Annotated in this window: 99 protein-coding genes and 4 pseudogenes (2 of these 103 cut by a window edge); 19 read left to right on the top strand and 84 right to left on the bottom strand. The window is 43.4% G+C overall.

Annotated elements, in window-relative coordinates; all coding sequences use genetic code 11:
* From KAI36_RS18210 to spoVAC, 6 genes are all read right to left on the bottom strand, one after another.
* A protein-coding gene (locus KAI36_RS18210) for a transglutaminase TgpA family protein (RefSeq protein ID WP_220025637.1) crosses the window boundary here: on the bottom strand, positions 1–1,499 show its 5' portion. It extends 748 nt beyond the left edge of the window; 1,499 of the gene's 2,247 nt are visible here — the first part of the coding sequence; it begins with the start codon at positions 1,497–1,499; its stop codon lies beyond the left edge, outside the window.
* Positions 1,496–2,743, bottom strand: coding sequence for a DUF58 domain-containing protein (locus KAI36_RS18215; RefSeq protein WP_220025638.1), 1,248 nt, complete (start codon positions 2,741–2,743; stop codon positions 1,496–1,498). The genes KAI36_RS18210 and KAI36_RS18215 overlap by 4 nt, the downstream gene beginning before the upstream one ends.
* A gap of 3 nt (positions 2,744–2,746) precedes the next feature.
* On the bottom strand, positions 2,747–3,706 hold the full coding sequence (locus KAI36_RS18220) for an AAA family ATPase (RefSeq protein ID WP_028540432.1): 960 nt from the start codon (positions 3,704–3,706) through the stop codon (positions 2,747–2,749).
* Positions 3,707–3,920: 214 nt separating this feature from the next.
* Complete coding sequence (spoVAE, locus tag KAI36_RS18225; protein ID WP_013311204.1) at positions 3,921–4,277, bottom strand: stage V sporulation protein AE; 357 nt, start codon at positions 4,275–4,277, stop codon at positions 3,921–3,923.
* Complete coding sequence (spoVAD, locus tag KAI36_RS18230) at positions 4,274–5,296, bottom strand: stage V sporulation protein AD (protein WP_023989537.1); 1,023 nt, start codon at positions 5,294–5,296, stop codon at positions 4,274–4,276. Before spoVAD ends, spoVAE begins: the two co-directional genes overlap by 4 nt.
* Positions 5,293–5,799 (bottom strand): stage V sporulation protein AC, encoded by a 507-nt coding sequence (gene spoVAC, locus KAI36_RS18235; protein ID WP_023989538.1) that lies wholly within the window; start codon positions 5,797–5,799, stop codon positions 5,293–5,295. Before spoVAC ends, spoVAD begins: the two co-directional genes overlap by 4 nt.
* Before the next feature lie 185 nt (positions 5,800–5,984).
* On the opposite strand from spoVAC, the gene KAI36_RS18240 reads away from it, so the two are divergent.
* Positions 5,985–7,064 (top strand): M42 family metallopeptidase, encoded by a 1,080-nt coding sequence (locus KAI36_RS18240; RefSeq protein WP_029515385.1) that lies wholly within the window; start codon positions 5,985–5,987, stop codon positions 7,062–7,064.
* 99 nt (positions 7,065–7,163) lie between these two features.
* Here the strand turns inward: KAI36_RS18240 and KAI36_RS18245 are convergent, their stop codons facing one another.
* Complete coding sequence (locus KAI36_RS18245) at positions 7,164–7,880, bottom strand: metal-dependent hydrolase (protein ID WP_013311208.1); 717 nt, start codon at positions 7,878–7,880, stop codon at positions 7,164–7,166.
* Positions 7,881–8,231: 351 nt separating this feature from the next.
* Here KAI36_RS18245 and exlX point away from each other — a divergent pair, with 351 nt between their 5' ends.
* Positions 8,232–8,945: an expansin ExlX gene (gene exlX, locus KAI36_RS18250; RefSeq protein ID WP_023989541.1), complete on the top strand. Its 714-nt coding sequence runs from the start codon at positions 8,232–8,234 to the stop codon at positions 8,943–8,945.
* 224 nt (positions 8,946–9,169) lie between these two features.
* A complete protein-coding gene (locus KAI36_RS18255; protein WP_220025639.1) occupies positions 9,170–11,431 on the top strand; it encodes a helix-turn-helix domain-containing protein in 2,262 nt (753 codons plus the stop codon).
* Between the two features lie 126 nt (positions 11,432–11,557).
* On the opposite strand, the gene KAI36_RS18260 is transcribed toward KAI36_RS18255, so the two are convergent.
* The 5 genes from KAI36_RS18260 to KAI36_RS18280 form a co-directional block, all read right to left on the bottom strand.
* Positions 11,558–13,099 carry an extracellular solute-binding protein gene (locus KAI36_RS18260; RefSeq protein WP_220025640.1) on the bottom strand — a complete coding sequence of 514 codons (1,542 nt, stop codon included), beginning with the start codon at positions 13,097–13,099 and terminating at the stop codon, positions 11,558–11,560.
* 111 nt (positions 13,100–13,210) lie between these two features.
* The gene (locus tag KAI36_RS18265) at positions 13,211–14,104 is read right to left on the bottom strand and encodes a carbohydrate ABC transporter permease (RefSeq protein ID WP_013311212.1); all 894 of its coding nucleotides are present in this window, start codon (positions 14,102–14,104) and stop codon (positions 13,211–13,213) included.
* Positions 14,105–14,122: 18 nt separating this feature from the next.
* Positions 14,123–15,118: an ABC transporter permease gene (locus KAI36_RS18270; RefSeq protein ID WP_023989544.1), complete on the bottom strand. Its 996-nt coding sequence runs from the start codon at positions 15,116–15,118 to the stop codon at positions 14,123–14,125.
* A gap of 234 nt (positions 15,119–15,352) precedes the next feature.
* On the bottom strand, positions 15,353–16,129 hold the full coding sequence (locus KAI36_RS18275; protein ID WP_220025641.1) for an NAD-dependent epimerase/dehydratase family protein: 777 nt from the start codon (positions 16,127–16,129) through the stop codon (positions 15,353–15,355).
* Between the two features lie 228 nt (positions 16,130–16,357).
* Positions 16,358–17,245, bottom strand: a complete 888-nt coding sequence (locus KAI36_RS18280; protein WP_220025642.1) for a DMT family transporter — start codon at positions 17,243–17,245, stop codon at positions 16,358–16,360.
* 217 nt (positions 17,246–17,462) lie between these two features.
* Between KAI36_RS18280 and KAI36_RS18285 the strand changes: the two genes are divergently transcribed.
* Positions 17,463–18,212 carry a YdcF family protein gene (locus tag KAI36_RS18285; RefSeq protein WP_220025643.1) on the top strand — a complete coding sequence of 250 codons (750 nt, stop codon included), beginning with the start codon at positions 17,463–17,465 and terminating at the stop codon, positions 18,210–18,212.
* Positions 18,213–18,314: 102 nt separating this feature from the next.
* Here the strand turns inward: KAI36_RS18285 and KAI36_RS18290 are convergent, their stop codons facing one another.
* Positions 18,315–18,776, bottom strand: coding sequence for a 2-thiouracil desulfurase family protein (locus KAI36_RS18290; protein WP_220025644.1), 462 nt, complete (start codon positions 18,774–18,776; stop codon positions 18,315–18,317).
* 318 nt (positions 18,777–19,094) lie between these two features.
* Positions 19,095–19,241: pseudogene (locus KAI36_RS18295) on the bottom strand (sigma factor); the annotation flags it as partial.
* Between the two features lie 203 nt (positions 19,242–19,444).
* Here KAI36_RS18295 and KAI36_RS18300 point away from each other — a divergent pair.
* Both KAI36_RS18300 and KAI36_RS18305 read left to right on the top strand, forming a co-directional pair.
* Positions 19,445–20,074 carry a TetR family transcriptional regulator gene (locus KAI36_RS18300; protein WP_220025645.1) on the top strand — a complete coding sequence of 210 codons (630 nt, stop codon included), beginning with the start codon at positions 19,445–19,447 and terminating at the stop codon, positions 20,072–20,074.
* Entirely contained in the window at positions 20,071–21,045 is a 975-nt protein-coding gene (locus KAI36_RS18305) for an alpha/beta hydrolase (RefSeq protein WP_220025646.1), read from the top strand. The genes KAI36_RS18300 and KAI36_RS18305 overlap by 4 nt, the downstream gene beginning before the upstream one ends.
* 362 nt (positions 21,046–21,407) lie before the next feature.
* On the opposite strand, the gene sigK is transcribed toward KAI36_RS18305, so the two are convergent.
* Entirely contained in the window at positions 21,408–22,109 is a 702-nt protein-coding gene (sigK, locus tag KAI36_RS18310; RefSeq protein WP_013311218.1) for an RNA polymerase sporulation sigma factor SigK, read from the bottom strand.
* Positions 22,110–22,388: 279 nt separating this feature from the next.
* Positions 22,389–22,739, bottom strand: a complete 351-nt coding sequence (locus KAI36_RS18315; RefSeq protein ID WP_258296580.1) for a hypothetical protein — start codon at positions 22,737–22,739, stop codon at positions 22,389–22,391.
* Between the two features lie 238 nt (positions 22,740–22,977).
* Here KAI36_RS18315 and KAI36_RS18320 point away from each other — a divergent pair, with 238 nt between their 5' ends.
* Positions 22,978–23,487 (top strand): discoidin domain-containing protein, encoded by a 510-nt coding sequence (locus tag KAI36_RS18320; protein ID WP_220025648.1) that lies wholly within the window; start codon positions 22,978–22,980, stop codon positions 23,485–23,487.
* A gap of 55 nt (positions 23,488–23,542) precedes the next feature.
* Here KAI36_RS18320 and KAI36_RS18325 read toward each other — a convergent pair whose 3' ends face one another.
* The 4 genes from KAI36_RS18325 to KAI36_RS18340 all read right to left on the bottom strand — a co-directional run bounded on the left by KAI36_RS18325 (position 23,543) and on the right by KAI36_RS18340 (position 32,629).
* Positions 23,543–28,129: a fibronectin type III domain-containing protein gene (locus tag KAI36_RS18325; RefSeq protein ID WP_220025649.1), complete on the bottom strand. Its 4,587-nt coding sequence runs from the start codon at positions 28,127–28,129 to the stop codon at positions 23,543–23,545.
* Between the two features lie 193 nt (positions 28,130–28,322).
* Positions 28,323–29,201: a hypothetical protein gene (locus KAI36_RS18330; protein WP_220025650.1), complete on the bottom strand. Its 879-nt coding sequence runs from the start codon at positions 29,199–29,201 to the stop codon at positions 28,323–28,325.
* Positions 29,202–29,414: 213 nt separating this feature from the next.
* Positions 29,415–30,884, bottom strand: coding sequence for an Ig-like domain-containing protein (locus KAI36_RS18335; protein WP_220025651.1), 1,470 nt, complete (start codon positions 30,882–30,884; stop codon positions 29,415–29,417).
* 272 nt (positions 30,885–31,156) lie between these two features.
* Complete coding sequence (locus KAI36_RS18340) at positions 31,157–32,629, bottom strand: carboxypeptidase-like regulatory domain-containing protein (RefSeq protein ID WP_220025652.1); 1,473 nt, start codon at positions 32,627–32,629, stop codon at positions 31,157–31,159.
* Positions 32,630–32,936: 307 nt separating this feature from the next.
* On the opposite strand from KAI36_RS18340, the gene KAI36_RS18345 reads away from it, so the two are divergent.
* Positions 32,937–33,425 (top strand): hypothetical protein, encoded by a 489-nt coding sequence (locus KAI36_RS18345; RefSeq protein ID WP_025718220.1) that lies wholly within the window; start codon positions 32,937–32,939, stop codon positions 33,423–33,425.
* A 156-nt stretch (positions 33,426–33,581) separates the two neighbouring features.
* Here the strand turns inward: KAI36_RS18345 and KAI36_RS18350 are convergent, their stop codons facing one another.
* The 3 genes from KAI36_RS18350 to KAI36_RS18360 are packed head-to-tail and all read right to left on the bottom strand — an operon-like array spanning position 33,582 to position 35,615.
* Positions 33,582–34,412 carry a siderophore biosynthesis protein gene (locus tag KAI36_RS18350; protein ID WP_220025653.1) on the bottom strand — a complete coding sequence of 277 codons (831 nt, stop codon included), beginning with the start codon at positions 34,410–34,412 and terminating at the stop codon, positions 33,582–33,584.
* A 10-nt stretch (positions 34,413–34,422) separates the two neighbouring features.
* Positions 34,423–34,875, bottom strand: a complete 453-nt coding sequence (locus KAI36_RS18355; protein ID WP_220025654.1) for an ATP-binding protein — start codon at positions 34,873–34,875, stop codon at positions 34,423–34,425.
* 2 nt (positions 34,876–34,877) lie between these two features.
* Positions 34,878–35,615 carry a tRNA(His) guanylyltransferase Thg1 family protein gene (locus KAI36_RS18360; RefSeq protein WP_220025655.1) on the bottom strand — a complete coding sequence of 246 codons (738 nt, stop codon included), beginning with the start codon at positions 35,613–35,615 and terminating at the stop codon, positions 34,878–34,880.
* Positions 35,616–35,863: 248 nt separating this feature from the next.
* On the opposite strand from KAI36_RS18360, the gene KAI36_RS18365 reads away from it, so the two are divergent.
* Positions 35,864–36,292, top strand: a complete 429-nt coding sequence (locus tag KAI36_RS18365; RefSeq protein ID WP_220025656.1) for a DUF4395 domain-containing protein — start codon at positions 35,864–35,866, stop codon at positions 36,290–36,292.
* Positions 36,293–36,402: 110 nt separating this feature from the next.
* Here the strand turns inward: KAI36_RS18365 and KAI36_RS18370 are convergent, their stop codons facing one another.
* On the bottom strand, positions 36,403–36,750 hold the full coding sequence (locus KAI36_RS18370) for a Na-translocating system protein MpsC family protein (RefSeq protein WP_013311231.1): 348 nt from the start codon (positions 36,748–36,750) through the stop codon (positions 36,403–36,405).
* A gap of 119 nt (positions 36,751–36,869) precedes the next feature.
* Entirely contained in the window at positions 36,870–37,298 is a 429-nt protein-coding gene (locus KAI36_RS18375; protein ID WP_220025657.1) for a MarR family winged helix-turn-helix transcriptional regulator, read from the bottom strand.
* 156 nt (positions 37,299–37,454) lie between these two features.
* On the opposite strand from KAI36_RS18375, the gene KAI36_RS18380 reads away from it, so the two are divergent.
* Entirely contained in the window at positions 37,455–38,768 is a 1,314-nt protein-coding gene (locus KAI36_RS18380) for an amidohydrolase family protein (protein WP_220025658.1), read from the top strand.
* A gap of 236 nt (positions 38,769–39,004) precedes the next feature.
* Here the strand turns inward: KAI36_RS18380 and KAI36_RS18385 are convergent, their stop codons facing one another.
* The 8 genes from KAI36_RS18385 to moaA all read right to left on the bottom strand — a co-directional run bounded on the left by KAI36_RS18385 (position 39,005) and on the right by moaA (position 46,558).
* Positions 39,005–40,540: a choice-of-anchor Q domain-containing protein gene (locus KAI36_RS18385; RefSeq protein ID WP_220025659.1), complete on the bottom strand. Its 1,536-nt coding sequence runs from the start codon at positions 40,538–40,540 to the stop codon at positions 39,005–39,007.
* A 222-nt stretch (positions 40,541–40,762) separates the two neighbouring features.
* On the bottom strand, positions 40,763–41,428 hold the full coding sequence (modB, locus tag KAI36_RS18390; protein WP_025720279.1) for a molybdate ABC transporter permease subunit: 666 nt from the start codon (positions 41,426–41,428) through the stop codon (positions 40,763–40,765).
* Between the two features lie 27 nt (positions 41,429–41,455).
* On the bottom strand, positions 41,456–42,277 hold the full coding sequence (modA, locus tag KAI36_RS18395; protein ID WP_013311236.1) for a molybdate ABC transporter substrate-binding protein: 822 nt from the start codon (positions 42,275–42,277) through the stop codon (positions 41,456–41,458).
* 103 nt (positions 42,278–42,380) lie between these two features.
* Positions 42,381–43,460: a thiazole biosynthesis adenylyltransferase ThiF gene (locus KAI36_RS18400; protein ID WP_276572449.1), complete on the bottom strand. Its 1,080-nt coding sequence runs from the start codon at positions 43,458–43,460 to the stop codon at positions 42,381–42,383.
* Between the two features lie 62 nt (positions 43,461–43,522).
* Complete coding sequence (locus KAI36_RS18405) at positions 43,523–44,254, bottom strand: molybdenum cofactor biosynthesis protein MoaE (protein ID WP_276572450.1); 732 nt, start codon at positions 44,252–44,254, stop codon at positions 43,523–43,525.
* A 55-nt stretch (positions 44,255–44,309) separates the two neighbouring features.
* Positions 44,310–44,558, bottom strand: coding sequence for a MoaD/ThiS family protein (locus KAI36_RS18410; RefSeq protein ID WP_013311239.1), 249 nt, complete (start codon positions 44,556–44,558; stop codon positions 44,310–44,312).
* A 133-nt stretch (positions 44,559–44,691) separates the two neighbouring features.
* Positions 44,692–45,504, bottom strand: a complete 813-nt coding sequence (gene fdhD / locus KAI36_RS18415; protein WP_220025660.1) for a formate dehydrogenase accessory sulfurtransferase FdhD — start codon at positions 45,502–45,504, stop codon at positions 44,692–44,694.
* A gap of 40 nt (positions 45,505–45,544) precedes the next feature.
* On the bottom strand, positions 45,545–46,558 hold the full coding sequence (moaA, locus tag KAI36_RS18420) for a GTP 3',8-cyclase MoaA (protein ID WP_220025661.1): 1,014 nt from the start codon (positions 46,556–46,558) through the stop codon (positions 45,545–45,547).
* A gap of 640 nt (positions 46,559–47,198) precedes the next feature.
* Here moaA and fdhF point away from each other — a divergent pair.
* Together fdhF and KAI36_RS18430 are read left to right on the top strand one after the other, a co-directional pair.
* Positions 47,199–50,141, top strand: coding sequence for a formate dehydrogenase subunit alpha (fdhF, locus tag KAI36_RS18425; RefSeq protein ID WP_220025662.1), 2,943 nt, complete (start codon positions 47,199–47,201; stop codon positions 50,139–50,141).
* Positions 50,142–50,153: 12 nt separating this feature from the next.
* The gene (locus KAI36_RS18430; protein WP_220025663.1) at positions 50,154–50,636 is read left to right on the top strand and encodes a helical membrane plugin domain-containing protein; all 483 of its coding nucleotides are present in this window, start codon (positions 50,154–50,156) and stop codon (positions 50,634–50,636) included.
* A gap of 83 nt (positions 50,637–50,719) precedes the next feature.
* Here KAI36_RS18430 and KAI36_RS18435 read toward each other — a convergent pair whose 3' ends face one another.
* The 6 genes from KAI36_RS18435 to KAI36_RS18460 all read right to left on the bottom strand — a co-directional run bounded on the left by KAI36_RS18435 (position 50,720) and on the right by KAI36_RS18460 (position 58,745).
* Entirely contained in the window at positions 50,720–51,073 is a 354-nt protein-coding gene (locus KAI36_RS18435; RefSeq protein ID WP_160790763.1) for a hypothetical protein, read from the bottom strand.
* A gap of 140 nt (positions 51,074–51,213) precedes the next feature.
* A complete protein-coding gene (gene kdgT, locus KAI36_RS18440; protein WP_134904232.1) occupies positions 51,214–52,215 on the bottom strand; it encodes a 2-keto-3-deoxygluconate transporter in 1,002 nt (333 codons plus the stop codon).
* A gap of 48 nt (positions 52,216–52,263) precedes the next feature.
* Positions 52,264–53,271 carry a tripartite tricarboxylate transporter substrate binding protein gene (locus KAI36_RS18445; protein WP_023989574.1) on the bottom strand — a complete coding sequence of 336 codons (1,008 nt, stop codon included), beginning with the start codon at positions 53,269–53,271 and terminating at the stop codon, positions 52,264–52,266.
* A gap of 129 nt (positions 53,272–53,400) precedes the next feature.
* Complete coding sequence (locus tag KAI36_RS18450) at positions 53,401–55,842, bottom strand: AraC family transcriptional regulator (protein ID WP_220025664.1); 2,442 nt, start codon at positions 55,840–55,842, stop codon at positions 53,401–53,403.
* Between the two features lie 206 nt (positions 55,843–56,048).
* Positions 56,049–57,713, bottom strand: a complete 1,665-nt coding sequence (locus tag KAI36_RS18455) for a methyl-accepting chemotaxis protein (protein WP_220025665.1) — start codon at positions 57,711–57,713, stop codon at positions 56,049–56,051.
* Positions 57,714–57,740: 27 nt separating this feature from the next.
* On the bottom strand, positions 57,741–58,745 hold the full coding sequence (locus KAI36_RS18460; RefSeq protein ID WP_220025666.1) for a BMP family lipoprotein: 1,005 nt from the start codon (positions 58,743–58,745) through the stop codon (positions 57,741–57,743).
* 285 nt (positions 58,746–59,030) lie between these two features.
* On the opposite strand from KAI36_RS18460, the pseudogene KAI36_RS18465 reads away from it, so the two are divergent.
* A pseudogene (locus KAI36_RS18465) lies at positions 59,031–62,206 on the top strand (bifunctional cytochrome P450/NADPH--P450 reductase).
* A gap of 95 nt (positions 62,207–62,301) precedes the next feature.
* Here the strand turns inward: KAI36_RS18465 and KAI36_RS18470 are convergent.
* From KAI36_RS18470 to KAI36_RS18490, 5 genes and pseudogenes are all read right to left on the bottom strand, one after another.
* Entirely contained in the window at positions 62,302–62,889 is a 588-nt protein-coding gene (locus tag KAI36_RS18470) for a restriction endonuclease (protein WP_220025667.1), read from the bottom strand.
* Between the two features lie 175 nt (positions 62,890–63,064).
* A complete protein-coding gene (gene aspA, locus KAI36_RS18475; RefSeq protein ID WP_013311251.1) occupies positions 63,065–64,474 on the bottom strand; it encodes an aspartate ammonia-lyase in 1,410 nt (469 codons plus the stop codon).
* A 199-nt stretch (positions 64,475–64,673) separates the two neighbouring features.
* Positions 64,674–65,204, bottom strand: coding sequence for a GNAT family N-acetyltransferase (locus KAI36_RS18480; protein WP_220025668.1), 531 nt, complete (start codon positions 65,202–65,204; stop codon positions 64,674–64,676).
* Between the two features lie 109 nt (positions 65,205–65,313).
* Positions 65,314–65,715 (bottom strand): annotated as a pseudogene (locus KAI36_RS18485) (VOC family protein).
* Between the two features lie 110 nt (positions 65,716–65,825).
* Positions 65,826–69,206, bottom strand: coding sequence for an S-layer homology domain-containing protein (locus KAI36_RS18490; protein ID WP_220025669.1), 3,381 nt, complete (start codon positions 69,204–69,206; stop codon positions 65,826–65,828).
* A 182-nt stretch (positions 69,207–69,388) separates the two neighbouring features.
* On the opposite strand from KAI36_RS18490, the gene KAI36_RS18495 reads away from it, so the two are divergent.
* The gene (locus KAI36_RS18495; protein WP_220025670.1) at positions 69,389–70,543 is read left to right on the top strand and encodes an aminotransferase A; all 1,155 of its coding nucleotides are present in this window, start codon (positions 69,389–69,391) and stop codon (positions 70,541–70,543) included.
* Between the two features lie 21 nt (positions 70,544–70,564).
* Here KAI36_RS18495 and KAI36_RS18500 read toward each other — a convergent pair whose 3' ends face one another.
* From KAI36_RS18500 to KAI36_RS18535, 8 genes are all read right to left on the bottom strand, one after another.
* Entirely contained in the window at positions 70,565–70,738 is a 174-nt protein-coding gene (locus tag KAI36_RS18500; RefSeq protein WP_220025671.1) for a hypothetical protein, read from the bottom strand.
* 376 nt (positions 70,739–71,114) lie between these two features.
* On the bottom strand, positions 71,115–72,188 hold the full coding sequence (locus KAI36_RS18505; protein ID WP_220025672.1) for an ABC transporter substrate-binding protein: 1,074 nt from the start codon (positions 72,186–72,188) through the stop codon (positions 71,115–71,117).
* Positions 72,185–73,006: an ABC transporter permease gene (locus KAI36_RS18510; RefSeq protein WP_220025673.1), complete on the bottom strand. Its 822-nt coding sequence runs from the start codon at positions 73,004–73,006 to the stop codon at positions 72,185–72,187. Before KAI36_RS18510 ends, KAI36_RS18505 begins: the two co-directional genes overlap by 4 nt.
* Positions 72,996–73,808, bottom strand: coding sequence for an ABC transporter permease (locus tag KAI36_RS18515; protein WP_220025674.1), 813 nt, complete (start codon positions 73,806–73,808; stop codon positions 72,996–72,998). Before KAI36_RS18515 ends, KAI36_RS18510 begins: the two co-directional genes overlap by 11 nt.
* On the bottom strand, positions 73,798–74,907 hold the full coding sequence (locus KAI36_RS18520; protein WP_220025675.1) for an ABC transporter ATP-binding protein: 1,110 nt from the start codon (positions 74,905–74,907) through the stop codon (positions 73,798–73,800). The genes KAI36_RS18515 and KAI36_RS18520 overlap by 11 nt, the downstream gene beginning before the upstream one ends.
* A 74-nt stretch (positions 74,908–74,981) precedes the next feature.
* Positions 74,982–76,118: an N-acetyldiaminopimelate deacetylase gene (locus KAI36_RS18525; protein ID WP_220025676.1), complete on the bottom strand. Its 1,137-nt coding sequence runs from the start codon at positions 76,116–76,118 to the stop codon at positions 74,982–74,984.
* 181 nt (positions 76,119–76,299) lie between these two features.
* Positions 76,300–77,013, bottom strand: coding sequence for a 2,3,4,5-tetrahydropyridine-2,6-dicarboxylate N-acetyltransferase (gene dapD, locus KAI36_RS18530; protein WP_013311259.1), 714 nt, complete (start codon positions 77,011–77,013; stop codon positions 76,300–76,302).
* Between the two features lie 212 nt (positions 77,014–77,225).
* The gene (locus KAI36_RS18535) at positions 77,226–78,134 is read right to left on the bottom strand and encodes a hypothetical protein (protein WP_220025677.1); all 909 of its coding nucleotides are present in this window, start codon (positions 78,132–78,134) and stop codon (positions 77,226–77,228) included.
* Positions 78,135–78,367: 233 nt separating this feature from the next.
* On the opposite strand from KAI36_RS18535, the gene KAI36_RS18540 reads away from it, so the two are divergent.
* Together KAI36_RS18540 and KAI36_RS18545 are read left to right on the top strand one after the other, a co-directional pair.
* Positions 78,368–79,312, top strand: coding sequence for a DMT family transporter (locus KAI36_RS18540; RefSeq protein WP_053325833.1), 945 nt, complete (start codon positions 78,368–78,370; stop codon positions 79,310–79,312).
* A 75-nt stretch (positions 79,313–79,387) separates the two neighbouring features.
* Positions 79,388–80,251, top strand: coding sequence for a sulfurtransferase (locus KAI36_RS18545; RefSeq protein ID WP_190297662.1), 864 nt, complete (start codon positions 79,388–79,390; stop codon positions 80,249–80,251).
* A 158-nt stretch (positions 80,252–80,409) separates the two neighbouring features.
* Here KAI36_RS18545 and KAI36_RS18550 read toward each other — a convergent pair whose 3' ends face one another.
* The 15 genes and pseudogenes from KAI36_RS18550 to KAI36_RS18620 all read right to left on the bottom strand — a co-directional run bounded on the left by KAI36_RS18550 (position 80,410) and on the right by KAI36_RS18620 (position 91,220).
* Positions 80,410–81,036 (bottom strand): class I SAM-dependent methyltransferase, encoded by a 627-nt coding sequence (locus KAI36_RS18550; RefSeq protein ID WP_220028167.1) that lies wholly within the window; start codon positions 81,034–81,036, stop codon positions 80,410–80,412.
* Positions 81,037–81,057: 21 nt separating this feature from the next.
* Positions 81,058–81,513, bottom strand: coding sequence for a DinB family protein (locus tag KAI36_RS18555; protein ID WP_220025678.1), 456 nt, complete (start codon positions 81,511–81,513; stop codon positions 81,058–81,060).
* Positions 81,514–81,748: 235 nt separating this feature from the next.
* A complete protein-coding gene (locus tag KAI36_RS18560; protein WP_220025679.1) occupies positions 81,749–82,303 on the bottom strand; it encodes a hypothetical protein in 555 nt (184 codons plus the stop codon).
* A gap of 30 nt (positions 82,304–82,333) precedes the next feature.
* Positions 82,334–83,219 (bottom strand): annotated as a pseudogene (locus tag KAI36_RS18565) (class I SAM-dependent methyltransferase).
* Positions 83,220–83,465: 246 nt separating this feature from the next.
* Positions 83,466–84,032, bottom strand: a complete 567-nt coding sequence (locus tag KAI36_RS18570; protein WP_220025680.1) for a hypothetical protein — start codon at positions 84,030–84,032, stop codon at positions 83,466–83,468.
* A 237-nt stretch (positions 84,033–84,269) separates the two neighbouring features.
* Positions 84,270–84,695, bottom strand: coding sequence for a protein export chaperone secb (locus tag KAI36_RS18575; RefSeq protein ID WP_220025681.1), 426 nt, complete (start codon positions 84,693–84,695; stop codon positions 84,270–84,272).
* A gap of 70 nt (positions 84,696–84,765) precedes the next feature.
* Positions 84,766–85,389: a hypothetical protein gene (locus tag KAI36_RS18580; RefSeq protein ID WP_220025682.1), complete on the bottom strand. Its 624-nt coding sequence runs from the start codon at positions 85,387–85,389 to the stop codon at positions 84,766–84,768.
* A 203-nt stretch (positions 85,390–85,592) separates the two neighbouring features.
* Entirely contained in the window at positions 85,593–86,090 is a 498-nt protein-coding gene (locus KAI36_RS18585; RefSeq protein WP_023989595.1) for a GNAT family N-acetyltransferase, read from the bottom strand.
* Positions 86,091–86,200: 110 nt separating this feature from the next.
* Positions 86,201–86,650, bottom strand: coding sequence for a hypothetical protein (locus tag KAI36_RS18590; RefSeq protein ID WP_220025683.1), 450 nt, complete (start codon positions 86,648–86,650; stop codon positions 86,201–86,203).
* 150 nt (positions 86,651–86,800) lie between these two features.
* The gene (locus KAI36_RS18595; protein ID WP_220025684.1) at positions 86,801–87,430 is read right to left on the bottom strand and encodes a hypothetical protein; all 630 of its coding nucleotides are present in this window, start codon (positions 87,428–87,430) and stop codon (positions 86,801–86,803) included.
* 180 nt (positions 87,431–87,610) lie between these two features.
* Entirely contained in the window at positions 87,611–87,892 is a 282-nt protein-coding gene (locus KAI36_RS18600) for a hypothetical protein (RefSeq protein WP_061829680.1), read from the bottom strand.
* 173 nt (positions 87,893–88,065) lie between these two features.
* Positions 88,066–88,590 (bottom strand): hypothetical protein, encoded by a 525-nt coding sequence (locus tag KAI36_RS18605; protein WP_220025685.1) that lies wholly within the window; start codon positions 88,588–88,590, stop codon positions 88,066–88,068.
* A 771-nt stretch (positions 88,591–89,361) separates the two neighbouring features.
* The gene (locus KAI36_RS18610; protein WP_220025686.1) at positions 89,362–89,775 is read right to left on the bottom strand and encodes a GNAT family N-acetyltransferase; all 414 of its coding nucleotides are present in this window, start codon (positions 89,773–89,775) and stop codon (positions 89,362–89,364) included.
* Positions 89,776–89,864: 89 nt separating this feature from the next.
* Positions 89,865–90,314 (bottom strand): GNAT family N-acetyltransferase, encoded by a 450-nt coding sequence (locus KAI36_RS18615; protein WP_220025687.1) that lies wholly within the window; start codon positions 90,312–90,314, stop codon positions 89,865–89,867.
* A gap of 336 nt (positions 90,315–90,650) precedes the next feature.
* Positions 90,651–91,220 carry a TetR/AcrR family transcriptional regulator gene (locus KAI36_RS18620; protein ID WP_220025688.1) on the bottom strand — a complete coding sequence of 190 codons (570 nt, stop codon included), beginning with the start codon at positions 91,218–91,220 and terminating at the stop codon, positions 90,651–90,653.
* Positions 91,221–91,459: 239 nt separating this feature from the next.
* Between KAI36_RS18620 and KAI36_RS18625 the strand changes: the two genes are divergently transcribed.
* A complete protein-coding gene (locus tag KAI36_RS18625; RefSeq protein ID WP_220025689.1) occupies positions 91,460–92,209 on the top strand; it encodes an SDR family oxidoreductase in 750 nt (249 codons plus the stop codon).
* Positions 92,210–92,574: 365 nt separating this feature from the next.
* On the opposite strand, the gene KAI36_RS18630 is transcribed toward KAI36_RS18625, so the two are convergent.
* From KAI36_RS18630 to KAI36_RS18665, 7 genes are all read right to left on the bottom strand, one after another.
* Entirely contained in the window at positions 92,575–92,964 is a 390-nt protein-coding gene (locus KAI36_RS18630; protein ID WP_220025690.1) for a hypothetical protein, read from the bottom strand.
* A 161-nt stretch (positions 92,965–93,125) separates the two neighbouring features.
* Positions 93,126–93,476, bottom strand: a complete 351-nt coding sequence (locus KAI36_RS18635) for a hypothetical protein (RefSeq protein WP_220025691.1) — start codon at positions 93,474–93,476, stop codon at positions 93,126–93,128.
* 777 nt (positions 93,477–94,253) lie between these two features.
* Complete coding sequence (locus KAI36_RS18645; RefSeq protein ID WP_220025693.1) at positions 94,254–95,975, bottom strand: helix-turn-helix domain-containing protein; 1,722 nt, start codon at positions 95,973–95,975, stop codon at positions 94,254–94,256.
* A gap of 108 nt (positions 95,976–96,083) precedes the next feature.
* Positions 96,084–96,860: a (2Fe-2S)-binding protein gene (locus tag KAI36_RS18650; RefSeq protein WP_028542561.1), complete on the bottom strand. Its 777-nt coding sequence runs from the start codon at positions 96,858–96,860 to the stop codon at positions 96,084–96,086.
* Position 96,861: 1 nt separating this feature from the next.
* Entirely contained in the window at positions 96,862–97,902 is a 1,041-nt protein-coding gene (locus KAI36_RS18655) for an ABC transporter substrate-binding protein (RefSeq protein ID WP_069080334.1), read from the bottom strand.
* Between the two features lie 279 nt (positions 97,903–98,181).
* Positions 98,182–98,373: a hypothetical protein gene (locus KAI36_RS18660; protein WP_258382196.1), complete on the bottom strand. Its 192-nt coding sequence runs from the start codon at positions 98,371–98,373 to the stop codon at positions 98,182–98,184.
* Positions 98,374–98,612: 239 nt separating this feature from the next.
* Positions 98,613–98,984, bottom strand: a complete 372-nt coding sequence (locus tag KAI36_RS18665; RefSeq protein WP_023989607.1) for a hypothetical protein — start codon at positions 98,982–98,984, stop codon at positions 98,613–98,615.
* 549 nt (positions 98,985–99,533) lie between these two features.
* Here KAI36_RS18665 and KAI36_RS18670 point away from each other — a divergent pair.
* Complete coding sequence (locus KAI36_RS18670; RefSeq protein ID WP_069081124.1) at positions 99,534–100,574, top strand: DNA cytosine methyltransferase; 1,041 nt, start codon at positions 99,534–99,536, stop codon at positions 100,572–100,574.
* Complete coding sequence (locus KAI36_RS18675) at positions 100,546–102,354, top strand: ATP-dependent nuclease (RefSeq protein WP_069081125.1); 1,809 nt, start codon at positions 100,546–100,548, stop codon at positions 102,352–102,354. Before KAI36_RS18670 ends, KAI36_RS18675 begins: the two co-directional genes overlap by 29 nt.
* 618 nt (positions 102,355–102,972) lie before the next feature.
* Here the strand turns inward: KAI36_RS18675 and KAI36_RS18680 are convergent.
* The 10 genes from KAI36_RS18680 to KAI36_RS18725 form a co-directional block, all read right to left on the bottom strand.
* Positions 102,973–103,785, bottom strand: coding sequence for a class I SAM-dependent methyltransferase (locus KAI36_RS18680; RefSeq protein ID WP_069081126.1), 813 nt, complete (start codon positions 103,783–103,785; stop codon positions 102,973–102,975).
* Between the two features lie 223 nt (positions 103,786–104,008).
* Complete coding sequence (locus tag KAI36_RS18685; RefSeq protein ID WP_069081127.1) at positions 104,009–104,596, bottom strand: hypothetical protein; 588 nt, start codon at positions 104,594–104,596, stop codon at positions 104,009–104,011.
* A 194-nt stretch (positions 104,597–104,790) separates the two neighbouring features.
* Positions 104,791–105,351 (bottom strand): DEAD/DEAH box helicase family protein, encoded by a 561-nt coding sequence (locus tag KAI36_RS18690; protein WP_220025694.1) that lies wholly within the window; start codon positions 105,349–105,351, stop codon positions 104,791–104,793.
* Between the two features lie 220 nt (positions 105,352–105,571).
* Positions 105,572–106,186 (bottom strand): hypothetical protein, encoded by a 615-nt coding sequence (locus tag KAI36_RS18695; RefSeq protein WP_220025695.1) that lies wholly within the window; start codon positions 106,184–106,186, stop codon positions 105,572–105,574.
* 218 nt (positions 106,187–106,404) lie between these two features.
* Positions 106,405–107,544 (bottom strand): tyrosine-type recombinase/integrase, encoded by a 1,140-nt coding sequence (locus KAI36_RS18700; RefSeq protein ID WP_220025696.1) that lies wholly within the window; start codon positions 107,542–107,544, stop codon positions 106,405–106,407.
* 218 nt (positions 107,545–107,762) lie between these two features.
* The gene (locus KAI36_RS18705; RefSeq protein ID WP_220025697.1) at positions 107,763–109,826 is read right to left on the bottom strand and encodes a methyl-accepting chemotaxis protein; all 2,064 of its coding nucleotides are present in this window, start codon (positions 109,824–109,826) and stop codon (positions 107,763–107,765) included.
* A 284-nt stretch (positions 109,827–110,110) separates the two neighbouring features.
* A complete protein-coding gene (locus KAI36_RS18710) occupies positions 110,111–110,650 on the bottom strand; it encodes a CueP family metal-binding protein (RefSeq protein WP_220025698.1) in 540 nt (179 codons plus the stop codon).
* Positions 110,651–110,878: 228 nt separating this feature from the next.
* The gene (locus tag KAI36_RS18715; RefSeq protein WP_220025699.1) at positions 110,879–113,266 is read right to left on the bottom strand and encodes a polyprenyl synthetase family protein; all 2,388 of its coding nucleotides are present in this window, start codon (positions 113,264–113,266) and stop codon (positions 110,879–110,881) included.
* Positions 113,267–113,486: 220 nt separating this feature from the next.
* Positions 113,487–114,407: a hypothetical protein gene (locus KAI36_RS18720; RefSeq protein WP_220025700.1), complete on the bottom strand. Its 921-nt coding sequence runs from the start codon at positions 114,405–114,407 to the stop codon at positions 113,487–113,489.
* A 161-nt stretch (positions 114,408–114,568) separates the two neighbouring features.
* Positions 114,569–115,343, bottom strand: the 3' portion of a protein-coding gene (locus tag KAI36_RS18725; protein ID WP_220028168.1) for an ADP-ribosylglycohydrolase family protein. The gene runs 179 nt beyond the window's last position; the window shows 775 of its 954 coding nt (coding positions 180–954); its start codon lies off the right edge, out of view — the gene reads right to left on this strand; it ends in the stop codon at positions 114,569–114,571.

Consider the following 115,343-nt stretch of genomic DNA (forward strand, 5'->3'; position numbering starts at 1 on the left):
CGAGCCATCATGACTAATGAGGTGGAATAATAATCGCAATAGCCCTCCCGAATCTCAAACAGAAAGGCATCCACAAAATCTCTGCTTCTTTTCCGTGAGAGGTCCGGGTTGTTCGTATATGCATAATTTTGCTGCAAATACTGCTGTAGTAATCCGACTTTTTCATACGGCGTTTTCGCCGTTGACGTTACGTTCTGAGCCAAATCACGAACCCGCTGTGGCAACTCATCTGGAATTTGTAGATAGGCATCCTGTTTGTTTTTTCCGTACAACTCATTAAAAGTTTTTGTGCGTAGCTCTTTCTCAGGGATCACAGGGACATGTGATACCAGAGTATACGTTTTAGGATAAGCAGTTCTTCGGGAGGATGGATTCCAAAGCAGTTCCGCCTGTTCCGGGTTCCAACGTAACCCATCTGCCCGTGAATCTCTGTCCACCGATTGAACACGCTGCACCGAATAGGCGCCAAACAGAACAGGATAGCTCTGGTCATTTTGCATCGTAATGGTCTGAACGACCTGCTCAGTCGAATGCCGCGTTTCTTGTGTGTTTTCAAGCTCTGCGGTCATTGGAACATCATTTAGCGTTTGATCATCGTTTCCCCCGTCACTCCAGCCTGTACCGGAATAGGTACGTTTCGTTTCCCCTCGCCAATAGCTTCGTTGAGTGGTCGTGATGGTCATGACAGGAGAATAATCAAAATTAAAACCTCCACCTAACCGATTATCCTGGCGACTATAACCCGATGCGGTGTTCATCCGCTGATTCATTGCCCCAGACCCATTGCTGATCCCGGCGGTGGTTGAGCTATTTCTCTGGGTCCACGCTGTATAGGGATCCGTCAAAGCTGGCTGTACCTCGGGCATATTGACACCAGCCATAATAATGAGCGCAAAAATGACCGCAATATTGGCTGCTATTTTATATGGATAGCGTCGAATATGCTTCCACCCTTGAGGATAATGCTGCCGAAAATACTGCAGATGCTGTGTCACTAGCCAACCCATACCAGCAAAGACGATCCAGGCAACCTCCTCCCACAGCACAGTTGGCGTAAAGGAATCAAGCACTGCCAGCGCGGCGATATTAATACCTACAAAAACAAGAATCCGCTGTTTCGTTGTAACGATGAGCGGCACCATTTCAATAACTAGCCAAGCGATGAGGGAAAACCAAATATAAGGAGACATATTGGATATAAATTGGTCCAGGCGATTGGCTACCCCTCCGAAGGGGATAATGATGGAGTAAGACACCAATGTCCGATACAAAATAAAAAACAGCGCCGCCGCCTTTACAATAAATTCAATCCAAGGACGAAATGGTAGTACAATCTTCACCAGAGCCAGCATTGTAATGGTCATCAGTACAAGTGCTCTTGTCTCTTCCAGCCATAATTCGGAAGCAAAAGAAACCCATTGCATGGCAATAATAATAATCCATAAAAATGTAAAAGCGGGGGCCCAGGAACCCTTTAACGATTGTAACCAGCTCTTCATAGTGACCCTCCCCCCATTACAGCCGGGAGCTCTTCAAGGCTCTCAACATCGTAGCCCTTGATTCCCCTTGCACGAAGCATGCGCATCCATTCTTCAGCTTCTCCCTCAGCAGAACCTTCTCCGATATAGACATGGCACGGAGTCATCCCCCGAGTATCGGCCCAGCGAAGAAGCTCCATCGCCTGATAATCATTCAGCGGACTAATCAGTATAAAATAACAGCCTTGTGGAAACTGACGCACACTGCTTTCTACAGCGGATTTCAAGCTACCTTGTGAAGTTGTGTGTATGTCTACCAAGTGATGCATCATTCGTTGTCGTTCCATTGTCTGCTCACTTGGCTGAAAGACAGTGCCTTTTTCTCCAGCTGTGCACAATCCAACCCCTATTCGCTCCCTTCCACCATATTCCAGCAATGAAGCGGTAGAGGATACAGCTAGCTCAAACTGTTCGGCGTTTACATAATGCTTCATGTGTACGTCCAGCACAAGCATCGTTTTTGGAACGGTCTCATGCTCAAATTCCTTGGATTTCCAGCTACCTGTACGAGCCGTCGCATTCCAATGGATGCGCGAAAACCGATCTCCATATACATAGTCCCGTACACCGTTAATTTGTGTCGTTTCACGCCGCGTTCGAGTTTGAACGGTCTGCGGTCCAGACATCCTTGAGCGACGGTCATTCATCTGCCAATACGGAATGAATACCGTTCGGGGTAGCACCCGAAATTCACCGCGTGCGTTCAAGCTGCCTTTGTGCTCCAACAGACCGAAGATGTCCTCACTCACACATTCAGTTTCCTCAAAGTGGTAGCTTCCTCGCTCTAAAGCGGGAGTCTGAAATGTAAGCTGACCGCCCCCTTTTAGACTGGGAATGACACTGTCCTCAAACGACCAGGATTCACCTGTATGCCGCTTGAGGACCTCACGGACAATGACATAGGGTAACGGAAGAAAACCAGGAATACTGAGGCTCAGCTTTACATGCACCTGATCTCCCGCATGCAGCAGTTCTCCAAACTCCGAGCCTTGAGAAAGCTGCCGGGAGCCTTGCACACGGCGAACTCCGCTCAGACCAACGATCCCTAAATAAACGATTAACAGCGTAACCATAGACAACAGCATGACCGACGTCTTGCCGCCCTGAAACAACAAATATAGCAGGCACACCACCCATATGACCACCAGAAGCCAGATGCGGCCTGACAGCCGGGGAAGCCTGCGCTTCCTTTTGACCATATTCATTCCCTAAGGACGCTCCATTCGTACGGGTACATGAACCTGCCGAAGGACAGCTTGGAGCACGGACTGAGCATTGGAACTGTCCAGACGCGCCTCGGGACGCAGCAACAAACGATGCGTTAGCACATAAGGTGCCAGCGCCTTCACATCATCAGGCAGCACATAGTCACGGTTGTCCAGAAAAGCGTATGCCTTCGCAGCCATTACAAAAGCAAGCGCCGCCCGGGGGCTAGCTCCCAGCAGCACGGATGGATGTTCTCTTGTCGCACGCACGATATCAAGTAAATAGGACGTCACTGCTTCGTCCATATAAATTCCTCTAATTTCCTGCTGGATGTCAGCAACCTGCTCCATATGAGCTACAGCCTCCAGACGGTCTGCTGGCTGGCCTGCCTGATGATGAAGCAGCATGTTTCGCTCCGTCTCCATGTCAGGATAACCCAAGCTAATTTTGAGCATAAAACGATCTAACTGTGCTTCCGGCAGCATATAAGTGCCTTCAAAATCAATCGGATTTTGTGTCGCACACAGCATAAAAGGATGAGGCAACATATGCGTGTCCCCATCCACCGTCACACTGCGTTCCTCCATAACCTCCAGCAGAGCCGACTGGGTTTTCGTCGTCGCTCGGTTAATTTCGTCCGCCAGCAAAATATTAGTCATCACAGGACCCGGACGGAAATAAAAACGCTCGTCCCGTGGATGAAATATGGATACCCCTGTAATATCACTCGGGAGAATATCAGGATTACATTGAACACGGCGGTAATCACCGCGCATGGATTTGGCAAGAGCCTTGATCATTTGCGTTTTCCCCGTACCCGGAACGTCCTCGATCAGAATGTGTCCACCCGCCAGCATAGCCGTAAGCAGTAATTTTATTTCAAAGGATTTACCTAATATACATGATTCCAGATTAGAACGGATTGCAGATACAATCTGCACAGATTCTTGACGTACGGGCATAGCTCTGTAAACCTCCTAGATAGCAACATGTTTCCTATTATTGTACATGAAGGTGGGCACAGAGTACACTTAACCCCTTGCCCGTATTATTCAAACTGCATCCTTCTTTCGATCTTTCATGTGCAGAACAATTAAAAACCCTTCGGTCATTAATCCGAAGGGCACATGTATACAGTTATTTATTTTACTATGTCAAATCTAAAGTACGCTGCTTTTATATGCTTCCTTTTGGACGAACAAACAAGCATGCCAGAAAAGAGAAAATAATCGCAGAGGAAATTCCTGCACTTGTCAGACTAAAGATCCCTGTAATGACACCCAACCACCCGTCCTTCTCCAATTCCGTTAATGCGCCGTGTACAAGTGAGTTACCAAAACTGGTAATTGGAATGGTCGCACCCGCTCCTGCAAATTTAATAAGCGGATCGTATATCCCAACAGCATCAGCAATGGCACCTGCAACTACCAACGTACTCATCGTATGTGCCGGCGTCATTTTGAACACATCCATCATCAACTGGCCCACGACACAAATGGCACCACCCACTAAAAAAGCCCATAGAAATATCATACCGTTCCTCCCGCTTCAAAAGCTACAGCATGTGCAACACAAGGAATGCTTTCACCCTGCTGTGTAGTCAAAGGAGATAATAACGCTCCGGTCGCCACGACCAGTACCTTTTGCAGCTCTCCTTTTTCGATCCGCTTCAACAAATGCCCGTAGGTTACAACAGCCGAGCAGCCACAACCACTGCCTCCAGCAATGACTTTCTTTTGCTTATTGATATCGTAAATCAGTAAACCGCAATCATTAAATTCCGTCTGATTCATATCGAACCCATCTTTTTTGAGCAGTTCCTTGGCAATCGGTAGCCCCACTGAGGCTAAATCGCCCGTTACAATGAGATCATAGTAACCAGGGTCACGGCCAGTATCTCGAAAATGAGACAACAGCGTATCCGCAGCCGCGGGAGCCATGGCTCCCCCCATATTAAAGGGGTCTTTAATGCCCATGTCCATTACACGTCCAATGGTAGCACAATCCACCACCGTCCCTGACTTGGCATGTCCTACAATTGCGGCGCCGGAACCGGTAACAGTATACTGAGCCGTAGGGGGCTTCTGTGATCCGTATTCATTAGGATAGCGGAATTGTTTTTCTACAGTACAGTTATGGCTGGTCGTACCCGCCATAACGTAGTCACCGGCCTCTGAGTCCACAATAAGTGCGGCTAAGGCTAAGCTTTCCATTGATGTTGAGCAGGCTCCAAAAACACCCAAATAGGGAATGGCCAGCTTGCTAGCCGAGAAGGAGCTACTGATAATCTGATTCATCAGATCACCACTAATAAAAAACTGCACTTCTTCTTTGTTCAAATTGGCATTAATTAGCGCCAGCTCTGTAGAATGCTCAATCAATCTACGTTCCGCTTTTTCCCACGTTTTCTCGTTGATTTCTATATTGTCATAAATATAATCAAAATCTGTGGATAACGGTCCCTCTCCTTCATCCGGGCCCACAACAGTGGCACTTCCAATGATGCGCGGTCTTGATTCAAACTTCCAGGTTTGTCCTCCCTGTCTTCTCATAAGTGATTGCCTCCCACACCAAGGATGGCATATATAACGCCTACGATAAACGCGGCCACCACCCCGAATACGATAACTGAGCCTGCCAGCTTGAACATATTCGCGCCCACTCCGAGCACCAGTCCCTCAGAACGATATTCCAATGCAGCCGAACACATGGAGTTAGCAAAGCCTGTAATCGGCACAGCGGTTCCCGCGCCCGCCCATTGGGCAACCTTATCGTAAACCCCGATACAGGTTAATATGACCGCCAGCAAGATCATCATGGATGAGGTTGGCGGGGCGGCCTCCTTGGCTGATATGTGCATTCCTGCCATAAAAGCCTCTTGAATCGCCTGTCCAATCACACAGATCCCGCCTCCAACCAGAAAAGCGCGCACACAATTGGCAAATACTTTTCTCGAGGGCTCATGCTTTTGTGAAATATTCTGATAGTCCTTCTCATTTATGGACAGCGGCGACGTATTGGTACGAAAACCGCGCTGCCCTGATTTAGCTGGCATCATTCACCACCCCTTGTCTGTAAGTTTTCGCGCTTGGCGGTTCGAATTGCTTGGGTCTTTTTCATTATGAGCTTTTTGGAGAAATGTTATGTCAGGAAAATGATATCGTGGACATTCGATACAAATCCATTCATACTGAATACATGACGACCACTGGTTAATTAATAAGGAGTGAGGTATGCATCATGGAATCAAAAACATTGGAATTGTTTAAAACCTTAACGGAGTTTCCTTCCATTCCTGGACATGAACGTGAGTTGCGGGCATGGGTTAAGGAACGGATATCCGGTTATACCGATGAAATCGTGCAAGATCGATTGGGGAGTCTTTTTGGGGTGCTACGCGGTCAAGAGAGTGGACCACGAGTAATGGTGGCAGGCCATCTGGATGAAGTCGGTTTTATCGTGAATGGTATTACGGAAAATGGAATGATTCGTTTTCAGCCGGTTGGAGGCTGGTGGAGCCAAGCCATTATGTCACAACGTCTTCAAGTATTAACTCCAAAAGGCCCAGTTATCGGTGTAGTTGGCTCTGTCTCGCCTCATTTGCTGGATGAATCGCAACGCAGCAAACCTATGGACATCAAGCATATGTATTTGGATATCGGCGTAGACAGCAGACAAGAAGCGCAAGATCTGGGGATCGTACCAGGAACAGCCATTGCGCCGATCTGTGATTTCACTCCACTTGCAAATCCTAAAAAAATCATGGCTAAAGCGTGGGATAACCGCTACGGTGTAGGCTTGGCTATTGAACTGCTTGAAGCGTTACATAAAGAAAAAGACAAGCTTCCCAATACATTGTATGCGGGGGCCACTGTTCAAGAGGAAGTGGGACTGCGTGGTGCACGCACAGCGGCCAATCTGATTCAGCCGGATATATTCTTTGCACTGGATTGCAGTGCGGCCAACGATATGGGCGGCGACCCGAATGCTTACGGGCACCTCGGTAAAGGCGCACTGCTGCGGGTATTTGATCCGGGTATGATTACACATCGCGGGATTGTGGAATACGTGCAAGACATGGCGGAAACTCACAAAATCAAGTATCAATATTTCATCTCCACAGGGGGAACCGATGCAGGTCAAGTGCACTTGAGCGGAATTGGCGTGCCATCCACCGTCATAGGCATCTGTGGACGATACATCCATACTTCCTCGTCCATTATTCACACTGATGATTATGATGCAGCCAAAGAGCTGATCATCAAGCTGGTTCAAAATCTGGATCGTACAACGCTGAATACCATTATTGAACGAGCTTAAGGCGTAACAGAGAATCGCAATCTATAAAAAAACAGTCAAGACACGTACAACGTGCATTGACTGTTTTTTTAATTTAATAGAAACAAAAGATAGAACATATCAAATCAAATGCTTATAACGAAGCAAAGCAATCACTACAAGTACAGTAGTTAAAGCAATGCAGACGTTTTCTACCTTAGCTCCCTTCCGGGTTCCAGTACTCATCAATTTAAATCGCAGCTTCCATTTAAACGGCGGCAAAGGTTTAATTCCATTATTCGTCAAGGAATCTGCCAGTAAATGCAGCAAGTACGCCATACCTCCAGCCAGCCATATGCTGTCACCGTGCAAACGTGTCGTACCATAAAGCAGCGCAGTCCATGCGACGGTTCCGTATACCGTATGTGTCAACCCCCGATGTGGGACTAGCGTACAAATGATCAGCAGACACCCGGCGATATAATTCCAAGGTGCATATGATTCTCCATACCAGGCTAGGCCGATACCAATTAAAAAGATAATAACCTTCCGCATGGATCGTGAAGGCATAAAAGAAGCACTGATCATCAGCAAAGCCAACACAAGATTCCATGGAGGTGGAGCCAAACGGGTAAAAAATACCCAACCAGCAGCCCCAATCATTAAAAGCTGTACGAGCCTAAGCATTTTGGTTGGTAGCGCTCGGCTCACGAGCATGGAGTTAGGCTCGTCAATATCCGGCAACAGTGAACCGACCACAGCAGCTGCCACGGCAGCCGGGGTCACTTCGTATCCACTTAGAGCTAATACCGACAGGGAGACCCCGGTTCCAATAATCAAATGGGCTCTTCCCATCATGGTGCAAAACATCCTTTCATTGCAGCATACAACAGAGTTCAACATCACTCCATTTGAATCAGCATGATTCGATTGTATACGACAAACAAAAGGAGAACAATAGTTCGCTTATTCTATTTAAAAGACTTCATTCAAAAGTCCTAGTTTCGTCCCCATTACTTAATCCTCCCTTATTCTTTATCTGTACAACCATTTCTTAAAAAACACGCCATATGGCCTATGAGTATCTTGACAAACATCTTCAATATTTTCTTTTTGCCTCAAAGTCCTATTGTACAATTTGAAATATTAGGTAATATAGTGTTTATATTTACTATATGAATCTATTAAATGAATAAGGAGGAAATGATTATGCAAAAAAAATCGACGTTTCGAAAGTTCAAAACCATCGGTCTGACATCGTTGCTAAGTCTTGTATTATTCGCCCTTCCCGCTTCAGCTGCTTGGAATGATACATACACGGGGTACGCCACATATACGGGATCAGGTTACTCTGGAGGGGCATTACTGCTTGATCCCATCCCTTCGGATGCCAAAATTACAGCACTTAACCGCACACAACTGAATTATAACGGAATCAAAGCTGCATTAGCTGGAGCCTATTTGGAAGTTCAAGGTCCCAAAGGGAAAACAACCGTATATGTAACTGATCTTTACCCCGAAGGTCCAAGTGGCGCGCTCGATCTGTCCCCAAACGCGTTCAACCTGATTGGAAATCAAATAGACGGAAAAATCAATATTTCATGGAAAGTTGTCAAAGCTCCGGTTAACGGCAATGTCTCCTACCGCATTAAAGAAGGCAGCAGCCAATGGTGGGCAGCCATTCAAGTACGCAATCATAAATATCCGGTCTTGAAGATGGAAGTCCAACAAAACGGACAATGGCTCAATCTCGAAAAACAGGATTACAACCACTTTCTAGGTACTAACCTAGGAAAACAACCTCTGAAAATACGGATTACGGACATTCGTGGTGTCGTGCTGAACGATACAATCCCAGCTCTAGCGGAAAATGGTACAGGTGGAGCCTATATCGTTAAAGGTAACGTTCAATTTCCTGACTAATTGCAGTACCGTCATCTTTCTTCTTTTATTTGAATAGACAAACCCGGCCGGGAACCGACGCAATCCAATGCGTATAAGTGTTCCTGGCCTTTTTACGAAAAAATCATTATTTTTCACAAAGAATCGGTTTATTCACTGTCCTGTTCACAAGATCACACGTATAATGAATACATAAATAGGGTGTACTTTACAGCTACGTGCACACAGACAGGAGGCCTGTTCATATGAGCAATTTCAAAAAGCATCACAAGCTTCACAGCAAATTGCTGGTCAGCATTACGTTATGTATTACGCTAACGTTGCTGGTATCCACCACCGTGTATTATTTTTACTATATTCGCGTGGAAAAGGAGCAGGCATTCGAGGCCAATCACAACAGCTTGACGTTGAGAAGCAGAGAGGTTATTAACATGACATCTATTGCTCAATCGTTGGCATTCCAAATGTATCGCAGCAGTACCCTGTCCAAGTTGTTGTATTATCCAAAACCTAATGTATATGATGTAACCGCTGCCATGACCGAATTGAACAATTATCTTAACTCCATGCCGTATATCGAATCCATCTACGTGTTTAACCCTAAAAGCGGCACCTTCTACATTGCATCCTCACAAGGTCAAAACGGGTTATTCAGCAAACATGAACTGGCTGATACAGATATCATTCGCGTGCTGGATCATTATCAGGACTATAAACCCTTTACGCCTATTCCACGCACGTATCCGCTGCTGTCTGCCTCAGACTCCAGAGCTGAAGTAGAGCAAGCAAGCCCAGATATCGCAGCCTATACGTATTTATGTTATGACGCAATTAACTCGAACGAAGCAATAAATTCGGCTGTGATTGTGAATGTGTCGGCGGCATGGATGAACAAGGAAATGGCGGCGAATCCAATCTCAGGCGGGACCGCTTATATTTTAGACGATCAAGGTAGACTGTTGTCTGGTACAACACTGACAGACGAAACTTTGAACGAAAAAGAACAGCTATGGCTGCACACGAGAGTCAAAAAACAAGAAACAGGCTATTTTGTAGAAGACTTTCATGGTAAAAGATCACTCATTTCCTACACCTCTCCGGATGGACTAGGTTGGCAGTATATTAGTGTCACACCATATGAAAGCGTTATCAAAATGGCGAGTGTTATTCGTAATGCGATGTTACTGATAGCCGCCATCATTGCATTGGCAGGATTCGTGGCTTCGTGGCTGCTGTCCAAAATGCTGTATACGCCTATTGGCCAAATTGTTGTGCATATGAATTCACTGGAATCGGAGAAACGAAACAGTATGTACACGATCCGGCAAAACATTTTAAGAAATGTGATCCGGGGAATCCGAAATCTTCCTGCCGGTGAAGAACCGGAACGATTGCGCGAGCTTGGGATTACGTTCCAGTTTGACAAAGACTACCGCCTTGTGCTGCTGCGCATAGATGAATATACCCGATGGCAAAGCGAACGTGGACCTGATCTGCTACCTTATAAGTTTGCAATCATGAACATTGCTTCTGAAATATGCGGACAGACGTACCAGGTGGAGACCGTTGATATGGATGAGGACAGTGTGCTGCTGATGCTTAACATTCTCGATCCCGCAGAACATACAGACACTGTACTGCTAGAAACCTTATTACGCCAAATACGTGAAGCTTGCTTTGAATATTTGAAGCTGAGCGTTTCACTGACTTACAGTGCCATCACAAGTCAACCAGAACGGCTGCATCTACTGTATCGCCAAGTACAAGACGCATCTATGCACCGATTTTTTCAGGGGCACAGATGCATTATTAATGCGCAAAACACTACAGAGGAGGATATCCAAAATACTTACGTATATCCAGCCGATAAAGAGAAAAAAATGCTAGATATGCTACTGTCTGGTCATACGGAGGATGCACACAGTATGTTCAAAGAATTATTGATGCATATGGAAAAATATCCTTTTTCCTCTGTTCAAGTGGCGATATCCCGGCTCATCATGAGTGTAAATAATGCTGTTCGGCATATCAGTGAGCTCAATGGATTTGCTATAGAATCTAAACCTGAATTACCATCCGCAGATCGGTTAGAGACCGCTGAGAATCTTATTGATCATTATCAATTGGTCTTTGATCATGTTCGCTCCAGTCTATCGGAAAAACGAAACACGAAGCAGGAACGACTGGTACGGCAAATTAATGAACGAATGGAGCAAGCCTATACGGATCCCAATTTTTGTCTCAATCAGATTGCGGAAGAGCTGGATATGTCGCCGATCTATGTCAGCAGGCTATATAAGCAACAGACCATGTCAACTATCGTGGACGTCATCCAACAACTTCGTATTCGCAAGGCCTGTGAGCTGCTGGAACAGACCGACTGGTCCGTAGCTGACGTAGCAGAACAAACCGGATTTGCGAGTAGCTCTTATTTCCATCGTATGTTCAAACGTAGCTTGGGCGTAACACCGACAGATTTTCGCCGTTCTAAAGCAAATGCGCAATAAGTAAACTGCTCTACACGCCTGCTCCGAGAACGGAACATTGCTCTCAAAAAAATAGACTGACATTAAAAAAGCAAGCCTCCAACTTTCTGGAGACTTGCTTTTTTCTTTATCACAATTCTTTATGTTTTATTTAATCCCCTTCTCCTTTACATAGGCTTCCCATTGTTTTGTATATTCGGTTTGAATTTTCTCCAAACCAGCTTGGTTTGCCTTTTGCAAGAAGGTCTGCAAGCCTTGATCTACATTGTCGATCAGTCCAGCTTGGAGCGGATACAGATATTGCTTCTCAACCTGTTCTAGAGCTGCTTTTTCTGCTTGGTAGGTTGTGTAGTCCTCTGCAAAGCCGGTAAACAGGTCAGGCTTCTGGATTTTATCCAGCTCGGCAAAAATTTTCTTCACACGGTCAAAGCCAGAATCAAACAGCATGTATTCCGGATTACGCCAAGCCCAACTGTTCATACCTTCGCGTGAAAATCCATTAGAACTGCCGCTACCTATCATATGATAGTAACCATCTTTGACTTCGTAGTTTTTGCCTTCAATACCATATTGCGTGAGCAAGTTATAGCGTTTGTCCGTCACAAGCTTTTCATAAAAAGCTAATGCGCGCGCCGGATTTGGGCTGCTTTTTGGAATCGCAAAGCCATTATGAATCGGATGCACTGGAGTTGCATAACCTGTTGTCAAAGGGAATGGGTAGTACTCGAGCTTCCAGTCCGGGTGAGACGCTTTGAGCTTAATGACCATATCATTAAACCGGGTTGGATTGTCACCGAAAATACTCGCTGCTTTACCAGAAGTCACTTGATCCTGAAGCGTATCTTTTACGTTTAATACGTTTTTGGGAATGAATCCTTTATCGGCCCAGCGTTTGTAAGTGTTCAGCTCTTCCTTTTGTTCATCCGAGCCCCAAAATTTATATACCTCTGTTGGTTTTTCGTATTTAATACCGATACCGTAAGGCAGTGTGCCCACGCTCTTCGTTACTAATTCGGTATATCGATCATGCAGATTTCCCTTGATATCGCTGTTCAGAGATACGGTTTTCATATTTGGCTCATGCTGACGTATCCCATCCATATAAGCCTCATAACTTTTCATATCTGTCGGTTTAGGCAAATTGTACTTCTCACGTAAATCCTCACGCCATACAAAACCGTTTGTGACATATTCTTTATATGTGCCAGGCACGGTATAAATTTTGCCTCCGATTTTAACCCCGTCCCACATGTCCTGAGGCACAAATTTTTGCAAGGCAGGTGCAGCCTTAGGCAGCAGATCGTCTAGCGGCAGGAATGCGCCCTTCTTGGCATAGGCCTGATACTGCGTCCAATCTGCAGTGAAGATCAGGTCGATAGGCTGACCCGAAGACAATAACAGCTTATATTTTTGATCCCAGTCTGTCCACGTCGTATAGTTAAATTTGACGGTGGCATTCAGATCTTTTTCCGCCAACTTATTGATCTCTGTCTCAATGGTAGACAGATCCTTAGGAGCATCACCCAGCATATAAAATTGTAGCTGCACTTTCTGGGATTTATCATCCTCTCCATTTGCTTTTTGAGCGCTGTTTCCACTACCTCCTCCACATCCGGCTAATAGCGCCGTGATGACCATTACTGCAATCAGGATGGACATGCGTTGTTTTCTTTTCTTTGTGAATGTCATGTGAATCCTCCCTTTGAAATGGTAGTCTGATTAAATAAAACGCTTACAAAGAGTGCTATTTAGATGGCACAACGTCAGCACGTCATGCCATCACAGTCCTTGAGTGCCACTTTAGCCTTTTACCGCACCAATGGTCAATCCCTTAACAAAATAGCGCTGTACGAACGGGTACAGCAGCAAAATAGGTCCGGTAACCACGATTGCCATTGCCATTTTCGTCGATTCTGTCGGCATATCGTTGGAAAGGGTTACGCCAGTACCTGCACCCATTTGAGCGATAAATTGCATGGAGTTAATTACATTATACAGATAATATTGCAACTGGTATTTATGCGGATCGTTAATAAAGAGTGAGGATGAGAACCAGTCATTCCAGTAAGCCAAGGCCAGAAACAGCCCCACAGTGGCAATACCCGGTGTAGATAAAGGCAACACAATTCGATAGTAAATTTTAAAATCACCCGCACCGTCAATTTTAGCGGACTCGAACAGCTCTTCCGGCATGGAGGAACGAATGAAGTTTTTCATTAAAATGATCAGAAACGGAGTCATCAATCCCGGGAAAATAAGCACTGTATACGTATCAAGCAATCCTAAATACTTCGTCAGCATAATGTACCAAGGTACCAAACCGCCTCCGAACAGCGTCGTAAAGTAAATATAGAATGAAAACGCATTACGGTATTTAAAATCTTTGCGTGCCAGCACATATCCTGCCATCGTCATTAGGAACAGGCCCAACGTCGTACCTACAACCGTGGTGAAAATCGTCACCCCGTATGCCCTTAACACTTCTTCAGGAAAGGTGAACACCGTCCGGTAACCTTCCAGTGAGAATTGCTGTGGTATAAAGTGATATCCATCCCTGATAATCGATTCATTACTGGTCAGTGAAGCCGAAATAATAAGTAGGAACGGAAGTAAACAAGCAATGGAAGCAATAATGATAATCACATAAGAGATAATTTTAAAAATTCGAGTGTATACATCCTCTTTGATCGCCATCCGTTTGGGTCCTCCTTTCTAGAATAAGGCATACTCGTCGTTCAACTTGCGGATGATATAGTTCACGGTCATGATCAGTACAAAGCCGAACAATGATTGGTATACGCCTGCCGCCGAAGCCATACCCACATCAAAAGTCACTTTCAGCGAACGGTACACATAAGTGTCCAAAATATCCGTCGTATTGTACAGCACCCCATTGTTGCCGATTAACTGATAGAAAAGATCAAATTGTCCTTTCATAATACTACCAAGCGCAAACAACAGCAGCACAACGAATGTCGATTTAAGCATCGGAACGGTAATGTACCAGATTCGTTGAAAAATGTTGGCCCCATCCATTTTAGCTGCCTCATAATATTCGTCACTGATACCAGTAATCGCTGCTAGATAGATCACCATGCTGTAGCCGAGATTTTTCCATAAATAGAACAGGATAATCAGGAAAATCCATACCCATGGTTTGTTGTATACATCCACGCGTTCACCACCAAATTGCAGCAGCAGCGTATTCAGGAAACCATTATCATAGTTAAATATGTTATACACAATGACACTTAGAATAACGAAAGAAACAAAATAAGGCAGGAACATCACGGATTGAGCGATCTTTTTAAAGTAGCGGCCTCGCAGCTCATTCAGCAAAATAGCGAGAACAATCGCTAGCACGTTACCCAGTAAAATAAACGCTGCGTTGTATCCGACCGTATTCAATGTCAGTTTTGTCAGCGTGCCGGATTGCCATAGAAAGCGAAAATTTTGGAGTCCGACGAACTTGGCATCAAACAGACTGGTATTAAAGTCGAACTGGGTAAATGCATAATAAATACCCACCATAGGAATGTAGGAATTAATGAAGAAAAAAATTAAAGTGGGCAACAACATCAGAAATAATACCCGATTGCGGAACAGTTCATAGAAAAAACCGTGTTTCCTACCCGTTCCCAGCCTCTTACCGTTCAGGCGGGAATCCGTTGTAAGCATTGCAGAATTTTTGGGCATAGGCTGATTCAATGTGAGTCACTCCCCCTCTGTATACGTTACCGACAGCAAGGTTTGTAGCACCGCCGCCGTATAACTATATTTTATGTAAGCGCATTCAAAATGAAAAGTGAAGCCTCTCATGCTTCATGAACAAAGGAGTGTCCTGAGGAGTGAACAATTCGGATATTTGTGAAGTTTTGTGTAATATGAGGCGTCTAATCGACGCCTTAAGCCCATTCACAAAGCATATTTGAACGATCTACTCTACTCCTTTTGCCCACCCTGGAATGTGGTTTCATCCTGTTTTACCCGAAATCCGATTTTCTTTGCCTGTTCCAGCAGCTCGGCGGCGTTATCCTGCGGCTTATATCCGATTTGTTCTTCCAAGTAGCCAATGTCATAATAATTATCCGTATTGGCTGACGTACCGTATAAATTAAGATAACTCATCTCCGGACGAGCTTCGATACAGCAGACGGTCAGACGGATCATATCGCGCTCGGAGATCCAAATATGAGCTGCGCGCTCCGAATGGGGCCGATCATCCCCAGGAAAATTTCCGATACGGATATTAATTGAAGATATTTTGCCCTGATCGGCATACAGTCGTCCCAACAGTTCAATGTAGCACTTACTCAATCCATAAAAACTGTCTGGTCGGTAGGGATCTTCTACATCTATGCTTTCGCCTACTTTATAAAACCCTGTGGCATGATTGGAACTGGCAAAAACAATACGTTTTACCCCATTTTTCACCGCAGCTTCATACAGCTTGTAGGCTCCACTAACATTGCCAGACAGCACTTTGCCGAGGAAATCCCCTTCATCCTTGATCCATGCAAAATGCAGTACCGTATCCACTCCGCGCGTCAGCTCATCCAGTCGTGCAGCATCATGTATATCCATTTCCACAATCCCTGCCTCTTCATCCCTCTTCACATCAGCGGCGGTTATTTCATATTTATTTTCCGCTTGTAGCCCTTCATACAATACTTTCCCAATTGTACCTGCCGCACCTGTAATCAACAATTTTCGTGCCATCGTCCGCATCTCCCTTCTTTGCTTGGTTGTATGCTGTCATCCATATCATAATCTTAACCAACTCCCTAGGGAGGAAACCCATTAAACTCTCCAATTAGGCAGGTCAAAGCCCACCTAGCTGTGTCTCCTGTGGGCATATAAAAAGGGACCCTGCTACTGTGCAAGAGTCCCTTGTTGTTACTATGTTACAAGTTCTATGTTTTAATCTCTTGGTTTCAACTACTACGTTCAAGCTTGTCGTACTACTCTCGCTCTGCGATTAACCAAATAAATGCTAAGCCCGATTAAAATCAACCCGATAAGCAGGAAAGCCGTAATCGCTTCGCCCAGCACCAACGAGCTGACAAACACCGAGATCACAGGCACCAAAAACGTATAAGACGCAACCTTACTCGCATCCCCTGAATTAACAAGTGTGAAATACAGCAACCAGGAAAGTGAAATTCCCAGCACCGTGCCGAATATCAGCCCTGACACATACGGGACATTCCATACGATATCTGACCAGCTTTCCGTCACCGTTCCAGCTCCCGTCAGCACAATGCCTCCCAGTGTACATTGAAATGCAACCAGCCACAACGAATCGACACGCTGGTTTACCTTTTTCACATATACCGTTCCCAATGCCCAGCTCACGGCTGTAATAATGGCGATGATTACACCTGCCACAGCCACATGTCCTGAAAATCCGCCGACACTGACAGCTGCAACGCCCAAAAATCCGATGACCAATCCAATCACTTTGAGTCTGGACATCGCTTCCCCTAGCCACATCCATGCAAAAATGCCGACCAGCACAGGCTGGAGATATACCAGCACAGAAAACAAGCCGGAAGGGACGTACATTAGTCCCACCGTTTGCAGACCATAAAACAGTACCACGTTAAAAATACCTGAAATAGCATACACCCGCCAATTTTCTTTCCAACGAATGCGATTCCATCTCGGTACTAAAATCACTCCCAACAGTAGTCCGCCCAGCAGTGTACGTAGTCCCGCAAACAACAGTGGAGGTGTGAATTCCAATGCGACTTTATAAATGGGCCAAGAAATGCCCCATAATACAACCAGCAGCGCGATCATCATTATCCGCTTGGCTGTCGTTAACTCTCCCATGACGCTCTCGCTCCTCTATGAAAAAAATCACTAGACTTTATATACTACGCCTACAGAACAACTTTATCAAACAAAAAATATGTATTGGAAAGCTCCACCTTTCATGCCCGCTTGTTCATCAGGGTATGTCTTCGGACGGAGGAATCCAGTCATTTTCCTATGTTACAATATACCAAAAAGATAGATAAAGCTTATAAGGATAGGAGGTTGTCTGCACTTGATTTATATCATCAAATTTTTGTACAGCTTTGTGCTCCCTCCCGGTTTGTTCATCCTGGTGATGGCAGGGCTCGTGATCTGGCTATGGAAAAGGGCACGTATACCTGCGGTCGTACTGCTTCTTGTCACATTGCTGCTGTATGTTTCCTCGACCAATTTGGCTGGAGATTTGTTAATCAGTAGCCTGGAAAAACAGTACCCACAGCCCCGTACCGTTCAAGGCGATGTCATTGTCGTACTTGGGGGCGGAGCCACAGAAGGAACCCCCGACATCAATGGACAAGGCAATCTGCTAGGATCTGCGGCCAATCGTCTGCTCACTGCGGCCAGATTGCACGAAGCAACAGGCTTACCCATTCTTTTCTCCGGCGGGCAAGTGTTTGGAGACAGTGGTAATGAAGCGAATATTGCGCAAAGGCAGCTACTAGGACTCGGTATTCCGGCAAAGGACATCCTGATCGAAAACCGTTCTTTGAACACACAGCAAAATGCCGTATATACATCGCAAATTTTGGGAAAACATCAACTCACTAGACCGGTTCTGGTGACCTCCGCTTTCCATATGCCACGTGCTGCACTGGAATTTCAGCGTGCAGGCATGCAGGTCATAGCTTATCCTACCGACTATCTGGCAAGTGAAAAGCTGTCACTGTATGCTGGCAAGCTCTCGCCGTCTGCTGGGGCCATGTCTACAACCGGAACAGCCCTCAAGGAATACCTAGGAATTCTTGCATTAAAGCTTAAATAATGTGATGTCTAATTGTATAGCGGCACACAGCACAAACAAGCGTCTTGCGCTCGCAGGTATAAGCCTGTAAGCTAGCAAGGCGCTTGATCTACCATTTCATATTTAATCCAAGAAAATATCCGATATTTGTTCTTCCGATATGACCTTAAAGCCTTCCTTTTTTAACAAAGCCGAGGTTACCCCGTTACCTGCTATTTTACGGTTTTCGAATGACCCATTATATATTGCTGCTGATCCGCAGGACGGGCTGTTTTCTTTTAAAACAACAAATGTTGCGTTAACCTCTCTGGCTATATTCAGGGCTTCGTACGCACCTCTAATGTACATATCGCTGACATTGTTGCCTGAAAACTCGACCACCTTGGCTGTGCCGTTCAGCACATCCTCCCCTGTCCCTCCAACAATCTCAGCAGGCTCTCTCGGAGTCACAAAGCCCCCCAAAAGCTCAGGACAGATTGTCATAGCCTTCTTTTCCTCTACCAACTTCTGAATATGTACATCCAGGCTATCCGTCCCGTTATATCGTACCTTCATGCCCGCCAAACACGAACTTACCAGAATCATTAGTTCCACCTCATATCCATTGCATTCACTATTAAGTAGTTAAAGTATAAACAAATTTTCTCGTAGAGTCATCGTGCGAAAATTTAGGCTCGCCACTACGTCCGCGTTCCGTAAGATATTCGTCCAGCTGATCGCCATAATCATAATCATGATCCTGCACTCTACCCATACCCTTTTGAACTCTGTTTGAAATACAAATAATGAAAAAAGGCCCTGATTAGGGCCTCAAGCGGCTTCATATATCTCCTTATCCATTACCCCTTTTGTTTGTAAAACTCATGGTACAACTTCATCAGCGCGCGCTTTTCAATTCGTGACTTCCTTTTCAGTCCCTATAGGATCGTGGAGAGATACGTCTTTGCGTGTTTTTTTCAGAGATCGCAAATGCATCAGGATTTCATTTTCTATACAACGGGCTGCAAATGTTGCCAGCTTGGTGCCTTTCCCGGTCCGAAAGCTTTCAATGTACTCATCCAAAATAACCTGATAAAAACAAGCCGGAGGCGCATGTTGGGTAGCACTACGGCTTATTTTTATTGTTGAGGTTCACCCTGCTCGTAAGTAAGATAAATTCATTCTTGCTATAAGTCGTAATTTAAGATATATTATTAATTAAATAATCAATCATTTAATTAATGAAAGTTTAGTTTAAAGAGAGGGGAATACATTTGGCAAGACCCATCAATGAAGAAAAAAGACTGGAGCGGCGTAAACGTATCCTAGAAGAAGCTGTTGTCCTGTTCGCAGAAAGTGGATATTCTAATACCACAACGGCAATCATTGCGCAGAGTGTAGGAGTGACTCCTGGAACCATTTTTCAATATTTCCCTAGCAAAGAAGCTTTATACTACGCCGCTGTTCTTGAGCCGCTTGCTGATATTCAGGCGAAATCGCTTGCTTGTCTACAACAAGAGGAGACTCCGGGCGTATTGATTAAGAACATGGTGGCAGAACAATTCAACCATATCTACTTCTATATAAATGAATTGCGGCTTGTTCAATCTGTCTTAGGACAACGAATAAGATTCCCTGAACTTACACAGAAGGTCCTTGAAAGTATAAAGGTAATGACAGATGCGATCGAATGCGTCTATGCCAAGGGACAGTTAATGGGAGAATTCAACAAAAGCTTTTCTCCAGCAATGATCTCTCGTGCCTATATCTCTTTCTTAAATGGAGTGGCCTTAACTCTTGCAGAAAGTATTATTCATCATCCCGAGTGGGAAAATCTGAAGGGGCATGCCTTTTATTTGTTCGCCCCCATACAACCTAAAGAAGAACTGGAGGAGTCTGAATGAGTCAGGCATCATTACAACCCGATCTGACATTTAACGTTCGTGTGAAAAAACGAAAGAAAATTTTATGGAGCCTAGGGATCGTGCTTTTGCTTGTGATGGCTCTTGTATTTTTTATATCTTATAAAGTAGTAGACACCTTGTTGCACCATCCTAGAGACACTAATGTCAGCTACGAATTGAATATGGATAAAACTCCCTACGAAGAGGTCGAGTTCAAGAGTTTGAAAAATGATAATACGATTAGAGGTTCCTTCTTTCCTGCAAGTGGTCTTCCTGGTAAATCAAGTAATAAGACGATTATTGTCGTCCATGGATATACGAGCAATCGTTTAGTCAAAGGGCGGACCCAAAAGTTAGTAGAGCATTTCGTTCCGAAAGGCTACAATGTATTGGCATTTGACCTCAGCTCACAAGGTAAATCCGATGGTGATTTGATTACACTGGGCTTCAATGAAAAATACGATTTGCTAGGAGCTGTAAGCTATTTAAAATCCAGAGACCATACGGGTGATAAGATTGGAGTTATCGGCTTTTCAATGGGTGCTGCTACTACTTTGCTGGCCGCAAGTGAAAATGATGACATCAAAGCCGTAATTGCAGATAGTCCTTTTCGTAATGCTGGTCTATTTCTGAGAGAGGGTTTGCCCTTCTTTTCAGGTTTACCTGCATTTCCATTCAGTTATACATCGACATGGATGGCAAATTGGGCCTTTAAGGTTGATCTTGATTCCATATCTCCTATGGATGCGGTAAAAAAGATGCAAGACAAGCCAGTTATGCTCATTCATGGTACTGGAGATCAGCAAATTAGTTATAAAAATACAGAAATTATTTACGAGTCCTTAAAAGATAACCCAAAAGCAGAAGTATGGTACCCGCAAAATACGGAGCACATCGATGCCATCAACCATTACCCCACTGAGTATTTCAAAAGAGTAGATCGCTTTTTGGATGAGTATGTAGGAAAATAAATTCAATCCAAGAGAGCCAACTAGCGAAGGGGCTTGTCCTGACGAAGTAAAAACACCCAATAATATCAAGCATTTTTAGCCTGTAGTGTAGAAAACCACTACAGGCTTTTATTTGCGTTTTAAATGAAAATACATAGCAAAATAGTTATTATTTAAGCGAAAAAAAACAGTGTACGAGTACTGAGCATGTTGATAAAGACAAAAGACAAGCGTATGCTGTTCACTGATCAGGAGAAGATCCTTTTTAGAGATCATTTGAACAAAGACCCTGAATCGAATTAATCAGCGTTCTCTACAAGAGCAAAAAAGAATAGTTCAGCCCTGTTAAGGGCCTCAAGCGGCTTCATATATCTCCTTATCCATTACCCCTTCTGCTTGTAAAATTCATGGTACAGCTTCATTAATGCACGCTTTTCAATGCGGGACACATACGAACGCGAAATCCCCAGCTCTCTGGCAATTTCCCGCTGTGTTCGTTCCTCTCCTCCGGCTTCCAGGCCGAAACGGCCAATCACCACTTCTTTTTCACGCTCATCTAAAATATCCAGGTTGCGATAGATTTTACTCTTCTCGATTTTGAGCTGTACTTTATCTACAATATCGTCCGCCTCGGTGCCGAGGATATCAATCAAAGTAATCTCGTTGCCTTCCTTATCAGTCCCTATAGGATCGTGGAGAGATACGTCTTTGCGTGTTTTTTTCAGAGATCGCAAATGCATCAGGATCTCATTTTCTATACAACGGGCTGCAAATGTTGCCAGCTTGGTGCCTTTCCCGGTCTGAAAGCTTTCGATGGCCTTGATCAGTCCGATGGTGCCGATGGATATAAGATCCTCCAAATCTTCGCCGGTGTTATCAAATTTTTTCACAATATGGGCCACCAGCCGTAGGTTATGCTCAATGAGTGTGTTACGGGAGTGTGCATTGCCTTCGGCAAACAGCTTTAGGTGTCGAGCTTCCTCTTTCTCAGTCAATGGCTGCGGAAAGGCGTTGTTTTTCACGTAGGAAACGAGTAGCGTCAATTCCTTGATGAACAGAGCGATAGCGCTAAATAGTCCGGGCACGGATGACACCTCCTGAGGTAGTTGCGAACTTACCGGCCTTTGTTACTTACCGGGCTTGCGGTCTGTTTATTGTATGTAGGCAGGTGCCCATCCGTGCCTGTACTCCGAAAACTGCTCCGTAACAATTTGCCGGATATCTTTCTGGAGCAACCTCCAATACTTAATTCGAAGCGTAGAGATCTCTTCGACACAAATCAACGCACTCCATATAGCCAGAGGGAAACCCGGGATAGCTTTACATTATTCATCACTGTCTATCTCCTTTTCTTATGTAGAACACTAACTTCTTTCTAAATATGACAATGGGAGTAGAGAATAGACCATTGTATCTCCATCTTCATCTCGTTTTAAAATAATAGCAAACTCAGCACCATTACTTTCATCGCCTCTTGGCAACGGAAATATCATAGCCGGACAACGCAACTCATAATTATGAGGAAATTCTTTTCGAAAGCTCTCTAAAGCATAATTCAAAATCGCATCTATTTTGTCGGTGAGCACCTTAAATCCACCTATTACAAAATCATTATATTCTTGGGAAGCGGTGTACTTCTCAAATAATTTTCTTTTATATTCCTCAACAGTACTAAAACAAACTTCCCAATCCAAAGGGAATATGCCATCTCCCAAATAATAAGTGTATATTTTCATATTCTATCCATTTCCTTTCTCGCACCTCAACTAGTTATTTATATTCTAAACATGCAACCCCCCGCCCGCAAATGAACTTGCTATTATGATATTGGACCGCTTAAACACTAGTATGCATTCCATCATCAAGGAATATATTCATAGAGAGTTTCATATAAATGATATGAATCAACCTTTTCAACACATTCAAAAATTAAACTTAAGGAGGAATTTCAACATGGCAAAATTCAGTCAAAATCCAGACGATTATACTTTTTCCGTGGATCCTGTTGTTATAGCAGAGGAAAATGTTTCAACGAACGGAGATTCTAAAAATACTTTTCCGAAAAATGTTTTAATCGATAATAATCTCTATTGGGAAAGCAGTTTAAACGGTAAAGGTGGAGAAATCATCTTCAAATTAGATACAGGTAAGACGATCAATGATATTCTTTTAGCTCAGCCAACTTCTCGAGCTTTTATACTTTCATTTTCTTTTTACGGCTCTAATGACGGAGAAAATTGGTTTAGGTTAGGTGAAGTCGAAACTTTGCCAACCACTGCAAAAACAACCTATCAATTTAGTAATGAGATTCCTTTTTCATATTATAAAATAACTGTACTTTCATCTGGGATGAGTAGTACAACCTCCTATTATGGTATACGATATATTCAGCTAAAAACCGCACTCATTAATGGTGTGCCTGCCTACAGAGCATCCAATATAAACCCCGCTATTGCGAAATAAGTTAAGTTAGTACACACAAAAAAAGGGGCTGGTCAACGCCGCCCCTTGATTCGTTCTATTTCATTTGAAGCATGTTATAAATCATCTCAGCCGCTTCCGCACGTGTGACCTCCTGCTTGGCACGGAAGCTACCATCTGGATATCCTTGTACTAAATTTATCTCGGTTAGACCAAGTACATCCTTTCTGGCCCACTCGACAATTTGAGAGGAATCCGAGTATGCACTGCTTTCTTGCTGTGGTGTAGCCTTGATAATGTTATTCACCATTTTAGCCGCCTGCTCACGGTTAATGACCCGATCTGGGCCAAATTCTCTATTACTAAACCCGCGAGCGACCTGATCTTTAATCGCCGTTTTGAGTAGATCAACGTACCACGCCGATGGATTAATATCCTCGAAGCCTAAAGTCACATCCGTTTCGAGCGGTAATTTCAAGGAACGGACCAGCATCGAAGTGAACTCCATACGCGTTACAGGTCTGTTCGGCTCAAATAGCGTGTGGGTTGTTCCCTTTACTATACCCAAATCGGCAAGCACATTTATTTTTTCTTTATTAAATATCCGATCAATGTCGCTAAAATGATTTGGCTTCTTCTCAACGGTTGAATCTTGAATGTGCTCTGTTTCTATCGGTTCCTTTATAACAGGCTGAATCGGTTTTACACTCTCCGCCCCTCCTGCTCCGCCACCTACGTCCACAGTATTAGCCGTTGTTTTTCCATGCGCTTGTTTTGCCTCTGTGCGTTTTCCTTGACTATTTTCTGCCCAAAGTTGAACTGTATACAACTGCTTCTCTTTAAGTTGTCTCCAGATATAGCTTCGATCCTTACCACGATATAGCTCTGTTCCTCCTTCACTGGCGAGGACGAAAATATCATTCTCATGGTCTGACTCCCAATGGATGATAAATTCACTATTCGTTGTTTCTGTCTTTGAAAACGCAAATGCTGGAGACGGCAGCGTCTCGACCTGACCTTCTGTCTGCTTACCTTCACCACTTGTGTTCACTGGCTTGATGGTAATACGATACACTGTAGAACTGTCCAATCCATCTACTTTAAATTCATGGGTGGTCGTATGACCGATAAGCACCTCGTTTTGGTAGACATTGTAAGAATCTGCACCCGGAGCTTCATTCCACTTAACAACCAAATTGGTATCTGTTACGTCTGTCACAATCAATCTATTGTCTGGTATTTGACCTGGCAACGCACGATACGTAAAGGGAGCTATATTACCTACCCCCGTTGTATTCATTGCTTGTATGCCAAACGAGTAAATCATACCAGGCTGGATATCTGAAAGCTTAATATGGGCATCTCTGGTGTTAAAAACTTCCCCCGTATCTTTACGGGTTACAGTATATTGAGAAGAGCTCTTGATTTCATCCCAGCTCAGTGAAATCTGGCCACCCTCAAGTTCTGTAACTTTGACATTTTGTACTTGAGGCGGAAGTGTCAGCAGTTCACCCCACGCTGGCTGGCTGAAGCCACCACTGTTACCGCTGCTCACTTGAAAATCGTAGTTTTCCCCTCCTGCTAAACCGGATACAACTACACGTGGTTCTGTACTGTAATAATCTTGACCATTGATCGTTACCTTATATTGAGTTGCCCCCTCAACCGGGGCCCACATCAATGTGGCATCGTGCTCACGAACATCTACAGCTGCAAGTTGTACAGCTGAAGTAGGTAGTGTTAATACGTTGATAGATGTATCTTTACCCGTACCACTTCGATTGTAGGCTCGTATTTTAATATTTGCAGACCTACCCGCTGGCAAGCCTTCAAAAGTATAAGAATGGATACCACGCGCAACCCGCACCTTCGGTTCATCATTCACATTCAAGATGTATCCGTCAGCCCCCTGCACATCTTGCCACGCAACACCGATAGCATACACATCCTTTGTCACACCCGATAATATAGTTACTCGATCAGGTAAAGTGATGACTCCCAGATGGGCATAGTCTCCGAATCCTGTTGCATTTTCAGCGGAAACGTTATAACCATACTCTGTTCCCGCCTGAAGATCACTATCGGTGAATTCTGTATACACATCGTTATAAACCGATACTTCGTCACGTTCTAGGGCGTAGTAGGTAGCAGTGATTACAGAATTCCACTTCAAGTCGATTCCATCTTCTCTTACAGTTACATTCCGAAATCCGTTCGGGCTGTCTGGTAGACTTAAAAAAGATACATGCTTTGCTGTACCCTCTCCAGTGTCATTAATAGCTGATACAGAAACATCGTAATATTTACCAGGCTTCATTCCCGTAATTGGATTATACACATCCTGTGTAACCGTATCCTTAAATATGATTTCTCCCGTACTTACGTCTGCTGCTGTAATATTATATTTGTTAGCTGATGAGACTGGCGTAAAGTCAGCCATGATTTCTGCAGAATGACGAGAGACAGGTCGTAACTGGATATGCTCAGGGGCATCAGGTAACGTTAATATATGGACTCGATTAGAATACGCATTACCTCCCACATGATTACTAGAACGCACTTCATATTCGTATTGCCGTCCTCCTTGTAGCCCTCTATCTGTAAAAGAATTTGTCGGATGCGTAACATCCCAAACCTCATTAGTTGTTAGATTTCGGACTGTATAAACGTAACCATTATCAAGACCAGACGGGAGAGTCCACTGCAAATCAGCTTCTGTATTTCGTATGGATGTCGCAGAGAGCACAACCGACTGGGGCTGCTTTTGAATGCGAAGTGCACTGCTGACCGTTTCATAAATGTTACCCACCCTGTCTTTGACCTTGGCATGAACATACCATTCACCTTCATCTGAAAGATCCATCTGGATTGTTGTATCGGCTGCAGCATTCCAGTTTTCTGGTGAATCAGGGCTGTTCGTGATTTTATACTGCATTGTGGATGACTCAATCCCCGAATGCTGATCGGCATATCGTATCCTCACATGAATATGGGTATCTTTCCATTCACGCGAATCCGGCGTCAGTTGGATCGTCGGTGGTTCCAAATCAATATAAGACATTGCAGATACCGGATCACTTCGATTCCCAGCTGCATCTACAGCTTGAGCAGTCACTTTTACGATACCCGAACCATTTAATATTCCAGACGAACCAGACACATAGGTGCCAGAACCCAATTGATATTCATAATGTACTGCTGTAGTATCCGTCGCACCCGATAGAGTAAACTGCACTGGCTTATTGGTATATCGGGTAGGTATCGTCACCTCGGAAAACGTAACTTTCGGAGGCGTTGGCTTGGTTCGATCAATCATGACCGATTGAGTCACGATTGGACTAGACACGTCGAGATTATTGATCGTCCGCGCTGATAATTCGTAAATCCCTTCTGCGTTTAATGTAAAAGTGCCATTGTATGTCTGCCATTCCCCTAATGGACCCAAGCGATATTGTGTTATCTTAATTCCATTTGTAGAGTCACTTCCTGAATCAATAGCAATATTCACATCACGGATCGTTGGCCCTGTCTCGCTAGCCCGGATGGCAGGAGCCGTCGGTCCTTTTTTATCAATGGTGACTTCTTTGCTTACTTCTTGGCTCACATTACCGACGCCGTCAATGGAGCGTGCATGTACCGTGCTTTTGCCATCTTTATTCACATGAAACACTCCATCATAGTCCTGCCAATCTTGATTCACAACGCCCGTCAAACGAAATTGAGTATGGGCTATTCCAGAATAATCGTCTGTTCCCGGTTGTAATGAAATGGTATAGTCATTACTGTTTCCCGTTGCGTTTAGGATAGGAGGAGTTGGTGGCATCTTGTCTATTCGGACATTCCCGGAAGAAAGACCACTATACTGGTTATTCACGTCTACTGTCCGGGCATAGATCGTATTTACACCGTGATCATATACAGTAAAGGGACCTGTATATGGCTGGAATGCTCCTCCATTCAGGCTATATTCATAGTATTTTAGTCCTTCAGGAGCCACGTCCCCATTTATCCACACGGTTACAGGTTCTTTGGTCCATCCTGTGATCGCTTGTCCCTCTGTACCTGCATGGATCTGAGGTGGTTTAGGCATGAAATCTGACTTGGGAATAACACGGATTCCAAACTTGGATATTTCATTGCTTGTCTGTTGGTTAGTTCCCATCGCTCTGAAATATCGAACATCCCTTAGTGTAATATAGTCGGTGATATCTACCCATTTTCCCTGGTAAAATTTATCGGCGTAGAATTTCGTTACACTAGTCCATGTATATAAGTTCGTTCCGTTAGGCCTCCAACTGTCGCCTGCTGCGTTATTAGATGTATATATATCAGTATGATAAGACCCTTCAATGTAAACAAAAATTCTATAATCAGAAGTCTTAATAGATCTTCCAATATCAATAAAACGTTCAGTCGGCTGCGTAGTACCATCACATTTATATCTTGCCGAACCCATACCAGTATATACTTCCGTTGCTCCTATCCCACTTCCTGACCAAGAGCCCCAACTGTCGCCTCCACCCGGCAAATTGTTTTGGCAAAAAGGGCCCCCAATGATCTCCTGCGTAGCAGCTGATACCCTTTCCGGAAATATGGGAATCATCGTTAATAGTAGGACTACAGCCAAAAATCCATACACCCACTTCCTATACTTCCTTACCTTTCGCTTATTTTTTCGATACATACACTTCTCCTTACTTTATTTTATTTTCAAAGAGTTTTACAAACTCGCTTCGGGTAAAATAGAAAAAGCACCTCAAACGAAGGCGTTAATGCCTAAGTTTGAGGTGCTTCCTCTATATCACGAGTATGTTTTGAAGCTATTATACTTCGTTCCAAGCAGGTTGTAAACAGAACTGACAAATTATTTGAAGGAGTTAATGAACCTGAACGCTTAATTTCCGAAAAAATCCTCGCATATTCTGCATGTAAGAATCCTGAGTAGCGGAAGATTCCTTAAGAAGATTTTGCATACTGTTCATAAAAGCAGAAGCTGATGTCGTATCAGCTTTGTCAAACCGATTGTTTAGCGGTGTGTTATTGAGCAACTCAGCGTTCTGTCCCGTACGTTCCTTGTATTTCTCAATCCAATCGGGATGTTGAGGAACCTTTTGCGCAAAATTTAACAGCTGGCTCAGCCCATTTCCTCCACCTTTAATATCATTCATGTACGCAGTATATTTTTGAGGATCGACCTGCTTCATCACTTCTGATAGCTTGACATAATCCTCAGGAGCACCTGACGGACGATCTATTGGAGTCGTGTAGCTAATATCTCCGGTCTCTGGATCAGTGGATCGTGTCAAAGCAATACTAGCAATCTGGTTCATGGTTTCCAGAAACTCTTTGGCCTTGTCGCCTTCCATGTAATGATCAGCAATGTACTTGGATTGGGTAACCCCCATCTCCAGCAGCACAGCTCGTTGACTCTCATCCGTTACTGTTCCGTCGACGATAAAATTAGATTCAATCATACTGTACACTGCATTAGACACTTCTTCTGGCTGACCTTCCAAAACCCGGTTTAATGAATCATTGATCTGTGTTGTACCGAAATACTTGGCAGCCTGTGATACAATAGCTCCTTCGGCCAACTGTCTGCCGGCTTCACTGATCTCCACGGAGTCTTGAACTACCACTCTAGAGACCTGTTCTTCATGAAGCTGGGGTGGTGGAGCTTGCTTGCTTGTCGGATTGATCCGTAAGCTACTTGCATTAAGAATCGCTTGCTGTGCTCTAAGAGGTCCAAAATTCATTCTATTTCCTCCTGTCATGTTTGTAACAGGCAATCTAAGGCGTATGTATAGTGTAATGTGATCCTGTTTCTATATATATCGGACAAAGCATATATGGAATGAACATATGCTTTGTCCCAAAAATGAACAAATATTGAAACGAACTACTTTTGTTTCAGATATAAAATATTCAAGCAGCAAGTTACATTAAGTGTTAGCTTAATAACCCGTCCATCAGCCGCCATAAATACTATAGGCAAAGTGATATACAATATCTGTGTCTATAATCGAAGTACCTGACACCTGAACGGCTACCCCTGATAGATCATAGTAGTGTGTAAAACTGATGGCTCCAGACAGGTATTCCGCTATGCTTCCAGTGGAAGATGGCAGGGAAAGAGTCACACTAAAGGCTCCATTCTGGTCCGTATAAGCTGTGCCTGTACGAGTACGATTCCCGCTGCTTTCAGTCCAGTTCTGATTCAACCATGTCACATCAACAGGCGCATTTGCTACTGGATAACCATCAGTTGTCTTAACGACACCCTTCACAGTAAAGTTGCTGCGTTGATTAACCCGATAATGACGACCATATGAGTAGTTCGGATAATCATTAGGGCCATTAGGAGAATCATAGCCGGTAATTTCAATTTTGCCCGCCCGAAGCACCGGCTTCAGTGTAAGTGTGTACAAATGATTGGGTGAATACTGATTAGTTGTGTACACTCGCACATAGTAGGTTCCTGTATTTAAGCTAACATTATGGTTCGTTTGCGGCAAAAGCACCATTTGGTTTCCGGTAAGAGCTCCGTAGACTTCCGCTTTGTAGCCATAACCGTCCGAAACACTGTCAAGCTTTACGTTCAAAGCATCATAATTGCGGCTGGCAGGGATCGTAACTTGGTACCAGTCATTATCAATGCCTGAATGAATGGAGCGTGAATTAAGCGATGAACCGCCCGTACTAAAGGTAAAGTTATAGGCATGGAAAGCACTCTCATCTGGTTCATATGCATCGTAGCTGGAACTTGTATCGACCGTTAGATAGAAAAGATCATTGATGCTGGAACCCTTTTTGGCATGAACAGCAATCGCATAGGCCTTTTCATAACCGGCAGTGTTGCGGGTTCCTACGTTTTCAGGAAGTGAGGCAGCCCCCTGTTCATAATTGTTAAAATAAGTACCATAGGTGGATGCGTCAATGGCATTAGGATTAATGTCTCCTGTCGTCATATCAAATTCATATAAGTATAAGTCATAGTCAAGCTGGGCTGAAAATGGACCATCCAACTGGGACTGCAACAATTCACCAGGCTGCAAATAGATCGGATATAAAAATTGTGTGCCTCCCTCTTGCGTAATCGTACCGGAATACGTAGCAGAGGAAGCTGTGGCTGATGCAGCCATTGGGCTTGCCTTCAGCGCAGAAACATTTTCCCTTTTCAATGAGGTTGTTTCTGGTGTCTTAAAGTTGAGGTCTTCCTTCATTGCATAAACCGAAGACGTAATACTTTCTGGTTTGTCTGCCCGCGTTAAATGCTTAATGATGTCTTCGTTTACAGTTGTTAGCTGAATCTCGGATTCCGCCTTAATCGCTTGATCCGATGCTGCCTCCGTGCTTTCACTCGCATTCGCAGTCATTCCGAAAGCAAACAGGAGCATCATGCTTAACATCACTGCAATAGCCTTTTTGAACCTCTTCATACTGAAATCCCCTCTCAAATGGTTTAAGGAATTCCCGCTATCCCCGGATAAACCAGGGTGATTTCTAGGCTGTATGGCTCTATCATAAATCATCTTTGGTTCTATTGGAATATATTATGCAAAACAATTTCTATTTGTAATCTACGAAAACAAGACCATTTTCTTATCCTTGGTGAATAAACATGAAAAGTCGCCCTTTCAGAAATGGAAAGCCTCAGCTAACCATTCAAAAAAAGCGACTCTCATGAATCAAAACTACATTAAAGCATATCTTAATTTCTCAAGCTGTAAGCAAACAGATAAACAATGTCCGTCGCACTAATCGAAGTTCCATCGACCTGAGCCGCTACTCCTGTAAGATCATAATAGTGTGTGGAACCAATTTCACTTATATAATCTACATTTTTTCCTGTCGATTGCGGAAGAGAAAGGGTCACACTGAATTTACCGCTATCATCGGTGTACGTAGAAGCCGTTCTCGTACGGTTACCGCTGCCCTCGGTCCAGTTCTTATCCAGCCAAACGACCGTGACAGGCGCATTGGGAACCAGTTGACCATCTGTTGTTTTCACAACACCGTTCACGATCAGACTGCTGCCTCCGTTAATACGATAATGACGACCGTAAGAATACGTCGGATAATCATAATAGCCATTGGAGTTATAGCCGGTAATTTCAATTTTGCCAGCTCGAAGCACTGGTTTAATCGATAGTGTATACAAATGGTCGGCTGAATACTGACTTGTGCTGTACACTCGTACATAGTAGGTCCCTGTGTTTAGGGTAACATTATGATTGGTTTGCGGTAGAAGCACCATTTGATTGTCAGTAAGAGCTGCATATACTTCCGCTTTGTACCCATAGCTTTCCGAAGTACTGTCCAGCTTCACATTTAATGCATCATAATTACGGCTGGCCGGTACTGTAACTTGATACCAATCGTTGTCTATAGCGGAATGGATGGTACGGAAGTTAATCGAGGAGCCTTTGTCGTTAACAGTAAAATTATAAGCATGGAAGGCACTGTCATCCGGCTCATAGGCATCATAGTTGGAGCTTACAGCTACAGTCAAATAGAAAAGGTCATTAATGCTAGCCCCCTTCTTGGCATGAACTGCAAGCGCATAAGCCTTTTCGGCTCCGATCGAGTTGCGAGCTCCTACGTTTTCAGGAAGAGAAGCAGCTCCTTGCTCATAATTGTTAACATAAGTCCCGTAGTTGGAAACGTCTATTGGATTGGAATTAATATCGCCTGTCGCCATATCAAACTCATACAGGTATAAGTCATAGTCAAGCTGGGCTGAAAATGGACCATCCAGCTGAGCCTGTAACAATTCGCCCGGCTGCAAATAGATCGGATATAAAAACTGTGTGCCTCCCTCTTCTGTAATCGTGCCGGAATATGTAGCAGTAGACGCAGTCGCTGCGGCTTTAGCTGATACTGATTTTGTGCTGGCTTTGAGCGAAGGGGTAACTCTCTTTTTCAATACAGATTTCTGTGGTGTCGCCAAGTTAATATTTTCTGTAATGGTGTACACCGAATCTGTGATACTGGCAGGCTTGTCCGCGCGTGTTAATTGTTCAATAACACTTTCCTTATTAGTTGTTAGCTGCACATTGGAAACTATTTGAATCGCTTGATCCGTCTTCACCTCTGGGCTTGCACTCGCGTTCGCCGTCATCCCGAATGAAAGCAGGAGCATTGAGCTTAGTGTAACTGAAATCACCTTTCTGAATCTTTTCATACTGAAATCTCCTCTCAAATGTGTTAAAGAAATTCAGCTATTCCCCAAATATATACAGGAAAATTCTAGGATGTATAGCTCTATCATAAAGCAATTCTGGTTGAAATGGAATATACTTCTTAAAACATTCTTATTTGTAATTCTATATGAATAGGTTTAGGTTAATCAACTTAATTTTGACACTATTTTTCCATAAAAATCCTACCATTCTCTTATTTATACGATATAATCAAATAATATGGATAGTTCTTTCTGACTATTAAATGAACCGAATTACCCATAACATACATAAAAAAGGGGAATACAGATGAAAAAACTTAGCGTGTTTATGTTAGTATTATGTTGCTTTTCGATTTTGGCCGCCTGCTCTACCGATCCGGTTAAAAAAGATTTAATCACGTATGTAAATGATGGAATGCTTCCTTTGGCACAAGATGAAAAAGCAGTTACTGATAAGTATGAAGCTGTGACCGGAGATAACTTTACAGATGATGTTACACTATATAATGCTTTAAAAGACGATATCATCCCGGAATACACCAAATTTGTTGATAAGTTAGAAGCTGTAAAGACGGAAACTCCTGAGGTAAGAGCCGTCCACGAAACCTACATCAAGGCCGCTAGTACTCAAAAGGAAGCCTTCATTAAGATGCTCGATGCGTTGGATAAACAGGATCTGAACTTAGTCAATGAAAGTAACACCAAGCTCAGCGAAGGAAGAAAGCTATTCAGAGATTTTGGCGAACAGGTCAACACACTTGCTAAAGAGCATGATGTGGAGATGAATAAGAAATAAATAAAAAAACTCCCTTTATGGGAGTTTTTTTATTTAAAGATTTTTCAAAATTCGATTCCAGTTGCTCCAAAGTGCAAGATATAGACGAACTAAACCATTTTGTTCTATATCTTGTTCATTGGAAGTTGCTTATTAGATTTTTTGCAAAATCCTCACTTATGAATATTCGAAGCAAATTACCGCTTTCTTTAATTCTCTATCGTAAAATAAATAGACGGTATCCGCCCCAAACGCTTGGAAATAATATCCGGTGAAAGAACCGATATAGGTAAAAGTCTCACCATTGGGACGTTTAGGCACATGAAGCAGATTGGTTTGCTCGAACTGGAGCATCTCTTCCAGAGATTCGTCATATTCCTTGATATAACTTTGAGCCTTGTCAGACTGAAAAGCGATATCATCCAAAATTCCGTTAACTTCAGGGAAACTCAGCCCCCAACCACTGGATTGCTTTTCCTCAAAATCACGGGTGAGCTCTTCCACAGACTTTTTGGCCTCCCCAAAGGAGGAATATGGGTAAATTTTATTATTTTCCAGGAAAAATGCTTTGCGAGCTTGGTAGTCTTGTTCATTAGCCATATACACCTGTTCCAGTCCGTCCAACGCCATGACTTCTCTCTTCATGCGTAGGTACGCTTTATCCCCGGTAGATTTCAGCGCTTCATAGGTGGCTTCCAATTGCTCTTTCTGATGAAGGCTAAAATAATTCCAGTCCGCTTCGAATTTGTATTTACCGTCAATTACATCGAATCCCAACATATCTTCCTTGGTATATGAGGTATGAAATTGCTGAGTATTTTCACCCACACAGCCTTCGTAGATTTCTTTTACGGAAACAAAATGCAGCCACTCGTCCTGCTCCGGGAATAAAAACTGAAGATTAATCGAGCAAATCGGCAGAAAGTGCTTGCGATGATGTTCCAGATCGCTGGCAAATACGTCCTCGTATGCTGGAAAACGTTTGATGAATCTCTCAGGTATGTTCATGGTACTCCCCCTATATTGAATGGTTTTCCGGCAGCCTTCTGGTCTGAAACGTTCCTTCAATGGAATTCACGCTATAGAGTTCATCAAATCCTTCTTCGTAGCTTGGGACCTCAAGTTTACTCATTACACTTTTAATACCGATTTCAGGAACATACTCTTTGCCTGTTCGCTCCTCATTACGCTTAATAGATTCTGCAAAATCGGGCTCAAAATAGTAGCCAATAACTTTAAACCCCCTATTTTTACAAGCATCTATATATTTCTTCCGTTCTATAACAGTGGCATTTGTATTGTCTACAACAAAGCGCTGCATTGTTTCGATGGAGGCTTGTAGATAAATATTTTCCCTATTCCGTGTTTTAAGCATATCAAGGTTTATTCGCATATGTGTTTTGAAGAAATGTTCTTTATAAAATGTCGACTTGCCCGAAGCCTGAATTCCTATAAAAATGACACACTCCAAATCTACACATCCTTGTCCAAGTATACATATTGGTTAATATAATCTCTATTCTGTGAAAAAATCGGTGTCTCATGATCAACATCCCACTTGCTTCTGACGGCTTCGCCTTTGTTGTACTGTTGTTTGGTAATGCAAATTCCCCGCTTTTGCCAGACCGGAAGATCGTTCCAGTTTAGCCCTTTTTCCACAAAAAGCTTGTCTTGTAGCTGATTTCCGTTCAATCCTTCTAATTCTGAATGCCTGAAATGGGCTTGAGCTACCATAGAAATGCTGTTTTTAGTAGCATCTTGTTGTCTCCATAGAAAATAGTTGGCAACCTCATCGTGGGGCAAAACCCATGCTCTTGCATCAAAAGTGGCCAGAGGTTTATCCGGATAAACTTTCTGGATTTCTTCATTAAATTTGGCAGTAGCCAGAGAGGCAGATATAGACACCATCTTTTGAAGATTATTTTCAAACCAGGATTGCGTCGTTAATTTGTCATCATTCGTAAGAAGCAGTGAAATTTCATCGCTCTGATGATACACCAGTTTACATCCCATAATGTTATAGGCCAAATATTTACACGTCTCCCATAATGCAAAAATTAGTTTCTCATCAAAAGGTTTCGTCATCCCACGTGTAAAGGTATGAAAATGCGCACCATCAATTCTGATGATTACAGGTAAACGGCGTGGTAGGCTTAATCTATAAGCATTTTCATATTCCTTCATCCTATTTCCAAAATCATTTTTTTTCATAAACTATGTAGGTTCCTTTCATGATCCATGATTTGCGCATAGAGTAAAAAAATGTATATCTTCCCCAATTGACATATATAAGAATTGTAACAAATTGGCTGATACATCGCTAGGAATTAAGCAAGACAAAAAAAACTTAGCTGATGGACTTGCAGAGTCTTTCGTTTTTTCTTGGTATCTATTCCCCAAATGTTAGGCTATAATAATTTCAGATTTTACTTTATTCCGATATGAAAAGGATGATATATATGGGCCAAATTCCATCTTCCATTCCGCGTCCGTTAGTCAGGGCTAATCAATGGGTAATTGTTTTATCTGTAGTTTTCACTTGGATCACAGGGGGATATGGGGTGCTAGTTATTCCTCTTATCGCGGGGTTGCTCGGCGTCCTTTTTAACTTCAATCCGATAATGCGGATAGCCAAGCTTTTCTTGAAGAAAAGCCCCTCCTCGTATGTGCAGGAGGACCGAGAACAGCAAAGGTTTAATCAGCTTCTTGCCGTCTTTTTTCTGTTGGTCGCTTGGGTAGGATTTATGCTCCAGTGGAGTATTGTCGCTTATGTATTCTCGGCCATGGTCCTAGTGGCGGCCTTGGTGGCTATCCTTGGTTTTTGCATAGGATGTTTTGTTCTCTACCAATGGTCCCAATATCAACATCGAAGAAGAAAACACGTGTAAACAGAAACAACTCTCTATTCATTCCATTCCAATTAGGACATCGTTAATTAAATCGAAGGTGCAACCGAACTCTCCAACAACATGGATGCTATGTCGGTTCCGCCTTCTTTTTATTTTGCAGTAATATTATCTTCAAATACAAAAACGGAGATGGCTATATCTTCCTCCACTTTAATATCTGAAAAGAGGTGCAGCAGCCGGGAATCCATGTAATCCTCCAGTTCTTTATTGAAGTGTGTGGGATATATTTTTTGAACCATTTTGGTTCGGGCTGCATGCACCATCTCTTTCCCGGATTCTTCTTGTGCCAGAAACTTTTCGGATGGGGTTAAATTTCCATATAGCATCGTGATGGCCATATTATCTACAAAGGTCGTATGTATGCGTTCCGGGCCTTTCCCAAACAGCTCTTTACGTACTTTTCGAATAATTTCGTTAAAACCCGTTTCCCTTCTCATATCGCACCGCTCTCCTAAAATCTACTAAAATCCCTATTACTATTTCCATCATAACCGATTCCTATCATATAAAACAGAGACTAGCGAAAGTGATTTTTGGAACATGATTTTATCTGCAATTATAAGCGATCATTAATTTTGAGTAACATTTCCTCTAAAATTTGCTTCTCCTCTTCCGTCAGGGCTTGAACAATTTCGTCCTCCACCTTTTGGAAAGAGTCACTAAAATCTTCAATCAATTCAATGGCTTTTGGTAAAACATAAATATTTTTTTGCCGTTCATTATTGGCCGGGATTTTGCGCTCGATGAATCCTTTTTGCTCAAGACCTTGAAGTATGCTTGTAATGCTGGCTCCGCGCAGATGAAACCGATCGGCTAGATCCTTCTGAATTAAATCATTTCCTTGATTCTCGTAGATATATCTAATCATTTTTCCTTGTTGAGCATTTAATCCCAACTCTTTTATGCTCTCGTCCGCTCTTTTCTTTAACTTAAGACCAATAATCTGAAACAAATCCAAATAAACCGTATCCTTTTGGGTTTTCATAATCGTACCTCCTCAAATTATTAGAAGTCTAATTGTCAGTAAATAAACTATATAAATCTCTAAACTGTTTGTCAAATGAAAATTAGTTTATTGACAGTTATAAAACTAATAGTTAGAATTCTAAGTGTTTAAAACTGAACACTAAGGAGGAACGACATGAAGAATGTAACTCAAAGCAGCTCTACGGTAGAAAAAGTTACAGCGATTACGAATGTACGTATTTTCGATGGTGAAAAAGTTATTGAGCCCAGAAATGTTGTCATCCATGGGGAAACCATTATTTCGGTAGGCGGAGACCTTCCGACACATGCAACGATCATCGATGGGGAAAATGCGACATTATTGCCCGGCCTGATTGATGCGCATGTCCACACTTCAATCGGTGGGTTACGAGATGCTTTAAAATTCGGCGTCACGACAGAACTCGAAATGAACGGCAGTTTTACAGAAAGAGGGCGCAAGATCCAGTTGAAAAACGTGAATGACGTCGCCGAAGTCCGTTCTGCCGGCACAGCGATCACTGCTCCAGGTGGTCATCCGGATGAATTATTGCAGGATGAGGATGAAATTCCTGAGTTCGTATTAAAGGAATTGGAGAAGTTACCCAAGGAAGATCGGGAAGCTATGCTAGCCGCCTACGCTCACGATCACGAAAAAGTGCCCCAAGTGACGACAGTGGAAGAAGCGATCAAACATGTGCATACCCAGGTGGAGAGTGGCGCCGACTATATTAAAATCATGATTGAAGAAGGGACGGTCTTGGGTGCCCCTGGACTGCCTATTTTAAGCGACGAGATTTTAAAAGCAGCCGTGGCAGAAGCCCATAAATTCGATAAAATTGTCATAGCCCACGTCTTGACGGCTCATTCTTCGCAAACCTCCATCGATATGGGAGTCGACGGATTGGGTCACTTATTTCTCGACAGGCCCAAATGCACATCCGAGTTGGTGAAATCCATAGCGGATTCAGGCGCATTTGTTATACCGTGCTTAGTATTGAACTCATCCATTCTGGGGAATCCGGCATCAGAATTGGCGAATGATCCACGTGTTTATTCCAAATTAAGTCCGGAATGGATCGATATTTTGAACTCAAGCTTCCATACTTTCCCGCAAGGCAATTTGGAGAATAGCTTTAAAAATGTGATGGACCTTCACCGTGCCGGTGTGGATATTCTGGTCGGGACGGATGTCGCCCCCGTTCCTGTTCCCAATCTTGGCGGCCTTGCTCATGGAGCCAGCGTTCATCATGAAATGCAATTGCTGGTTGAAGCCGGATTTACTCCCATAGAAGCGCTTCAGTCGGCCACCGCGAAACCGGCCCGTTGCTTTGGGCTTAACGATCGCGGCTGTATTGCCGAAGGTGCGCTCGCTGACCTTATACTAGTAAACGGTGATCCGACAACCAACATCTCGGATACCTTGTCGATCAAATCCGTATGGTTCAAAGGTGTACAACAACTATGTTAATCAGAGCCTCTTGAACAGGAACTACTTTCTAATCTCATTTGTATGCTTCCATTTTCACTTCCCGAGGATAGCTTAATCTTGTTGCCAACGCAAAAACACCTCCAAAGTTTATCCTCATATCTTACGACATGGGGATTCTCTTTGAAGGAGTTTCAATTGCAAGGAACATTGTAAAAACGTACAATCAATGGCCCCACATAGTTTCGGTATGCACTGTTGGTCATAAAATATAAGGCTTACTCGTAGGCACCGATGTTCACAGCGGCTCCCTGTACTCTGGGCTTCCCGTCAATATCTAGTGTTCCAATGATGGCACGGTCCGTGTTTCCGGCATCGATCGCCGGTGACGAAGACTGCAAATGGAAGTCGCCGTTCGCGGCATTCACGAATTTAGGATCGGCAAACAGAGAATGCGTATCGTTGCCGGTCCCCGATTTGTACGCGGAGAAACCTGTATATTCTTTATTTTTCCATATCCAGTTGGCTTCCGAGCTGCCGCTCGGAGCAAAGTATAAGTTATAATCCACAACATTGCCGGAATTTTTGGTGTATCCATTGGAGATCAGCATATCTGTGGAGCTGGCCACGAAAATATTGTTTTTGATCACATTGTTTCGCGTATCGTACTGAACCAAAAGCTGGCCGCTTCCGTCGTCAAATGTATCGTTCTTGTATAGCGTATTGTTCACGATCTTGCAGTTTACCGTTGAGCCGCGCTCCTCATTGTAACCGCCCATGGCAATACCAGTCAGCCGGTTGTTATATATCACGTTACTGCGGACCGTAATATTGCTGGTGGCTTTGCCGGCATGCTCGGAGGCGATTTCGACGCCGATGTCGTTGTTGTAACTGTAGTTCTGCTCGATAATGCTGTCCTTGCCTCCATCTACATAAATACCGCCGGCCGAGTTGTCATCGCTCTTGTAAGATGGGTTATTTTGAACAGAATTATTATACACCCGGTTGCTCTTCACCAGCCCGTTTCGCGCCTGATCGTAAGCAGTATTCGGCGCAGTTCCCTCAAAGCCGATCAGATCAATCCCGATGTTGTCATTATCGTGAATGAGGTTGTCGGTCACCGCAAAGCCGTCCACGTTACCGTTTAAAACGAGAGATTCGCTGGAGCCCAGCACGAGATTGTACAGCTCATTACCGCTGATCGTAAGGTCGTGAATCGAAGCCGGAGCTTTCGTGCCATAAACAGCGATACCGTGAGCGTCCCGGCCCAGCCGATCTTTGCCGGTCGGGGTGACCGTGTTTTTGATGTCATGGATTTTGTTGTTGGACAGATTAATGAAGCCGCCCGAACCGTGGACATAAATACCTACAGGCACCGTATTCTTGGAAGCAGTGGTGAAATTACGGATTTCAAACCCCTGAACGGTAACGTGATTGACATCGGCCAGTTCGATCAGTCCTTCGTTCCCGCTGACCAAAAGTCCGGTGCCGTCAATGATGGCGGTCTCCGTCCCATAGTTGGTAAACACAATGGAACCCTGCGAAGCGGAGCCAGAGCGGGTGATCTTCAGTTTCTGCTTATACACACCGCCCCGGACGTAAACCGTGCTGCCCGCAGGAACCACGTCGGCCGCGTGCTGCAGCGTCTTCCACGGCGCGTCGCTCTTTCCTGCGTTGGAGTCGCTGCCGCTCGTGGCCACATAATATTCTGTATCGGCCGCGGCGGCGACGGGAAGCTCCACATTTCCTACCGCCAGACCAAGCCCCAAAACCATGGCTAAACCTACCAGAAAAAATTTCCCGAATTCCTTCATGGTTCCCCATCTCCCTTTACTTATTTTTTTGTAAATTATACCACAAATTAACTAGATCTGTTACGCTTGCAAACGGAGTACAGCCTCGACCGTCCGCGATCCTCCAGGGCCTCTAATTCCAAAATTTGGGGAGTGAATGAAGATGTGTAAGAGTTTTTTCTCATTACAAATAAAACACAGCCTACCCTACGGCAGACTGCGCATATTCTTATTCCAAAAGGGCTAATCCTTTACCAGTCGATTTGAAAGCATCAACATGATAAAAGAGAATAAAATGATGACCGCTACCCAGCTCCAAGAGAGTGTCATATTTCCGACCTCGGACGCGGTATAAATCGCCGTAGGCAGGGTTTGAGTCTGTTCAGGAATATTACCTGCAAGCATCAGCGTAGCGCCAAATTCCCCTAACCCTCGGGCAAATCCGAGAATGTATCCTGAAATGAGTGGTCGGTAGGCAAGGGGCATCGTAATGTGGCGAAACACTTGCCATTCGTTGGCACCTTGCGCACGTGCAGCCTGCTCTACCTCCGGGTCTACAGCTTCAAAGCCTGCTTTAATGGTGCGGTAAGCCAGTGGAAAAGCAACAACTACGGCCGCCACCACTGCAGCTCCCCACGTAAATACAATCGTCTGCTGGAACAGGCTTTCGAAGGCAGTGCCAATCCAGCTTTTCCTTCCCAGCAAGATAAGCAAAATAAAGCCGACAACAGTGGGAGGCAAAACGAGCGGAAGAAGTAGGACGGTCTCAATCACGCTGGTTCCCCTCTGCGGCGTGCAGTTCGCCATCATCCGCGCTACCACAGTAGCTAATAAAAAGACGATGATGCTGGCGACGACAGCGACTTTAACAGATACGATAACCGGAGGAAGAAAAGCTGACCAATCCAACGGGACCCCCTCCTTTATCTGTGAATTCTATTTTCCCGTCATTTCTGTAGGGGCTGAAAATCCATCTTTACTGAACACACTCATAGCTTCATCTGTCCGTAGAAAATTAAGAAACTCGCCTGCTTCCTGGCTGTGTTTGGTTGCTTTTACAATGCCTTCAGGATACAGGATGGGTGCATGCAATTCCTCAGGCACTTCCAGTGCTATGACCGTTTTATCGGATGATTTGGCATCCGTCAGATAGACGAGTCCTGCATCGGCGTTGCCTGTTTCAACATAATTTAATACCTGTCTTACGTCCTTGGCGAATACCATCTTAGGTTCCAGCTTGTCCCATAGTCCAGCCTTCGTTAACGATTCTTTGGAATACTGTCCGGCGGGAACGGTGGTAGGCTCCCCAACAGCCACTTTCAGGTAAGAAGGACCCATCAGATCATTGAGCGTAATGCTTTTGTTATCTGTGCTTTTCGCCTTATCTTGTGGAACAACCACAACCAGTTTATTTTGAAGCAGCACGTTATCCTTTTCCACCAATGAAGCATCCGTTAATGCCTTCATTTGCTTCATGCCCGCCGAAATAAATACGTCAGCGGGTGCGCCTTGCTCAATTTGTTTTTGTAATGTACCGGATGAAGCGTAGTTAAAGGTAAGTTTGATATCTGGGTGCTGTTTCTCATACTGGCCCTTGAGCGTATTCAGACTATCTTGAAGACTTGCAGCGGCAGATACGACTAGTTCTGTCTTGGGTGCGGACTGTGCCGACTGTACAGCAGCCGGAGACGAGCATCCCGCCAGAACCCATGCCAACAATCCAACGAACGTGAATATGTACCCAAATTTCTTTTTCAATTTGTTCTTCCCCTATCTTATAAATTCCAAAATGAGATGACGAAAATGTGATAGCGAAAATAAGAAAACATTGTACATCTCATAACGGGTCGAATCTATTTGGTCAACCCAAATATTTGTGATAAATCGATCTCGCCTCAGCGATGTCCTTCGTCCCATGAATTAAGACGCGTCCATCCTGAAAAAGAACAATTCGATGCGTTCCGATAACAACGGATACCAGGTATGGATTATGCTCCACTTTGCCCCCCTGACGGGACAACAAACGTGCCGCTTCATTCAGATCACGTACAGTACCCGGGGCCGGGCGGATTTGAACCGTATCTCGTCCGCACAAGACAGCCGTTTTAGCCTGATGCTCCGATTGTAAAAAAGGATACACAGGGTACTCACCACATGTTGGACAATCGGCTTTCTTCATGGCGCTGATTTGGATCACCTGATGCTGATTGTTCCACAGATCGAAAGATATCAGCTTCCCCTGTAAGGCTGATTCGTCCCCGGTGAGCAGCTTCAATGCCTCGGCGCTTTGATAAGCCGCCACCATCTGTACAGCCGGGCTAATCACACCGACCGTATCACAGGTCGCACCGCCGAGCGGTACGGTTCCGAGCAGGCAATGTAGGCACGGTGTCTGCCCTGGCACGATGGTAAAGGTTGTCCCATAGCTGCCCACACACGCCCCGTAAATCCAAGGGATTCGATGCTTGACCGCATAATCGTTCATAAGCAAACGTGTATCGAAATTGTCGGTGGCATCTACGATGAGATCCACCCCTGCTGCGATATCGTCGATTTCATCAAGCGAGACGTCCCGGACTAGCGCACGAACGTCCACGTCCGAATTGATTTGCTGCAATCGCTTCTGCGCGGCCACTGCCTTGGGGATCTGATCACGGGCATCCGCTTCGTCATAGAGCTGTTGGCGCTGCAAATTGCTCCAATCTACATAATCACGGTCTACCAACGTCAGCCGTCCGATGCCCGCTCGCACCAGCATGTCAGCATTGGCAGTGCCCAGCGCGCCGGCCCCCACCATCAGCACGTGCTTACTACGGATATTTTGCTGGCCTGTCGGTCCAATTTTAGAGAATAATTCCTGTCTAGAATAACGGGCATGAGACGCATGCGCATGTGCTTGTGCAGCAACTTCCATTTCCTGGATTTTGTCCATTTCTGACATCGTTGGTTTACCCTCCATACTTATCCATTGATAGCTACAAGTTGATCTGACAAGCTAAAAGCTCAGATGTCCTCGTCCTTATTCGAAAGCTTTGGGGTATTTTGAGGATTCCAGCGACCCAGCTGATGCCCCTTCCATTCTGAGCCGTCCTCCCACACTTCCTTTTTCCAAATCGGTACGATTTGCTTTAACTGTTCAATGGCATGGCGGCTGGCTTCGTAGCAAGTATCGCGGTGTGCAGCAGAGACAGCAATCACCACACTCGTCTCTCCAATTCTGACCGTGCCAAGCCGATGTGTAATCGCAGTACGTGTAGAAGGCCAACTCTCTGCAATTTCGTCACCAATCTGCTTCATCGTGTTCATGGCCATCGGGACATACGCCTCATATTCAAGTAGCACCGTTCGCTGACCTTGCGTAAATTCCCGAGTCGTACCATTAAAGGTCAGCGAGGCGCCATGAGAAGGGTCGAGCACCTTTGAGGTTACTTCATCGGCATCAATCGGGTCGTACGTAATGGCAAATAAACCACATTTTGAAACGACCGTCTCCATCCCGGGCGCTGACTGATGAAGAGCAATTGCATCTGATGGAAGCACAAGTTCATCTGGAGAAGCCAGCTTTTTATGATGGGTAAAAAAAGAACCTGGCAGTTGTGAAGTCACTTCCGGGTACAGCTCATTCAGCCTTTTTCGAATGTCTGCCATGGTCACCGTTTCCTGTGAAAGTTCTACCGTGATCACGTCACCAAGTTGCTCCGCCATACCTGCGAATAGCTGAATACGGTATTGCATATGATCTGCCCCCTTGCACCTATTTTATCGAATTCATCTATTCTATTAATAGAATTTACCCTCCTGAAACCGGAGGAATAATCGCAATCTCATCATGTATACTCACGAGGTCCTCAGGAGCGGCGTAGGCTTGATTTCTGGCAACAAAAGAACCCTGCAACTGAGCTGCCGATTCAGGGAAACACTCGGATAGCAAGTCTTTTAATGCGGCAACGGTCATCGTTTCTTGCTCAGTAGGCACCATAATTATAGGCCCTCCCATCTGTTCCGCAAGTCCGGCAAATACTTGAATATGATAGTTCATTTAACATGCCCTCCTTTTCAGTACAATGTATGTCCACCACATATATACCAAGAAAAACCAACATGAATGAATACCCCGAAAGGTTTTATTCCATGCTGGTTAGCTATGACGGTGTACATTGAAGATTTTTATATTATATTTTAGATTCAACCAGTTCATCAATCCGTTCGGTATGCGTATATACATTCAGAGAACGACTGCGTATAAAGCCGACGGTCGTAATTCCCAGATCCTCAGCCAACTCAAGTGCAAGCTCTGTGGGAGCTGACTTGGATAAAACAACTTCACAGCCAATCTTCGCAACCTTCAACAAAATTTCAGACGAAATGCGTCCGCTGAATACTATGATTTTGTCTTGCAATACAATATCATGTTTTAAGCAATGTCCATAGATTTTATCCAGCGCATTGTGTCGGCCGATATCTATTCTGGACAGGATCATCCCGTCTTTGTCGCACAGCGCTGCATTATGAACACCACCTGTCTCCTGAAACGTAAGTGCCGAGCTTTGCATTAAATTCATCAAGCGGAAGCAATCCTCAAAAGACAGCGTAACATGGGTGTCATTCATTCTTTTTGCCACTTTGGCATCATTCATAAAATAAAAGCCCTGTCTACTTTTTCCGCAGCAGGAGGTAATGTACCGTTTGGAATGAAAGTTTTGATAAAACTCATTCATTCGACGGGTTTTAATATGAACAAAACCTTCTTTTTCCTGAACCCAAATATCTTCAATATCATCGTACCGTTGAATGACGCCTTCAGAGGCCAAAAAACCTACCGCCATATCCTCCACATACTCCGGTGTACAAACCATGGTAGCAAATTCCTGCTGATTGATTTTGATGGTCACCGGATGCTCCGTCACCACAGTGTCTTCAAAACGCTTGATCTGACCGTCACGATAACGTAGAATCTCACGTTTTACCTCAGCTGGCTTTTCCATGTGCTCCACTCCCTTGTTTCTGACAGGCTGGCTCTTCGGCTCACCCGCCGATGTGTGACATTTCAATTTTAGATGTTGCTTGCTGTGTATGATTCAGCCGTTCCTCTGAATAGCGATCGGTACGTTCTCTCCAAACACGCTCAATGTAAGCTCTAATCTCGTCATCGGACTGTTCGGAACGCAGCATCGCGCGAAGCTTGTACCCTTGCGAGGCAAACAGGCACGTGTACAAGGAGCCTTCAGCAGAAATTCTCGCTCGTGTACATGTGGAGCAGAAGGCGTCCGTAACAGACGAAATAATGCCGATTTCCCCGTCTCTGTCCTGATACCTGTAGCGCGTCGCCACCTCACCTTTGTACTGGGGTGGGACAGGCTCTAACGGCATATGCTCGTGAATGGCTTCGATGATCTGCTGCTTGGAAACGACCTGATCCAATTTCCAGCCATTGGTGTTGCCTACATCCATAAACTCAACAAAACGTAAAATATGCTTTTTCTTTTGAAAATAGTCGGCCATGGGAACAATATCCTGATCGTTAAAGCCCTTTTGCACGACCATATTTATTTTCACCTGCATCCCTGTTTGAGCCGCAGCCTCAATACCATCCAGCACCGCCTTTACACTGCTTCTGCCCCCGTTCATTTGGCGGAACCGATCATCATCGAGCGAATCCAGACTAACCGTCACTCTCTTTAGTCCTGCCTCTCGCAGTGCTGCAGCATATTTAGGCAAAAATACGCCGTTTGTCGTCATTGCAATATCTTCAACCCCATCGAGTTGAGTTAACGAATGAATAAGCAAGGACAAATTTTTCCTCAGCAACGGCTCACCACCAGTAATACGCAGCTTCGTAACGCCCAGCGAGACAAAAATACGAGAAAGGCGCGTAATTTCCTCAAAGGTCAATATCTTTTCTTTTGGCAGAAACGGATAGTCATGGCCAAATATTTCTTCCGGCATACAATATCGGCACCGAAAATTACATCGGTCTATGACGGATATTCTTAAGTCCCGTAACGGACGATTCCATTGATCGTCGCTCCGGTTCGCCATCCTGTTCACCTCAATCCGTCTTCATTAATAAAACTCTTTACACTCTAAATTGGGACGGTATTTCCATTCATTTTATACTGAACCAAAAAACCGGCATCACAACAACTTCTTCGCTTATGAATATCGAAGAATCTGCTAAATGCCGGTTAATTTATCTACATCAGGATTTTACGAATCCCACATCATGTGATATAGAAAAATCAAACTAACAAGCGCTGCGACAAATAAAATATACGCGATTCCCACGTACACTCCATTTACGATTGCTCTGAAATAGATTACATTCCTATTGTTAGCAATCCTGGAACGTTTGTCAATGATTTTTCGATTTCTCAGACGATAATCATTATCAATTAAAAAATTAATAATGTACCGTTGAACTATCTTAAATTTTACGTTATAGTTACACGAGATGACATGCAGAAAATGACATATCTAAGTTATTCAGAAGTTATTGATATACAGACGGTGCGTACTGTTTGTTATTAATACATATTCAAATGGCGGATTGGCCTCCAGGACCTAGAGCTTGGTCACTACTCCACCATAAACACAAGTGCTGGAACACGAGCACTTGTGTTTATGGTGGAGTTTTTTTATTCCTAATTTTTAAATTTAAAATCTGAAAGGAGCCTGAACCGTGACTGATAGTGCGATCAAAATTACATTAAACGGACAGGAACTGAAAACGAAGAACAGCGCAACGATTCTTGAAGTGATTAACGAAAACAACATCGCCCATCCCCAGCTGTGTTACGTTCCCGAAGTCGATCCGATCCGTACCTGTGACACATGTATCGTGGAAGTGGACGGAAAACTTATGCGTTCCTGCTCGACACTGGCTTCCGATGGAATGAATATTCATTTACATTCGGATCGCGCGAAAGCAGCTCAAACCGAGGCTATGGACCGATTGCTGGAAAATCATCTCCTCTACTGCACAGTGTGCGATAACAACAACGGTAATTGTACTTTGCATAATACAGCAGAGCTTATGGAAATTGAACATCAAAAATATCCGTATCAACCGAAAGTTGACCCGACAGAAGTAGATATGTCTCATCCTTTCTACCGATATGACCCCAATCAATGTATTGCATGCGGCCAATGCGTAGAGGTATGCCAAAACCTTCAGGTCAATGAAACGCTGTCCCTCGACTGGGAAGCTGAACGCCCTCGCGTCATATGGGATGACAGGGTTGCGATTAACGATTCCTCCTGCGTTAGCTGTGGTCAGTGTGTAACCGTCTGCCCATGCAATGCCTTGATGGAGAAATCCATGCTGGGAGAAGCAGGCTTCATGAGTGGCATGAATAAGGATCTATTAAATCCGATGGTGGATTTAATAAAGGAAGTGGAGCCGGGCTATAGTGGGATTTTTGCTATTTCCGAAGCCGAAGCAGCGATGCGTGAAACCCGTACAAAAAAAACGAAAACCGTCTGTACGTTTTGCGGTGTAGGTTGCAGCTTTGAGGTTTGGACCAAAGGCCGCAAAATTTTGAAGGTACAACCTACCTCTGAGGGACCTGTTAACGGTATCTCGACATGCGTAAAAGGAAAATTCGGCTGGGATTTTGTGAACAGCGATCAGCGTCTGACCTCCCCTTTAATTCGTCAAGGTGACGAATTTGTGGAAGCAACCTGGGAAGAGGCACTGAGCCTGATGGCCAGCAAAATGGGAGCTATTCAAGAAACTTACGGTGGCGAAGCACTCGGCTTTATTTCTTCGTCCAAATTCACCAATGAAGAAAACTATTTGATGCAGAAGTTGGCTCGTCAGGTCTTCCAAACGAATAACGTCGATAATTGCTCACGGTATTGCCAATCTCCTGCGTCATGGGGGCTACAATACACCGGAGGCATCGGTGGGGACAGCGGTACGATTAAAGATATTGCCAAAGCAGGTTTGGTCATGCTGGTCGGTTGCGCGCCGGGAGAAGGACATCCAGTGCTGGCTACTCGTATCAAACGTGCGCATAAGCTGTACGGTCAAAAGTTGATCTCGGTCGACCTGCGCAAGCATGAAATGGCAGAACGCGCAGATCTGTTCATTCGTCCGAAGCAAGGTACTGATTATGTATGGTTATCCGCTGTAGCCAAATACATCATTGAGCAAAACTGGCATGATGCAAAATTCATTGAAGAGCATGTAAACTTCTATCCTGAATATTTGAAGTTGCTAGAGCGTTTCTCCCTGGAATTTGCCGAACAGGAAACTGGTATTTCCAAAGAGACACTGATTGAGGTAGCGACTATGATTCATGAAGCCGACGGCACTGCCATTTGCTGGGGCATGGGTGTGACGCAAAACATCGCAGGCTCTTACACTTCGATTGCAATTGCCAACCTACTGCTGGTGACTGGAAACTTTATGCGTCCGGGTGCAGGCGCTTATCCGCTTCGCGGACATAACAATGTGCAGGGTGCTGCCGATATGGGTACGATGCCGGATATTTTCCCGGGCTATCAGCCCGTGACGAACGAGGTCATTCGTGCCAAGTTTGAAGCGGCCTACGGCGTACAAATTCCAGGTCAGCGCGGACTGGACAACATTCAGATGCTGGAAGCCATTGAAACAGGTAAGCTCAAAGCGATGTATATCGCTGGAGAAGAGATGGCATGGGTGGATGCCGACTCCAACCATACCCAAGAAATGCTGGCGAACTTGGATTTCCTTGTCGTTCAGGATGTATTTCTGAGCAAAACAGCTGAATTCGCTGATGTCATTTTGCCAGCCGTACCTTCACTCGAAAAAGACGGGACCTTTACGAACACCGAACGTCGTGTCCAGCGTTTATATGAAGCACTCCGCCCTATGGGAGACAGCAAACCAGATTGGTGGATTTTCAGCCAATTTGCCAAGCACATGGGATTTGATTGGGATTACAGCCATCCAAGTGAAATTTTTGAGGAAATGGCGTCGCTCACTCCATTTTTCTCCCAATGTAATTATGACGTATTGGAAGGCTGGAACAGCTTCCACTGGGGATCGCCGGATGGTAGCAATACACCGCTGCTGCACACCAACGGCTTTAACTTTCCGGATAAAAAAGCGCGTTTGGGACTTTTCGAATATGTACCACCGAAAGAGTACCCCGCTGAATTCGATTTGACCTTAAATAATGGTCGACTGCTCGAACAGTTTCATGAAGGAAATATGACGACCAAATCAGCAGGTATTCAGCTCAAACTTCCAAAAGTATTTGTGGAAGTGTCACCTGAATTGGCTGAGGAGCGCGGAATCACTAATGGATCGCTGGTTCGATTGGAATCCCCTTATGGTGCGGTCAAGCTACGCGTTCTGGTTACAGACCGCGTGCAGGGAACTGAAATTTATGTGCCAATGCACTCTACCAGCCATGATGGTGCGGTCAATCTGTTAACTGGTGGAGCGTTCGATGTGGTCACCCGTACACCGGCCTATAAACAAGCCAAAGTACGGATGCAAATTTTGGAGGTAGACGGTCAAAATCCACTACCACGTATCAATCCGCGTTACAAAAAGCGCCATCCGCAAAATGGGGTTGAAGTGGACCGTAAGTGGAATCGTCCCGGTTACGTCGATTTGGTGGATCAAAAATAAGGAGGTCAAGCCGTGGCTAAGCCTATTTCAATTGTGAGAAAACGCGTTTTGACAGAAGAAAAACGCCAAAAACAATCGCTGGATCAGCTTACTGCTGATCTGGCGGACAATGGGGCGGCATTGCAGAAGACGCTTGAAATCGTACGCGAGCTGCACGACAGTGGTCTTCTCGAAGCAGCTCAGTCTATGCTAAAAGCCAAAGAAAGCATCGCCAAAATCGCTGTAGGACAAGCGACGCGTAAGCCTGTGACGAACATCATCAATAATCTCATGGGAGCAGCAGGGATGCTGTCTGAGGTAGACCCCGAGCTGGTGAAAAAGCTGACAAATAGCGTTACCAATGGCCTGAACGAAGCCGAAGAACATCTAAAGCAGAATAAAAAGACTCGTCTGCGCGATCTTATGAAGGCGATGAATGATCCAGATGTAAACCGGGCAATGGGATTTGGTATTCATTTTCTCAAAGGAGTGGGAAAAAGTTTGTCTGATAAATAATTCATAGAGCGTGAAGATGGAAGACTAGTAAACAACAGACAATAAAAAGAGCTGGCTCCGAAAACGGGGGCAGCTCTTTTTATTTATTTTTTATCCACCTGCAATAGCGTCACCGTTTTAAGAGAAACGGCATCTTTTATTTGCTCCTCTGCGATGACCTTGAGCTTAAGCAAACTGGCAATCTTCGACGTATCCGGCTTGGAAAACAAGCGCCATAGCTGCGGATCAGGCAGTGAATCATACAGCTTTGTATGATCGTATTCCTTGCGGTGCTGCTGTATAATCTTGACTCGGTAGTTGCCAATTTCCCAATCTGATACTTCCTGCTGTGCACAATGAGCGGTAATGTCATTACGCAAATCAGTCAGTTCACCTTCAATTTCTTTTTGCTTTTGCTTTAACTGGTAGTAGCGACGCACCTTGTTTTCCAATTCCATCACGCTCCTCTGCTTACATATGTATGTTTGCAGAAGCGTTTTAGGACAAGTTTTGTAATGTTAGGATTGAAGGTATAACTGCAAAAGCATTTCCCGGGTAATGGAAAGGTCCATAAGTTGAGAGCATCATCATCCAAACTTTATTTAGGTACATTCGCCCCTGGATTTACAGGCCCTGCTCCTTGGGATTTCCCCTTACGCTTCATATAATTGGCCCAGTATGCCGTCAGAATAGGTACCAAAATCGAGGTCACAATGACCGAAGCAGCAACTAAGGCCGTTGCAGATTGCGCAACAGGCAGGAACTCAGGCTTGATATTGGCGACAATGACTGGATTGGCTACTGCTGCTCCTGCTGTACTAGAGGCTGCAATTCCTGCTGTACCGTTGCCACCACCGATATATTTGTCCGCCAAAATCAGTGGAATACCTGTAATGATAATGACAAAAATACCCAATAAAATACCAAGCATACCTGTCTGGACAATGACACTCAGGTCAATGGAACAACCAAGTGCAAAACCGAAAAATGGAATCAAAGCTTGCGTTGCGTTCCCAAAATATTTTCGGAAATCATGATCCAGATTGCCCAACATAAAGCCGACCAAAAATGGTAATACCGCCCCCACAAATGTCTGCGGTTCAAAAACGGCCAGCCCAGTGCTACCCAAAATAATCATGGTCACCAACGGACCCGATTCCAGTGACATCAGTACAAATGCTCCTGCCTCTTCCTTGGAGCCATACTGCTGCATAATGGAGGCGTATAACCCGCCGTTCGTCATATCCATAGCCGAGATCAGCGCCAGCACCGACAAACCTGCAAATAGTCCACTTTCTACACCACCAACAGGCAGCAATCTGGATGCAATGATCGCCACTACCCATGCAACCGCGATTTTAGTCAATACGAGCGTTCCTGATTTACGCAATACAGTACCCGTCGCTCGCACATCTATAGAAGCACCCATACAAAAAAACCACACTGCTAAAATGGGTACCGTACCTGTCATCAGCCCCTTGGTAAAAGATCCAAAATAGTCGCCTGCCCATGGAGTAAATGTATGAAAAAGTGCGCCAATAAACAGCGGCACCAGCATAATGCCCCCTGGAATTTTATCAATGTTTTGTTTGATTTTCATTACTTCGTTCAACCCTTTCGTTTTTGCCAATGCAAAAACAAGGCCGTATTACTTGCGGCTCAAGCCGAGCTCGGGAATCAGTCTTGCGAAGGTATCATGACTCTCCTTCAGTTGCTGCGCGAATGCCTCTGCATCCTGTACACGCAATCCCAACCCATGCTTACGCATTTCCTCCCTGAATTCCTCGTCTTTCGTCCCCTTGATCAGTGCATCCGTCAGCGTTTGAGCAACTTCATCCGGTGTATCCTTGGGTACAGCCAGCCCTCTCCAAGTACCAATAAAATGTACACGCAGCCCAGTGGCTTGCTGTAGTGTCGGCACTTTTGGAAACGCTTCCGAAATAGTGTCTGCCTGGATCGCCAGTATGCGAAGTTTCCCTTCGTCCACGTATTTCTTCACTTCTGCAGGACTGACGGGTACAGCATCCACAAATCCGCTCATTAAAGCGGAGACGGCTGGGCCTGCTCCCTCATAAGGGATATGGGTAAAGCGGACTCCGCTTTTCTGCTCCAGCATCGCGGCAGCAAGGTGCCATATGCTCCCTGTGCCTGCATTCCCCATTTTGAGCTTGCCGGGATGGGCCCCAGCATCCTCCAGAAATGCCTCCGCTGTCTTCCATGGTGCATCCGCCCGGACCGTAATGGCGGAAGGGTCCATATTGGTTTGAAGCAGCGGCTTAAATCGCTCATAGGTGAGCGGTAGCAGTCCCAAATGAGGCAACGTAGTCAGCTCAGCGACCAGATACGTTACGGTATAACCGTCCGCCTGCGCCTCAGCCCCTTCCATCAGCCCGACAGAACCGCCTCCTCCCGTTCGATTAACGACGATTATCGGCTGACCGAGATGCTTTTCGGCGGCTTTCGCCAACGCTCTCGCGGTAATATCTGTACCGCCTCCGGCCGCATAAGGAACGACGAGTGTTATTGGCTTCGTAGGAAATATACGGCTGTGATCCTGCAGGGTGCGGTGATCCACATATTCACTGATACTCAAGGCAGAAAGCATAGCTACTCCTGCCGCAACCAGCACATATTTTTGCCATGGCTTTTTCTTCATTACGTTTCCTCTTCTCCAAAAATGAACTGGGCCCGTCATGCGCCCGTTTTCACCTCCAACGTTTTCGGTCTTGTTGTTTGCGTTTACATGAAGTCAATGTACCGCAACGTGGAGGGCTACAGCTATCGCTTAATCTTCGTATTTATCTTCTATTTCGCCAAAGTATCGACCTTTTGACCGATCTGCATATTCATTGGAAGATTTGCTGATTTGTCTGAATTTCCCTGGGGTCACTTGTTTGTGCTTGCGGAATACCCGAATAAAGCTGTTCTCATTTCGGTATCCGACCTGTTCTGCAATTTCACCGATTTTCAAATGGGTTTCACATAGTAATGTGCATGCCTTTTTTACGCGTAATCCAGTCAAATAATCATAAACGGTGGTCCCCGTTTCTTCCTTGAACATGCTGCTCACCGAGGACACGCTCATGTGAACATGATCCGCAATTTCCTGAAGCCCGATGTTCAAATGCAAGTGATGTTCCATATACTCGATCATCTCTTGTACACGCACAAAATCTTTGGACTGAATGCGGCCGTGCCATTTTTCTTCAATATCAGTCAACATAATGACCAGCAATACCTCAATGTCTTGAAGGTCTAGTGTCAGAATCTGATTCCAGTGGTAATCAGCAAGCTGATCCGGCGGCGTCACACTCTGAGTGGTACACCATTTTAGCAAATCTTCCAGCAATTCATGAACAAACAAGTAAACCTGGGCTGGGGATGTTCTGTGGAGTCGAAGTTCTTCTACCCAGTGGCTGATTAGCTTTACACTTGCACCAGGTTCCTGTGACTCCATGGCACGAATCATTTCCACACGCCGATTGTCCAGCAATGTTGAATCCTGAATCTGCTCCTTTGACTGTTCATCCACTGTGTTATCCTTTTTCACACTTATGCTGCTGTCTATATTCGTATATGAACGTCCATACCCCTCATACAAACGCAAATTAAGGGCCTCTTTTCCTTTTATAAAAGACGCCCGTGCCTCTTGAATATCCGTGACCATGTGACCAATCCCTATAGAAATAGTCAAAGGAAGATACTCACCGACAACCTGAATCAGCCTATCCACACTTTTCTGAAGCAAAATGCTCTCTTGGAGGTCAGTCTCTGTACCAACTTCATTCGAACTCTCACTGAACTGTAACAGCACAATAAAACCACTTTCCTCCTCCGGCGAGCATACTGCTTTCCAGTGAGGTTCGAGCATCTCTAGCAAAATATTGTTCAGCGCATACTTGAGCAGCATTTTATCTTCTTCTGGAAAGCTTGCAGCCCACGCAGAATACCGGTCAATGGACACGATCATGACAAACAAAGAATGGCCGTCCCAATCGGAAAAATACTGTTCCCATTTCATACGCATTTCCTGTATGCCCATTCTACGCTGGATGACATCTTCCATATATTTGGAACGCAGCTCCGGCAAGCTTCGCTCAACCACCAATGATTTGCGGTGAAACTCTCCAACAAGTTTGCTAATCACAGGTTCCAGGTCATACAATCCTCCTTGGCGCATTCCCTTATTGCCCGAATTCAACAGGCTATTAATTTTTTTCAAGGGGCGAAAAGCTGCATAATTGTAATAGTAAACTGCTGAGCACCCAGCCAGTATGGAGATAAAGGCAAGCCACAGCATCATATTGCGCGCCAGCTTTACATTTTTCAGCAGCTTGTCCATCGGAACGAGCGATACTAGACGCCATCCCGTTACATCAGAAAAGGTTTGGTTCGCCATATATTCCATGTCCCCTATCTCCACATAAGCATAGGGGCTCACATCCAGTTCTTTCAAAATCCTGCCCATATCATTTAAGGGTAAGGACGATCTCAGCTTGGGATAGATCAACTCGCCGTCCAGATCATACACGTATTGCGAGTTGGATAAATGAATATATAGTTTGGAAAAAAAACGATCGTAATCCAGATTGATTAGCACCGCACCCATGACCCGACCATTCTCTACTATGGGCCTGGCCAGCGAAAGCAACTCTACCGTCCCCTGCTCACGATCGGTGCCGTACCATCTCCGCTTAATCAACAACGGCTTTTTTTGAATGTCCTGAATCCAGGGAACCCATGTGGTATCCGGTGCCTGCTTCCAATCAGGCATGTAACCATAATTGCTGGATACGAGAGCATGATTGTCCAAAGAAATAACTTCAACCGAATAAATTTCTTCGTGCGAAGAAAGGGTTTTCAAGTATTTCTGAAGCCGATCTATGACGGAGGCGTTGTCTGACAGAGATTTTCCATCCGTTTGGACACGTACAAAAGCCTCTACGTCCGGATGATATGCTGCATCCAGCGCCTTGTTATCAGACTCACGAAAAGCCCGATTGGTCACATCCAGATTGATTTGCAATAATTCTATATTGGGTGTGTTCAGCTCGGTATCCAAACCTTCACGGTATCCTGAATACGATAGCAAGCCGATCACGCTAATCACGAGCGACACGCACAGAGTGAGCAATAGAATCAGTCTTGTCTGTTTATTTTTCAGTATCAATCGAAGCTTAAGTCGCAACATTCCCGTAACTTCATCCTTCCAGACTTCGTTGTCCATCTTCCTCTTACTAATATATCTGGTGCCATATTCTCCCTAATCTATTTGACACAAGAGTCGGAATTCCCTGCCTATGTAAATCAAACTTAATAGAAGTCACATCATTAAAATAAAAAAGAAGAAGTCTCCCTGTATAAGATAGAACTTCTTCTTTGGCACTGCTTATATTCATTATTCAGCAAAAACAGATACTCGCTTCACAGGTGTTAGCTTGTCTTTTCCACCTGAAAACGATCTAGCTCCCGCTGCATCTCCTCGCGAATCTGACGAAGCTCTTTTACCTTCTCAGCCGATTCCTCAAAGGAACGCTTCTGCTCCACCGTGGATGCGGTAATCTCTTCGCTGCCTGCGGCGGACTGCTGAGTGATTGCACTAATATTTTCGATAGCTTGCTGCACCTGTACGCTCAGTTCTCGCGATACCTTCATGTCCGTTGACAGCTTGTTGACTTGGCCAGCAATTTGCTGCACTTTGCCACTAATCTCTGTGAACGATTCTCCGGTGGAGGAGGTTGCCTTCTCCTGCTCACGGAACAGCTCCTGACTTTGCGCCACAGAAGTCTTCACCTTATCCATAGCCTGCGTAATACCTTCGACAGCGGTATAAATTTTCTTTACAGCAGACTCTGATTGATTCGCCAGCTTTTTCACTTCATTGGCAACAACAGCAAAGCCTTTTCCCGCTTCACCCGCACGTGCAGCCTCAATAGAAGCATTCAAGGACAACAGCGACGTCTGGCTGGCAATTTCGGATACGTAGCCCGTCATGGTTGTAATCTCGGCTGCATTGGCCTCCAACTCCTTGACTGTCTGCTCCACTTCGGACATGGCTGAACGATTTTCTGCAACGATGCGCAGTTGATCGCTCATGACCCGCGTCCCCTGCTCAATGACACGCAAAGCATCCTCACTATACGCGGTCGATTGTGTGGTCTCCAGCAGATTAGATTCAAACTTGTGCTGCATCTCGTCCACAACGCCAACCGTCGACGACAGATCCTCAGCAATTTTCTGACTGCCTATCGCCAGTTCCTCTGTTGACGTGCTAACTTGTGTCACAATTTCCTTCATGGCCTCATTATGCTGATCAATATCCCGAGCCATCAGATCGACACGATTACCCGCCTGATCAATGGAGAGTACAATGTTACGCAAGTTCCCGATCATGACCCGGAAAGATTCATTAAGCTCGTCCAGCTCATCGCGTCCCTTCGTTTGGGCGAGCTGCACTGTCAAATTCCCCTCGGCAATTTGCTTCGCAGCATCCGTTAACTTGCGTGTTCTAAGGGCAAGTTGCCTGGAGGTATATGTATTATATAACCCAACCGCCACCAGAAGTATAACTGCACCTGCCAAGGCCAATTGCCAAGTAAAACGAATGCTCTTGGTCAAATCTTCTGTGTATTGGTCATAACGTGCCTTGGTCAGCAGATCCAGCATAAATACATCGTTCTGAATCCCTTGGGCACGCATGGCCTCCCGCTTGGACTCTGGGCTGTTTTGGGTACTCATTGCTTTCTCCGTTGCTACTTTCAATTGGCTGAATTTTGTTTTAATCGTATTCAGTCGCTTTTGCTGCTCTGTGGTCTGCATCATGCCCTGTGAAAGCAAAGTAATCGTTTTTTCAGACTGAGTCAGCTGATTTTGCACATCGGCTTTGTTGCTCTCCGTCATGGAAGTAGAATAATTTTGTAGCGCCTGCCCCGACTGAATCAAATAGGCATTGAGCTGCTGTACATTCAACATAGCCGGAACAAGATTACTGTTTTGCGAGTTAATACGAATTAATTCAAAAATGATATAAGCCACTAAAGCCAGGCAAGCGATCAGGGAAATCATCGCGTTCAGCACCAGTTTACCTTGCAGTTTCATCAACATTCATCCTCCGTTTGCGAAAATTTATTGGGTGGGTACAGTAAGTGTGCCGGACTTGACTTGTTCCATTAAATCATCCAACAACTTTTGCTGATCCGGATTCAGTGTCACAACACGAATAGGCGCCAAACCTACGCCATCTTTCGCAAGACCGAATACCATGTCCTTCTCCGTAAATTTTCTTTGATGATCTGCAAAGCCTTTGACTGCTGCATAAATTGCAATATCTACATTTTTAATCATCGAGGTCACTACCGCTTTTTCCGCAATGAAAAACTGGTCGCTATCGACCCCGATGGCGAATTTTTGCTGCTTCTGTGCTTCTTGTAGCGCACCCACGCCCGTAAGGCCTGCGGCTGCATAGATGACGTCAATCTGATCCTTATTGATCATGTCATCTGCAATTTGCGTACCCAGTTCTGGCTTTCCAAAATCGCCTGCATACGTAGCGGTGACTTTGGCATCAGGCTTGACTGAGTGAACCCCTGCGCTATATCCAATTTCAAACTTTTTCAGCAAAGGAGATTCCACACCTCCGAGAAAGCCCACCTGTTCGGTGCGACTCGTCAACCCTGCAATGACTCCGGCCATAAAACTGCCTTCTTCTTCTTTAAAGGTAATAGAAGCCACATTCGGTAAATTTGATTTTTCATCCACGATTAAAAATTTACGGTCTGGATATTTTTTGGCGATGGCTTCCAGACTGTCCTTCACCATGTAACCTAATCCAACGATTAAATCAGCTTTTTCTTGAGCAAGCTGCTCAAAAGCCGCATCATACGTCTTGGTCTCAGTTATTTCCCGGTATTCAAAAACAATCTTCCCCTCATCCCGTGCCTTAACCAAACCTCGAAAAGCCGCATCGCTGTAAGATTGGTCACCCAGACCAATATCTGACAGTACGATTCCCACCTTAATGGGCTGAGCCTTGGTTTGTGCTGCCGATTGCCCACATGCACTTAGCAATAATGCAAAGATTGTGACAATGGGAATCCACCTAAAATTTAATAATATAGCTCGCTTTTTCATGACATATCACCTCAGCATAATTTGGAAATCCCCAACATCTTTATATCGGTTATAAAAGCATATTTTTTCATAAGAGTTTCTGTAAATTCATTGTAAATAGAACATGATAAATAGGATTATTTTTTCTCTATATGTAAAAAATGTAGATTTTCGCACTGCTTTTATTATACGAACTGTCCAAATTCATTTATTTTCGTTTATATCGGAAGAATAAAGTGTAATTTGGAAAACATAGGCACTCTGAAACCATCACTCTATTTCAATCCGAAAGGAGCAACATTTAATATGACTTCGACAGATTTAATTCCGCAGCCCAAAACTTATGGTCCCTTAGGTAATCTGCCCTTGATCGATACACATGCCCCTGTCCAGTCTCTGGTTAAGCTTTCTTATGAGTACGGTCCAATTTTTCGCATGGATCTGCCTGAAGGAACGAACATTTATATTTCCGGTCATAGGCTGGTCGCAGATGCTTGTGATGAATCCCGTTTCGACAAACAAGTGTGGGCTCCGTTACAAAAAGTACGAGCTTTTGCAGGAGACGGACTATTCACAAGCTGGACTGAGGAACCGAACTGGCGCAAGGCCCACCAAATTTTGCTGCCAAGCTTCAGTCAGAGGGCTATGAAGGGTTATCACAATATGATGCTTGATCTTGCTGTTCAGCTGATACAGAAATGGTCTCGGCTTAATCCCGATGAAAGTGTAGAGGTACCGGAAGATATGACCCGGCTGACTTTGGATACCATCGGATTATGCGGCTTTAATTATCGTTTTAACAGCTTCTACCGCGATCAGCCCCATCCGTTCGTGACCAGTATGACACGCGCACTAGATGAAGCGATGGGTCAGCTGCAACGCCTCAATCTGCAAAACAAGCTGATGTTATCGAAGAAAAAGCAGTTTAAACACGATATCGAAACGATGTTTTCTCTGGTAGACAGCATTATTCAAGAACGCAAAACCCTTGGCAACCAAGGAGAAGAGGATTTACTGGCACGTATGCTGGAAGGCAAAGATCCAGAAACTGGTGAAACGCTGGATGATGAAAATATCCGCTATCAGATCATCACTTTTCTCATCGCCGGTCATGAAACGACCAGTGGGCTTTTATCCTTTGCCATTTACTATTTGCTTAAAAATCCGCGAACGCTAACCAAGGCCTATGAAGAAGTGGATCGCGTGCTCAGCGGTTCGCTGCCTTCCTATACTCAGGTTCGTGAACTCAAGTACATAAAGATGATACTGAATGAAGCTCTGCGACTATGGCCGACAGCGCCCGCCTTCTCTCTCTTTGCCAAAGAAGATACGCTGCTCGACGGAACCTACCCACTTAAAAAAGGTGACAGCGTCAATGTACTCATCCCAAAACTGCACCGTGATACCGAAGCTTGGGGCGAAGATGTTGAGGAATTTCGACCGGAACGCTTCGAGGACCCATCCGCCATTCCGCAAGATGCCTACAAACCGTTTGGCAACGGTCAACGCGCCTGTATTGGACAGCAGTTTGCCTTACAGGAGGCCACTCTTGTGCTGGGTATGGTATTGAAACATTTTGAGCTGATTGATCATACTCATTATGAGTTGAAAGTCAAAGAAACGCTCACACTCAAGCCGGAGGGCTTCACCATTCAAGTACGCCCGCGCAGCACCCAGACTGCCGTCATGCTGCCAGGTGCCGCTCAAGAACTTCATCAACAAGAGGAACAAAAGGTTGCACCCCCCCATGCCGAAAAGCATGATACTTCTTTGCTGTCTTTGTACGGCTCGAATCTGGGTACAGCTGAGGGACTTGCAGGTGAACTAGCCGATTTAGGTCGAAATTGGGGTTTCAACAGTAGCATAGCAACTCTGAATGATCGTGTGGACAATTTGCCTAAAGAAGGCGTGGTACTTATTACGACCGCATCTTATAACGGGCATCCGCCGGATAATGCTGATGCCTTTGTAAAATGGTTGGGGCAGGCAGGCGAAGGGCAACTGGCAGGCGTAAGGTATGCTGTATTCGGCTGCGGCGACCGCAATTGGGCCAGCACGTATCAGCGTATTCCAAGGCTGATCGACGAGCTGATGTCTGCCAAAGGGGCGAAGCGACTGTATGACCGGGGTGAGGGCGATGCCAGCGGTGACTTCGAGAAGGATTGGGAAGCCTGGAACCACGGCTTATGGCCGGATTTGTTGAATGCTTTCAGGTAGAGCACAATGATACAGAACCGCAGGACAGCAACAGCCTGAGCATAGAGTTCGTCAGCGCCATACTCAGTACACCTCTTGCAGACAACTACGGAGCAGTTACCGCCGTCGTTACAGCGAATCGTGAGCTGCTTGCTGCTGAAAGTGAACGCAGTACACGACATCTGCAGCTCAAATTACCAACCGGATTGTCCTATCGCGAAGGTGACCACCTTGGTGTGTTACCGCGTAATCCTGCTTCGCTGGTCAAAAGGGTGATGCAACGCTTTAAATTACAGGAACAGGACTACATCGTATTGAGAGGCAGTGACCGGGATGCGGCGCATCTCCCCTTAGATCGGCCTGTCAGCATAGGAGATTTGCTCACTCTCAGTGTGGAACTGCAAGAACCGGCAACGAGAGCCCAGCTACGGCAACTGGCATCCTTTACAGTGTGTCCACCGCACAAGAAAGAAATCGAAGCTTTGCTGGAGGATACCTCCTTCGAGCAAGAGATACGGCAGAAGCGCATCACGATGCTGGATATTCTGGAGAAGTATCCAGCCTGCGAGCTGCCATTTGAAAACTTTATCTCGCTGTTACCACCACTAAAGCCTAGGTACTACTCCATCTCAAGCTCTCCGCTTGAATCGGATAATTCGGCGAGTATAACAGTGGGCGTCGTGCGTGGACCCGCCCGTAGCGGACAAGGTGAATACCTAGGAATTGCCTCCAATTATTTGGCGCAGCTCCAACCAGATGATCCAATTGTCATTTTTGTGCGTAAGCCTCAGTCGGGCTTCCGTTTGCCGGAAGATCCAGCCGTGCCTGTCATCATGATCGGTCCGGGTACTGGAGTAGCACCATTCCGCGGATTCCTCCAGACACGCCATGTACTTAAGGAGAGAGGAGAACAGCTCGGCGAGGCTCATCTATATTATGGCTGCCGTAATCCAAAGCTCGACTATCTGTACAAGCAAGAGCTGCAAGCCTGGGAGCAGGAGGGAATCGTTACGCTTCATACAGCCTTTTCACGTCTGCCCGGTCAATCCAAAAGATACGTACAGCATGTCATGAAGGAAGATGCGGACACTCTTATTCACTTGCTTGATGAAGGAGCGCATCTGTATGTATGCGGTGATGGTAGCCGTATGGCTCCCGATGTAGAAAACACCCTTTGTGCTGCTTACGCGGAAGCACACCATACCAGTGACGAAGAAGCACAGCAATGGTTGGATCGTCTCCAACAGGAAAAACGCTATGCCAAGGATGTCTGGACAGGCATCTAATGATAACAGTATAAGAGCAAGCATCATGTTAAAAAATAAAAGGGACTGTTACTGGGCTTCGATCTCGTCGCCAGTATTTTCAGTCCCTTTGATGATTATCTTTCACTCCATTTGGAAGCAATCACTTCGGTTTTACTTTCTATGAGATCCATGACTTCCTCGCGGCGTTTCGTCTTGAATAAATCAATCATGTCGATCAAGTCGTTGCGGTCTAATAATTTAACCCCGTTGACAGCAGCAAGTGTTTTACAGGATTCCGTATAACGGCCGGAGGTAATAACGATAGACTTGTCGGCCGCATAATAACGCATAGAGGTATAAATCTCCTGCACTGCTCCCAAGCCTACCGGATGTTGTACCCCATAACGTTTGGCCTGTATGACAACTCTGACGCCTTCACGGTCTGTAAAAACCAGATCCGCTCCAAAATCCCGGCTACTGGTTGTTTTATAGATGTCCTTATAACCAAGCGCGGATAATAACCGCTGCAAATAAAGCTCAAATTCCGAGCCATCCTCCATACGATCTATATCCTGAATTCCAATTTTGCGTGGGTCCAGATCACGTAAAATCCGATTTCTGCGACTACGTATCAGTCCTCTGATGATGAGCGCAAACAACACTAAAAGTACAATGAGTCCTATTCCTAATTCCTTGTATGCCAATAATTTCTCTAGCAACATCCAACTCTCCCTTTTCTACCATAAGCGTAGCCATATCATCCTTGACAGGGAACCCCCCTATGCACGCTGGCTCCCGTATTACATCTCTCTTTAGCACATAACAATAGCCCCGCCAGATTCGACGGGGCTATCTTCGTCTTGCCTCAAAGCTGTTTAAACTCCATACTCTGCACCATTACTCGCGATTCAGCAAAGATTCTCCAGCAATACCAGGCTGAGTCATTTGGTACGGGTCCAATATAATGTCCAGCTCCTCCTCGGTCAGTACATTGTACAGCAAGCACAACTCACGCACCGATTTCCCAGTCGTAATTGCTTCGCGAGCAATGCGTGATACCACCTCATATCCAAGATGCGGATTAAGCGCTGTAATAATGCCTACACTGTTCTCTACATATTCACGACAACGCTCCACATTCGCTTCAATTCCTTCCACACAATGAATGCGGAAGACGTGGAAGCCCTGCTTCATAATTTCCAGCGATTGCAGCAGATTGTAGACCAGTACAGGCTCCATCACATTCAGCTCGAGCTGACCAGCCTCAGAAGCCAAGCAGATTGTATGATCATTACCAATGACTTGGAAAGCAATTTGGTTAATAACCTCACACATCACCGGATTTACCTTGCCCGGCATAATGGATGACCCTGGCTGACGAGCAGGCAGACTCAGTTCTCCCAGACCTGCACGAGGTCCGGAAGCCATTAACCGGATGTCATTTGCCACCTTAGACATATTCATCATACAAATTTTCAAGGCAGCAGACACTTCAGTATAAGCATCCGTATTTTGTGTAGCATCTACAAGATTTTCGTCAGCTTCCACAGGGAAGCCACTGACTTCTGCCAGTACCTCTGCGACACGCTGAATATAACGACGGTCTGCGTTCAGGCCAGTACCCACCGCAGTTGCACCCATATTAATCGTTAGCAGGTGCTGCTTGGTCGCACGGACGCGTCCGATATCACGACCCAGCACACGCGCATAAGCCTGAAACTCCTGCCCTAATCGGATGGGCACTGCATCCTGCAAGTGAGTCCGGCCCATTTTAATCACACTATCAAACTCATTTGCCTTCCGGGAAAATGCTTCCTGAAGCTCACTCATGGTGGCTAACAGCTTATCAATCATACTTAATACAGCCAAGTGTACGGCAGTAGGAAAAGCATCGTTCGTCGATTGCGCCATATTAACATGATTATTAGGACTGATCTCCTGATAATCTCCGCGTTGCTTGCCAATCAGCTCCAACGCGCGGTTCGCAATCACTTCATTTGTATTCATATTAATGGACGTGCCTGCGCCGCCCTGAATCGGATCGACGATGAAATGATCATGCAACTGTCCTTGTATAATCTCATCAGCAGCCTGAATAATGGCCTCTGCTTTGGGGCGATGTAAACGGGTTAGTTCCATATTTACCGTCGCTGCTCCCTTTTTCACGATCGCCATGGCTTTAATCAACTCAGGGTGCAGTCTTTGGCCTGTAATTGGAAAATTTTCTTTTGCTCTCAGCGTTTGCACACCGTAATAGGCATCTGATGGCACTTCCTTGGTACCTAAAAAATCATGCTCCAACCTCATATTCTCTGATTCCTCCGCTGTGTTTGCTACGTTCTTCAATTCAGTACAGCCAAATTGACATAAAAAGACCTTTTCTGATCCCCTCTTTATTATACGTTTCTATTCCCGAGCTTTTCCAGTCGAATAAACGCGGAAAAAGCTATGTAATCCTCGGACAAGTTATGATTACCCGTATATACCACACTTATTCGGTAAATGCTCAGCTATGACTAGAATACAGATTTAATGGCTTATAATAATATCGAGTGGCGTGAAGCTGACCATCAGCTGATTGAGCATAACCCGGAATAACACCAGCTTCTACGAACCCGATCGACTCGTATAGTCCATTGGAGGGGTCACCCACCCGTGTATCGAGCACCAGTAACGTTCTATCCTGACTTAGTGCCTCTTCTTCCGCTACCTTCATTAACTGTCGTGCGATCCCCAGTCTGCGTCCGGACGGATGCACCATAAGCTTTGCAATTTCCGCACGATGAATAGCGTTAGCTTTTTGAGCCAAATGAAGCTGTACCGTCCCTACAGGTACTCCGTCCTTCTCAGCAATCCACAGAACTACACCGTCCTCAAGTACATTGTTCCAATAAGTTGCTGCTTCCTGATAACCTAATGGGGGTAAGAAACCTATAGATGCACCGTCTGCAACCACGTCGATTAACAGTCGACTCAGTGAATCTGCCAGGGCTTCGCTCAGAGCTTGAACAGGGTAGACTCTCATTTCGTTAGACATTGTGATTCCTCCCGATGAGTTCGATAACATACAATAAAGAAAGCAAACTATCTTTTGAGGATAGCTTACTTTCCATAATACTTCGTTTACTTCATCATTCTTATTTCCATTACTGCTCTGCCATATAAAAGAACTCCCACAGATGACCATCCAAATCCTGAAAGCTCCATCCATACATAAAACCATGATCTTGAGGTTCGTTCGAGGGCTTGCCGCCCGCTTCCAAAGCCTTGTGGACGATCTCGTCTACCTTTTCTCGGCTCTCTACCGATAAGGCAACAATCGCTTCTGTACTTTTTGTGGCATCTGAAATTTCTTTAGTCGTGAACGCTTTAAAACGTTCTTCAACCAATAACATGACAAAAATATGCTCACTAACAACCATACAGGTTGCATGTTCATCAGTGAACTGAGCGCTGAATTAAAATCCGATGGTAGTGAAAAAATCAATGGACTGTCGCAGGTTTTTAACTGGCAAATTCACAAAAATTTGTTTAGCTGTTACTCCCACGACATTTCACCTCTTCATTCGTAATTCATTCTACTTTATCATACTACCTCAAAAGATAACTTAACTATCGTATAAAGTCAATCAATCTGACATTTGTATAGTAAAGTCTCCTATTCCCAATGTAGCTTATCCAGTGTGCGTGATAATACAACCGCTGCTTCTGCCCTCGTCACGGATGTAGCCGGGCCAAAATGGCCTTTCTCGTCTCCCTTCATAATACCTAGTCCAGACAAAGTCTTCACAGCCGGAGCTGCCCATGTAGAGATCTCCTGCGCATCCGATAATGACACGGATTTACTTCCTGTTGCTTCTTCTGTAGTTGCTTCTTCTGTGTTCCCAGCGAAGCGCAAGGCTCTCTCTATGATCACAGCCAGTTCCTCCCTCGATACCGGTGTATTAGGACGGAAGCTTCCGTCAGCATAGCCGTTGATCAGCCCGGCTGTTGCTGCGGTACGTACGGAATCCGCATACCACGATTCGGTTTGAACGTCGTCAAAGCTCGTCAGCGTGCGATCTGTATGCTCCAGTCCAAGCACCCGAACCAGCATCGCTGCCAGTTCAGAGCGTCGCACCTGGCCTTCAGGCTCAAAATGCACGTTCGCTAAGTCCCTTTCACGAGTCGAACTAGCTGTAGACGCTATTGAATGGGTCCCCGTCACAAGTAGGCGAGTTGCCAACCGTGTAATGTCTTGCTGCGCCCAATGGCCGGATATATCCATGAACGATCTGACTTCACCAGAAGCCCCGCCATCAAGCACAGCGTAAGTCCCTCCCGAACGTCCATACACGGTTATTTCCTCACTCGTAGCGTGAAAAGGAACGGGGGTATATGATAGCTGTCCGGCTTGGTTAGTCGATACCTTCACTACAGCAAGCTGGTCTGCATCGCCCGTTCCAGGAACACGTAACAGATAACGTTCATACCCACTACCAGAGTCTCCGTTTCCTGCCAAAAGCTGTTTCCGTCCATCCTCGTTTCTCAGCTCAGCGGCGATATCCAAAGCCTGTAACAGTTTGCGCCCTGTCGGAACATCCAAGTGTTTAGCCAGTTCTTCGTTCGAAGTGATGGAAAAATTCAAGGAAATTTGTTTTACAGATACCTGCCAGGTATCAGCCAGTTTCTGAAGAGACAAACGACTTGTTGCTACTTCATATCCACCTTGTGGCGTTTCCACTCGAAGGGTACGAATACGGCCGTTCAAGGCGGCTCCCAAAGCTTCTCCGCTTAAAAGAATCTCATACGTCCTCGCTTCTACTTGCTCCCCTGCACGGATCACAAGCGTACCCTTCACGCCATTTTGAATGGCCTTTTGTATTTCAGCAGCCGTTACTTGAGCAACTGCCTTTTTCAGTCCGTTTTGCTCCACTCCGGTCATTACAGACTTAACTTGCACCACATTTGTACCAGACAGGCTGCTTCCATTGGGTTCACTACTGGCAGTCTGACCCTGCCCATTTACTGTTCCATTCACGTTACCGCTACTGCCATTTCCAGTGTTACCGTTTCCCTCGTTATCCTGCTGATCCTCATCATCATCGTCATTTCGGCCACTCCCACCCTCTGTCGGTGGTTCTTCCGTTTTGCGCGGCAAATCTATCTGCGCAACCAACGGATCATGATCGCTTACCCGCCCGTCTGCCGCACTAAAGTCCGCATTCATATGAACGATATCCAGCACGGATGTTTTGCTCAGTGACGGGCTGACCAGCATATGATCCAATGTTTGCGAGTTACCTTCATAAACATAGGAGTACCGTTCCTTTTCATCCAAATTGTCAATCAGATTGGTCAATTCCTGCCCCCGTAGCAAAGCCAGCGTTTCAGAAAATTGAAAATCATTCAGGTCACCGAGCACCACCATATTGGCCTTAGGGTTCACTTGCAGTACCGACTTTACAAAGCCATTCACAATCGTTGCAATCTTCGCACGCTGTATTTCGCTGCTTCGCACAGGCGGCTGAATTCCTCCAAATGGCGCTTGATCGCCCCCTTTGGAATTAAAATGGTTAGCGACCACAATCACCTGCTGGCCTTCAAACTCAAATTCAGCGGCCAACGGCTTGCGCGAGTCTTCAAATGACACATTCAGGGGATCAATCCGACCCGGGTTGAGAGAGAGTCCCTGCACTCCATAAGTGACAGACGTAACTGAATCCCCCTTGGGCTTGTCGGTCAGCGTAACACGTTGCGGATTGTACAAGAAGCCAACACGGATATTGCCACCGGGGGCACCGCCATCCTTATTATTTTCAGGGGCAATATCTGTAAAAGCGTATTTCGGGCCTCCATGAGCACGAATCGCCTCTATGAGCACGCGGAAGCTTTCGGAAGCGTCTGTGGTGCCATCATCCTTCTCACCGTTATTATCCTGCACTTCCAGCAATCCTATGATATCCGGATGATTCAAATTTACGGCGATAGCCTGCCCCAGCTGATCAATACGTTTTCCATCACCGGGATCGAAGTTTTCCACATTAAAAGATGCTACTGTCAGCTTACGATCATCGCGTATCAAACGCGTATTGGCTGGCTGGAGGCCGCCAGGTACAACATCCGGCAGACGCTCTGGCAGCAGCTTATAATTGCTAAAGCTATAGCTCACCACACCTGTGATAGGACCCGCAAAACGATCGCCTGTCTTCAACGGTGTCGAAGGCTTCGCATCAATCAGAATCCGTTGCGGGTTCAGACTTCTTTCTGTCAGCATGAGTCCGCCTGCCTCCGTTACAACCTCACCTGTGTTTGGACCGTTATCAATTCGGACTGGAATTTCATAGCCATAAGGACCAATCACAGTGGCATCCTTCAACTCTACACGCATGCCTTCTAGGCTTTCGAAAAAGTCCAAGCCATCCTCCTGTGGATCAAACACCGTCATTCCGTCATTATCCACAACAGATGTCGGCATCACACGTCCCTGTTCACCTAGCAAAATTGGAGCTGGCAATGGACGGTCATTGGCAATTACCTTAACCGAAGAAGCCACAATTTCTGTGGTCGTCAAGTCGATTGGCTTACTTGCATATGTTCTTTCCGTGTATTCCTTCACCGAACCGCTAACCCTCACCTCATCCCCTACCTGTGCACCGTGACTAGGCTTGTACACTAAAATGGCCTCGGATGTTTTTTCATCCTGATCCACTTGATCATCCAACTCTTGGATATAGAAGCTGCTCCCCTTCACCATCGTGACAACGCCTTCAATATCCGCTACTTTTTGTCCTTCATATGGAGAACGGTGTGCTGCCCCCTGTACATCGTGGATGCGAAGCTTTTTAGGAAAATAGACATCTGCATATACACTTGCCCCTACAGTTACGGGTGAAGGTTGCACCTCTTTTCCTGCAAAAGATGCAGGCTCTGCCGAAGCTTTTCCACTGGACAACCCTACCGGCCCTCCAGCTGAAAGCACCAGTATGGCACTGAGCCATGTGATCCCGAACCTTTTTAATTTCGTGGATAATATTTTTACTATGTATTCTTGTTTCATCAGAAGATACTCCTCTCTCCATTTTTACTATGATTCCGCTTACAAATATATTCATCTTTTAAGATACCATAAATTAGTCAATTTAGTACCTTAATTATGTAAATGAATTTTTCTTGCCGTAGCATATTCAGATCAAATTATTGTAAACTTGTTCTAATACAGAAAAAGGTGGCACATACGCTATGGAGCATTTGCTTAACGATCAGGTTAAAAACATTCAAATCAGCGGCATCCGCAAAATCGCCAACAAAGTTGCCGCATTACCCGGAACCCTGTCATTAACGATCGGACAGCCGGATTTCCCTACCCCTGCGCATATTATGGAAGCTGCCCATCGGGCGATTAACGAAGGACGCACCTCCTACACACCTAATCCGGGACTGCCGGAATTACGAGAAGCCGCAGCGACGTTTGTAGCTCGTAAATACGGCCTGAATTACCGTGGACAGGATGAGGTTATCGTAACGAACGGAGCCAGTGAAGCGCTGGATATTACCTTACGCACGATTTTGTCACCCGGCGATGAAGTCATTCTGCCAGTGCCGATCTACCCAGGGTACGAGCCATTGATCCGTTTGTCAGGCGGCATTCCTGTGTTTGCCGATACCCGCAGTAGCGGCTTCAAGCTCACGGCCGAGGTGCTGGAGCCTTATCTGACCGAACGGACAAAAGCAGTCATTCTCGGATATCCTTCGAATCCAACCGGACGAGTGATGAGCCGTGAAGAGCTGGAAGCGGTCGCGGATTTACTGAAGGAGCGTGATCTGTTTATCATTTCGGATGAAATATACAGTGAACTGATTTACGATACCCCCCACGTGTCCATTGCAACTCTGCCAGGTATGCGTGAGCGCACCATCGTCATCAACGGTCTGTCCAAATCACATTCCATGACGGGATGGCGCATTGGTTTTACACTTGCACCCGCTGAAATTACACAGCACATGGTCAAAGTCCATCAATACAACGTAACCTGTGCCAGCTCGATTAGCCAATATGCTGCCCTGGAAGCCTTGACTGTTGGTGTCGATGATGCACTCCCGATGCGTGAGGAATACCGCAAGCGTCGTGATTATGTACATGGAAGGCTGACAGACATGGGTATCCCGCTGGAGAAACCCGAGGGAGCCTTTTACCTTTTCCCTTCCATCGCGCATTTTGGATTAAGCTCTATGGATTTTACCTTGAAGCTGCTGGAAGAGCATGGAGTGGCTGTCGTACCTGGAGATGCCTTTTCTTCCTATGGCGAAGGATACATTCGCTTGTCCTATGCTTACGGGCAGGATGTGCTGGAGCAAGGGTTGGATAAAATAGAGAAGTTTGTTAGAGGGTTATAGGGAGTTAAGATGGGAGAGGCGCTACGCAGTCCATTTGATCTTCCGATCGCTGTTGCTGGGGGATTCTTCAATTGTATAAAACATTTTATAGGTAAGATTCCCACTAAGCGTATGCTTCCGAAGTGAGCTTTCCTTTGGAAAGCTTTTAGGCGAACGCTGCCGCTTCTCCAGATTCAAATGGCCCGCTTCGCTCACTGCCCGCCTTAAAGTCCCTCCTTCCGCTAACATGTGTGTAGAGTAAGGGGAGCAGAAGTACAATACTCACCCGCCTCGCGCGGTGAGTAAACATAAAAAAGGCCTCTGAAGCACCCGTACAGGTGGTTCAGAGGCCTTTTCGTTCTTCCACTACTCCCACCGGCTATCGGCGTAGGGATTAATGGGTGCGTACCTTTAAGCACGGTGCAGCGGAGGGGGCGGAATGGTGCTGGACAAGCGGAGCGGGCACCTTTAAATTGAGATTTTAACCTTTAAATATTCAATCAAAAAAATCGGAATTTAACAGCGATGGTAAGCACCATCCGCCACCGCAGCGACCTTTAAAGCACCAACCCCTAATCCCAACGCCACTCCCCTACTTTAAATGCATTTTGAATTGCAGGAACAATTCATTGTAATGAGCGAGCATGCGCTTGCCTAGATTGTTGTATACTTCCAGCTTATCTGTAATTTCGGACGGAGGGTAAAAACGCTCGTCGCCAGAGATATCTTCAGGCAACAACTTCTTTCCATCCTCATTAGGTGTGGAGTATCCTACAAACTCGGCATTTTGAGCGGCTACATCGGGCTGCATCATGAAATTGATGAACTTATGGGCCGCATCCACATGGGTAGCGGTTTTTGGAATAACCATATTATCAAACCACAAGTTGGAGCCTTCATCTGGCACGATGTAATCGAGCTTCTCGTTCTCATCCATGATTTCAGACGCATCACCGGACCATACAACGCCGGCAGCAGCTTCCTCGTTTGCCAGCAGCATTTTAATCTCGTCACCAACAACCGCTTTAACATTGGGCGCTAATTTCTCCAACTTCGTCAAAGCCTGCTGCAAATGTGCCTCATTCGTATCGTTCAAGGAATAGTGAAGGCTGTTCAGTGACATCCCTACGACTTCCCTCGCACCATCAACCAACAGTAGGTTATTACGCAGCTTTGGATTCCACAGACCGTTCCAGCTATGAAAATCAATGCCTTTCGTCAGCTCCGGGTTAAACACAATCCCGACTGTACCCCAAAAATACGGTACCGAGTATTGGTTATTCGGATCAAACGAAAGATTTAGAAAATGAGAATCCACATGCTTCAAATTCGGCAGCTTGCTGTGGTCCAACGGGAGCAACAAGTGCTCCTGCTTCATTTTAGCCAAAGCATATTCCGAGGGAACCGCTACATCAAACGAAGTTCCTCCCTGCTCGATTTTCGTCAGCATCGCCTCATTGGAGTCAAATGTCTGATAAATGACAGTAATCCCCGTCTCCTTCTGAAACCGTTCCAGCAGCTCAGGGTCAATGTAGTCTCCCCAGTTGTACACCGTCAGTGTGTTACCACCGGAGTAGCCTTGACTGGAATTAAGCCATGCGGCCACCCCCATCAGCCCAAACGAGATGATGAAAATCGACAGAAACACACGCACAAGTGACTTCATCTAGGCACCCCCATTTCTGCCGCAGGCTCTTTTTTACCATTACGATTCGCCTTGCGCATAATAAAGTAGTAGCCCACCACCAGCAGCACAGTAAACAGGAAAATGAGCGTGGATAGCGCATTGATGGACAAGGAAACCCCTTGACGGGCACGTGAGTATATTTCCACCGATAAGGTCGAATAGCCACTGCCTGTCACAAAAAAGGTCACCGCAAAATCATCCAGCGAGTATGTTAACGCCATAAAGAAGCCCGCATAAATCCCTGGCTTGATAAAGGGTAGAATCACCTTGGTCAGCACATCAATTCGGCTGGCACCCAAATCACGCGCGGCATCGACCAGAGATGGACTCATTTCCTGCAACCTCGGCAAAATCATAATAACCGCAATCGGCACACTAAATGCAATATGGGATAATAAAACGGAGTAGAAACCCAGCTTAATCCCGACCATCGTGAACAAAATGAGGAAGGAAGCGCCAATAATGACGTCCGGGTTCACGATCAGTACATTATTGAGCGACAGCATCGTGTTTTTGACTCGACGGTTCTGCATCTGATGAATAGCCAGCGCACCCATGATGCCAATAATCGTAGCTAACGCAGACGACAGCAAAGCAATCACCAAGGTGTTAATGACAATAATGATCAAGCGAGTGTCTGCAAACACCTCTTTGTAATACTGGAGTGTAAAACCTTCAAACTCATGCATCGTCCCGCCGCTGTTGAAGGAATAGTACATCAAATACAAAATAGGCGCGTACAACACGAGAAAAACAATCACCAAATAAATATTCCCGAATCGGTTTTTATTTACCATGCCGCACCCTCCGTTTCGTTCCCGAGGTGAGCAGCATAATGATCCCCATCGCCAAAATCAGGAACACGGCAACCGTAGAGCCCATACCCCAATCCTGAGTAACCAGAAAATGCTGCTCTATCGCCGTCCCCAGTGTAATCACACGGTTACCTGCAATCAGGCGGGTAATCATAAACAGCGACAACGCTGGAATAAATACAGCCATGCAACCGGATCGCACACCCGCAAGCGTTAACGGGAAAATAACCCTGCGAAACGCGGTCCATTTGGAGGCTCCCAAGTCACGGGCTGCGTCCAGCAATGACGGGTTTAACCCTTCCAGCGCGTTATAGATGGGCAAAATCATAAAAGGCACAAAAATATAAACCGACACAAACACAAAGCTGGAGCTGGTAAACAATAATTGCTGACCACCCAACCCAACCATACCTAACACCGCATTCACCGGGCCATAGGTACCAAAAATCCCGATAAAAGCATACGTTTTGAGTAGCAAGTTAATCCAGGTCGGCAAAATAATGAGCAACAGCCACAGCTGCTTATGCTTGGTGCGTGTGAGCAAATATGCTGCCGGGTAAGCAACTAACAGTGAAAATAATGTGATCAGAAATGCATACCAAAACGAACTAAGCGTCATGCTCAAATAAACAGGTGTCAGAAACTGAGCATAGTTGTTGAAGGTGAGATGACCATCCACATCAAATAGTGAATAGTAAAACACAAGTACAACTGGAGCCGCCACAAACAGCACAATCCATAAATAGTAAGGCAGCAGATACGCTGCTCTCGTATTACCGGACATGCTGATCCACCTCTTCATAGGCTTCCAGACGCCGATCAAATTCTTCCTCTGTTTCCCCGAACCGCATCACATGGATCGCTTCCGGGTCAAATCGCAGACCGATTTCACTGCCCAGCTCCGCCTTTTTGGTAGAATGCACGAGCCACTCCTGACCCGAATCATCATAGCAGCTTATTTCATAGTGAACACCACGGAACAATTGGGTATCCACTTTTACACGTAGCTTGCCTTCAGCCACACTCGTAATCTCCAAGTCCTCCGGCCGTATCACAATTTCAATAGGCTCGTTCGGACGTAGTCCGCCGTCGACACATTCAAACTGTCGACCGTTAAATTCCACTTGGTAATCCGCAATCATCCGTCCTGGGACAATATTGGATTCGCCGATGAAATCAGCAACAAACCGATTGATCGGCTCATCATAAATATCATTAGGGGTACCACTCTGCTCAATCTTGCCTTTGTTCATGACAAAAATTTCGTCCGACATGGCCAGCGCTTCCTCCTGATCATGCGTAACGAAAATAAAGGTAATTCCAAGGCGCTGCTGCATTTCGCGCAAAATGTACTGCATTTCTGTACGCAGCTTTAAATCCAGTGCAGACAACGGTTCATCCAACAACAGAACATCAGGCTCATTGACGATAGCCCGTGCGATGGCTACACGCTGACGCTGTCCCCCGGACATCTCAGAAATTTCTCGCTCATCGTAGCCTTCCAGATTGACAAAGGACAACGCCTGTGTCACCTTCTCCTGAATGTCCTTTTTGTTCATCTTTTTGATGCGCAGACCGAAGGCCACATTTTCAAACACATTCAGATGCGGAAATAGCGCATAATCTTGAAAAACCGTATTAACCTGCCGCTCATTGGCTGGAACACGATTAATGAGTTTTCCATTCAAATAAATAGAGCCTTCTGTCGGCTCCGCAAAACCTGCAATCATACGCAGAATCGTTGTTTTACCACAGCCGGAAGGACCCAGCAGTGTATAAAATTTACCACGCTCAATCTCAAAGCTGACGTCCGCCAGCACTGGGGGATCGTTGTCATATTGCTTGGTCACCCGTTCAAATCGGATGATGGTTTGCTCTCCCATAACACCCTCCTTCAAAAATTCGACTTCATCCATTTCATTCTTCTCATTAAACATAATTATTCAGGGCGTATCATTTACCCTTGTGACTTCCATGTAAAATAGTCTGTCAGCACACGAATGGCTACACCAATCGCTTCCTCCGCAGGCTCCAGCTTGGCATGATGCAAACCATAAGGCGTATCAACACCAAGCCAGAACATCAGACCGGGAATTCGCTCCAGAAAATACCCGAAGTCTTCTCCGGTCATCGCTTCTCCGCATTCAATAAGCTGCACACCCTGCCGATTACGGACCCAGTTCATAAATTCCTCGGTCACCTGAGCTTCATTGTACACTTGCAAATAATTTGAGCCATAATGAATCTCTGCATGGCATTCAAACCCAGCTTCAACACCGCGCACCAGCGCTTCAATCCGTGATTTAACCAGCATCATCGTATCGGCTGACAACGTTCGAATCGTACCCTCCAAACGGGCGGTTTCCGCGATAATATTCTGCTTCGTGCCTCCGCTAACCTTACCCACGGTAATGACCGCTGCATCGAGTGGATTCACATTACGGGCTACAACCGTCTGTAATTGTCCCACCAGTTGGCAAGCAGCCACTACCATATCATTCGCCTTGTGTGGATACGCAGCATGCCCGCCCATACCCTTCAGATCGATGAAAAGCTCCGACGTATTGGCAAATAGGATGCCCGGGCGAGTCGCAATTGTACCGACAGGATATTCAGGTGCAACATGCAGCGCGACAATTTCATCGGGTATCCAGTCTGCCAGCTCCGTGCTGTCCCGCATAGGCAAGGCTCCGCCCGGCCCTTCCTCAGCCGGTTGAAACAACACAACCAGGTCATCCTTAATCGGATGGCTTGCAAAGTGAGTAACAATTCCCAATCCAATCGTCATATGTAAATCGTGTCCACAAGCATGCATATAGCCGGGATGAGTCGAACGGAAATCGTAACCTGTCTCTTCTTCAATCGGTAAACCATCCATATCACAACGATATCCATAGCGGCGTTCAGGAGCTGTTCCATGAATGAACACTAACACGCCCGTACGCCATGTACGAATTTCCAACCGCTCCTGAGGGAGCGTTTCCAAATAATCCAGCAAATATTGTTGTGTTTTGTACTCCTCAAAACCCGGCTCTGGAATTTGGTGTAAATCTCTTCGTATTTGGACAAAAGAACGATAGTCGACCGTACTCATTGCTGCTACGCCTCCTCTTTATAGCTCATCAGCTCTTATCTGGCAAAAGAACAAAAGGACAAAAGCCCGGCGCAGCCGCCGAGCCTTGTCCGTTGTGCTTCGTCCCTAAGTTATGCTGTCAGTGCATCATGCTTCTGACAAGGAATCGTTCACCTTTGGTACATAAAAAACTTTTGCCTTCTTACAGAACGCGCAGTTCTTTCAAAATCTCAGTTTTAGATTTGGTCTTATCATCGACCTGTTTGATCACACGTGCAGGTGTACCCGCCACTACGGAGTATTCAGGCACATCTTCAGTTACGACAGCTCCGGCTGCAACAACTGCACCTTTACCAATTCGCACGCCTTCCAATACGACCGAGTTCGCACCGATCAATACATCGTCTTCTACTACAACTGGCTGTGCAGATGGTGGTTCAATGACACCTGCCAGGACAACGCCTGCACCGATGTGGCACATGTTACCTACTTTAACACGACCGCCCAGCACAGCATTCATATCAATCATCGTTCCTTCACCAATGGTGACACCGATGTTAATTACTGCACCCATCATAATGACGGCGTTGTTACCGATGCCAACCATATCACGAATATATGCGCCTGGCTCAATGCGGGCATTGATGCCTTTCAGATCGAGCATAGGAACAGCAGAGTTACGGCGGTCATTTTCCACCACATAGTCTTCTTCTTTCGCGTTTGCGCTATCCAGTACAGGCTTGATATCAGCCCAATCACCAAATACAACACCACTGTCTCCAGAAATAAAGGCTTGAACATTCTCGCCAAAAGATGCGGAAGCCAAAGCTCCTTTTACATATACTTTAACAGGCGTCTTTTTCTTGCTGTTTTTAATCACGTTGATGACTTCTTGTGTATTCATTTCGATGGACATAGTAAATCTAACAACTCCTTCATCGCTTCATACGACTTCGCAAGCCGGAATGATCTTATTCTCTCATCCTTTATAGCACAAAAGTGCAGGTCTCGCAATTATAGATTAGACCCTTATAGCTCTAACCTAACCCTTAAAATAACAATTTCCAGCGGCAAAACTGCCTTAAATTCATGATTGTAAGCCGCCGACCATCCCATACCAAAGTAGGATTATTTATTAGCTTGCAGGCTCTCCAGCGATGTATAAATGAAGGATTCGAATCCTTCAGCAGGTTCACCTTGTGGAATGTTCACTTTCACGATGAAACCGCCTGTTTTATTTTCTACAACTATATATTGCTGTGTCATCTTCGAACTGCTCGCTTGTAAGAACAGACGGCTACTGGATAACGCTTCAGGTATGGCTGCTTTGTCCAGTTTTTGCACCTTACCGATGGAAGCTAGATCCTTTTCGCCTTCTTTTTGAAGCTCATCCAGATTAAAATCGGAGGGCAGCTTTGTAATTTCAGCATAATAGTTATCATCTACAGCCAAGGCAACACGGTTTTGATCGGGAAACAGGGACATCGGATCAAACACATACAGTGAATATCCCTCTCCTTTTGCCAATGTTGCTGTCTGCTTTTCCTTCTTTCCTTCAAGGGTAAGCTCAAAAGCTTGAGTTTTCGAGCGTTCCCCGCCTACTGCTTGACTGGAACTTCCGTTTTGACTGCTATCTTTTGCAGCCTCTGTTTTTTGTATTTTCGTTAAAGTCAGTTGCTTCGCCGTCGCGTCGCCCTCTACTGCTTTCTCGTTATATTCAAACGCTACTGTATCGCCTTCTTTAAGTCCAGCTATTACCGTGTCCATTCCCTCCCCCAATTGGAAGGATTGGGCTTCACCATTGGTTTCAATCTCTACCGTATGCGGGTCAGCAGCTCCATTGTATACACCTGTGCCTTTTTTAACCTCCGGCTCAGCGACTGGCTCCGGTTTAACTTGCGGTTGCTGTTGCGTTTGCGGTTGGTCTGCCCCTTGAGGTGCGTTGTTATTGGTTTGCGGTTTCGTTCCACAGGCTGACAGAGCCAGCACTGCCACTACAGTCAGTAGTATGATTGAAAATGTGTTTTGTTTTTTCATAAAATCCACCTCCACTATGATAGACGAGCTTGTGCAGCAAAAGTTCTACGCAGCATCTCACTTAAAATCCTACCTCCTGCTCCCATTTATAATATTCTCAGGATTTTGCAAAATCCTAATACCACGGGAATGTCAGGTACGGTATAATGGGCAGTATTAAACCTAATTTTTTGAGATACCGATGGAAGGAACATAGACGTATTTACTTTCTTCCATACGGATGGAGCTGCCACATGAATCAAGCACACAAACCGTCGTTTTCCTTTGAATTATTGTACATCGTAGGTATTATCGCTATTTCGTTCTCCTCGATCTTCGTAAGATGGTCTGAAGCCGAGGTGTCCGTCATCGCTATGTACCGTTTGTACCTAACCAATCTGATCATGCTGCCTTTGGTCTGGAAATACCGCACTGAGCTGTTTAGCCTGACCCGCAAGCAGTGGATGCTGATCCTCTGGTCCGGCATTGCGCTAGGGCTGCATTTCTTACTCTGGATGGGCTCACTGCGACTGACCACCGTTGCAAGCTCTACCGTTATTATGACATTGGAGCCGATCCTTGTCATGCTCGGTTCTTTTTTGTTTTTCCGGACGGGCACGAATCGTGCTATGCTCATCGGAATGGGTATGGCTTTTATCGGCTCACTGGCCATCGGAGCTGGAGACTTCCATGTCTCGGGACAAGCCCTGCTCGGGGACGCACTGTCCTTCTTGGGTATGGTAGCCGTGTCCATCCATATGCTGATGGGCAAGCATCTGCGCGAGCATTTGAGCGCGTTTGTGTATAATTTTTGGGTTTTCGCCATCGCAGCCACCTCACTTGCGCTGTATAATGTGGTCAATGCCATTCCTTTTACCGGATACGCTCCACGGGAATGGGGACTGTTCCTGCTGCTTGCCATTGTGCCTACGCTGTTCGGACATTACCTGTTTAACTGGCTACTCAAATACATTAACGCCACCGCGGTGTCGATGGCGGTACTCGGCGAGCCCGTTATTTCTTCCCTGCTAGCTTGGATGCTGCTCGGGGAAAGGCTGTCTACTTTACAATTTGGTGCAGGCTTTTTCATCCTGTTCGGGGTATGGATTTTTATCCGATATGGAGCGGATTTTAAAAAGAAAGTCATCCATCAAAGTGAGTTGCCCGACACTGAGCATCCCCTGAAGGCCAGCTCTTAACTTATTTACCCCATTTTCATAAACCATACTCAACGGATTAAATTTACTGTTAAATAAAGGAAGGCGGAATCCTCTATGAAATCCATCGTATCCAAACGCTGGCTGCTGGCCCGATTGTATGAGCCGGACATGATCATTGCTGACTGCCGTTCCCTGCTCGGACAAGCCGGGGCTGGACGGACTCAATTTAATGAAGACCATATTCCAGGGGCGGTTCACTTCGATTTGGAAGAAGACCTTACTGCTCCTCTTGGTGAGCATGGTGGTCGCCATCCATTACCTGATGCGGATACACTTGCCGCACGTCTGAGTCGTGCCGGGATCAACGCATCTTCACGCATCGTCGCTTATGATGACCAAGGTGGTATGATGGCTTCCCGCTTCTGGTGGCTCCTGCGCTATCTCGGGCATGAGCAGGTATATGTGCTGGAAGAGGGCTACAGCGCTTGGAAAGAAGCGAAGTTCCCGGTTACGGCAGACCAGCCAATTCGCATTCCAAGTACATTCACACCGAATGTACAGCCGCAAATGCTCACAAATATGCAAGAAGTGCAACGTGTATCCGAAGGTTCTGTTCCTGTTGGCTCCTATATCGGTTTTTCACCTATATTGATCGACTCCAGAGAGCGACTGCGCTACCTGGGACTGGAAGAGCCCATAGATCAAGCAGCGGGGCATATCCCAGGTGCGGTGAATTTCTTTTGGAAAGAAGTATTGGACGAAAAAGGCAGCTTTAAAAATGCGGAACAATTGCAGCAGCACTTTGCCGACCTTGATCCAAACGCAGAAATTATCGTGTATTGCGGTTCCGGCGTATCCGCCTGTCCCAATGTACTCGCCTTGAATGAAGCTGGATTTAGTAAGGTCCGTTTATATCCAGGAAGCTGGAGCGACTGGATCAGTTATGAGGAGAATCCGGTGGCGACCGGAGAGGAATAAAAAGTTTTCAACGAATATACAGGTTCTAAAGACAAATACACTGTCCTAGCGATTAGGCTTACGGCAGTGTATTTGCTTTGTTCAAAAGCACAAAAAATCCACTTGAGATAAGCGAAGCAATAAAACGATGTAGTAGAAGTGCTTGCTTCTTAGAATAGCTATCCAATCTTTTGAACAAATATATATCTTAATTCATATTTTTTCTGTTGTTTTTCTGCATATATCAGAGTTTCTCTTATGGAACCCGTTTCTAATATATTCAAATCATTAAAATGTTCTATTAAATCTTCTTCAGTAAAGAAGTGAGCATATTTCCCTTTCTTGTATTCATATGTTCCTTCTTCAATTTCCCTACCCACACCATTATTAAAATCACAATCAGAAAAACATGTGAAATACATTACTCCCAATTCCTTCAAATGCTTCACGCAATTCTGTATCAGTTTTTTTCGGTCTTCCAACAAAAATAAATGCAATAAATCATAACAATATATTCCATCATACCTTTGGTTTGTACTAAACTCTAATACCGATGCTTGAATAAAATTCGTTTTTAAATCCCATTCTTTTGCTAGATCTATAGCTGAACTAGATATCTCAATTCCATCAACCTGAAAATAAGAAGAGAACGCCTTCGTATTTCTTCCATATCCAGCACCAGGAACCAAAATATCATGTACATTATTCTTTTTGAACAAATCTATAGCTTGGGTTACAGTTTGACTTGGTTCACAACCCCAAATCATTCCTTCTTCAGTAAATCTTTTGTTCCAATAATCTCCCATATTATTCACCCGCCTATTTAATCACATTGCTTTTCTTTTAAGCTCATCAATCTGTCTTATATGATGTTGATCATGCCAGATAAAATCTCTTAAATATGATATTACAGTAAACTTCCCGTTAGCATATTCTTTAGTAAACTTATCGTCTTCAAAACTCTCTATACTCTCCAATATCATGTTACGGTACTGAATAGTCATTTTAATTAATTCTTCTTTCGTTTTTGTTTTTCCATATTCAATAGCATTCTGATTAAATTGTTCAAAATCCATATGTGTTAATGTCAAAGGTTTATTGTTCAATATGGGACTTATTGCTGCTTCAAAAAAGTATTTATCCCACAGTAGTATATGACTTACGATATCCTGAACTGACCATTTACCTTCAGCAATCGTTATTTGCCAATCCATTTCACGAATCTCAGAAACAAAACCGATCCATTCTTTGAACTCCTCTAGTAACCGTGACTTCTCATTCATGGTATCACACTCCTTTTTTCAAAATTCAATTATTTAGGATAACGTTTCTGTACTCATAAACCCCAAAGGGTTTGTCTGCTGAAAATCCTTTTTCGAGACTCCTTCTCGCAGACCTAGGCTCCGTCAGGAGACGCAGTTGAACATTAAGTATAGGATATCCAGCACATCTTTTTTGAGCTACTAACATCTTCTAATCCCACATAACTCACCTGATAAATAAGACGAATATTCTGTACTAACCAAACCAGAAAATCACTCTTACATCTTCAGCATTCCCTAATTTCAATAATTTTGGAATTGTTTCATTGATGAAGCCCGAACATGTATTTATAATATTTCTGTATTCCATAAATTGATCACAATAATAATTTTCATCCCATTTAAAATTTATTAACTCCTTCAATAATAGCCAACTGTGGTCATAAAAATCATCTTTATCCTCGAATGCAACCTCACTCAATTCAGGGGAAATATCCACCGGAAGACCTCTTGGCAAAGATATAAACTTTAGATTATGATCATTCCTAGTATTCGATAGAATACTAAATAAATCATAGTTTCTATCCCCACTGTAAAATTCATAAGGATCACTTGGTTTCAATTTAGAAGTCTTGTGTTCTGGATATAGATAGTAATAAGGGTTAACGGTCCACTTATCTGCACTTACCCAAGTAGCAGTATCATTTAATTCTTGCTTACTCTTTTTAATTTTTCTCCAAGCACCATCAATCTGTTCATATTCGTCTCTGAAATACCTTTTCTCTACAAAAAACCAAATATCTGTGCCCATATAACCTCCATAATGTTTTTTGCATATATCCTACTTTAAAAGTCTCTGTACTGTACCAAAGGAAATCTTCATATTAGGTGCATATACTAACCAAGATTCATCATTGAATTCTTTAGAAAATGTTGCTTCTGCTTCATATTGTTTTTGAGCTTCCGTTTCGTTTAATCCTCTAGACAATAAATTATTGATCACTTCTGAAGCATCATTAGGTTCTTGACCCAAGCCTTCTTCTTTCAAAGAACTATAAAGCATATTTTTACTTTCAAGATCCATGTTTTGATCAAGAAAGTTCACCTTATCGCTAACCCTACATCCTACATTTCTTAAGCCTAATTGGCTTAGCATGATCGGTAATTGTATGCCTATATTTCCGTCTTTCCCCGTACGCTTGTTATCTCTCTCATATAATTCCTGTAGAATACCTAAGCGAATGACGTTGCTTTGTTCAATCCCATCTAGATAATAATTCGCCATATTACCAATCCAATGTGGTTCAAAACAGATAACCATTCCGTTATCCTGAACACAATCAATCATCTTCTGTAGAATGCTCTTTGGATTAGGCATATGTAATAAAAAAGCATGACTGACTGCTATGTCATACTCCTTTTCTAATTCAACGTTTTCAATATCACACACTAAATTCAGCATCATAAAGGAGTTTTGAAAATATTTTATTGGCTTGCTTTATTAATTCCCTGCCCTTGTCAATGCCAGTATATGTTGATCCATTTGGTAGCAATGGAAGAAGCTTTAGTCCCAAATATCCAAAGCCGCATCCATAATCTATGATCTTTACAGGTTTATTTATCTTCCAAACCTTTTGTATAAGAAATTCCAAGTAATCATCGTTATAGTACAACCAGCGGGTATTTCTTAGATAATCAATTTTATTGTCCCAGTAATATTCAGACATAAAAAATTCCCCTTGTTATTTAATTTGGCGATTTCAGCTAACGTTTCTGTATTCATGCCCCCGAAAGGATTAAGGTGCTTCAGCACCGAGTCGAATACTTAGCCTTGCAAGGTTGATCGCCTGATCCCCTTCCCAGCTCATACCTCTGGACGACCCAAGGGCGATAGGCTCGCAGCGTGAATACTGTGATATCTAATTACGTCGCTTCTTTGAATAACTAATTCCTAATAGCTAAAATCTAAATGCTTACAAAATGTATTTCTTTAAAATATCTAGTTCGTCTTTCAAATTAGTTTCTATTTTTTCAATCCAATCATTTGGATTTCTAATTGTAGTTGGAAAGCTGCTCTTATTCTCAAGATAATATTTCAATTGAAGATAACTACTAATCGGAAAATCTTGAGCATACCATTGTTTTCTATATCCTAAAATTCCATGATCCTTTAGTAATACTTCCATTGATTGTACAACCTCTGATATGAATTCATTAAAGTTACATTCTTCACTGAACTCTAATTTCCCTGGATGTGTCTTTATCCCATCTTCATAGACAGTTATATTAACTTGCACCTTTTCTTGTGATTTCTTTACAATTTTCCAGTTATGTATAGCTGGTTCCGAATCCCAATCAAAGTGAACAATACTTTTAACTTCATCCGCAGGTGTACATTCAGGCAACAACACTTCAATTGCTCTTACTAAGTCAATTAATGGCTCAGAGAGATAGCTTGGAGAAATATAAATTTCCGAATTTTCAATTCGAAGATGTACATCTGCCCAACCAATATTACTTAGTGTATAAGTAAATTTCATGTATATTCTCCTTTTCAATATTACCGTTATTTCGGCTAACGTTTGTGTATTCACGAACATGCGAACCTTAAGGCTCTGTAGAAGCTATCCGCTACGTGGTTAAGTTCTCAGACGGTCCACTGAATTCGCTTCTTGGGTCGCATCTAGTGGACCAAGGAAGCGAAAGCGGCCACAGTGTGAATTACGATGTTAGGTGGAATGCACTGAAATACTCACATAAATAATTCAATTTTCCCTTCAGGGCTCTACTCGAACTAATACCTCTTCCATAGTCATTTCTGGAGTTATAATTATCGTTTTGTTTAGGTTCCGACTTAAATCTTTTAGGAAGTTCATGAGTACATCTATTTTTTTCTCTGAGTCTATCTGTATTGGTGAAATATCAAATTCAATTACGCTTCCTTCATAAAAATGCCCACAAATATCAATTTCACTATATTCAATAGTTATCCCAATACTTGCTTCTTTTTTTATTCTTAACAATTCAGTAATATCCCTAATTCTAGTTATTACCCCATCTATAGTCACTCGATAATTAATTTCATTACTTTCCAAATAATCAAAAACCAAAGCCCATACTTGGATCTCTGTATCCAATATATAAATGTCCCTTAGACTTCCATCTTTAAAGAATACTTCATTCATTAGTTCATAATAATTCATGCAAACCTCCTAACACTCCGTATTTCACCTAACGTTCTTATATCTACAAGCCCTCACTATCTATTAGCTTCTAATCTTCATTCATTCTATCTGCTCGTATCCAGCTCATTTCCTCAATGTTTAATAATTCTTTAAACTCTTCTACTAACTGATGCTCAGATTCCAGTTGTGTATAGTAATTATTATTCAAAATATCGTCTAATTGTTTTATTCGCTCATTATCTAGTTCAAAAAATCTAAATGTTTTTAGATTGCAATTTGTAAACTGTTTTGCTATTTTCTCATTGTATTCATTAGATCTCAGAACTTCTTCAATTAATTCAATTCTGATTTTGTCCCCTCTAGGGTCGACATATAAAAATTCAATGTGATCTTCCTCTGGATATCTTTCTTCTGCAAGCTTAATAATTGAAGTATCTAATAACACATATGATATATGAAGACTTGCTATCTCTTGTGAATTGTAAACTACACGGTATCCCCAACAGTGATCTTCAAAATTATAAAAATATAACACCGGGATTTTTTCTGAAATTTGAAATAGACTTTCTGGAATTTCTTCACTTTCTTCTGTATCTTTGGTTACGAAAACAAACCATTTGTCATTTAAATCCTCAGCGTATATAGGATCATGCTCAAGAATTGCTTCTTTATATTTCAATAGTGATAAGCTTCCTGAAGTCAATTCACTCATTGTTTTGGCTCCTTTTTGTTTTTATTCATATTTCAGATTACGTTTCTGTATTCATAAACCCGAAGGGTTGTCTGCTGAAATGCCTCTCCGAAATCCACCTCGCAGACTCAGAATCCGTAAGGAGCCGCTGCTTGGATATGATGTTAGGCGATACCCTTGATATCTTTTGAGTTCCTTAAAATAATCCATATTACTACTGTATTTTAACTTCTCAAATCGACAACCATCGTGATTGATGAATCAACTTTCCCAACTTCTTTAAATCCGAATCTCTCGTAGAGTTTCATTGCCGCTGCATTGCTCGGATCAACACTGAGGGATAATTTTTTTATATTCCTCTTCCTAGCTTCTTTAAATAATTCATCCATTAAGGCCATTCCGATTTTTCTTCCCCTGTATTCTTTTAACAAAGCCATTCCTAGTTCGGGTACATCATTATCAATAAATCCAAATCCCTTATTATCCTCGTTAAAATATCGAACTGTTATTGATCCAACGGGTTCACCCTCATGGTTCATTGCTATAAATCCAAAATCCCCATCTCTTCCCCAACCTTCAATATATTTTGATATATAAGGGTCTTTTATTATCGCTTTATCGAATGGCTCTTGACCTTCTGGGACAAATAATGATTCATATAACATCTCCCATAAAAAAAACACATCATCTTCTATTATTGGTCGGATTCTGTATTGCATCATTGAAGTTACCTCATTTCTAGATTCTCAAATGTTTCACCTAACGTTTCTATATTTTCCATAAGAGCCGTAGCTTGAATATTATGTTATGCAATTCCTCCATCCTCTCCAAATCAACATTCCAAAGCTTGGCTTGCTTCTGTTAATTCATCATTGGCCTCTAAATATTTTAATATTTTTTCAATATCATCGTGGTCCATTGTTTTCGTTATAATAAGATGTTTAATATTAAATCCTGGTGGTTCCATTTCTTTTTTAAAGTGATTTACTAATTTTTGAGGGGTTGTCACCAAACTCCATCGTTCACTTCCATCCGAAAAAGTAAGGGTCACCTCCACCAAATCAAATTCCTTTGGATCATCATCAAACTTCCATCTTTCTAAATAAGGCACTTCTATATTTCCTTCAATAAAATGAGCTTTTGATATCCAAACTGCTTTTCCATGGTTTCCAATAATTCTATACTTGTCCCTATCTTCTTTTTTTACGATGTATTTATTGCCTCGTGTAAGTGCATGACCATAAACGCCTATACTTATACAAGTTATGATTGGTCCCTCCATCAATTCACTTCCATACCGTATTTAATTTACTGAGATTTCGCATAACGTTCCTGTATTCATGAACCCCAAAGGGGGTGTCTGCTGAAATTCCTCTTCGAAATCGACCTATCAGACCAAGGCTCCGTCAGTAGCTGCTGCTTGAATATGATGTTAAGCAATGTCATTGCCTTCCATGATTATTCTGACACATCTGTTCCAGTCTTTATCATCTGTATTGATTTCTCTTGTAGGCACTTTCGATTGTTTGGCTTGTTCTCTTAACATATTTTGTGTTTCCAATAATTCGTTTACTGACATTTTTACTGCTTCAGGCTTGTTTATCCATTCACTTGGATTTCTGCTTATAATTCTTTCTTCAGCCATTTCAGGAGAAATTGTTAGCAATATGCACTCTGCACCTAGAGATACGAGTTTTTCTTCAATTGTCATGACTTCAATGTGGTCTGAGTTGGAGAAAGCTACCCTGTGATTAAGGTGGAATCTTTCTAAAACGTAAAATAATCCTCTGGCCCTTCTTGATGCAGGCCCTAACTGTACAGCCCATTCATTGAGCTTTGTTAACATTTCTGTTCTTTCCTTCAGTAAGGTTAAATGCTCTTCTTGAGATAAACTTAAAAACTTCCCATGCTTGTTATTCAATATTTGTGTGTAATGTTCACCAAGAATAACTACACTTCTCTCTGTCGATTCATCCTGTGATTGGTACTGCTTAATAGCCCTCAATACCGATGTCTTACCAGCATTAGAAAATCCCTCAAGAATTACTCCTTTGATATGCATGCTTTTCCCTCTCTATACCCAGCAATGACTTCGCTTAACGTTCCTGAAATCATGAACCCCTCAAGAGGTTGTCTTTGTCTGCCTGATCAAACCTCCCCGGAATGCCTCTTGCAGACCAAGGCCGTCAGGCTTGCAGCAATAATATTTTGTTATGAGAATTTACATTGAGTTACCTACACATTATCTACTCAAATCTTCTAAAAGCCCTTTGATATTCTTTCTAAAATCTTCAACCTTCATTTTGTTTCCATAATGGTCTAATATGTCTTTAAATATCCCACTCTCGACACATAACTCAAAATCATTCAGTTGGTCAATTAATTCATTAATGACTTCACCTGATTCCATTTGTTTATAGAGCTCTGTATATTCTTTCAACATTTTTATATCTGAATCATAATTGCTATAAAACATTGCGAAAAAATGCTCTAATGTAACGTACTCTTCATCCTTTGTATTCAATGTTTGTCACCTCATAAAATGTAGTGTAACTTCTATTTGTTTTGACTTATTAATAATTTCTCATAACGTTTCTGTATTCAAGAACCCGTCAGGGGTTGTCTGCTGGAATCCCTCTTGCAGATTGAGGCTCCGAAGGGGCTCAATTTGAATATTATGTTACTCTGCTGTTGCTACTACTTAGAATCAGCATTCAATTTATTAATCTGTTGTGTATTTTCTATTCTTAGTTTTTCTATGTGTTCATTGATTATATTTTTCCCTTCAATTGTATTAAGAAATTCTCTGACCTCATTATCTATTGTCCTTCTCCTATTATCCAAAATGGATTGTGCTTTTTCGGTTTTAAACCCAATTAGTGTTATTGCTATACCTAAGCTAATTAGTGTAAAGGCGTCACTAAAAGTATTAACTTCTTTGACAGAAATATTGATCTTTATATTAGGCAAAACGATTATAGCCATCACCGCACACCCAAGAAATATAGAACGTAAACTGAATAGAAATTTACTTAGCATGAATCCTTTCTTTATCCATATGCCTTCAACAATAAATTCCAGCAAGTCATATATTATAAGAAAGAACGCTGCAATTGAGATATATAACAACCATTTTCCAGTAGCATTCATAAAAGGGGTTAGTCTTAATACTGATAAAATAATAAAACCAACTCCAGTTATCTTAGTGAAAGTTGTGGTCAAGATACTCTCCTCCTATTATACCTTTTAGGCTTTGAGAATTGCAGATAACGTTCTTGTATTCCGAATCCTCACTGCCTTAAGGGACGTCAATCCCGGCCGCGATGTGGTTAGGCAGTGCAGGGTTGGCTGCCTGGATCCGCTCTACGAAAGCCTCGAGAAGACCAAGAAACGTCAGCGACGCAGCGTAATATATTGTTATCTGATGTATGATTTTCTCCGAATGCTCTCTCTAATATTGTGTTCTCTGTGTTGTTGACTCCTTTAACCATTCTTTTAACCCATCTGTACTTATATAAATATCAGTTCCAATTCTAATAATGGGAAACATCTTGCCAGAATATGAACCAGTGGTCTTTAATATAGTTTCCTCACTAGATATGATTATTCTTACTTGGGGTTCAGTTATATTCAAGTATTCAGCTGTTTCTTTGATTGTCATTAGTGGTTTATATTCTTTTTGAATTGTTCCGTCTTTATTCAGCTCTTTATCTCCAGTGTGACTAATAAAAAGCCACTAATAATAATTGATAAACCTAATATGAAGGAACTAATTATTGTACTTAGATTTAGTCGCTTCATTGCCCTTGCCTCCTATAAATAAATTAATCATTTAATCGTATTTCAGATAACGTCTCTGTATTCATGAGCCCCGTCAGGGGTTGTCCGCTGAAATCCCTCTTCGAAATTCAACTCCCAGACCTAGGCTCCATTGTGGACGCAGCTTGAATATTATGTTGTCAGATGTCAGTACCTGCCTTGATTTACTCAACGTTAATTTTGGTTCAACTTCTTTGTCAGTATTATTTCCAGTGGTTCGTTCTCAAGCATTAAACATCCAGCATCTTTATATCCAAGCTTTCTATAAAAATGTTGAGCTTCTTCATTCGACTGTGTTGAGGTCATGACCATTTCAAATCCTTTTTGTTTCATTAATTCTTCCCAATAGTGGACAACTTTTTTACCAATACCTGTTCCTCTATACTCCTCATCTATCCATATCATATTCATAAATGGTGTGTTGTCCCAAAAAAATCCATATCTCATCCAACCTATTTCTTCATTGGATTCTCTAATTATTAGAATTTCATTTTCTTTTATTTTTGGTCTTATCAGTGTCTTATGTATGTGCTTGTCTCTTAACGAGATATACTCATAATCTGATTCAATCGCAAAATCAATCTTCATTGTAAATCCTCCCTTTCACTCTTCTCATTGAATATCTTCTTGGTAACACTTAGCACTGATGTCTCATAACGTTTGTACATTACATAAGTTTATAAAGTCTTTTTAAAAATGTATAAGTCACCTTCTTCTCTAACTTTAGTAAACCCACACTTTGAATAGAAGTGATGATTCTTGACACTCCAGCTAGGAGTATCCAGCCACCATTCAGTGTTGTCTGGAAATTTACTTTCAATTTTCTCCATCACCTTCGTTCCGATTCCTTGATTTTTAAAATTTTGATCAATAAAGATTCTTCCTAGATTATGCACTTGATTACATTCTACAAATATCATAGCTCCCCCGATTATTTCTCCATTAAAGAGCACCTTGAAATATTCGCAATTTTGCATCATCTCTTCTTGCCAACTTATGGAGTCATATCCTATTGGCCCAACGATTTCGTTATTCTTAAAATGCTTTGACTCATCCTCAAAACTGGCCTTTTGTATTTCAGCAAGTTTTTGTGCATCATTTTTTCTAGCTTTTTCTAGTGTCAGCACCAAATATACCTCCATTTTTTATTTTTTCCGGGGTTGTCTGATGAAACGCCTCCTAGACCTCCATCCCAACAGGCTAAAGCTCCGTGAGGACTCGATGCTTGAATATTATATTATCAGAAGTTACCGAACTTCTTCACTATGCATTCAAAATCAATCTGCAAATTTTTTTATCAGCGAATTTTCTTATATGGTCTTTTTTCGTTTTGTAGTTTGATTATTAGTTCATATGCATCTCTTTCACTTTTCTGAGCTTTTAGTGACTCTTCTTCTTTATTTCTATTTCTATCATTTGAACCACTATTCCACCAGCATCAAAAAAGCCTCTAAATTAGAGACTCAAATGGACGATGTTCGTTCGTGTCCCTCGACACCACGGTTCAGCAAATTCCAAAATTGTTCAACCATGACCGATGCCGGATATGGCATCGAACGGGTAATCCACCATTCCAATACCCCCACTGCCGCTGAAATTAAAAATTGCACCGTAATGTCCCTGTTCATATCCTGATCGAGGTTGATCGAATCCAGATGCTCGCTCAGACTTTGCCGAAACATTGTCTCCATTTGGTTTCGAAAAACCGTACTTCCCTTGTTCGTCAGCATTCTAGAGTAGAATGAAGCATGCTGCTCCAAATATTCAAACGTGCGCAGTAGTGCGGTTTTGGAAGGGACATGAAAGAAGTTATCTTCAGACATACAATTGCGTAGTAACTCGTTAATTTGAGCTTCCATGCATTGATCGCGCAGATCGTACTTGTCAGCGAAATGCAAATAAACCGTTCCACGATTGACATTCGCTTCCTCCGCAATTTGACTGATCGTAATTCTCTCGAATTCCTTTTCTGACATCAGCCTCATAAAAGCATCAATAATGGCTTGCCTCGATTTTTGAATACGCCTGTCCATATCCTTCTCCCCTTTGTACCATCCGAAAAAATGAACACTTCGAAGTCCTCTGTTGAAAAATCAACAACCACGCTTGTTTTAACCATTGAACCCCATATACCGCTCTGATACATTCACTTTATAAAATTTATGTTGATGATTCAACATATGTTCAATTTTAGAGGAGCCATACTCATGAAAGCTATTGTTTTACAATGTTTGGATAATTTAATTTACATTGAATTAGGAGGGTTTAAAAATTGAAACTTACAGGAAACACGATTTTTATTACAGGCGGCGGTTCGGGAATTGGACGTGCGTTAGCAGAAGCTCTCCACAATCTTGGAAATAAAGTTATTATCTCCGGTCGACGTAAAGAGCGTCTGGAGGAGACGATCAAAGCGAATCCCGGCATGTCCGCAGTGGAATTGAATGTACAAGATCCTGCCAGCATAAAGGCGACCGCCAAGCAGTTAATCGAAGAATACCCGGATGTTAATGTCTTGATTAACAACGCCGGCATCATACAGTCCGATGACGCGGCGGGCGTGATCGATGAGGATGTTTTGATTTCGACTGTCACTACAAACTTGCTAGGTCCCATTCGGTTGACTTCTGCATTCATCGAGCATTTGAAGGCCAAAGAAGAAGCGGTTGTCATCAACACGACTTCGATACTTGGATTTGTACCATTAGCGACAACTGCTGTATACTCCGCGACGAAGGCAGCACTTCATACCTATACGCTGTCCCAAAGGTACATGCTTAAAGACACATCGGTAAAAGTAATAGAAATTGTGCCCCCATGGGTTCAAAGCAACAACGTTGAACCGCGTGCGATGCCACTTGATTCATTCATTGATGCAACAATAAAGATACTTGGCACGGATACAGACGAAGTTCTGGTGGAAGAAGCGAAAATGTTTCGAAATAACCCTGGCCCGAACGAAGGTGTTTTTGTGACCCAGCTTAACGATACGATGAATTCTGAACCTCCAAAGATCCATTGATCCATCTATAATTCAATGCTCAAAAATTTAGGCGAACATGAAGTAAACACTCAGTTCCGTCTACTTCATGTTCATTTTATTGCAACTTGCACGTGAAGTAAGAAAAAGCGCCGAGCAGTCACACCATGTTTACCTCTTAAATAATTTCGTTGATTTCACATAGCGTTTGGGTATTCCTGAAGTTCAGCAGCTTAAGGTGACAATCGGGAATGCTCGTCCGAATTAGCAGGTCTAATGTGTCCGGTGAATCCGCTCCTCCGAAATGCCTCTTCCAGGCCAAGGGCCGGGCTTGTCCCGGTCAGAGGCGTTGAATGCGATGTTAGATGACGTTAACCCACTTCTTCGAGTTGCATTCAAAGTAATTATTATTCTTGTTTCCATTTATGTGTTTCGAGTAGTTTTCCAGTTTCATAATAATACTTTATTACTTCAAGCATAGGAATTAATTCTATACAAATGTTATCGCAATAATTGCCTAACTGACCACCAGCAACCAGAAGAATTTCACTGTTTCCCTGTTTATCGTTCATAAGAGTATATATATTACCATCAATTGTAATAGACACTATAAAATATTCCGGTCCGCCTCCAACCAATGCTGAATCTGTATCTGATACCTCAAAAAAAACTAATGTAAATTTATCTCCATCGAGTTTTTTAAAAAAACTTAAAGTGTCTGCCCACGTAGGATTCATAACTATTTCTTCATTGAATGTGGTCCCAATCCATTCATCAATACTAATAGATTTTATCACTTTTTCTTTTCATCCTTTTTAGATGGTTTTATTTATTCGGGGGCTTTCATCTAACGATTCTACATTCACAATCCCAGCGAATGCGACGATGCTTGGATGTGATGTTATACAAAGGTACCATGAATTCATTGAATCTACTTAGAAATTCTGTTTAATCACCATCACCATTCTCTCCATTCTTCTGTAATATCTTGATCTTCCTCAATTTCTAATCCAGCTAGTCTTGCTGCCTTGTCTATAAATTCAGCCAATTCTTCACGCTCCATCGTTTCAATAAAATAATCGTTCGCATCATTCAATTCATTAAAAGAAATTACAATTTCTTCTACAGCCTTCATAATACTTTCAGGATGTTTAGTTTCTTGTAATAATATTAATTGGTTTAGATAGTTATCCAGGACTTTATTAGACATTAATAATCTCTCTTCCGTAAAAAGGTCATCTCCGTATTCAACCATTCTTTTGTTCCACAATTGAGTTGGTTTTTCATTAAATAGGTCCTGTAATGTCATTGGGCATATCCCTCATTTTCTGGTTTTTGTTTTAATAGATTTTTAAAATTGTTGCATGGTATTTCACCTATGAGTTTGCTTACTAACTTGCTTTTCACTTCACTTATCTAATTTTTTCTTTGATTCATTTTTTTTCATCTGTTAGTACACCCTTAATGAAAGACCAAGTATGGTCAACATCTAGTCAGTACAATTGGCTTGGAGGGTTTATTCCCTTCTAAGTCTCAGGTAATAAAAACCCACCTTCGGCTCTTAACCTTTAGGTGATTTTTTACCTTCTCTTGTTGTTATTGATGCATGTTAAAAATGCAAGAATAGATGTCCAAAATAGTAACATTAGAGTCACCGCATCTTTTACTTCCATGGTCTCACTTTTCGAAGGAAAACCATACCCACCCAAGAGTCAATTGTATCTATATTTTACCTGTGTTCACGTCTACAAACAAGTGTTCTCATCTATTTTCTTGCATTTTTCTTTTATTCTATTTGTTGTCCATCATTTCTAGCATATAACGTTTCTGTGTTCACGATGTTCCTCTGACTTATGCGAACGAAATGAGCGGCCGCCGTGCGTATGTGTCCGCCTGCCCCCACTCCCTGGCAATCCTCTTTGCCGGACCGAGGAACCGCCAGGCTCCGATGCGTGGATATGATGTTATCTGATGGATTGGCCATAAAAAAACAGTTCAACTTTCCCTCTATGACATAAGGCAAAGATGAACTGTCTTTAGTTCCTGTTAAAATCTCTATGAGCACAAGTAGCAACTTCTTCTCCCATCAAGCCAACAAAGCCTGAGCGATCTGATCCACAATGCCATTGATGCCTGTGGGTCCATAACAGCCGATCCATGTCGCGGCATCGACCGAGTGTATGTGCTGGCGCTCAACGGTATCAAGCATTCCCCAGACACGTTGCTCTGTCGCGGATATTCCCTCCTGCATGAGTTCATGGCTAAGCAAGAAGTAATGGCTAGCATGTACAGCTGGTAGTCTGTCAACTGAGATGTGATAGGCCGTGTCGGAGGTATCTGCCACAAATAACGGAACAGGCAGACCTAGATCATGGTACAGCACAGCCCCTGTACGATGAGAGGCAGAATGCACGCGAACCAGAGAATCCAGCGGACGGATCAGTGCCACGCTCTTGCCTGCCAGAACGGGAGCAAGTTCTTCGGACAGCAATGTGGTTCGTCGGTGATAATCCGCTATAATACGCTTTGCCTCTTCTCGTTTGCCTGTCAGTTCACCGAACAGAGTCAGAATAGTCTGCCAGTTTTCATTGCGCTTAAACATGAGAACTGGAGAGATCCGGCTTAACTGTTCATAGTGCGACTCATGTACCTCGGTGCAAATAATTAGATCCGGAGACAGTCGTTCCACTGCAAGCAGGTCGGGGTACTCATATGTTCCGAGTAATTCAGTATTCTGAAGTCCTGCCCTGATCGTTTGAGGGAAATGTAACACTGCATTGCCTAGTCCTACACTACCTGCTGGAGAGAGCCCCAGCGCAAGCAAATGATCGGCATATTGCACATCGAGTACAGCGATACGCTTCGGAGATCCGATAACATAGTATTCCCCTCGCATATGGCATATCACCGAGCCTTGGGCCGACTCATATGAAGAAGCTGTGCGGTTCCGCTGCAAGGAATGAGCATAGTCTATATCTGTTTTCGAAGCGGCATCAAGCCTATAACGCAGCGGAGGGATGCCATAATATTTCTTAAACGCCCTACTGAAATAATACATGTCGCGATAGCCCATTCTGTCAGCAATTTCACCGATGGGAGCATCCGTGTGACGCAGCATCCGCGATGCACTCTCCATGCGCAACTGAATGACATACTCAGTCAGTCCGAGCTGCTTCTCTTGTTTAAATCGTCGCTGCAGCTGTCTTAAGCTGCATCCAGCAAGGGCTGCCAGCTCTTTAAGCTCCAGATTCTGGCGATAATGCGACGCTATATATGAAGCGACAACATCCACCATGTCAGACGCTTCTCCTCCCTGACCACGTTCGTAATCCATGATCAGTTCGTAGATCATACCCTGAAGCAACGCATTGGCATGAAAACGTTCCATCCCTTCGCCACGACGCCATTTGGCAACGATTTTTTCTGCATTCTCGATCCATTCTGCTTGGGTTACCGAATTTTGCACAAATGAAGTGCGCAACGGATGTTTTCGATATGAAGGCAAAACAAGAGAGGCTCCCTCCATAGAAGAAGCCTTGTACATGATCACGATATAATAAATGTCGTCTGATCTGGCCGTCAGCGTTAAGGATGTCCCCTTAACAACATGACCAGCAAAAAAAGCTCCAATGTGGCAAACCTCACCATTCATTGCAAGCTCTCCTTCCCCTCCGTATCCCAGCAACAACACATTCGAGGTTAATTCCGTTTCGCGAAGAACACTGCCTGTCTGCAAAGTACCGCTATACTCGTCAAGCATCTTGATCGTTGTATCACTCCATAGACTTGTCTGTTCTTGTAGCGGCATTTCTCTCATCTCCTGACAATAGCATCCTTTGCTAGAGTGACTCTCATGACTGGACTTAACCAATTAACTACAACCAGGCCTGTTAGCAAAGTAAAATTGTTGCTGTTGTCATTTTAATTGAGATTTATTCTCATTGTCAATTTTCGGACATTTTCTGCAATATTCCCCTGACATCTGGTAATAAAAACAACAGGTGGTACGCTTGCTTTTCACGGCTGGAATGCTGTCCTTATTTTTTGTGAACCGGGTGAACGGATTTCTTTTTACACCGAACAAATGCCCGGGCGCTCCTTGCGTCAGATATGAAAAATCTGCCTGGATGTGCTGACTTCCTTGCTCAGCATTGTCTACTTCAGGAGTATATAATGGGACAATGCGTATCATGATATTCTCCCAAAGGATACTCATCGAAAGAGGAGCAATCGCAGCAAGCGTCTTTAACAGCGGTGTAAGGTGTAACGCAAACATCTCCTTTACCACCTTTTCCCGCCACACTTCCCTGTCTCCAGTTAGTGCTTCTGCCCGAAGCCCGTTCATAGCTAGAAAAGGAAAATGCGTCCCCCCCTCGTTAGCTGTGAGCGTCGGATGATAGAGAAAGCTGTTGTCTAGCCGAAAAGAAACATGCTGATGATGAACGGTCATCGCGGTCAGCAACGGAGCAATCCACAGGTAGCCGATTCGCTTAGCTAACATCGAAGCAGCTACTCTCATGTCAGGCGCACCAATATACTCTTGAAGCCAGCTTAAATACTCTCGGCATGCAGCTTCTTCATGTAGTTGACTCAAAGCAATAATACGGACATTATCTTCAGACGGCTCACCAAGCCGAATCGAGTGTTCATCCGCCGTTTGCTGCCATAAGTCAGTCGATAGATAATGGTCCATTTTAATTCGATCCCAACAGTGCTTCCGATGCCTGATCTACAATAATATTAATTGCAAGTGGGCCATAATAAGCGATCCAAAGTGTAGAATTAACATCATATGCACGGTTATTTTTGACTGCATCAAGGGATTTCCATACTGAACTGCTATCCAAAGCCTCTGCCTCTGCCGCAAACAACTCATCAGACAGAACAAAATAATGATCTGCTCCAATCTCAGGAACTTTCTCCATCGAGATTTCAACGGAGGTATCATCTTTGATCTTCTGGACTAATGCAGGCATTTTTAAGCCCAAATCCTCATACAGAATGCCGCCTGTTCGATGCTCAAGACCATGAACACGAATGCCTTCTTTTCTCGGACGAATAAGTGCTACCGTTTCCTCTCCCAACTTCTCCGACAGCTTCTCCTTCAGTCCTGCAATTTTGTCCTCATAAGCCTTACGCACAGTTTCTGCCTCTGCCTGCTTACCTGTGATCGCAGCCACTGTAGCTAACGTATCTCGCCAATCCTCGTAGAAGTCAAGTACGATTGTGGGTGCTATTTTGCTTACATTCTCATACTCTTTCTCTTGAAAATCAGTCATTAAAATAAGATCCGGGTCCAATGCTACAATCGCTTCCAGGTTGGGCTTGTCCCGTGTACCTAAAACCCGTACGTCACCCGGCTTATCCCCTAAATATTCTGGAAATGTGCTATTGCCTTCAGCGATAACACTGCCTGCCGGCTGCTCGCCAACGGCTAGCAATTGATCCAGAAATTTGACATCAAGCACAGCAATTTTCTTTGGTTTCTCGTTAAGCGTATACTGACCCTTCATATGCGAGATCGTAACCGGGAAGGCTCCGGCAGTCTGAGACGCTCCATTCGAAGGCGTGTTCGTTGGAGTTGTAGCAGACTCATTGCCGCCATTTGTACCTGCTCCGGCACCGCAAGCCGTCAGTACAAGAACAAGGGCCAGCATCCAGCCCATTAAAAATCGTGATTTATGGTCACCATGTGCCATGCTTCCGGCAGCTTGCCCCTTTGTTCCTTTATTCATGGTGAATCCTCCTTATGTATGATAATGATTTTCATTATCGAAATATAAGGCGAGTATAATATATCTCCACATCGCGTTACCATGTACTTTTGCGACATTTCAGCCGGACTAATGCGACATGTAAACCGCTTGCCCAGCTTTTAATTTTTCTGCAAATATACAATTGCAATTTGTAAATGTCCGTGTATGAACATAAACTCCCGTATTCGAAAGCTTCTATATATATATCTTCATTTACAATTCTATCAGCTCTTTTACTAATTACTGCATAATCATCGTCTAACGTATCAAGCCAACAAAACCAAGAATCTCCCATTTTCTCTTTTCATTGATTCCTACCTCTTGCGTCAATGTACATTCCATATCCATTTGTTCCATTGAAACTACAACAGAGGTTTGTTTGATAAATTTGTGGGTACTCTTCATTAAATTCTGAATGTGGAAACTCATAGAATGTTCCTTTGGATTCATAAGCCATTTTCGGTGAATCATCTATCTTTAATACCCTTTCATCCGCAGATATTTCTAAAACATTTTGCTTTCTCCTTTTATCAAGTATTTCCTATAACGTTCTTGTATTTATGAACCTGTTAGGGGGTGTCTGCTGAAATGCTTCCCTGAACTCCTTCTCACAGACCTAGGCTCCAACGGAGCCGCAGCTTGAATATTATGTTATGTGTAGTTATCGCTCCATTGATTGACATTCTAATTTACGCCTTCCAACCCATCTCTTTATACAATCTTCTAATCTGTTTTATAAAACTATCATCTTCTCTTCCCTTATTTATAATCTCTTCATCTGTGGTTACAGCCCATCTAAAAATTTGTTCAATGCTCCCGTAGCTACGTTTAAATCCTTTGGCCAACTTTAGTATGTTTTCTTTAGTTGGTGCAAATGATAATACTACTCTTAACTCTTCATCTGTCCAAGGTCTCCCCTTATTTTCTGTACTATACGCTTGCTTTTTCTCATATTCAAAAATCAATAATTTCGTTTTGTGGATTACTTGGTCTGTTGTTAGTTCTTCAATTCCTTCATTAAGTAATTCAATTAATCTATCTTTATATTCTTTCTTTTTCATAGATTTCCCCTCCATGATCTTTTCAATAATTACACATAACGTTCCTGTATTCATGAACCCGGAAGGGATTGTCTGCTGATATACTTCTCCGAAATTCCTCCAGCAGACCAAGGCTCCAAAGGAGCCGCTGCTTGAATATTATGTTATAGGATGTAGACATCTTCTCTGAATTAACTAATGCGTGTTCGCAAAATCCAAGAATGCCGTTAAATTTGTTGAATTAGAAGCATGAAACGACGATACGATTCAACGGTCGCCGTGATTCCCAGTTAGAAAAACCAACGTGTTCAGCACGCTTACGACCGTAACATGTAAAAAGAACGTTTCCTAGTCGAATACTTTTTCAATAAAATTGAAAAAAAACCAATTCCTATCAACTTGTTTCGTCAAGACAGTGAGCATGTTCAAGGCCTTTTGGTTTAATTTCGATTCAGATTCGGTTTAAAGGTTTGCATACACACCAAAATATATGTTTCTATTTTCAGATTGAGTAATAGTATATTAAATGAGATAATAGATTAAAACTAATCAAGGCATTAGGTGATCACAATGAAAAAAAGGCAACTTTATGCAGTAGATTTTTTTTGTTCAGGCGGCGGTATGACTTGCGGATTAAAAATGTCTGGAATTCAAGTTATAGCTGGAATAGATATTGATTCTAAAGTAAAAAAAACTTATGAATTTAATAATCCAGATTCATTATTTATACAACAAGATGTTACCACATTAAATGAATTAGAGTTAGCTAAATATATTGATATAAAAGTTAATGATGATAATATGATTTTCGTTGGATGTAGCCCCTGTCAGTATTGGTCTATTATAAATACTAACAAAGAAAAGGCCACTCAATCTAAAGATTTGTTAAATGAATTTAAAAGATTTGTTTTATTTTATACCCCTGGCTATGTTGTGGTAGAAAATGTTCCTGGACTCATGAAAAAAGCGAAAGAAAGTGGTTTAGATGCTTTTATCCAGGAATTAGAACACTTAGGTTATACAGTAGAGTATGGCATTTTCAACCTAAACGAATATGGAGTTCCACAAACTCGCAAGAGGTTTTCTTTAATTGCAACACGTATTACTAAAAATAAGATTACCCCAGAAAAATCCTTACAATATTTAATAGTTAAAGATGTAATTGGACAAGCCAATGGATTTGCTCCAGTTTCTGCAGGTCATAGAGATGATAGTGATTTTCAACATACCGTTGCACAATTAAGTGCTGAAAATTTAAAAGTTATAAGTGAAACTCCTAGTAATTTAACGAAATCCATAAAAAACCGTGCTTTTTTTAATGGAACAGGTTTTTCAGATAGTTATAGTAGAATGAGCTGGGATAAACCAGCTCCAACCATAACAACTCGTTTTTTAAGTGTGTCAAATGGTCGTTTTGCACATCCCGAAGAAAATCGTGCCATTTCTTTAAGAGAAGGTGCTTCTTTACAAACATTCCCGAAAAATTATGTTTTTCATGATTCTAGCATTCACAAAATGGCGCAAATGATAGGAAATGCTGTTCCACCTGAATTTGCAAAACGTATAGGAGAAGCGATAATAAATGATTACGCAGATAGAAAAAGAAATTAAAGACCTTGAGAATATGTTTGATACAGATTCCAAACGCAAAATATTCCCAAAACATATTGACTACATAAGGTTCCCTTCTTTCAAAAATTTTGAACCTGGCTTGAAAGTGAATTTTAATTTTCCGATTGTATTCTTGACTGGAACAAATGGAAGTGGAAAAAGTTCTATTCTACAGGCTTTATATGGTTCTCCCGAGAACAGTAGTATAGGTGATTTTTGGTTTAACACATCTTTAGATCCTATTAATGATTTAAACGGTAATCGTCATTGTTTTATTTGTGGATTCACTACAGAATACACAAAAACTAAAGCAGAAATTATAAAAACCAGGATTCACAGGACTGACAAAAACGGAAAAGTTATACCTGAATATTGGGAGCCATCACGACCAATAAAACGATTCCAAATGGAATTTAACGAAGACGATGTAGACCCCAGAGAAGCCTCTAAGACTCGATGGAATTTACAAAACAGAAAAGTTTACTACATGGATTTTAGATATTCACTTAGTGCTTTTGATAAGTATTTTTATTTTGGAAAAAGACCTGATCAGTTAAAAACTAAACAAGACGTAATTAGAGAACGTTCAATAAAATTAAAAAGGGCATTTGAAAAAAATATTGAACAAACCTATTACAAACGTAAAGTAGATCGTCCAATAACAATAAGTGAAGAAGCATTGATAGCGATCAGTGATATTTTAGGTAAAAAGTACGTTGAAGCTAAAATATTAGAACATGACTTATATGATTCTGATACTGAAAAAGGGTTTGCAATAAGGTATATAACTGAGGAACTCAGTTATTCTGAGGCATTCGCCGGAAGCGGAGAAATAGCAGTAGTTAAATTGGTGAACGACTTAATAAATGTTGAAAATAATAGCTTGGTGCTACTGGATGAGCCAGAAACCTCTTTACACCCCTTAGCTCAAAAAAAGTTAATTCAATTTATACTTCAACAGATCAAGAAGAAAAAACTTCAGGTCGTAATCTCAACTCATTCGCCTGATATGTTAGAGTCAGTACCTAGTCGGGCTATAAATGTTTTTTATGAAAATCATGCAACTGGTAAAATTTCTGTGCACGAAAATGTACATCCGCAAAATGCCTTTGTTTTTATTGGACATTCTAACATTCAAAAAAAAGTAATTATAGTAGAAGATCAACTTGCCAAAATGGTCGTAGAAAGTGTTTTACTTAAAAGTCTTAATACTGAGCTATTTGAAGTCAGCTACTCACCTGGCGGAGAAAGCAGCATCAAGCAAGAAAACATGGTTGTTTATGCTAAAACTAAAGATAAAAATAAATTTATTATATTTGATGGAGATCAAAGGAAAGACAAATTTAATTTAGCTGACTTGACACAAAGAGAAGAAAATTCAGTGGATCTAGCGAACAAAATTTTTAAGATAGTAGGCGAAAATATAAAATTTCAACAGGATAGTAATTTTAGTGAAGAAAAGAAAATAAAACAATATAAAGAGTACATTGATTTCCATTATAATAATGTTTTCTTTCTGCCTAAACTTATTCCTGAAGATATTATTTGGGATGAAGAAATAGCAAAGAGAGAAGCTGAAAGTCGTGGTCTTTATGATGAACTGATGAAAAAAAACAACACAAAAGATAAATTTAATCTAATAGCAGAGTGCATGTTCGGATCCAGAACTTCCTCAGATCAAATTAAAACTTATGAGTATTTTTTAACAAAGTGGATAAAACAAGAATCAAAAGATTACTTAGAAATTCTAGAAATTATAAACTCAATTAAGAATAGATGATTTAATATTTAAATTTCACTTCAATCAAAAATTAAACAAGTAGATTAATCTCCTAATATAAGTAGATTAATCTACTTATATTATTACTAGAGCGTGTAAGCAAACTTCTAATTATGATGTTTCTATATGTATTCTTCTAAACTATATGGTGATTTGATACAACTCGTTATTCTAAGATAATGCATTTTTATAAATTCTATGATTAAAATGACCTACTCATCATGTTGATCCTCTAGTAGTTCTAAAACATAGTTAATCTTCCTTTCATTTCTTGTTTTTTTATAATCCCATACTTCATTTGCTTTGCATCAGTTAAATCAACCTCTGGTAGAGAATGATTCGAAACTTTAAAAATAATTACCCATATTTTCCTCTCTGGTCTATTTCCTATAACGTTCAGGCATTCACGAACCCTCACTGCCTTAAGCGACCAACGGGAGCGGCCGCGATGCGGTTAGGCAGTGCAGGGTTGTCCGCCTGTTAATCTTCCCTGAAAATCCTCGGGCGGACCAAGGGGCGCGACAGCGACCCGCAGCGTGAATGTTTTGTTATCGGATGTCAATACCTTCCTCGAACCTCTAAAAATCTTGGAGTCAGTTTCGCTTTTGTTTTTATATCTTATAGTTTTCTTGCCTTTATCACAAAAGTTACTGGAAGCATTTTTGCTCTCTTTGCCATATCGCTGTTATCATCCCGCAATTGCATAAACTCATAATCAGATTCCTCAATCATTAGCTCAATTACAAACCCAGCTTTTGCAAGCGCGTTTACATAAGTTGACAGCATACGGTCCGCTAACAATAGCTCACCTTCATCAACTGCTACCGGATACCAACCTTCATTAAAGTAACTCTTATTAATTACAAACCTATCATTTTCTGTAGTAACCCATCTGTGTATAGGGTGAGACCAACTGAAAATAAATAGCCCGTCTTTTTTAAGGTAAGAAGATATTCGTCGAAAGGTGCCCTCAAGATCGGTGGTCCAACCTATGGCATAAATTGAATAAACATAGTCAAAATAACCCGTCGGGATGCCGCATTCTTCTTCCATGGGAGAACATATCAATTTTGCTGCTATTCCACATGACTTCAAATGTTTCGCTGCCTTTTCAATTTGTTTTTCTGAAATATCCACAGCCCATAGTTCAGATGCGTTTCGTTCCCCTTGATATTGCAAGGATTGACCATTTCCGCAGCCGATCTCCAGCAGTTTTTTTCCTGAGATATCACCAAAGAGCTGGCACTTTTCTTCTGAGATAAATGCTCCATAATAAGGGAGCACGATTGCTTTTAAGAAGTCATTGCCTTTGGTATCCCAATAAAGGCTGTTTGTTTTATGAACAACATTCTTTTTTAAGTCTTCCGAGCTGCCGACACCATTTTCCCCGTCAACAATAATGCTTCTTCTATTTAATGAATTCTTGTCCATGAAGGCACCTTCTCTTAGTAGATATTTATATTTGAGCATTTCAGATTTGCATTAATTTCCGATAACGTTCCCGTATTCACGACGCCCAGCGAATGCTGGGTGTGTCCGGCTACCTCTGCTTTCCCGAAATTCCTCTACCGGACCGAGGGCATATGCCCGATGCGTGAATATAATGTTATAGGATGTCAGCACCTTCTTGAATTTGCATTCAAAACCTCATTAATTATAATCTAGTCATCTTTTCAATATGCGACTCAATTTTTTCAACTTCTTTTGTTAAATCATGTAGGTTTTTAACAACAGCTTGTGTTGTTCCTTTATACATATTTGCATCAATTATATAATGTTGCTCATATTCATTGTTTTCCAAATCTTTATATATAATGCTTACTCTATATTTTGGATAATCGCCATTTTCATTTTTCAACTCAATTAATGATCCAACAGATGATCTTAAATACTGCTCAGGAGCCAATAACGCTATTTCTTTATCAATAAATGCAGCCTTATCTAAGTACTTAACTTTACTTGTGTCATTGAGGGATTCTAATTTTACTAGTATATTTTTAGCAGGACTTTTCCCGATGTTCTTAATGTGCAGATCTAGCATATTGAAAATAGTCATCTCAAAATAAACAATAATGACTGGCATATTATTTTCTTTTCTGACTATTTCATTTTGTTCAACTACTTTCATATTTGCCCTTTGAATTTTAATTGTAAAGAAAACATATACAGCTGTTAATATAATCATCCCTAAAGTATTAACAAGGCTGATTGTAGCAGCATATTGAGTTGCCCATGAATTCATAAATATTCCTCCATCTTTTATTCAAACTCGCTGATTTCCTATAACGTTCCTGTATTCGTGATGCCCAGCATATGCTGGGTGTGTCTGCTGGAATTCCTCCCTGAAATCCATCCGCAGACCAAGGCTCCCTTGGGAGCCGTAGCATGAATATTATGTTATACGAAGGATCATTTTTCTTTGATAGACTCTCTACCTTAAAACTTAAATCTTTCTTTTATCATTTCAGCTACCTGATTTGCTTCCAACCCACTGTTGTTAATCCTTATATAATTTTGTTTAGTAATCTCTCCGGGTAATGAATTCAACCTATGTTTTTCATGAGTTTCAATCAACTCAGCCTCCGACCACTCCACATTTCGTTTAGTTGGTTTATGTATCAATCTATTCTCAGTCGTATTTCGTTTTTTTCGTTCTTCCAAGTCGGCCTCTAGTTCAACCAAGTACACGGTTCCTCCTCTCGATTCAAATAGGTTTGAAACCTGCTCAATGTAGTTCCAATCACTTTGAAGATCAAATGCCCATACAAACGTAAATATGAGTCCTTCCAGTTCACTTTTGGACACTTCTTCAAAAATCTCTTGCCTGATTAGACTAACCAGACGCTTTCCGGCAGGTGTGCCGTAATCAAAAAATAGAGACACAAAATCAATAGACATGTGATTATGAAATAGTTTTAAATCTGTTGTTGCTTCTAAACATTGCCCTACTGTCATCTTCCCCACTGCTTGGGGGCCAAAGATTATAACCATCTTCATTTAAATAACCTCCATCATAAATTTCACTCTAATGATCTTTCGTATAACGTTTCTGTATTCATGAAACCCAAAGGGGTTGTCTGCTGAAATTCTCCTTCGAAATCCATCCAGCAGACCAAGGCTTTGTCAGGAGCCGCAGCTTGAATATTATGTTATGCGTAGTTACTTCCCAGCATTGTGTACACCCTCAATCCATTATTGGATTCATTGTATTTTAATCCTATTTATTCAATTTATATTTTCTTACTTCTTTTGTTTGAGTATAAATTGCTGTTAAATAGCTATTGTCAATACCTTCGATAATTCTATCTAGTATTCCTTGCTTTAATGAATTCTTCTGTAATGACTTCGAAAAATTCTGAATACTAACACTTTTTTTTGCAATCTCAAAGATCTTTTCAAACAGTTCTCCTGCTTTCTTTATATCAGATCCATCCGAATCTAATTCAATTATTATTCGTTTGGTTTTGCTAAAATGTCCCCTATCATATTCCAATAAAATAAGCACTGGATTGTATGGATAATCAATCATAAAATCATCTTCCAATTTATTCAGGAATTTAAGATATACTTCTCTACCGAAATAGTAGTTTTTCTTTTTTATAGTTATTTTTTCATTATTACCATGGAAGTCTTCCTCTAAATATCCTGGTAAATAAAAATTAATATATCTGTCTGATTTATAGTCGAATCTATCAATATAATTCAAGATATAATCTCTACATCTCTGTTGATTAAAGTCTGCCACTAATAAACCAAAAGTTACTGGAATGCTATTATCTTCTCGACGTTTGATTTCATGAACTAATCTATCATACTGTCCTAATGGCCACATAAACATCCTCCATAACTATCATTGAATCTTAAAATCTTGGAATCGGACAAAATAAAAGCTGTTTTGTTTATTCTTCTTCGAATTCTATTCTACAATCTAGCCTATAGTAATTACGCATAACGTATTATTTACGAACTTCCGAAAGAATGCTCTCTTCGTCATATTCACGAACTTCGTGAATCCTGCACTTTGTTCCTTATTCCGGCACTTTCTGCGTTTCAATCCTCCAGCCCGCTCATCCGATCCAACGGACTTTGAATCCGCCCAATGTCCCGTCTGCTCACATGTGTATACCGCTCCGTTGTTCGCACACTCTGATGCCCCAGCAGTTCCTGAATATAGCGAAGATCAATCCCATTCTCCAGCAAGTGGGTCGCAAAGGAATGCCTTAGCGAATGGATACTCGCCTGTTTGCGAATGCCCGCTTCAGCCAGCGCTTTTTCAAACACTTTCTGCGCTGAACGTTCCGTCAGGTGGCGGCCTTCCCTCTGCCCAGGAAACAGCCAGTCTGCTGGCTGCTCCACCCCTATATACTGCTCGACCACCGCAAAAGCCGCTTCGGATAGCAGCGTTTGCCGATCCTTCCTGCCCTTTCCCTGACGAACTTTCAGTACTTTCCGTTCACGGTCGCAGTCTTCAAGACGCAACCTCACCACTTCGCTTACCCGCAGCCCGGATGTATACGTCAGGTACAGAATAGCCTTATGCTTTAGATTTTTCACTACTTTCAACAGACGCATGACCTCATTCAGGGACAGCACATCCGGTAGTTTACTCTCCTTTTTCGGACGAACATAGGCGGAGGATTTGGGCTGCTTTAGCACATGGCGAAAATAAAATTTCAACGCACTGATCGCTTGGTTAACATAAGCGTGCGAAAGACCTTTTTCGAGCAGCACCAGCGCATATTTTTGCACCACCGCATCATTTATGCTTGCTTCGGTCCCTTGCAATCCGGCAAAAAAGCGTTCCGTTTGCGATATGTATGCTTTTATCGTCTTGCTGCTGTACCCCCTTGCTACCAATGCATCGCGCAATTCTTGCCGCTGATCCAGATTCCATTCACCTCGTTCCGAAGAAGAGGGAAACGCATTAGCCTGCGTGTCCCGTCGATTCAGCCATTCCCGGATGTACGGTAGTTCTTTATTCAAGCGCTCGTCGTACTCGAACTTACAACTCCGATACGCTTCTAACAGGCTTTTTACAGCCGAGATACTGTACGGAATCGCCCAGATTTTTTCGTCTGGAACCCATTTCCTGCCTGGTATGGATCGAATCCCTTCTCGCTCCTTGACTCCGTATCGCTCCAACCGTACGCCGATCGTTTTTTCATCCCGATAAAGTAGGTTTATCTTCATCTCACTTGCCTCCTTAGTATATCAGCCGTTCAAAAAATTGGAAATCTAATTTTACACAAAAAAAGGGACTTAAGATGGATATTCATCTTAAGTCCCTGATTCTTTCAGAGTAAATTATTGATCCATTAAGTCCAATTTACATTATCATAAAATGTCTTACCTTTATTTGTCCAGTTCCTCCGTCACATCATCCCATAGCATCGCCGCCACCTACCATGCTACTCAACCTTAAACTGTTTTAATTCGTCTTGAAGCTTATTGGACAATTGATTTAATTGTTTGGATAGTTCAGCAACCTGTCCGAAGCTTTCCAATTGTTCCTGCGTGCTGGCGCTGACCTCTTCGGTTGAAGCGGAATTCTCTTCTGTGGTAGAAGAGATGATCTCTAGCGCCTGCAAAATCTCATCTTTGTGCTTGTGGACTTTGGAAGTGTTGGTGCTGATCTGGATCATTCGCAATTTCAAATCTTCCAAATCCTTGTTAATGCTAAAGAATACTTGCTTCGTGTCCTCCACCGATCTGGCATTTTCTTCTGCAATTTTCAGACCGTGAACCGTATGCTCAACCGATACGCTGGTTTTTTCTTCAATCACACGTACCTTCTTGTAGATTTCCTGTGTCGCCAGTGCAGTCTGCTCAGCCAGCTTGCGAACCTCCCCGGCAACCACAGCAAACCCTTTGCCCTGTTCTCCTGCACGTGCAGCTTCAATGGAAGCATTGAGCGCCAGCAGGTTGGTCTGCGTTGCAATTTGGTTAACCGTATCCACGATGCTGGAAATCTCATAACGGCTCAGATCAATCTCCTGAATAATAGACGACATCGCTTGTGTGGAATTGTGATTTTCTTCCGCCCATCTGGATAACTGATCTACTACCGCAAGCCCCTGTCCGCTTTGCTCAGCAGAGATTTGTACCATCGTTTCGATGGCTTTGGCATCATTGGCAATTTCGTCAATTTGGCCGGATAATGCTCCGGTTTTTTGTAAAATGTTATCCGTTTCAATAGATTGGTAGTTCGTTGCATTGGCAATTTCATTAATTGCTGTCGCAGTATCGTTCATCGTAATCGCCGTTCTGGAAGAAATGGATTGCAAATCATGAGAAGACTGATTCAACACTTGAGCTGAGCCACCCACCATTTGGAGCATGCCTTGAATTTTTTGAACCATATTGTAAATTCCCTGAGAAATTTGCCCGATTTCATTGTTGGATTGCGTATCAAACTGAACGGTCAAATCTCCATTTTCAATCAGCTTGATTTTTGCAAGCAATTTCGGGATTGATCTCAACAGATAACGGAGCGTTATATAACAAATCACAACGAGCAGGATGGTGGCTGCCGCAAAACCGCCAATGGTAAGCCAGGTAAAGGTTTTTAATTCTGTGAGCACCTCTTCTTCAGAAATGGTTAAGCCTACAGACCACCCCGTATCTTTACTGGTTGCATACCCAATATAACGACGTTCCCCATTATCATTAATTAGCTGTACTCCGGACTCACCAGCAATCATTTTCTTTCCAATCTCCCCAAGATCACCTGTGCTTTCGTTAATCTTTTCTTTCAGCACTTTATTTTGATCGGGGTGATACAAAATATCTCCTGTTTTGGACGCAAGAATCGAATAACCTGTGCTTCCAAGCGAATAGCTTTGCATAACGGCAGGGATGTCTTTGAAAGCAATATCAACTGCAGCAAATCCGATTAATTGGTTACTGCTATCTTTAATCGGATAGAAAATGCCCATGAGCACATTACCCGAATTGACGTCCTTATAGGGTTCTGAGTAGTATAAACCGTCCGCTTCAACAGCTGGCTTGAAGTATGGGCGTGTATGGATATCAAAATCCGGTTTAGAAGCAACACCATCATTCTGAAGAAAGAAGCCTTTACCAGATATTCCTGCAATCCAGGCGTCGGCAAAAGATGGCTCTGCCTTTACAATGGCTGCCAGAGTCGCTACTGTTTCCGCAGCATAAGGAGAAGTTTTCACCATTTCTGCCGATGGGGTGGTTTCTAAATATTGCTTAAAAAGATTGTTCGTTGACATTTGTTTGACAAGTGATCCCTTTTCCTTAAACAACGCATCGAATTGAGTGACAACGGCCTGCGTCTTGGTCTGGAGCATGGCCTCTTGCTGCTTGACAAGTATGCTTTGCGTGCTTGCAAACATGAACGTCCCCAAGGTTGCAAAGACGACAACGATAATGACTAACAAGACCATGGCCAATGTGTTGGCGATGCTGGATGATCTAACTACGCGCTTCTTAATATTTTGTGACATGCTGCCATCTCCCCGAGGAATATTGAGCGAAAAGCTCTTAGATAATATGTCGGAAGTTTGCAGTTGTTTTAATAGGTTTTTAGTATACACAATTTAAAGTTTCGCTATCTGATTCCTCATAGATTCCCTCCCAACCTGTTCGGTAACTCCAGCAAAAGATTAGGGCAGCACAAAGAGCCTCCGTCAGACGTAGGCTCTTTACTAAAAGCTATATATGAGAACGCAGGGCTTTGCGGATTTAGAGCGTTTCAGCGATCCGTAAGCTCACCCCTCATCCTCCGTCGTTAACCCAACTGCATCGTTGTGATACACGTATCGTTTTTTTCATATGTAGAGAATTCAGTTTCAGCCGTTTTACCTTCATGATTCACGCTAATACGGTATGTTTTATCCCTCGGTAGCCATAGATCAATAAAACCATTGGATTGTGATTTCATGGCGGCATTCTCCATGATGACATTCCCTTCGGAGTCGTGAACGGTCACATTGAACGCTCCGTTTTTTATTTCGCCTTGGCAGCCTGTTAGACTATGAGTTGCACAAGGGTGGGTCTGTTCCACATATGGTGCAATCGAAACAAAAAACTCGTTGTCAGGCAAATCATAATTCATGGTCTGAGTATCGTCCCCTGTGACAATCAACTGACTGGAATTAATGGAAGCGGACTGGGCTGTTGCCTTGCCTGCACTGATATCATGCACCAATTGCTTGATATCTGTCGTCTCGTGGTTTTCCGCCCCTTCTTTCTGAATATTCCCTGCAATTAGGTACGTCCCCAATGCGGCAACAACCAACCCTGAAGCGACCAAGATTCCTTTTTTCATCTGGAGTTCATCTCCTCGTCTGTTTTGTATTATTATAAGGGAGAATGCACCATAATGGGCAAAATGGGGTGCTGAAGTCACCAGATATTCACATATCTGTGTTGTGTGCTCAGACATATTTATATCACATTAGAGGATTACCGATGAGCGAAGGAACATGAGCAGTTCTTCTGTCCAACGTAAAAATACCCCATTACTCTTGTGGAGCAATGGGGTACACTCGTTTTTTTAACGGTCCCTGTTCACGACATAATGTATTAAGTGCTTCAGAAAAGCAATATTACGTGGGATTTCTTCCAATGCTTCCATCGCGAGGCAATAGTGTTCCCACATCTCTTTACTAGCACCTTCAAGACCAAGGATGGACACGAAATTCGAATTGTTATTATCAGAATCTTGGCCAACAGGTTTTCCGAGTAAGAGCATATCTCCTTCCACATCAAGCAAATCATCTTTAATCTGAAAAGCAATCCCCATATGATAGGCAAATTTCTTCAAAGCAGCAATTTCCGACTCCTTGACCTGTGCAAGCATGGCTGGCATAACCAGACAAGCCTCAAACGCCACCCCTGTTTTGTAAAAGCACACCATATTCAGCTGCTCCAAGGTCAGTGCCTTTCCTTTGGAATCCAGATCCATCGCCTGACCCATACACATATCCTCTGCCTTACGGGCCGAGTATTGTATCAAAGCAAGCACCGTTTCAGCATTGAACTGGTCAAGTGACGATTGTTCCCCAATCGCCTTCTGGATCAGAAACAGACCGGTTAATTCTGCGGTAGCGCTATTGTGCACCTGATGCAAGGTCTGACGCCCTCTACGGGTAGACGCATTATCCTGGGAAGGCAGATCATCAAAGATCAGGGAGGCTGTATGCATATACTCCAGTGATCTCAGAAGCGGCACGATTGCCGATGCATCTAATCCATATTCGTTCACGCCCATGACCCAAGTCAATATAGGCCGTATCCGCTTCCCGTCCCCTTCGAGACTGTAATTTGCAGCCTCAATAAGCTGTTCTTTCATGGCCGGAATTCCTTGAGGCTTGGTAATTTTCAATTGGTTGTTAATCTGTTCACGGACCATTTTGACCGTATTGAAAAAGTCTTCCTTTTCCCTCGCATCGTTTTTCAGATGGGTAATCATCTGGTCCCGAAGCAGCTTATCTAAGAAATCTACATCATCCGCTTTTTGTACCATCTTCTGAATGAGATTATTAAATTCCGGATTTCCGGATGCAAAGATCTCCATCGTTTCATTATACTTTTCAATACCTACACGTTCTTTATAACGTTTGAGTCCATTCATTGCACGATCCAGTATCACCTCACGAGCCATGGCATCGGAGTCATATACGTTATGGATCAAATAGGAAATAACCGCCCAGTATAATTCAAAGGGATTGATAAGATCCGATCTCTGATGATGATATTTTAAATAGTAGGTATAGGGTGTTACCGCACCGTCTCTCATATCGTCAACCATATCCGCAAAATCATCAGCAAGCTGGTTATAGATACCATAAAAGAATGTTCGTTGCTCAAAACCCTCATCCGCAGGAGCACTAATCACGGAACGGACAATCAATCGGGACGAAGAAGACTTCAAAATCACGGGTATATAAAGCTCTTCATTGGTATAAGTAGCTCGCGTTAGGTCCTTAACACGGTCAATATCTTGAGCATGAAAAAAGACATAGGACTGCTCGAAAAAGGTTTGCTGTGTGTCTGGCCGCTGATGTTCCTTAATATACTCAAATGCATCCGAGAGCTCCGAATGTATGTATTGAATCAACTCCATATGATTTCCGGTCCAATCGCCCAACTCAGGCACAGATCCACTAAGAAGCGCGGCACGTATCATACGGGAATATTGTTCTTTCTCTTGAACGGTCAAAACCTGGGAATCGAGAAGATCATCAATGAAAGGATAGGTTAGACCATAGGAGTACCCAAGCCTGATGGCCTCATCAAGTCTGCGAGCACGTTCCACAGGCAACACTGTATCGTCCATTTCTTCCATCACATGCAAAATAACCCCGGTAATGATCTTAATCAGTTTGCGCTGGGCTTGCTCGGCATCCATCTCCTTGGGAATATGGGAGGATACGGACCTAAGTTTGTTAATCACCCAGATTATCGCGGTTTCTATACCTTCCCTCTGGGCCCACCGATACACCCCGGCCAAATTCATAAATTCCGGTTGGTCTCCTCCGTTTGCATTGGTGGATTGGATCAAGTGTTTTTTTACGTCTGCAATGACACGCTGAATCCGGGTATGTGTGTCAGGAGAATCCAGAGCTTTGCCTAGGTCCCTCATATAAATATAGGAGACACTTCGGTCCAGATAATCATCCAATTTGCCTGTATAATTCAGCCATTGAATGTATCTATTATAGTCCCCAGTATCAGGTTTTCTCTTTCTCCGTGAAAAAAAGGATAACCATGAGGAATGATGAAGATGATTTTTTTTCCACTTTTGAATGTCTTCTGTCAGGGTAGTCACATAAGATTTATCTAAGACCTGATCATAAAGTAATGCAAAATACTGGATCGCCTTCCGCTCAGCCAGCTGATATCCTGTATTGGCTTGTAATTTTTCATTCATATGGTGCATTACCTCAACTTCTCATTTTGTTAAACATGGTTGTATTTCTCCCTGAGGGAACGAACTTGGATCATGTTTTTATCTTTATACGGAAAAAAAACTGTAAGGTTACGAAATTATCATGCTGCTTATCGATACCCCCTCTTTGGCAATATCCATGAATTTAAACCAAGAATATAGGCTCAAATTACTTCCAATCAACAAAAAAAACCACGTCTGACGTGGGTTTTTATGCTAACTCTTCAACAGCCACCTGGTACAACAGAGAACCTTCACGGAGCAGCAGGCGGTTTTTTCTGAAATCCTGTTCGTGCGGCTGAAGAAACCTTTGATCGTCATTTAAAAAACGGATGTTTTGCCCTTTGCTAAAACTACCTGGCTTCACATTCTTTTTCAGGACATATTGTCCACTCTTTCCATACCCGCCGTCGAATAAAAAGTGATATCCATCTGTAGCCACCCCAGAGCAGCTGGAAATCCTCGGATTCATAAACGTAATATTCGTACGGTCGCTACCGGAAATGCACCCTAATGAAAAGTCTGAATAGTAATAAAACCAGATTTCCTGTTCGCTGACCACGTTCAAAGCATAGCAATCATGAATGTCTGCCGCTTGGTTCTCATATATTTTGTGTCCCTCTTTATTCCAGGCGACAAGGCCGGAGGACCCCACAGGCTCATTCCAACCATAATTCCCAAATATACCTTCATCAAAATAACTGGTCCAGATCGTACCTTCCTCTGTAACCTGAACACTCTGGATACCGTCCCCAAGCAGCAGTTCATTTACGGTACGGCCTTCATAATCAATAATTTTACCATTTAAATCGTATTGACCAGGTCCATAATAATGACAACGCGCTCCGACGAGCAGCAGGTGATGATGTAGAGGCTGTATATAATGATAGTTGAACTGCTGCCCCTCCAAACACACCTCTTCAATGTGATCGTCTAGAATGAGTATCTTGTAAGTACATCTGTCTTTAAGAGAGGCAGGTGTGAACATCCCCCGCACTCGTTCTGGGACTTTATCAATTAGCAAAATATACACGCGTCCATCAGGGCCAAATTGGGTCGAAACGATCTCAAACCCTTTAATATCATTGGAAATATCAGCAAATGAATGAATCTGTTTATATTGATGTGACAATGTAGTTCCTCCTCCGAAAGGTCAATAAAGTGAAGTGTTATTTGTATTGAACTCATTTTGTCATAACGGCATGTTGCTGAGTAGGGCGGAAGTATGGCGATATAGCAAACAAAAAAACAAGCTGGGTTCTGCTTCATAAGAAAAGCAGCCCAGCTTGATCTTTATTGATGTTCCCCTTGGAGCGTTTGGTCCTTCTCAACCTTCTGCCATAAAGCCTCAGTCAGTTCATCTATCGTCTCCTTCATCGCCAGCTTCTCGCGCCAACGATTCGGGATCCCGCTTATTCCATAATAAGCTCCTGCAATTTGCCCGTACACTGCCCCGGTCGTATCGGCATCATCACCCAGATTCACTGCCAGCAGTGCCCCCTCTTCAAATGAAGTCGAATGGTGAAATGCCCACAACGCAGCCTCAAGGGAACGAATGACATACCCGGTTCCTTGTATTTCGGGCGGCTCTTTATACCGGTAAGATCCCTGAATTATTTCTTCAATGGCTGCCGAATAAGCGGGCTCGTTCTGCCGCCACTTATAACAGACGTCCGCTGATAACATGGATTCTTTATCCGCTCCTCGCAGACCTGCTACAAGGATTGAAGCAAGCACAGCACAGGCCTCCACACTTTCGACTGCTCCATGGGTGGTTCGCGAGCTCATCTCAGCGTACAACACCGCCTCTTCCGGACGGTTCGCATAGGCCATAGCCACAGGTGCAAGCCTCATAATAGAGCCATTGCCGGCAGTCATGGGGTCAACGGAACCGCTGTACGGATCTCCAGTAGCTTCGAAGCGATGCAGTGCTGCTCTCGTTGCACCACCGATATCAAAACACGTTCCCGTACTGCTCATATATCCCAAGTGGTACCAATTGGTGTATCGGCGCATTTGGTCTGCTGGATCAAAGCCATCTTTTCGCACCATACTCTCGGCCAAGCAG

Origin of the sequence: Paenibacillus sp. S02 (assembly GCF_019454065.1) — a bacterium.
In the GTDB taxonomy this organism is placed as follows: Bacteria; Bacillota; Bacilli; order Paenibacillales; family Paenibacillaceae; genus Paenibacillus; species Paenibacillus polymyxa_B.

What these genes read in the sequence shown, in the direction of transcription:
- KAI36_RS18215 (WP_220025638.1), bottom strand. Translation starts at nt 2,743, where the DNA reads ATGAATATGGTCAAAAGGAAGCGCAGGCTTCCCCGGCTGTCAGGCCGC.
- KAI36_RS18220 (WP_028540432.1), bottom strand. Translation starts at nt 3,706, where the DNA reads ATGCCCGTACGTCAAGAATCTGTGCAGATTGTATCTGCAATCCGTTCT.
- spoVAE (WP_013311204.1), bottom strand. Translation starts at nt 4,277, where the DNA reads ATGATATTTCTATGGGCTTTTTTAGTGGGTGGTGCCATTTGTGTCGTG.
- spoVAD (WP_023989537.1), bottom strand. Translation starts at nt 5,296, where the DNA reads ATGAGAAGACAGGGAGGACAAACCTGGAAGTTTGAATCAAGACCGCGC.
- spoVAC (WP_023989538.1), bottom strand. Translation starts at nt 5,799, where the DNA reads ATGCCAGCTAAATCAGGGCAGCGCGGTTTTCGTACCAATACGTCGCCG.
- KAI36_RS18240 (WP_029515385.1), top strand. Translation starts at nt 5,985, where the DNA reads ATGGAATCAAAAACATTGGAATTGTTTAAAACCTTAACGGAGTTTCCT.
- KAI36_RS18245 (WP_013311208.1), bottom strand. Translation starts at nt 7,880, where the DNA reads ATGATGGGAAGAGCCCATTTGATTATTGGAACCGGGGTCTCCCTGTCG.
- exlX (WP_023989541.1), top strand. Translation starts at nt 8,232, where the DNA reads ATGCAAAAAAAATCGACGTTTCGAAAGTTCAAAACCATCGGTCTGACA.
- KAI36_RS18255 (WP_220025639.1), top strand. Translation starts at nt 9,170, where the DNA reads ATGAGCAATTTCAAAAAGCATCACAAGCTTCACAGCAAATTGCTGGTC.
- KAI36_RS18260 (WP_220025640.1), bottom strand. Translation starts at nt 13,099, where the DNA reads ATGACATTCACAAAGAAAAGAAAACAACGCATGTCCATCCTGATTGCA.
- KAI36_RS18265 (WP_013311212.1), bottom strand. Translation starts at nt 14,104, where the DNA reads ATGGCGATCAAAGAGGATGTATACACTCGAATTTTTAAAATTATCTCT.
- KAI36_RS18275 (WP_220025641.1), bottom strand. Translation starts at nt 16,129, where the DNA reads ATGGCACGAAAATTGTTGATTACAGGTGCGGCAGGTACAATTGGGAAA.
- KAI36_RS18280 (WP_220025642.1), bottom strand. Translation starts at nt 17,245, where the DNA reads ATGGGAGAGTTAACGACAGCCAAGCGGATAATGATGATCGCGCTGCTG.
- KAI36_RS18290 (WP_220025644.1), bottom strand. Translation starts at nt 18,776, where the DNA reads ATGATTCTGGTAAGTTCGTGTTTGGCGGGCATGAAGGTACGATATAAC.
- KAI36_RS18305 (WP_220025646.1), top strand. Translation starts at nt 20,071, where the DNA reads ATGAGTCAGGCATCATTACAACCCGATCTGACATTTAACGTTCGTGTG.
- KAI36_RS18320 (WP_220025648.1), top strand. Translation starts at nt 22,978, where the DNA reads ATGGCAAAATTCAGTCAAAATCCAGACGATTATACTTTTTCCGTGGAT.
- KAI36_RS18325 (WP_220025649.1), bottom strand. Translation starts at nt 28,129, where the DNA reads ATGTATCGAAAAAATAAGCGAAAGGTAAGGAAGTATAGGAAGTGGGTG.
- KAI36_RS18330 (WP_220025650.1), bottom strand. Translation starts at nt 29,201, where the DNA reads ATGAATTTTGGACCTCTTAGAGCACAGCAAGCGATTCTTAATGCAAGT.
- KAI36_RS18335 (WP_220025651.1), bottom strand. Translation starts at nt 30,884, where the DNA reads ATGAAGAGGTTCAAAAAGGCTATTGCAGTGATGTTAAGCATGATGCTC.
- KAI36_RS18340 (WP_220025652.1), bottom strand. Translation starts at nt 32,629, where the DNA reads ATGAAAAGATTCAGAAAGGTGATTTCAGTTACACTAAGCTCAATGCTC.
- KAI36_RS18345 (WP_025718220.1), top strand. Translation starts at nt 32,937, where the DNA reads ATGAAAAAACTTAGCGTGTTTATGTTAGTATTATGTTGCTTTTCGATT.
- KAI36_RS18350 (WP_220025653.1), bottom strand. Translation starts at nt 34,412, where the DNA reads ATGAACATACCTGAGAGATTCATCAAACGTTTTCCAGCATACGAGGAC.
- KAI36_RS18360 (WP_220025655.1), bottom strand. Translation starts at nt 35,615, where the DNA reads ATGAAAAAAAATGATTTTGGAAATAGGATGAAGGAATATGAAAATGCT.
- KAI36_RS18365 (WP_220025656.1), top strand. Translation starts at nt 35,864, where the DNA reads ATGGGCCAAATTCCATCTTCCATTCCGCGTCCGTTAGTCAGGGCTAAT.
- KAI36_RS18370 (WP_013311231.1), bottom strand. Translation starts at nt 36,750, where the DNA reads ATGAGAAGGGAAACGGGTTTTAACGAAATTATTCGAAAAGTACGTAAA.
- KAI36_RS18375 (WP_220025657.1), bottom strand. Translation starts at nt 37,298, where the DNA reads ATGAAAACCCAAAAGGATACGGTTTATTTGGATTTGTTTCAGATTATT.
- KAI36_RS18380 (WP_220025658.1), top strand. Translation starts at nt 37,455, where the DNA reads ATGAAGAATGTAACTCAAAGCAGCTCTACGGTAGAAAAAGTTACAGCG.
- KAI36_RS18385 (WP_220025659.1), bottom strand. Translation starts at nt 40,540, where the DNA reads ATGAAGGAATTCGGGAAATTTTTTCTGGTAGGTTTAGCCATGGTTTTG.
- KAI36_RS18400 (WP_276572449.1), bottom strand. Translation starts at nt 43,460, where the DNA reads ATGTCAGAAATGGACAAAATCCAGGAAATGGAAGTTGCTGCACAAGCA.
- KAI36_RS18405 (WP_276572450.1), bottom strand. Translation starts at nt 44,254, where the DNA reads ATGCAATACCGTATTCAGCTATTCGCAGGTATGGCGGAGCAACTTGGT.
- KAI36_RS18410 (WP_013311239.1), bottom strand. Translation starts at nt 44,558, where the DNA reads ATGAACTATCATATTCAAGTATTTGCCGGACTTGCGGAACAGATGGGA.
- fdhD (WP_220025660.1), bottom strand. Translation starts at nt 45,504, where the DNA reads ATGGAAAAGCCAGCTGAGGTAAAACGTGAGATTCTACGTTATCGTGAC.
- moaA (WP_220025661.1), bottom strand. Translation starts at nt 46,558, where the DNA reads ATGGCGAACCGGAGCGACGATCAATGGAATCGTCCGTTACGGGACTTA.
- KAI36_RS18435 (WP_160790763.1), bottom strand. Translation starts at nt 51,073, where the DNA reads ATGGAATTGGAAAACAAGGTGCGTCGCTACTACCAGTTAAAGCAAAAG.
- kdgT (WP_134904232.1), bottom strand. Translation starts at nt 52,215, where the DNA reads ATGAAAATCAAACAAAACATTGATAAAATTCCAGGGGGCATTATGCTG.
- KAI36_RS18445 (WP_023989574.1), bottom strand. Translation starts at nt 53,271, where the DNA reads ATGAAGAAAAAGCCATGGCAAAAATATGTGCTGGTTGCGGCAGGAGTA.
- KAI36_RS18450 (WP_220025664.1), bottom strand. Translation starts at nt 55,842, where the DNA reads ATGGACAACGAAGTCTGGAAGGATGAAGTTACGGGAATGTTGCGACTT.
- KAI36_RS18455 (WP_220025665.1), bottom strand. Translation starts at nt 57,713, where the DNA reads ATGAAACTGCAAGGTAAACTGGTGCTGAACGCGATGATTTCCCTGATC.
- KAI36_RS18460 (WP_220025666.1), bottom strand. Translation starts at nt 58,745, where the DNA reads ATGAAAAAGCGAGCTATATTATTAAATTTTAGGTGGATTCCCATTGTC.
- KAI36_RS18470 (WP_220025667.1), bottom strand. Translation starts at nt 62,889, where the DNA reads ATGTTGCTAGAGAAATTATTGGCATACAAGGAATTAGGAATAGGACTC.
- aspA (WP_013311251.1), bottom strand. Translation starts at nt 64,474, where the DNA reads ATGAGGTTGGAGCATGATTTTTTAGGTACCAAGGAAGTGCCATCAGAT.
- KAI36_RS18480 (WP_220025668.1), bottom strand. Translation starts at nt 65,204, where the DNA reads ATGTCTAACGAAATGAGAGTCTACCCTGTTCAAGCTCTGAGCGAAGCC.
- KAI36_RS18490 (WP_220025669.1), bottom strand. Translation starts at nt 69,206, where the DNA reads ATGAAACAAGAATACATAGTAAAAATATTATCCACGAAATTAAAAAGG.
- KAI36_RS18495 (WP_220025670.1), top strand. Translation starts at nt 69,389, where the DNA reads ATGGAGCATTTGCTTAACGATCAGGTTAAAAACATTCAAATCAGCGGC.
- KAI36_RS18505 (WP_220025672.1), bottom strand. Translation starts at nt 72,188, where the DNA reads ATGAAGTCACTTGTGCGTGTGTTTCTGTCGATTTTCATCATCTCGTTT.
- KAI36_RS18510 (WP_220025673.1), bottom strand. Translation starts at nt 73,006, where the DNA reads ATGGTAAATAAAAACCGATTCGGGAATATTTATTTGGTGATTGTTTTT.
- KAI36_RS18515 (WP_220025674.1), bottom strand. Translation starts at nt 73,808, where the DNA reads ATGTCCGGTAATACGAGAGCAGCGTATCTGCTGCCTTACTATTTATGG.
- KAI36_RS18520 (WP_220025675.1), bottom strand. Translation starts at nt 74,907, where the DNA reads ATGGGAGAGCAAACCATCATCCGATTTGAACGGGTGACCAAGCAATAT.
- KAI36_RS18525 (WP_220025676.1), bottom strand. Translation starts at nt 76,118, where the DNA reads ATGAGTACGGTCGACTATCGTTCTTTTGTCCAAATACGAAGAGATTTA.
- dapD (WP_013311259.1), bottom strand. Translation starts at nt 77,013, where the DNA reads ATGTCCATCGAAATGAATACACAAGAAGTCATCAACGTGATTAAAAAC.
- KAI36_RS18535 (WP_220025677.1), bottom strand. Translation starts at nt 78,134, where the DNA reads ATGAAAAAACAAAACACATTTTCAATCATACTACTGACTGTAGTGGCA.
- KAI36_RS18540 (WP_053325833.1), top strand. Translation starts at nt 78,368, where the DNA reads ATGAATCAAGCACACAAACCGTCGTTTTCCTTTGAATTATTGTACATC.
- KAI36_RS18545 (WP_190297662.1), top strand. Translation starts at nt 79,388, where the DNA reads ATGAAATCCATCGTATCCAAACGCTGGCTGCTGGCCCGATTGTATGAG.
- KAI36_RS18550 (WP_220028167.1), bottom strand. Translation starts at nt 81,036, where the DNA reads ATGGGAGATTATTGGAACAAAAGATTTACTGAAGAAGGAATGATTTGG.
- KAI36_RS18555 (WP_220025678.1), bottom strand. Translation starts at nt 81,513, where the DNA reads ATGAATGAGAAGTCACGGTTACTAGAGGAGTTCAAAGAATGGATCGGT.
- KAI36_RS18560 (WP_220025679.1), bottom strand. Translation starts at nt 82,303, where the DNA reads ATGGGCACAGATATTTGGTTTTTTGTAGAGAAAAGGTATTTCAGAGAC.
- KAI36_RS18570 (WP_220025680.1), bottom strand. Translation starts at nt 84,032, where the DNA reads ATGAAATTTACTTATACACTAAGTAATATTGGTTGGGCAGATGTACAT.
- KAI36_RS18575 (WP_220025681.1), bottom strand. Translation starts at nt 84,695, where the DNA reads ATGAATTATTATGAACTAATGAATGAAGTATTCTTTAAAGATGGAAGT.
- KAI36_RS18580 (WP_220025682.1), bottom strand. Translation starts at nt 85,389, where the DNA reads ATGAGTGAATTGACTTCAGGAAGCTTATCACTATTGAAATATAAAGAA.
- KAI36_RS18585 (WP_023989595.1), bottom strand. Translation starts at nt 86,090, where the DNA reads ATGATGCAATACAGAATCCGACCAATAATAGAAGATGATGTGTTTTTT.
- KAI36_RS18590 (WP_220025683.1), bottom strand. Translation starts at nt 86,650, where the DNA reads ATGGAGGGACCAATCATAACTTGTATAAGTATAGGCGTTTATGGTCAT.
- KAI36_RS18595 (WP_220025684.1), bottom strand. Translation starts at nt 87,430, where the DNA reads ATGCATATCAAAGGAGTAATTCTTGAGGGATTTTCTAATGCTGGTAAG.
- KAI36_RS18610 (WP_220025686.1), bottom strand. Translation starts at nt 89,775, where the DNA reads ATGAAGATTGATTTTGCGATTGAATCAGATTATGAGTATATCTCGTTA.
- KAI36_RS18620 (WP_220025688.1), bottom strand. Translation starts at nt 91,220, where the DNA reads ATGGACAGGCGTATTCAAAAATCGAGGCAAGCCATTATTGATGCTTTT.
- KAI36_RS18635 (WP_220025691.1), bottom strand. Translation starts at nt 93,476, where the DNA reads ATGACATTACAGGACCTATTTAATGAAAAACCAACTCAATTGTGGAAC.
- KAI36_RS18645 (WP_220025693.1), bottom strand. Translation starts at nt 95,975, where the DNA reads ATGCCGCTACAAGAACAGACAAGTCTATGGAGTGATACAACGATCAAG.
- KAI36_RS18650 (WP_028542561.1), bottom strand. Translation starts at nt 96,860, where the DNA reads ATGGACCATTATCTATCGACTGACTTATGGCAGCAAACGGCGGATGAA.
- KAI36_RS18655 (WP_069080334.1), bottom strand. Translation starts at nt 97,902, where the DNA reads ATGAATAAAGGAACAAAGGGGCAAGCTGCCGGAAGCATGGCACATGGT.
- KAI36_RS18660 (WP_258382196.1), bottom strand. Translation starts at nt 98,373, where the DNA reads ATGAATCCAAAGGAACATTCTATGAGTTTCCACATTCAGAATTTAATG.
- KAI36_RS18665 (WP_023989607.1), bottom strand. Translation starts at nt 98,984, where the DNA reads ATGAAAAAGAAAGAATATAAAGATAGATTAATTGAATTACTTAATGAA.
- KAI36_RS18670 (WP_069081124.1), top strand. Translation starts at nt 99,534, where the DNA reads ATGAAAAAAAGGCAACTTTATGCAGTAGATTTTTTTTGTTCAGGCGGC.
- KAI36_RS18675 (WP_069081125.1), top strand. Translation starts at nt 100,546, where the DNA reads ATGATTACGCAGATAGAAAAAGAAATTAAAGACCTTGAGAATATGTTT.
- KAI36_RS18680 (WP_069081126.1), bottom strand. Translation starts at nt 103,785, where the DNA reads ATGGACAAGAATTCATTAAATAGAAGAAGCATTATTGTTGACGGGGAA.
- KAI36_RS18685 (WP_069081127.1), bottom strand. Translation starts at nt 104,596, where the DNA reads ATGAATTCATGGGCAACTCAATATGCTGCTACAATCAGCCTTGTTAAT.
- KAI36_RS18690 (WP_220025694.1), bottom strand. Translation starts at nt 105,351, where the DNA reads ATGAAGATGGTTATAATCTTTGGCCCCCAAGCAGTGGGGAAGATGACA.
- KAI36_RS18695 (WP_220025695.1), bottom strand. Translation starts at nt 106,186, where the DNA reads ATGTGGCCATTAGGACAGTATGATAGATTAGTTCATGAAATCAAACGT.
- KAI36_RS18700 (WP_220025696.1), bottom strand. Translation starts at nt 107,544, where the DNA reads ATGAAGATAAACCTACTTTATCGGGATGAAAAAACGATCGGCGTACGG.
- KAI36_RS18705 (WP_220025697.1), bottom strand. Translation starts at nt 109,826, where the DNA reads ATGTCACAAAATATTAAGAAGCGCGTAGTTAGATCATCCAGCATCGCC.
- KAI36_RS18710 (WP_220025698.1), bottom strand. Translation starts at nt 110,650, where the DNA reads ATGAAAAAAGGAATCTTGGTCGCTTCAGGGTTGGTTGTTGCCGCATTG.
- KAI36_RS18715 (WP_220025699.1), bottom strand. Translation starts at nt 113,266, where the DNA reads ATGCACCATATGAATGAAAAATTACAAGCCAATACAGGATATCAGCTG.